Annotated in this window: 73 protein-coding genes and 1 pseudogene (1 of these 74 running past the window's edge); 40 read left to right on the top strand and 34 right to left on the bottom strand. The window is 69.7% G+C overall.

Features of this window, described 5'->3' with window-relative positions; all coding sequences use genetic code 11:
- Positions 1-1,093, bottom strand: partial view of an aminotransferase class V-fold PLP-dependent enzyme gene (locus ABZW96_RS26955; protein WP_355078419.1) — the 5' portion only. It extends 173 nt beyond the left edge of the window; only the first 1,093 of its 1,266 coding nucleotides appear in the window; the start codon lies at positions 1,091-1,093; its stop codon lies off the left edge, out of view.
- 138 nt (positions 1,094-1,231) lie between these two features.
- Between ABZW96_RS26955 and ABZW96_RS26950 the strand changes: the two genes are divergently transcribed.
- Positions 1,232-1,663, top strand: a complete 432-nt coding sequence (locus ABZW96_RS26950; protein WP_355078418.1) for a pyridoxamine 5'-phosphate oxidase family protein — start codon at positions 1,232-1,234, stop codon at positions 1,661-1,663.
- Here the strand turns inward: ABZW96_RS26950 and ABZW96_RS26945 are convergent.
- The 4 genes from ABZW96_RS26945 to ABZW96_RS26930 form a co-directional block, all read right to left on the bottom strand.
- Positions 1,660-2,094, bottom strand: coding sequence for a CBS domain-containing protein (locus ABZW96_RS26945; protein ID WP_355078417.1), 435 nt, complete (start codon positions 2,092-2,094; stop codon positions 1,660-1,662). The two genes, ABZW96_RS26950 and ABZW96_RS26945, sit on opposite strands and share 4 nt — an antisense overlap.
- A gap of 102 nt (positions 2,095-2,196) precedes the next feature.
- Positions 2,197-3,459 carry a helix-turn-helix domain-containing protein gene (locus tag ABZW96_RS26940; protein ID WP_355078416.1) on the bottom strand — a complete coding sequence of 421 codons (1,263 nt, stop codon included), beginning with the start codon at positions 3,457-3,459 and terminating at the stop codon, positions 2,197-2,199.
- A gap of 228 nt (positions 3,460-3,687) precedes the next feature.
- Positions 3,688-3,816, bottom strand: a complete 129-nt coding sequence (locus ABZW96_RS26935) for a hypothetical protein (protein WP_355078415.1) — start codon at positions 3,814-3,816, stop codon at positions 3,688-3,690.
- A gap of 331 nt (positions 3,817-4,147) precedes the next feature.
- Complete coding sequence (locus tag ABZW96_RS26930; protein ID WP_355078414.1) at positions 4,148-4,945, bottom strand: SAM-dependent methyltransferase; 798 nt, start codon at positions 4,943-4,945, stop codon at positions 4,148-4,150.
- Positions 4,946-5,271: 326 nt separating this feature from the next.
- On the opposite strand from ABZW96_RS26930, the gene ABZW96_RS26925 reads away from it, so the two are divergent.
- Positions 5,272-5,493 (top strand): DUF397 domain-containing protein, encoded by a 222-nt coding sequence (locus ABZW96_RS26925; RefSeq protein WP_039797917.1) that lies wholly within the window; start codon positions 5,272-5,274, stop codon positions 5,491-5,493.
- 90 nt (positions 5,494-5,583) lie between these two features.
- Positions 5,584-6,471: a helix-turn-helix transcriptional regulator gene (locus ABZW96_RS26920; protein WP_355078413.1), complete on the top strand. Its 888-nt coding sequence runs from the start codon at positions 5,584-5,586 to the stop codon at positions 6,469-6,471.
- Between the two features lie 158 nt (positions 6,472-6,629).
- On the opposite strand, the gene ABZW96_RS26915 is transcribed toward ABZW96_RS26920, so the two are convergent.
- From ABZW96_RS26915 to ABZW96_RS26900, 4 genes are all read right to left on the bottom strand, one after another.
- Entirely contained in the window at positions 6,630-6,857 is a 228-nt protein-coding gene (locus tag ABZW96_RS26915) for a hypothetical protein (protein ID WP_355078412.1), read from the bottom strand.
- A 294-nt stretch (positions 6,858-7,151) separates the two neighbouring features.
- On the bottom strand, positions 7,152-7,454 hold the full coding sequence (locus tag ABZW96_RS26910; RefSeq protein WP_043690427.1) for a putative quinol monooxygenase: 303 nt from the start codon (positions 7,452-7,454) through the stop codon (positions 7,152-7,154).
- Between the two features lie 64 nt (positions 7,455-7,518).
- On the bottom strand, positions 7,519-8,178 hold the full coding sequence (locus tag ABZW96_RS26905) for an SDR family oxidoreductase (RefSeq protein ID WP_355078411.1): 660 nt from the start codon (positions 8,176-8,178) through the stop codon (positions 7,519-7,521).
- Positions 8,179-8,212: 34 nt separating this feature from the next.
- Positions 8,213-8,797 carry a DUF2599 domain-containing protein gene (locus ABZW96_RS26900; protein WP_355078410.1) on the bottom strand — a complete coding sequence of 195 codons (585 nt, stop codon included), beginning with the start codon at positions 8,795-8,797 and terminating at the stop codon, positions 8,213-8,215.
- A gap of 99 nt (positions 8,798-8,896) precedes the next feature.
- Between ABZW96_RS26900 and ABZW96_RS26895 the strand changes: the two genes are divergently transcribed.
- A complete protein-coding gene (locus ABZW96_RS26895) occupies positions 8,897-10,024 on the top strand; it encodes a lipase family protein (protein ID WP_355078409.1) in 1,128 nt (375 codons plus the stop codon).
- A 10-nt stretch (positions 10,025-10,034) separates the two neighbouring features.
- Here ABZW96_RS26895 and ABZW96_RS26890 read toward each other — a convergent pair whose 3' ends face one another.
- The gene (locus tag ABZW96_RS26890) at positions 10,035-10,277 is read right to left on the bottom strand and encodes a hypothetical protein (protein ID WP_355078408.1); all 243 of its coding nucleotides are present in this window, start codon (positions 10,275-10,277) and stop codon (positions 10,035-10,037) included.
- 344 nt (positions 10,278-10,621) lie between these two features.
- Between ABZW96_RS26890 and ABZW96_RS26885 the strand changes: the two genes are divergently transcribed.
- The 7 genes from ABZW96_RS26885 (at position 10,622) to ABZW96_RS26855 (ending at position 18,329) form a co-directional block, all read left to right on the top strand.
- On the top strand, positions 10,622-11,797 hold the full coding sequence (locus ABZW96_RS26885; protein WP_355078407.1) for a lipase family protein: 1,176 nt from the start codon (positions 10,622-10,624) through the stop codon (positions 11,795-11,797).
- Positions 11,798-12,031: 234 nt separating this feature from the next.
- Complete coding sequence (locus tag ABZW96_RS26880; protein WP_355078406.1) at positions 12,032-13,405, top strand: lipase family protein; 1,374 nt, start codon at positions 12,032-12,034, stop codon at positions 13,403-13,405.
- A 187-nt stretch (positions 13,406-13,592) separates the two neighbouring features.
- Positions 13,593-14,657, top strand: a complete 1,065-nt coding sequence (locus tag ABZW96_RS26875) for a fused (3R)-hydroxyacyl-ACP dehydratase subunits HadA/HadB (RefSeq protein WP_355078405.1) — start codon at positions 13,593-13,595, stop codon at positions 14,655-14,657.
- Between the two features lie 329 nt (positions 14,658-14,986).
- Positions 14,987-15,931: a helix-turn-helix transcriptional regulator gene (locus ABZW96_RS26870; protein WP_355078404.1), complete on the top strand. Its 945-nt coding sequence runs from the start codon at positions 14,987-14,989 to the stop codon at positions 15,929-15,931.
- 85 nt (positions 15,932-16,016) lie between these two features.
- Positions 16,017-16,967, top strand: a complete 951-nt coding sequence (locus ABZW96_RS26865; protein ID WP_355078403.1) for a helix-turn-helix transcriptional regulator — start codon at positions 16,017-16,019, stop codon at positions 16,965-16,967.
- 139 nt (positions 16,968-17,106) lie between these two features.
- Entirely contained in the window at positions 17,107-17,766 is a 660-nt protein-coding gene (locus ABZW96_RS26860) for a helix-turn-helix domain-containing protein (protein ID WP_355078402.1), read from the top strand.
- The gene (locus ABZW96_RS26855) at positions 17,748-18,329 is read left to right on the top strand and encodes a hypothetical protein (RefSeq protein ID WP_355078401.1); all 582 of its coding nucleotides are present in this window, start codon (positions 17,748-17,750) and stop codon (positions 18,327-18,329) included. The genes ABZW96_RS26860 and ABZW96_RS26855 overlap by 19 nt, the downstream gene beginning before the upstream one ends.
- A 215-nt stretch (positions 18,330-18,544) precedes the next feature.
- On the opposite strand, the gene ABZW96_RS26850 is transcribed toward ABZW96_RS26855, so the two are convergent.
- On the bottom strand, positions 18,545-20,095 hold the full coding sequence (locus ABZW96_RS26850; protein ID WP_355078400.1) for an acyl-CoA carboxylase subunit beta: 1,551 nt from the start codon (positions 20,093-20,095) through the stop codon (positions 18,545-18,547).
- Between the two features lie 564 nt (positions 20,096-20,659).
- Here ABZW96_RS26850 and ABZW96_RS26845 point away from each other — a divergent pair.
- The 4 genes from ABZW96_RS26845 to ABZW96_RS26830 are packed head-to-tail and all read left to right on the top strand — an operon-like array spanning position 20,660 to position 24,712.
- Positions 20,660-21,604, top strand: a complete 945-nt coding sequence (locus ABZW96_RS26845) for a transcriptional regulator (protein WP_355078399.1) — start codon at positions 20,660-20,662, stop codon at positions 21,602-21,604.
- A gap of 57 nt (positions 21,605-21,661) precedes the next feature.
- Positions 21,662-22,612: an acyl-ACP desaturase gene (locus ABZW96_RS26840; RefSeq protein WP_355078398.1), complete on the top strand. Its 951-nt coding sequence runs from the start codon at positions 21,662-21,664 to the stop codon at positions 22,610-22,612.
- A gap of 8 nt (positions 22,613-22,620) precedes the next feature.
- Positions 22,621-23,637: an alpha/beta hydrolase family protein gene (locus tag ABZW96_RS26835; RefSeq protein ID WP_355078397.1), complete on the top strand. Its 1,017-nt coding sequence runs from the start codon at positions 22,621-22,623 to the stop codon at positions 23,635-23,637.
- Positions 23,638-23,677: 40 nt separating this feature from the next.
- A complete protein-coding gene (locus ABZW96_RS26830) occupies positions 23,678-24,712 on the top strand; it encodes an LLM class flavin-dependent oxidoreductase (RefSeq protein WP_355078396.1) in 1,035 nt (344 codons plus the stop codon).
- Between the two features lie 15 nt (positions 24,713-24,727).
- Here the strand turns inward: ABZW96_RS26830 and ABZW96_RS26825 are convergent, their stop codons facing one another.
- Positions 24,728-25,765, bottom strand: coding sequence for a fused (3R)-hydroxyacyl-ACP dehydratase subunits HadA/HadB (locus ABZW96_RS26825; RefSeq protein ID WP_355078395.1), 1,038 nt, complete (start codon positions 25,763-25,765; stop codon positions 24,728-24,730).
- A gap of 44 nt (positions 25,766-25,809) precedes the next feature.
- Positions 25,810-26,415 carry a YdcF family protein gene (locus ABZW96_RS26820; RefSeq protein ID WP_355078394.1) on the bottom strand — a complete coding sequence of 202 codons (606 nt, stop codon included), beginning with the start codon at positions 26,413-26,415 and terminating at the stop codon, positions 25,810-25,812.
- A 1,655-nt stretch (positions 26,416-28,070) separates the two neighbouring features.
- Between ABZW96_RS26820 and ABZW96_RS26815 the strand changes: the two genes are divergently transcribed.
- The 5 genes from ABZW96_RS26815 to ABZW96_RS26795 are packed head-to-tail and all read left to right on the top strand — an operon-like array spanning position 28,071 to position 72,664.
- Positions 28,071-44,765 carry a type I polyketide synthase gene (locus ABZW96_RS26815; RefSeq protein ID WP_355078393.1) on the top strand — a complete coding sequence of 5,565 codons (16,695 nt, stop codon included), beginning with the start codon at positions 28,071-28,073 and terminating at the stop codon, positions 44,763-44,765.
- A gap of 53 nt (positions 44,766-44,818) precedes the next feature.
- Positions 44,819-53,527, top strand: a complete 8,709-nt coding sequence (locus ABZW96_RS26810; protein ID WP_355078392.1) for an acyltransferase domain-containing protein — start codon at positions 44,819-44,821, stop codon at positions 53,525-53,527.
- Positions 53,413-61,257 (top strand): SDR family NAD(P)-dependent oxidoreductase, encoded by a 7,845-nt coding sequence (locus ABZW96_RS26805; RefSeq protein ID WP_355078391.1) that lies wholly within the window; start codon positions 53,413-53,415, stop codon positions 61,255-61,257. The genes ABZW96_RS26810 and ABZW96_RS26805 overlap by 115 nt, the downstream gene beginning before the upstream one ends.
- A gap of 25 nt (positions 61,258-61,282) precedes the next feature.
- Positions 61,283-72,121: a type I polyketide synthase gene (locus ABZW96_RS26800; protein ID WP_355078390.1), complete on the top strand. Its 10,839-nt coding sequence runs from the start codon at positions 61,283-61,285 to the stop codon at positions 72,119-72,121.
- A gap of 9 nt (positions 72,122-72,130) precedes the next feature.
- Complete coding sequence (locus tag ABZW96_RS26795) at positions 72,131-72,664, top strand: PaaI family thioesterase (RefSeq protein ID WP_355078389.1); 534 nt, start codon at positions 72,131-72,133, stop codon at positions 72,662-72,664.
- A gap of 41 nt (positions 72,665-72,705) precedes the next feature.
- Here ABZW96_RS26795 and ABZW96_RS26790 read toward each other — a convergent pair whose 3' ends face one another.
- Positions 72,706-74,736, bottom strand: a complete 2,031-nt coding sequence (locus ABZW96_RS26790) for an NADPH-dependent 2,4-dienoyl-CoA reductase (RefSeq protein WP_355078388.1) — start codon at positions 74,734-74,736, stop codon at positions 72,706-72,708.
- A 213-nt stretch (positions 74,737-74,949) separates the two neighbouring features.
- Positions 74,950-76,113 carry an ROK family protein gene (locus ABZW96_RS26785; RefSeq protein ID WP_355078387.1) on the bottom strand — a complete coding sequence of 388 codons (1,164 nt, stop codon included), beginning with the start codon at positions 76,111-76,113 and terminating at the stop codon, positions 74,950-74,952.
- 81 nt (positions 76,114-76,194) lie between these two features.
- Here ABZW96_RS26785 and ABZW96_RS26780 point away from each other — a divergent pair, with 81 nt between their 5' ends.
- Genes ABZW96_RS26780 through ABZW96_RS26765 form a run of 4 tightly spaced genes read left to right on the top strand, consistent with a single transcriptional unit; the run spans position 76,195 to position 80,369 of the window.
- Complete coding sequence (locus tag ABZW96_RS26780) at positions 76,195-77,505, top strand: extracellular solute-binding protein (RefSeq protein WP_355078386.1); 1,311 nt, start codon at positions 76,195-76,197, stop codon at positions 77,503-77,505.
- Between the two features lie 3 nt (positions 77,506-77,508).
- On the top strand, positions 77,509-78,354 hold the full coding sequence (locus ABZW96_RS26775; protein WP_355078385.1) for a sugar ABC transporter permease: 846 nt from the start codon (positions 77,509-77,511) through the stop codon (positions 78,352-78,354).
- Positions 78,355-78,397: 43 nt separating this feature from the next.
- Positions 78,398-79,267 (top strand): carbohydrate ABC transporter permease, encoded by an 870-nt coding sequence (locus ABZW96_RS26770; RefSeq protein ID WP_355078384.1) that lies wholly within the window; start codon positions 78,398-78,400, stop codon positions 79,265-79,267.
- 13 nt (positions 79,268-79,280) lie between these two features.
- Positions 79,281-80,369: an ABC transporter ATP-binding protein gene (locus tag ABZW96_RS26765; protein WP_355078383.1), complete on the top strand. Its 1,089-nt coding sequence runs from the start codon at positions 79,281-79,283 to the stop codon at positions 80,367-80,369.
- Between the two features lie 85 nt (positions 80,370-80,454).
- On the opposite strand, the gene ABZW96_RS26760 is transcribed toward ABZW96_RS26765, so the two are convergent.
- Entirely contained in the window at positions 80,455-81,270 is an 816-nt protein-coding gene (locus tag ABZW96_RS26760) for an NAD(P)H-binding protein (protein ID WP_355078382.1), read from the bottom strand.
- 116 nt (positions 81,271-81,386) lie between these two features.
- Between ABZW96_RS26760 and ABZW96_RS26755 the strand changes: the two genes are divergently transcribed.
- The 5 genes from ABZW96_RS26755 (at position 81,387) to ABZW96_RS26735 (ending at position 85,616) form a co-directional block, all read left to right on the top strand.
- Entirely contained in the window at positions 81,387-81,677 is a 291-nt protein-coding gene (locus ABZW96_RS26755) for a hypothetical protein (RefSeq protein ID WP_355078381.1), read from the top strand.
- A gap of 213 nt (positions 81,678-81,890) precedes the next feature.
- Entirely contained in the window at positions 81,891-83,099 is a 1,209-nt protein-coding gene (locus ABZW96_RS26750) for a hypothetical protein (RefSeq protein WP_355078380.1), read from the top strand.
- A 91-nt stretch (positions 83,100-83,190) separates the two neighbouring features.
- A complete protein-coding gene (locus ABZW96_RS26745; RefSeq protein ID WP_355078379.1) occupies positions 83,191-83,400 on the top strand; it encodes a LuxR C-terminal-related transcriptional regulator in 210 nt (69 codons plus the stop codon).
- Between the two features lie 378 nt (positions 83,401-83,778).
- On the top strand, positions 83,779-84,750 hold the full coding sequence (locus tag ABZW96_RS26740; protein ID WP_355078378.1) for an alpha/beta hydrolase family protein: 972 nt from the start codon (positions 83,779-83,781) through the stop codon (positions 84,748-84,750).
- Positions 84,751-84,815: 65 nt separating this feature from the next.
- Positions 84,816-85,616 carry an aminoglycoside adenylyltransferase domain-containing protein gene (locus tag ABZW96_RS26735; protein ID WP_355078377.1) on the top strand — a complete coding sequence of 267 codons (801 nt, stop codon included), beginning with the start codon at positions 84,816-84,818 and terminating at the stop codon, positions 85,614-85,616.
- Positions 85,617-85,686: 70 nt separating this feature from the next.
- Here ABZW96_RS26735 and ABZW96_RS26730 read toward each other — a convergent pair whose 3' ends face one another.
- A complete protein-coding gene (locus ABZW96_RS26730; RefSeq protein ID WP_355078376.1) occupies positions 85,687-87,423 on the bottom strand; it encodes a DUF3556 domain-containing protein in 1,737 nt (578 codons plus the stop codon).
- A 134-nt stretch (positions 87,424-87,557) separates the two neighbouring features.
- Between ABZW96_RS26730 and ABZW96_RS26725 the strand changes: the two genes are divergently transcribed.
- Positions 87,558-88,256, top strand: a complete 699-nt coding sequence (locus ABZW96_RS26725) for a CoA pyrophosphatase (RefSeq protein ID WP_355078375.1) — start codon at positions 87,558-87,560, stop codon at positions 88,254-88,256.
- Here ABZW96_RS26725 and ABZW96_RS26720 read toward each other — a convergent pair.
- The 6 genes from ABZW96_RS26720 to ABZW96_RS26695 form a co-directional block, all read right to left on the bottom strand.
- Positions 88,228-88,911 (bottom strand): methyltransferase domain-containing protein, encoded by a 684-nt coding sequence (locus ABZW96_RS26720; protein WP_355078374.1) that lies wholly within the window; start codon positions 88,909-88,911, stop codon positions 88,228-88,230. The two genes, ABZW96_RS26725 and ABZW96_RS26720, sit on opposite strands and share 29 nt — an antisense overlap.
- On the bottom strand, positions 88,908-90,290 hold the full coding sequence (locus tag ABZW96_RS26715) for a radical SAM protein (RefSeq protein WP_355078373.1): 1,383 nt from the start codon (positions 90,288-90,290) through the stop codon (positions 88,908-88,910). Before ABZW96_RS26715 ends, ABZW96_RS26720 begins: the two co-directional genes overlap by 4 nt.
- Positions 90,280-91,617 (bottom strand): radical SAM protein, encoded by a 1,338-nt coding sequence (locus ABZW96_RS26710; RefSeq protein ID WP_355078372.1) that lies wholly within the window; start codon positions 91,615-91,617, stop codon positions 90,280-90,282. The genes ABZW96_RS26715 and ABZW96_RS26710 overlap by 11 nt, the downstream gene beginning before the upstream one ends.
- The gene (locus ABZW96_RS26705) at positions 91,617-91,862 is read right to left on the bottom strand and encodes a hypothetical protein (RefSeq protein WP_355078371.1); all 246 of its coding nucleotides are present in this window, start codon (positions 91,860-91,862) and stop codon (positions 91,617-91,619) included. Before ABZW96_RS26705 ends, ABZW96_RS26710 begins: the two co-directional genes overlap by 1 nt.
- Positions 91,863-91,982: 120 nt before the next feature.
- Positions 91,983-92,765, bottom strand: coding sequence for a TrmO family methyltransferase (locus ABZW96_RS26700; protein ID WP_355078370.1), 783 nt, complete (start codon positions 92,763-92,765; stop codon positions 91,983-91,985).
- A gap of 15 nt (positions 92,766-92,780) precedes the next feature.
- Entirely contained in the window at positions 92,781-93,701 is a 921-nt protein-coding gene (locus ABZW96_RS26695) for a tetratricopeptide repeat protein (protein ID WP_355078369.1), read from the bottom strand.
- A 108-nt stretch (positions 93,702-93,809) separates the two neighbouring features.
- Between ABZW96_RS26695 and ABZW96_RS26690 the strand changes: the two genes are divergently transcribed.
- The 6 genes from ABZW96_RS26690 to ABZW96_RS26665 are packed head-to-tail and all read left to right on the top strand — an operon-like array spanning position 93,810 to position 99,307.
- Complete coding sequence (locus ABZW96_RS26690) at positions 93,810-94,394, top strand: biotin transporter BioY (RefSeq protein WP_355078368.1); 585 nt, start codon at positions 93,810-93,812, stop codon at positions 94,392-94,394.
- Positions 94,387-95,508, top strand: coding sequence for an AMP-binding protein (locus ABZW96_RS26685; RefSeq protein ID WP_355078367.1), 1,122 nt, complete (start codon positions 94,387-94,389; stop codon positions 95,506-95,508). The genes ABZW96_RS26690 and ABZW96_RS26685 overlap by 8 nt, the downstream gene beginning before the upstream one ends.
- On the top strand, positions 95,505-96,632 hold the full coding sequence (locus ABZW96_RS26680; RefSeq protein WP_355078366.1) for a thiolase family protein: 1,128 nt from the start codon (positions 95,505-95,507) through the stop codon (positions 96,630-96,632). The genes ABZW96_RS26685 and ABZW96_RS26680 overlap by 4 nt, the downstream gene beginning before the upstream one ends.
- Positions 96,629-97,309 (top strand): ABC transporter ATP-binding protein, encoded by a 681-nt coding sequence (locus ABZW96_RS26675; protein ID WP_355078365.1) that lies wholly within the window; start codon positions 96,629-96,631, stop codon positions 97,307-97,309. Before ABZW96_RS26680 ends, ABZW96_RS26675 begins: the two co-directional genes overlap by 4 nt.
- Positions 97,306-97,908, top strand: coding sequence for an energy-coupling factor transporter transmembrane protein EcfT (locus ABZW96_RS26670; RefSeq protein ID WP_355078364.1), 603 nt, complete (start codon positions 97,306-97,308; stop codon positions 97,906-97,908). Before ABZW96_RS26675 ends, ABZW96_RS26670 begins: the two co-directional genes overlap by 4 nt.
- Positions 97,901-99,307 carry an AMP-binding protein gene (locus ABZW96_RS26665; RefSeq protein WP_355078363.1) on the top strand — a complete coding sequence of 469 codons (1,407 nt, stop codon included), beginning with the start codon at positions 97,901-97,903 and terminating at the stop codon, positions 99,305-99,307. Before ABZW96_RS26670 ends, ABZW96_RS26665 begins: the two co-directional genes overlap by 8 nt.
- 185 nt (positions 99,308-99,492) lie before the next feature.
- Here ABZW96_RS26665 and ABZW96_RS26660 read toward each other — a convergent pair whose 3' ends face one another.
- From ABZW96_RS26660 to ABZW96_RS26650, 3 genes are all read right to left on the bottom strand, one after another.
- Positions 99,493-100,872, bottom strand: coding sequence for a DUF5933 domain-containing protein (locus ABZW96_RS26660; RefSeq protein WP_355078362.1), 1,380 nt, complete (start codon positions 100,870-100,872; stop codon positions 99,493-99,495).
- 153 nt (positions 100,873-101,025) lie between these two features.
- Positions 101,026-102,396 (bottom strand): amidase family protein, encoded by a 1,371-nt coding sequence (locus tag ABZW96_RS26655; RefSeq protein ID WP_355078361.1) that lies wholly within the window; start codon positions 102,394-102,396, stop codon positions 101,026-101,028.
- 219 nt (positions 102,397-102,615) lie between these two features.
- Positions 102,616-103,836: a helix-turn-helix domain-containing protein gene (locus ABZW96_RS26650; protein WP_355078360.1), complete on the bottom strand. Its 1,221-nt coding sequence runs from the start codon at positions 103,834-103,836 to the stop codon at positions 102,616-102,618.
- A 396-nt stretch (positions 103,837-104,232) separates the two neighbouring features.
- On the opposite strand from ABZW96_RS26650, the gene ABZW96_RS26645 reads away from it, so the two are divergent.
- Positions 104,233-104,709 carry an HAD-IIIC family phosphatase gene (locus tag ABZW96_RS26645; protein ID WP_355078359.1) on the top strand — a complete coding sequence of 159 codons (477 nt, stop codon included), beginning with the start codon at positions 104,233-104,235 and terminating at the stop codon, positions 104,707-104,709.
- 150 nt (positions 104,710-104,859) lie between these two features.
- Positions 104,860-105,861, top strand: a complete 1,002-nt coding sequence (locus tag ABZW96_RS26640; protein WP_355078358.1) for a helix-turn-helix domain-containing protein — start codon at positions 104,860-104,862, stop codon at positions 105,859-105,861.
- Here ABZW96_RS26640 and ABZW96_RS26635 read toward each other — a convergent pair.
- A complete protein-coding gene (locus ABZW96_RS26635) occupies positions 105,826-106,704 on the bottom strand; it encodes a sigma-70 family RNA polymerase sigma factor (RefSeq protein WP_355078357.1) in 879 nt (292 codons plus the stop codon). The genes ABZW96_RS26640 and ABZW96_RS26635 overlap by 36 nt on opposite strands.
- A gap of 105 nt (positions 106,705-106,809) precedes the next feature.
- Here ABZW96_RS26635 and ABZW96_RS26630 point away from each other — a divergent pair, with 105 nt between their 5' ends.
- Positions 106,810-107,157 (top strand): DoxX family protein, encoded by a 348-nt coding sequence (locus ABZW96_RS26630; RefSeq protein ID WP_355078356.1) that lies wholly within the window; start codon positions 106,810-106,812, stop codon positions 107,155-107,157.
- Between the two features lie 12 nt (positions 107,158-107,169).
- On the opposite strand, the gene ABZW96_RS26625 is transcribed toward ABZW96_RS26630, so the two are convergent.
- The 7 genes from ABZW96_RS26625 to ABZW96_RS26595 all read right to left on the bottom strand — a co-directional run bounded on the left by ABZW96_RS26625 (position 107,170) and on the right by ABZW96_RS26595 (position 114,486).
- Positions 107,170-108,756, bottom strand: a complete 1,587-nt coding sequence (locus ABZW96_RS26625) for a GMC family oxidoreductase N-terminal domain-containing protein (RefSeq protein ID WP_355078355.1) — start codon at positions 108,754-108,756, stop codon at positions 107,170-107,172.
- 105 nt (positions 108,757-108,861) lie between these two features.
- The gene (locus ABZW96_RS26620) at positions 108,862-109,440 is read right to left on the bottom strand and encodes a TetR family transcriptional regulator (protein WP_039797950.1); all 579 of its coding nucleotides are present in this window, start codon (positions 109,438-109,440) and stop codon (positions 108,862-108,864) included.
- A 33-nt stretch (positions 109,441-109,473) separates the two neighbouring features.
- The gene (locus ABZW96_RS26615) at positions 109,474-110,943 is read right to left on the bottom strand and encodes an FAD-dependent oxidoreductase (protein ID WP_355078354.1); all 1,470 of its coding nucleotides are present in this window, start codon (positions 110,941-110,943) and stop codon (positions 109,474-109,476) included.
- 14 nt (positions 110,944-110,957) lie between these two features.
- A complete protein-coding gene (locus ABZW96_RS26610) occupies positions 110,958-111,362 on the bottom strand; it encodes a carboxymuconolactone decarboxylase family protein (protein WP_355078353.1) in 405 nt (134 codons plus the stop codon).
- Positions 111,359-112,237: an NAD(P)-dependent oxidoreductase gene (locus tag ABZW96_RS26605; RefSeq protein WP_355078352.1), complete on the bottom strand. Its 879-nt coding sequence runs from the start codon at positions 112,235-112,237 to the stop codon at positions 111,359-111,361. Before ABZW96_RS26605 ends, ABZW96_RS26610 begins: the two co-directional genes overlap by 4 nt.
- Positions 112,234-112,986, bottom strand: coding sequence for an SDR family oxidoreductase (locus tag ABZW96_RS26600; RefSeq protein WP_355078351.1), 753 nt, complete (start codon positions 112,984-112,986; stop codon positions 112,234-112,236). Before ABZW96_RS26600 ends, ABZW96_RS26605 begins: the two co-directional genes overlap by 4 nt.
- Before the next feature lie 33 nt (positions 112,987-113,019).
- On the bottom strand, positions 113,020-114,486 hold the full coding sequence (locus ABZW96_RS26595) for an aldehyde dehydrogenase (RefSeq protein ID WP_355078350.1): 1,467 nt from the start codon (positions 114,484-114,486) through the stop codon (positions 113,020-113,022).
- A 298-nt stretch (positions 114,487-114,784) separates the two neighbouring features.
- Here ABZW96_RS26595 and ABZW96_RS26590 point away from each other — a divergent pair.
- A pseudogene (locus tag ABZW96_RS26590) lies at positions 114,785-115,343 on the top strand (cytochrome P450); the annotation flags it as partial.

Here is a 115,343-nt window from a genome sequence, read left to right as displayed (position 1 = left end):
CGTCGGCGGCCGAGATCCCCTCCAGGGTGAAGGAGACGATGCCGTAGCCGACCTCGCAGGTCGCGTGCGCCGGGCCGGGCAGGAACTCCAGGCCGGGAACCGGTCGCAGCCCGTCGATCAGCCGCAGGGTCAGGGCGCGATTGTGCGCGGCGACGGCGTCGAGACCGAACGATTCCAGCACCTCCAGCGCACTGCCGAGGGCGAGGATGCCCGGAATGTCGGGCGTTCCGCCTTCCAGCCGCGACGGCATCGGCCCCGGGCGCAGCCCGCCGGGACCCGGTTCGACGCCGGAGTTGCCCCCGGGCAGGAACGGCGTCAACCGGTCGTGCACACGCCGGTGGCAGTAGAGGATCCCGGTGCCGGGCGTACCGAACATCTTGTGCGCGGCGAAGATCGCGAAATCCGCACCGAGCGCGGTGACGTCGACCGGAAGATGGCCGCCGCTCTGCGAGCAGTCGAAGCACAGCAGGATCGCCGGATCGATCCGGCCGCGCAGTTCCTCGAGAGTGCTCAGACCGCCGAAGACATGGTGCAGATGCCCGGTCGTGATCAGCCGGGTGCACGGGGTGATCTTGGCCAGGATGTCGTCGGTGTCCGCCTCGCCCGCAGCGGTCACCCGGTAGGGAACGAGGTGGATGCGGCGTCCGAACCGGGCGAGCAGCCCGCGCAAGTGCTGCCACGGGTACACGTTCGACGCGTGATCGCTTGCGTTGTAGAGGATCTCGTCGCCGTCGGCGAGCGCCGTCAGACCCCACGACAGCGCGACGGCGTTGAGTGCGGCGGTGGCGCCCGCGGTGAAGACCACCTCGTCCGGATGCTCGGCGCCGATGAACGCGGCGGCGTGTTCGCGGACGCGGGCGATCCGAGCCGTGAGACCGGTGGCCCAGGGGTAGGTGCCGCGGCCTGCGTTGGCGGTGTTGTTGCTGTGGTAGCGCTGAATGGTCTCGATCACCGGCAGCGGCTTCTGCGTGGTGGCGGCGCTGTCCAAATAGACCTCGGAGGCGCCGGCGATGGCCGGGAACAGCGCCCGCACCGCGGCGGGCGCGAACGTCGGGATTTCCGGCGGCCGGGGAATGTCCTCCGTCCGCGTCACCGGCGATCTCGGGGTGGGGGACCGCAACGTGACGCTCCCTTCCCACCGGTAACTCGGACGTCACCCACGATACGCATTTTCGGTACGGACTTCGAAGTTTTGTCGTGGACAAAGGCTTTCACGACTAGCCTGGAACGTATGCCTCTGACCCTGCAAGAGCGTCAAGAGTTCCTTGCGCAGCCGCATATCGCGGCGTTCTCGGTGGCCGCGGGCACCGGTCGTGGCCCGCTCACCGTCCCGATCTGGTACCAATACAGTCCCGGTGACGAGGTCTGGATCCTGACCGGCCCGGAGTCGCAGAAGATGCGCTACATCCGGGAGACCGGCCGGTTCGGTCTGATGGTGCAGCAGGCCGAACCCACGGTCCGCTACGTGAGCGTGGAGGGCCCGGTCACCCGGATCACCCCGATGACCGACGAGATGCACCGTGAAATGGCCGCGCGGTACGTACCCGCCGAATCGGTGGACACCTACCTGAAGGCGGCCGAGGCCTACGGTGAGCAGGTCGCCGTATTCCTGCGGCCGGAGCACTGGCTCTCGGCCGATCTGGGGAACCTCAGCGAGCTCTAATATCTGCCCTGCAGGTACTCCACGAGGTGTTCGCGTTCGTCCGCCAATTCCGAGATCGCGCTCTTGACCACATCGCCGATGCTCACGATGCCGACCAGCCTGCCCTCGTGCACCACCGGCAGATGCCGGATGCGGTGGTCGGTCATGGTGCGGCGCAGGCCGTCGACCCGGTCCTCGGGCGCGCAGGTGCGCACCGCGGAGGTCATGATCGCCGAGACCGGCATGTCCAGCAGGTCCGCGCCCCACGCGTGCAGGCTGCGTACCACGTCGCGCTCGGAGACGATGCCCGCGATCGTGTTGCCGTCGGGGGAGACGACGACAGCGCCGATGTTCCGCTCGGCCAGCGTGGCGAGCAGTGTGCGTACCGTCGTATCGGGCGCGACCGTGGCCACGTCGCTGCCTTTTCTGTGCAGGATCTCCGAAATTCGCATATTTCACCATCCAGACGTCGCGGCACTACCAGGATCGCAAGTTCACGGTCCGGTGACCAGCACGAATCCGTTACAGGCCACGATCAGGTCACGGCGCGGACGTCACAGGCGACGGGCGACGCTGCGGTCCAGATCCCGGGCCAGCAGGGCGATCGCCGCCTGTGAGATGCCCGCCGAGGTCGCCAGGTCGATCGAGGTGAGCTGGGCGATGCGGCGCAGGCGGTAGTCGACGGTGTTCGGGTGCACGAAGAGCTGGCGCGCGGTGAGCTGCCGGTTCATGTCGTTGCCCAGGTAGGCGCGCATGGTGTCGAACAGCTCGGGATGGGCGTCGAGCGGGTCGAGGATGGTCGCGATCCGGCGCGTGGCCGGGCCGCTGCGGGTGAGCTGATACTCCACCGCCAGATCCGACATCTGGTAGAGACCGGGCGGCCGGACGCCGACGCGCACGAGATTGAGCAGCTCGTGTGCCTGATCGGCCGATTCGGGGATCTGATCGGTGTCGGTCGGCACCACGGTCGCGGTGAGCGGGACCTCGGCGGCGACGGCGAGCAGCTCGAGCGTGGCGGCCGTGAGCACGGTCTCGGCCTCGTCGCCCGACGGGATGAGCAGTGTGCCGCCCTTGGCGCTGAGCAGCGCGAGCGCGCGGGAGGCGAACACGGTGGCCAGCTCGGACTGTAGCCGTCGCAGTTTCCGGCGCGCGGCGACGTTCCCGTCGACGCGCGGATCGCGCTCGTCCGGATGCTCCGGAATCGACAGGGCGACAACCTGATACGCCTCCGCGATCGGAATACCCGTCTGGCGGGCCAGAGCCGAGCTGCCGCGCCCGCTCAGCAGCGCCGAGGCGAGCGTCTGCGCCGCCGTCTGATGCTCCTTGGCGACCAGGTGCTGTTCGTCGACGTAGGCATCGGACACCGCCGCGGTGATCGCCTCGAGCAGTTCGAGGAGCAGATCGGCGGCGACCAGCACCTCCTCGACGTCGTCGGCCTCGGCGGGCGCGGTGACCAGACCGAAGGCGATGCGCAATCCTTCGTGGTAGGCGCGCAGGATGGTGCTCAACGGCACGCCCTCGCGCGCCCAGCGGGCGGCGGCCGCGCGCACCGGGCCGAGTTGCTCCTCGTCCGGCACGGTTCGCCGGTCGAACATCTCTGCGGCGAGGTTCAGGCAGCTGCGGGTGAGTTTCGTGACGTCACCGCGGATCTGCTCGCCGGGCAGGGTGCGGCAGGGCGCCATGACGTTCTCGAAATATCCGACCATGTGCGAGGCCACGCTGTCGGTGTTCTGCAAAGGCACCGAAGCCGGCTGTCCACCGATTTCCAGCACCGGGTCGGACGAGTCGGCGGACAGATCCAACGCGGAGTAGGTCATGACGAGTTCGCTCCCCAATGCCACGTCGGGCGTGCGAGAAATCGCGCCCGAGTCGATCGATCACTATACGAAAGGGCTGTGTGGACCGGGAGTGATCTGTGAGATCGCCTGGGATCGCTCCGCATTCCGTAGTGACCCGATGACGGACGCGCAGCGCGCGGCCCGGATTACGGTGCTGGAGCAGGGCTTACGAAGCGGCGAGGCACTCGCGCGCCGGGATGTGGCCTGTTATTCGTCGTCCAGCCCGGCTGACAGATACGCGGCTGCCGCCAGCCACTGCCTGCACTGCGGACCGTGGACCTCGTGGGCGTAGAGGATGTCGCGGGCCTGCCGGTAGGTGAGGCCGCGGGGCTCCACACTGCAATCCGTCGCGGCGAACTCGGGCGCAGGGTACTGGCGAAAGGGCTCGGCGCCGGCGCCGTCGATGACGGCAACCCTGGGGGAAGTTCGAAATGGCTCGATCATTCGACTACCCCTCGCGTCCGACGTGCGGCGGGGAGGCCGACGTACTGGTAGCGCAGACTCGAACTCCCTGCGTACCTCCCCGATTTCGAGTTCGAGTCTATTCCTCCGTCGCTTGCAAATGCAAGTACATCTGCACGATCGGTCGGAGAAAAAAACCGGCGGCGGCCGCCGGTGGTGACCGGCGACCGCCGCTGTGCCGCTTGCGGTTTGGCGTTCAGGGGCCTTACGGCTTGCGCGCGACCGCGCCGTAGGCGGAGATCGGACGGGACTCGCCCACCTCCGTGGCGCCCGAGCGCCACTGCGTGATGGACACGAAGCCCGGCTCGACCAACTCCAGACCGTCGAAGACGGCCTTGATCTGAGCCTGCGGGCGGGGGACATAAGGAGTGCCACCGGTGCCGGTGTAGTTCTCGCACAAGGTGACATACGCCTTGCTGTCGTCGGTGCCGTCCCACATCACCAGGTAGCTGCCCGACGGCACGGCGTCCAGCACGGTGCGCACGATGCGCAGCAGCTCGTCGTAGGTCTTGGCGTGGCCGAGCACGCCCATGAACATTACGGCGATGGGCTCGTTGAAGTTCAGGACGTGCTTGGCGTCGGTGATGATCCGCTCGGGATCGTGGTAGTCGGCGTCGATGTAGGTGGTGACGCCCTCCGGCGTGGTGGAAGTGAGCAGCGCCCGCGCGTGCGTGAGCACCAGCGGATCGTTGTCCACGTACACGATCCGGGACTCCGGCGCGACGCTCTGGGCGACCTCATGGGTGTTCTGCATCGTGGGCAGGCCGGTCCCGATGTCGAGGAACTGGCGGATGCCCTGCTCCCCGGCGAGGTAGCGCACCGCGCGGATGAGGAACTGGCGCGACTGCACCGCCATGGTGGTGATGTCCGGATCCACCTCGATCCCGGCATCGCCTGCGATGCGGTCGATCTCGTAATAGTCCTTGCCGCCCATCCAGTAGTTCCAGATGCGCGCGGAGTGGGGTATGTCGGTTCGGATGAGGGGGCTGTGGTCTTCGGTCATGGGGTTGTACTCCTAGGCAGAAACGGGTCCGCGGCACTGCCGTGCAGGTGGGTGCGTGGGGTTGTCGCGAATGACTGGTACATCCGATGTGCACTGTGACAGTACAAGATTCGCGCGCGTCCAGAGGGGTGGATCGGCGAGCTGATCTCGGTGTTTCCGGGTCGAGGTGATCGTGTTTCACATCTGTCGCCGGATGACGCCGATCCGTGGGCGCACAGAGGGCGAACTTCGTGCTATCGTCCGGTGTCGGTGCAGATGCAAGAACGTTTGAACGTGCATCTGCACGAACCGAATCGCCTGACTGCGGTAACGGAGGAGTGGGGAAGATGTCGGATACATCCACCAACGAGATCATCGGAACTTGGCGAAAGAGTTCCTTCAGTAATCCGAGCGGCAACTGCGTCGAGGTGGCCGAAACGGCCAACGGCCAGGTGGCAGTACGTAACTCGCGGGACCCGGAAGGCGGGGTCTTGATCTACACGCGTCCGGAGATCGACGCGTTCGTCCGCGGCGCGAAGGCCGGGGAGTTCGACTATTTGACTAGCTGAGCGGTAACATTGGCGGTCGGTGCGGTGTGTCTCGCGACAGGTGGTTGTGACACACTGTGGGCAACCCCCGGAGTATCGGAGACGAACTCGATGATCGCTGAACCCGATGACGATGGTCATGTGCAATCCGTTGTCGCGGAACGTGGTCCGACCGTGCTACGCATCGCATTGGGCGGCCAGCTGCGCAAGCTTCGGGAGAAGAAGGGCATCACCCGTGAAGCGGCGGGTGATGCGATCCGGGGATCGCACGCCAAGATCAGTCGTCTCGAGTTGGGCCGTACCGGCTTCAAGGAACGCGACATCCGCGACCTGCTGACCCTTTACGGCGTTCACGACGCCGAGGAGCGCGAGTCGTTCCTCGAGTTGGCCAGGCAGGCCAACGAGCCCGGCTGGTGGCATCGCTACAGCGACCTGCTGCCGCAGTGGTTCGGCACCTACCTCGGCCTGGAACAGGCCGCGAGCAAGATCCGCACCTACGAGTCGCATCTTGTTCCCGGACTGCTGCAAACGCCTGAATACGCCCGGGCGGTCGTATCGCTCGGGTACGAGGACGCCGACACGGATCGGCGGGTCGCGGTGCGTCAGCGCAGGCAGGAAATCCTCTTCCGCTCGGACCCGCCGGTGGTGTGGGCGGTGCTCGACGAGGCCGCGTTGGTGCGGCCCGTCGGTGGCGCGCAGGTGCATCGAGAGCAGATGCTGCATCTGGTCCGGCTGGCGAAGCTGCCCAATGTGACGATCCAGGTGCTGCCGTTCACCGCGGGGGAGCACGCCGCGGCGGGCAGTTCCTTCAGCATTCTGCGTTTCGCCGAGGCCGAACTGCCGGACATCGTGTATCTCGAACAGTTGACCAGCGCGTTGTATCTCGAGCGGCGGCAAGACCTGGCGCTGTACCTGTCGGTGATGGACCGCCTCAGTGTGCAGGCCGAGCGCCCGGACAAGTCGATCGCGATCATGGAGAAGTATGCCGAAGGGCGCTGAGGCCACGCGGTAGTCTCGGCGCCGCCGAAGACCCGATACGCCGAGCGGCCACCTCCCAAATCGGAGGTGGCCGCTCGGTTTTTCTTTGCTGTCCAATCGCTCGGCGGTGGTAGCCGCCGAAAATTTCGTTATCCGCCGGGCTCGGACGGCGGGACGATCTACTGCTTGATGAAGCTGGAGGCGATTCGCCAGAATGTAGCGGGCTGCAATGCCTCGAGATCCCAGTCGTCGGCCATCGCGTGCGCGGTGGTGACGATGCGGTCGATATCGAAATCGTGCCGAGTCGCCGCCCCGGTGGATTCGACGGCATCGATCACGTATGCCACGGCGGTTTCTCGGGAAAATGCGGTATCGGTGTGGCCGCTGTGGGCCGATAATGTGCTCATATGTCTACCGTTCGCCGGCTGGTCGGCCAGTGCGGTGTCGGCTGATCCGAACCGGCCGCCGGTAAGTGGATGTTCCATTCGAATGCCCCTGTTTCTGGCGGCGGCAAACCCATGGCGGCTTCGGCCTTCGGCTCGCCCACGCGGCCTCCCCTGGTGGTCCCCTGTAAAGCGTTGCGGGACCGAGTTTATGCCGCCGTACCTTTCAGATGCAAGCACATCTGCACGATCGATTGCACGTGCGCACTGCGTATTTCGCGGCCGGAAGTTTGCGGAAACGGTGCCCGACGCGAAATTTCAGTCGCGGCCGAATAGGACGTCCGTGCTGTAATCGATCTGTGTACCCGGCTCGACGAATTGGTCCGCCGCGGCCCGCCAAGCAAGAAAATGTTCGGTGAAACGGTGTGCTTCCGCCGCCTCGTCGTCGGTGTAGAGCTGATAGAGAAAGAATCGGTGGGGGTCCACCCGATCTGCGCAGATGTCGAAGCGCAGACAGCCGGGCTCGGTCCGGACGGAGGCGTCGGCGCTGCGGGATATGGCTGCCAGGAACTCGGCGCGGGAGCCGGGGCGGATCTTCATCGAGACGATTCGACTGAACACGGTTGTTCTCCCATCGTGACCGTTGCGGTCGATCGGCAAGGGCGGTAGCGGGGTGCGCGACAGCTCAATCGGTCAGATGTGCAATTGCCTGGCTAATCGGAGTGTCACCCGAGACGAGTTCGAGGGTCAGCCCGTATGCGGGCGCGGCGGGCAGCAGTCCGGCCAGTACGGCCGCCACATCGGCGCGCGGGACCTCGCTGCGCCCGACCGGGGCCGGCGCGAGAGTCACCAGACCGGTGCCGGGGGAGTCGGTCAGGCGGCCGGGGCGCACAATGGTCCAGTCGAGATCTCTCTCGCGCAGATCGTCTTCGGCCTTGGTCTTCGCGTCGATGTACGCCGCCCACACGTCGTCGGAACCGGGAGCGACCGGCTGCCCCGCGCCCATCGTGGAGATCTGCAGGAAGCGGCGCACTCCGGTGCGCTCGGCGGTCTCGGCCAGCCGGACGGAGCCGCCCAGGTCGACGGTGTATTTCCGGTCCACGCCGCTGCCCTGCCCGGCGCCGGCGGCGAAAACCGCCGCGTCGCCGCCTTTTACGACATCCGCCACCTCGTCTGTGCCCGCCTTCTCCAGATCGCACAGCACCGGTTCGGCGCCGGTGGCGCGTACGTCGGCGGCGTGCTCGGGGTCGCGGATGAGGGCGGCGACCTCGTGGCCGTTCGCGGTGAGCAATGGGGCCAGCAGCAATGCGATCTTCCCGTGTCCGCCTGCGATGACGACGCGCATGGATCGCTCCTTCCGGTCGGGGCGGCGCCCGCGCTCAGCGCTCGGGGCCGCCGGGATTACAGCGCGCTTCGACGGTGGCCTGGTAGCCCACCGCCGGGCGCCACGGTTCCAGGTTCCAGCTCGGCTTGTCCGGCTGGACCAGCCGGGCCCACGCCCAGTGGCAGACGAACTGATCGCGCATGCCCGGTGCGTCCGCGTTCGCCGACTCGGCCACGACCTCCTGCCACGCCCGTTCGTCCGAGCCGGGAAAGGTGGTCCGCCGACCGGCCTGCGTCGGGAAGACGAGCAGCCGGGGTCCGTCGATCGCTTCGGTCCAGGCGACGTGATCGATCAGCGGCTGTCCCGCGTAGGGGTCGACGGACGGCACGGCGGCCTGCGGTATCGATATCGGCGCGGTCGGTACGGTGGTGGTCGTGGTGCCTGCGGTCGTGGTGCCTGCGGTCGTGGTCGTGTCCGCCGAAGGATCGGGCGAATCGTTTCCACAGGCGATCGGCAGAGGCAGCAGCCCCGCCGCGAGCAGTACGGCGGCGCGGCGCCGGGTGACGAGGCGATACGGGTACCGCTGCGCCACGGTCGAGCCTCCTGTGTTCTCCTCGGCACCGGTTTCCGGCGTGCTCATCCGAGCCTAGCGAGCCCGGGCGGTCCCGGCGAGGTCGCCCGGCCGGGCCACCGATTGTGGTGGCTTGCCGGTGCGGCCGCGGCTGGGGATAGTCGGTCGGTGCGGTGTGGACGGTTCATGGTGGGGGCGGCGGGCGTCGTGGTCTCGGTGACGGTCGCGTTGGCCGGGCCCGCGGACGCCGGGGTGGACGAGGCGCCCGGCACCGTGACGGACCTGGCGGAACTGGCGGACCGTCTGCACGTGGCAGGGGCGACGACCGCCGAACGGCTGACGTATCGGTCGCGTGGCCCGCGCGGGCCCATGCTGAGCACCGGAGTGCTCTATCTGCCCGAAGGCGCTCCGCCGCAAGGGGGTTGGCCGATCGTCGCCTACGCGCACGGCACTTCCGGGATCGCCGACGAGTGCGCGTTCACGCTGCGACCCCGGGACTACTACCTGACGTCGGTGTACCCGGATCTGCTGCGCGCGGGCTATGCGGTGGTGATCTCCGACTACGTCGGACTCGGCACCCCCGGCGTGCATCCCTATCTGGACGGTCCCGCCCAGGCCCGCAGCATCATCGACGGCGTGCGCGCGGCACGGGCGGTCGCCCCTTCGCTCGGTACCCGCTGGGCGGTGTTCGGTCAGTCGCAGGGCGGGCACGCCGCGCTGTTCACCGCCCATCTCGCGCCCGGCGACGCACCGGAACTCGATCTGCGCGGCGCGGCCGCGACCGGCGCACCGTCGAATCTGGACGTGGTGTTCCCGCTGGCGGGGCCTTGGCTGCCGCGGCTGCCGCTGCAGAAGACGACGACCTATTTCGGCATGCTGCTGGCCGGATTGCGCGCCAGTGCGCCGGAGCTGGACATCGACGGCTACCTGACCCCGGTGGGCCGGGACGTCCTGCGCATCGTGGAAGCGGACTGCGTCGCCGAGGCGGACGCGCAGGTGTCCGGCATCGGCATCGGGGCCATGCTGTCGCGGCCATTGGACGACCCCGCGCTGCTGGCCGCGGTGCGCGCGATGTTGAAGGTGCCGACGAACGGCTACTCGGTGCCGTTGTACCTCGGTCAAGGGCTGACGGATCTGGAGGTGCCCGCGCCGCTGACGCTCGAGCTGATCGCCGAGCTGCGCTGCGCGGGCACCGATCTGCGGGTGGACTGGTATCCAGGCGATCATCTCGGCGCGGCGCGCGAGGCGTTTCCCGACGCGCTCGACTTCCTGCGTGGCGTGCTCGATCGGCCCTGAGTCCGCTCACTCAGCGCCAGAGCGAATGGCACGGTAGCCTGCGCAGGCCGGGACGGACCTGGCCGTCGACGGTGACGGTGAGCCCGGCGTGTGCGGCGGCCGAGGTGAACTCCCACGCCTCGGTTTTGGTGGCCGCGTATTCGAGGACCAGCGCGTCCTCGGGAGTGGGCCCGTCGAAGTAGACGGTGATACGCCGGGTCGGCGGTTCTCGGGTGTCGTCGCGGTCAGCGAGTCTGCGCACAGTGCCGTCCATGCCACTGTCTCCTTCCGGCCTGCGCGGCAGCCGCGCCGGTAGGACTGACGGTAAAGGGCCGCCACTGCTGAGAACATGTTGCAGGTTATCGGCTGGAAATGTCACAGAACGGACGCGGCGTCGTGGGGTACAGTCACCAGCCGGGGCGCATCGCGGGCACAGCCCGGGCGACCCAAACTTGTGAATTGTCAACATGATCGCGTCGGGCGGTACCCAGCGCGGGTGATGTTGCCGAGGATGAGCACAGCGTCGGACGATTCAGGAGGCACACGTCGATGAGTCAGCGCCCACGTTCGTTGGGTAGGGGAGTGGGGCGAAGACGTCTCGCACGTGCGATCGGAGCGATGGCCGCGGGGCTGGTGCTGATCGCGAGCATGGCCGGCGCGGCGACCAGCGCGCCGCTGTATCCCGAACCCGATCCGGATCCCTTCTACGCGACGCCCGCGGACATCGCCGACCGCAAGCCCGGCGACGTGATCGCGACCAGGGTGATGCCGCCGCTGGCGATCTTCCCGGAGACCACGGTGACCGTGATCCGATTCCGGTCGACGAGTTCGGAGGGGAAACCGATCGCGGCGACCACCACGGTGCTGACGCCGAAGGCGCATCGTGCGGACGGTCCGCTGCTGTCGTTCCAGCACATCATCAACGGGCTCGGCTCGGAGTGCTCGGTCTCCCGGGTGCTCTACACCGGCGACCCGAACCTCGTCGTGCGGGAAGCGCCCGGCTGGAACGTGCTGCTGGCGCGCGGCTGGAGCGTCGCGCTGCCCGACCACCTCGGCCCGAATTTCGCCTACGGCGCCGCGAAGCTCGGCGGGCAGATCACGCTCGACGGGATCCGCGCCGTCAAGCAGGTCAACGAACTCGGGGTGCAGCGCAGCCCGGTGGCGATGGTCGGATACTCCGGCGGCGGGATGGCCACCGCGTGGGCCGCGGCTCTGCAGCCGAAGTACGCGCCGGAACTCGACATCGCGGGCGCGGCCATGGGCGGCGTGCCGATGAATCTGGTGAAGATGCTCGAGGGGCTGGGGCTCAACCCGCACCCGGTGTTCGGTCTGGCGTTCGCCGCCGGGTTCGGGCTGGAACGGGAGTACCCGACTCGCTTCCCGCTGAGCGACCAGCTGAACGAACGTGGTCTGGCCGCTCGCGCGCAGATCGCCAACAGCTGCACCAACGACATCCTCTCGACGGGGGCGGGTCACGGTGCGCTGGACTTCGCCAAGACGACCTCGATGATCACCGACAACACCGCGCGCGCCGTGGTCGAGGAGAACAGCCTCGAACTCTACGACGGCGTGCCGAAGACGCCGGTGTTCGAATGGCATTCGCCGATCGACGGCCTCATCCCGATCGACGCGGTGGTCAACACCGACAAGCGATGGTGTTCGGCGGGCGCCAGGGTGCAGACCGAGGAGATCCCGGTGCCGGACCATTTGACCGCGGCGGTGCTCGGTATTCCCGCGGCACTGAACTGGCTGGACGCTCGTTTCCGAGGGGAGCCGGCGCCGAGCAATTGCTGAGCGACGATACGTGAACGGCCGAGCCGGGACCCCACTCTTCGGAAAGGGGTCTCGGCCGGTTGTTGCGATATGGATACGCGACAACACAACTCGGACGCTTTACTGCGTCCAGTCCAGGGCGCTGACGTAGCCTGACGTCCTGGCTCCCGGTCTGACAGGGGACATTTCGGGGGTCGAAGGCCAGTGCGCCCGGGTGCCAGACGACGTTGCCGTTCGCACCCGAAGGCGTGTGCCATGAAGATTTCGCGTGCCATTGCTGTGGCATTGCTCGCCGCCAGCTCGGTCCTGGCCGTCCCCGCCGCCGCAGAGCCGCCGCCCGCGCCGCCGCCGGGCGGGTTGCTGCCCGCGCTACAACAACTCATCGATCAGGTGATCCCGCCGCCGCCGATCGCGCCGCTGCCGGAGCCGATTTCGCCTGCGCACGAGGCGACTACGCTGTCGCCGTCGCTGGCCGCGCTGCGCTCGGCCACGCTGCCCTCCGCCGTCGGCGACCCGATGTTCGACCTACGGCCCGCGAATCTCGACGAATCGGCCGAGGGACAGGTCATCGAGGTCCGCGACGTGCGCGCGACGGCCGCGCCGTTGCTGCTGCTGCCGATCCAGCGTGCGCTGCTGGTGAAGTACCGTACGACGGACGCGCACGGCGCACCGTCGTACGCCACGGCGACGCTGATCGTTCCCGCCGCACCGTGGCCAGGGCCCGGTCAGCGGCCGGTGGTGGTGAACAACCTGCCCATCGATGCCCTCGGCCGTACCTGCACGCCGGGATACACCCTCGCGCACGGGCTCAACCCCGACACCAGCACCACCGACTTCCTGCCGCCTACGACGCATCTGGCGGCGCTGCGCGGGTACGCCGTGCTGATCCCGGACCACGAGGGCCCTTCGATGGCCTACGCCGAACCCATCGTGGCCGGGCACGCCGTACTCGACTCGATCCGGGCGGTGCGCGGGCTGCTGCCGGAGGAGTTCGGCGCCGCGAAGTTCGGCCTGGCGGGATATTCCGGCGGCGCGATCGCGACGCACGGGGCGGTGAAGCTGATCGACGGCTACGCACCGGAATTGGCGGACGTGATCGTGGGCGCGGCGCTGGGCGGCGTGCCCGCCGACTTCGAGATCCTGGCCCGCAGCATGAACGGCAACCTCGCCTCGGCGATATTCATGGGTGCCGTGTTCGGCATCGGCCGCGAGCGGCCGGAGATCCTGGCCGGGATGAACAATCTCGCCCGATGGGTGGCCACCTCGCCGGTGAAGAACATGTGCGGCAGCAGCTTCGGAGCGATCGGCGTGCTGATGCTGCCGATCGACATCGCCGCGAATTTCCCCGATCCGCTGCATTCGGCGCTGGCCGCGGACATCTATCGGGTGACGAAGATGGCCGGGATGCGGTCGGCGACTCCGCTCTACGTCTACAACGGCGAGCAGGAGTTCTGGATCCCGGCCGAGGGCGCGCGCGATCTCTATCTGGAGCAGTGCGGCCTCGGCGTGCCCGCGGTGTACCGCAGTGTGCTGGGTGAGCACATCATCGCCGGTGCGCTCGGTTATCCGGAAGCCATGATCTGGCTGGACGACAGGCTGCGGGGAGTGCCTGCGCCAGACGAGTGCTGACCGTGTGACGGCGCTCGGGGGAATCCGGTAACGCGGTGTGCCCGCGATGGCGATCAAGACTGTGTCCCCCTTCGGCCCTTCGGTTGGTATGCCCAGATCTGGCGAGGGCGCTCCTGCGGCGTCGTCGCGGCTTCGGTACGGTGGGCCGGGCCGGTCGGGGGTGACGGCGGATTCCCGAGAGAGGCACATGAACGACATCACGACCACCGCGTCCGAACAAGCCAAGGCACTGGTGGGGCGGCAATATCGCCTGACCGACTCATACGAGGTGGGGCGCGAGAAAATCCGGGAGTTCGCGCGCGCGCTGCAGGACGGCCATCCCGCCCACCGGTACGAAGACGCCGCGGCGGAACTCGGCTTCGACGGGCTCGTCGCGCCGATGACGTTCTCGTCGATCGTGCTCATGTTGATGCAGCGCAAGATGTTCGAGTCCGTGCTCACCGGGTACGACCTCGGCCAGGTGCTGCAGACGGAACAGACGATCCGGGTGCACCGGCCGATCGTCGCGGGCGACCAGGTGCGGTGCGAATCCTACATCGAGTCGTTCCGGCAGTTCGGTGACAAGGACTTCATGGTCACCAGGAACGTGCTGAGCAACCAGCACAAGGAAGTGTTGCAGACCGCGCACACCACGGCGGTGGCGCAGACCGGGGTTGACCTCGCCGCCGATCTGCGCGCGGCGGTCGAGGGCGTGATCATGACCGGGCAGTCGGCCGCCGACCGTGCGAACGCGGCGGCCGGGCGCGGGTCCGGCGACGACGGCGGGCTGGTCGAGAGCTTCGACGAGGCGTTGCAAGCGGACACCCCCGACGAGTCGCGCACGCCCCGCACCGTCCCCGCTTTCGAGGACCTGTCCGTCGGCATGGAACTGGCCCCGCGAACAGTGCTGCTGTCTCGTGGTGATCTGGTGAATTACGCAGGCGTCTCCGGTGATTCGAACCCGATCCACTTCAGCGACGTGGTCGCGCGCAGCGCCGGACTGCCCGACGTGGTGTCGCACGGACTGCTGACCATGGGCATCGGCGCCGGGTATCTCACCTCGTGGCTCGGTGATCCGGCCGCCGTCACGCGGTACGGGGTGCGGTTCGCCGGGTTCGCCCCGGTTCCGGCGACCAGGGCGAGCGCGATCGAATTCCGCGGTCGGGTCAAGCAATTGGACCCACAGCGCCGCGCGGCCACCATCGCTTTGACCGCGACCTGCGGTGACCGCAAGCTGTTCGGTCGCGCGACGGCGGACGTAGTGCTGCGCTGAACCGAGCGGCCCGCCGTCACCGGATTCGGCGGCGGCGGGCACCGGGTCGTGCGGTCATCGCTTCGGTGCGCGGGTCGCGCAGCGGAACTACTCGGCCGCAATGGTTTTCGGTATCGCCGCGCGCCCCGCGGCCAACTCGTCGCTTTGCCTTCCGTGGTTCGTCTGCTGCCGGACCGATGGTCGCTGCTGGCGGTACTCGGGCTGCGGGACGAGCAGTCATCCCGGCGACCTTGAAAATGATCTTGCGGATGTGCTTACACCTGCGCATACGCTGCCGTTCGTGGGGTTCGGTGCTGGAGTGCGGGCACCGCACATGCGAGACTCGGTACATGCGTGCTTCGGTAGTGCGGCCTCAGAACGAATCCATCGCTCGTGGAACGGCTCCCGCCGCCGAGGGCGGCCCGACCGCCCTACGGATGATCCTCGGCGGGCGGATGCGTCGGCTGCGTGAGGCGTGCGGCATCTCACTGGAGGAAGCGGGCGAGGCGATCCGTGGCTCGCACTCGAAGATCAGCCGCTTGGAACTGGGGCGTACCGGCTTCCGGGAGCGGGATCTGGTGGACCTGCTCGCGCTGTACGGCGTCACCGACGAGGAGGAGTGCGCGGAGTTCAAGCGGCTGGCCAAGCAGGCGAACACCTCGGGATGGTGGCATCACGACGCCGACTGGCTGCCGAAGTGGTTCGACACCTATCTCGGGCTGGAGCATGCCGCCCAGTTGATCCGCTGCTACGAGCCGCGGGTCGTTCCGGAACTGCTGCAGACCCCCGAGTACGCCCGCGCGCTGTTCGTGCTCGCTCATCCGCACGAGGACGAGGAGTCGATCGAGCGGCGCGTGGCCCTGCGGATGCGCCGCCAGGAGATCCTGACCAGGCCGGACCCACCTCAGATGTGGCTGATCGTCGAGGAAGCGGCGCTGCGGCGCAGAATCGGAGGATCGCAGGTGTGGTTGGCCCAGCTCGACCACCTGCTGCGGGTCGCGGACGCGCCGAACATCACCGTGCAGGTGCTCGCCGATCACGTCGGCGGCCCCGCGGTCTCCGACGGCGCGTTCACCATGCTGCGTTTCGCCGAGGCGGATCTGCCGGACATCGTGTATCTCCAGCAACTCACCGGCGCGCTGTACCTGGACAAGGACGCCGATCTCGCGGCTTACCGGGCGGTGGCGAATCTGCTGTCGGTGCACGCCGCGCCCCCCGAGTACACCCGCGACCTCATCGCGGCCTTGCGCGAGCGTGAGCCGCAGATCGTCGAGCTGCCGTCCGGCCCGGCCTGACCGGCCCGGTGGAACCACGAATGCGCGGCGGTACAGGGACTTTCGGCCGTAGATAGCGACTGGGACAACATGGCAGACTCGGGGCATGCGTCCTTCGAACGTACGACAGGCGGCCGATGCGGCGGGGTTCGGCGCTCAGCCGGTGTCCGGAGGCGGGCCGACGGTGCTGCGGATGGTTCTAGGCGGCCGGCTGCGTCGCCTGCGCGAGGACCGGAAGATCACCAGGGAAGCGGCGGGTGAGGCCATTCGCGGGTCGCATTCGAAGATCAGTCGGCTGGAGCTCGGGCGCACCGGCTGCCGGGAACGCGATCTGGTCGACCTGCTCGACTTCTACGAGGTGACCGACCCCGCCGAACGGGATCGATACCTGGAACTGGCCAGGCAGGCCAATGCGTCGGGCTGGTGGGCGCGAGACAACGACTGGTTGCCGAAGTGGTTCGACACTTACCTCGGGCTGGAACAGGCGGCCCGGCTGATCCGCTGCTACGAGCCGCGGGCGGTCCCCGAATTGCTGCAGACCCCGGAGTACGCCCGCGCGCTGCTCACACTGTCGCATCCGGGCGAGCCGCAGGACGCGATCGAACGCCGGGTCGCGCTGCGCATGCGCAGGCAGGAGATCCTCGCCGGTCCGCACCCGCCGCAGGTGTGGATGCTCATCGAGGAGGCCGCGCTGCGCCGCAGGATCGGCGGCTCGACCGTCTGGCGCGCGCAGCTGGACCGCGTGCTGCACGCGGTGGCGCGGCCGAACGTCACGATCCAGATCCTGGCCGATCACGTGGGCGGCCCCGCGCTCACCGACGGCGCGTTCACCGTCTTGCGCTTCGCCGAGGCCGATCTGCCCGACATCGTCTATCTCCAGCAGCTGACCAGCGCGCTGTATCTGGACAAGATCGCCGACCTGGACGTGTACTACACGGTGCTGAACCAACTTTCGCTGCTGGCCCCGTCACCGGAGCATTCCGGCCAGCTGCTCCAGATCTTGCGCGACGGCATTCCGCCGACCGTCGACGAACCGGTGGACAACCCGAGAAGCTGACCGGCCGCCGGCCGCCCTCCCGACGTCTTCCCGGGCGATTCGGCGCGCCCGAATCGGGCATCTTCTCTGCGAGGTGATGCGCATGCCGGGCAAGAGCAAAGTATTGTCCCATTGGGACAATAGGGGTATGCTCAGGTGCATGAGCGACGACGGTGTCGGTCTGGACGGCCGTCGGCTGCGCACTCGGCGCAGCCGTGAAGCGCTGTCGCGCGCGGCGTTCGACCTGCTCACCGAGCGGGGGCTCGACGCGGTGGCCGTCGAGGACATCGCGCTGCGGGCCGGTGTCACCCGGCGCACATTCAGCAGGCACTTCGCGTCCATCGAAGAGGCGATTCTCGGCGATGTCGACCAGGATGTGCACCTGTTCAACGAAGCCCTGAGCCACCGTCCCCTTTCCGAGCCGCCCCTGATCGCCTACCGCGGCGCCGTCCACGATTGGCTCGCCACCGAGTACGGCGGGGCCCGTGCGTCGCTGCTCGCCCGCCGCTGGGCGCTGTTCCAGCGCTTCGAGGACGAACCGGAACTGTTCGCCGGCTATCAGCGCATCCGCATCGACGGGCAACGCGAGTCCGTCCGGATCATCGCGGCACGGCTCGGCGTGGATCCGCAGACCGATCCGCGTCCGGCCGTCGCCGTCGGCGCCGGTGCGGGCATGCTGCTCGCGGCGCTACAGAGTTGGGCGGCGGGCCCTGATCCGATGGGCCTGCCCGGCCTCGTCGAAGAGTTCTTCGACACCCTCGTCACCCTCACCGCCGAAATTCGCAACGAGGAGTCACCGTCATGCCTACCGGGTCGGTGAACATGTACCGCCGGACGTGCCGCCGCGTCGGCTTGGATCGCAATCCGCTGCGCCGCAGTGAAGATCGTGTGCAAACCGGTGTCGCGGTGCTGCTTGCCCTGGTGTTCCTGATAGTCGTGCCCATACTCGCGCTGACCGTCGGCGGCCGGGTGTACCGCGTCGAGACGGCCGCGGTACGGGCCGAGACGGCACGCTTGCATCGAGTCGACGCCACCGTGATCGAAACCGGGAAGGCGCCGCTGTACGCGCCGGTGGTGCCCGCCCGTGTGTCCTGGAAGGATGCCGACGGCGTGGCCCACACCGGCGACTATCAGTCGACCACGGTGGTCGAGCCGGGTTCCACCGTGCCGATCTGGCTGAACGAACGCGGCGCGATCGTGGAGCCGCCGTCGTCGACCCAGCCCGCCAGCAAGGCGGTGATGCTGACCGCCGGTGCGGTGTTCGGCGTTTCGATCGTGCTCGTCGGCAGCTATCTGCTGCTGCGCCGCGGTCTCGATCGGCGGCGGCTGCGCAGGTGGGAGACCGAGTGGGTGGCGGCCGATCTCACCTGGGGGCACGGCTGAGCCTTGGTGCGGCGTGCCCGCCGGGCGAGGGTAGGGAACAGGCGCAGCGGGCACGTCGCGTGCCGCGCCGCTACGCGGCGAACGAAGCGGGCCCGGCACTGACCTGAGATTAAGGCATCGGCGTGCCGGACGGCCCGGTTCGCCGCTGATCGCCGGAGATCCCACCACATAGACCCGGTTATGTTGTGACACAGCATAACCGGGTCCGCTGCGCCTCAGACCGGAAAAAGACTGTGCTTGCGGGGGTTGGGCTCGGCGCTCGCCTCTTTCTCGCGCAGCAGACGCAACGCCCGGCGGATCTCCAGTCTCGTCTGCGAAGGCTCGATCACCGCATCGATGTAGCCGCGCTCGGCGGCGATCCACGGCGTGGCCACCGTCGTGTTGTACTGCTCGATCATGGCGTCGCGCACGGCCGCGCGGTCCTCAGGGGCCACCTGGGCGAGCTGCCGTTTGCCGACGATGCTCACCGCGCTCTCCGCACCCATCACGGCGATGCGCGCGGTCGGCCAGGCCAGGCTGACGTCGGAGCCGAGTTGCTTGCAGCCCATCACGGCGTAGCCTCCGCCGTAGGCCTTGCGGACCACGACGGTCACGATCGGGACGGTCGCCTCGATCACCGCGCGGAAGAACCGCCCGCCGCGCTTGATCACTCCGCTGCGCTCTTCCTCCACGCCGGGCAGCACGCCGGGGGTGTCCACGACGAAGATCAGCGGCAGCCCGAAGACATTGCACAGCCGGATGAAGTGCGTCGCCTTGTCCGAGCACTTGGCGTCGATCGCGCCGCCGAGGACCAGCGGCTGATTCGCGATCACCCCGACGCTGCGCCCGTCCACCCTGGCGAAGCCGGTGATCAGGTTCTGCGCGGTCGCCGCGCTGATCTCGTGGAAGTCGCCGTCGTCGAACAGGCGCAGCAAGATCTCGTGCATGTCGTAGCCCTGCCGATCGGAGTCGGGAACGATCGAGTCCAGCTCCAGATCGTGCGGCGTGACCTGCGGCTCCAGGCCCGGATTGACGACCGGGCCCGGCTCGAGGCAACTCGACGGCAGGTAGCCCAAATAGGTCCTGGCCCAGTCGAAAGCGTCCTGCTCGGTGGCGGCGACATGGTGGACGGTGCCGTTGGCCGCCTGCGCCTGCGCGCCACCCAGTTCCTCCATGGTCACCTCCTCGCCGGTGACCTCCTTGATCACCTCGGGGCCGGTGACGAACATGTAGGACTTCTCGGTCGCGATCAGGATGTCGGTGTTGACCGGTGCGTAGACCGACCCGGCCGCGCATTTGCCCAGCATGATCGACACTTGCGGGACGAAGCCCGACAGTCGTTCCTGGCGGCGGCTCATCAGCGCGTACCAGGCCAGCGAGGTGACCGCGTCCTGGATGCGGGCGCCGCCGGAGTCGTTGATCGCGACGACCGGGCAGGCGTTCCTGGTGGCGAAATCCAGCGCCGCGGCGACCTTGCGGCCGAACATCTCGCCGACGGAGCCTCCGAAGACCGTCTGATCGTGGGCGATCACCACGACGGGCCTGCCGTCGATCCGCCCGCGGCCGGTGACCACGCCGTCGCCGTACATGGCTCCCGGGGTGCCCGGCTGGCGCACCAGCGCGCCGGTCTCCACGAAACTCCCCGGGTCGAGTAGGGCGCGCACTCGCTCCCGCGCGCTGGGAATGCCCTTGGTCTTGCGCTTCGCGATGCCGTTTTCGCCTGCGGGCTCTTCGGCCAGTTCCAGAATCCCCCGCAGCTCGTCCAGCTTGTCTCGCGTACCGCTCATATGTGTTGTCGCCCTTCGAAACTCGTCGCGACGCCGTACGGCAGCGCGGCGCTCGATGCTATCGGCGGTGCGATCTGCTGCACAGCGGTTCGGATGATCTGATGGAACAGCTCACAGGTTTGCCTTTCGATGCCTCGGTTCATAGCACGCGACGCCCCGGCTCACGGCGACGACACGGACTGTGTGACGTCCCAATCGTGGCCGTAGGTCGCGATGAACCGTCCCCAGAGCGCCGGAGGGGACTACTCAGGGCGGTGCCGACGGATCTAGGGTGATCTCGACGCAGCGCCGGAAATGCGCGGACGGCGCTGCGTCACACACTCCGGAAATCGGTGCGCCCGCGAAGACATCGGGCCGGATCCGAAAATAGCGGTGCCGCAGCGGTTCTGCCTGTGCGGGACGCGGGCTGCGCGAATTCCAGCGAAAGTTGTGATTGCGCCCAACGGGTCGGGCGGCCGCTGATGACTTACCCGATGCGGCGGAACATATCTCGATTCCATCACGATCCGACGCTAACCTTCGGGAGGCATGATGGGCAGGCAGTCGAGAACGAGTACCGAGACGTTGACATCGAAACTCGTCGCACACCTGGCCGGGCGTTCCGGCCGCGACGCGTCCGGCGATGTCGCGACGACCGCACGGAATTGTCTGGCGGCCGCTGTCGAACTACTGGCTCCGCGTCCGGCGCCCGCGACGGTCCGGCCGCCGGAGATCGCCGGTTTCGCCTCGCGCTGGGCGCGGGAGGGCATCGCACTGGAAACGGTGCTCGGCGCATATCACGACGAAATCCGTAGCGGCCTGGAATTCCTCGCCGACGAGGTCGCCGACGAGCGAACCGATCATTTTCTCGCGGGTGCGCGATTGGCGGTCCACGTACTGGAGATGGTGACCGTGGCGGCGTCGACCGCTTATGTCGACGAGCACCGCGCGGTCGCGCGGGAACATCAGACCGCGGCTCAGACGCTGGTCTCCGCGCTGCTGGGCGGGCACGCGGTCGGCGAACTCGCCAGGGCGACAGGCATTCCGATCGCACGGTCGTATCAGGTCGTCGCGCTGGGCATTCCGGCGCATCCGGACGAGCGAAGACCCGGCACGGGCACGGACGCGGCCCGGCGCAAGCTCCGTCGCGTGCAGGCCGCGCTGGCCGGTCCGCTCGGCTCACGGGCCTTGTCGGTGCTGTCCGCCGCGGGCGGCACGGTGCTGGTGCCGCTCGACGACGTGCCCGCCCGCACCGGAACATTCACCATGACCGACGACGTGCTGGCCATCGTCGGTGAGGCCGCCGAGGTCCCGTTGACGGCCACGGTGGCCACCGGCCGCACCGCGCGCATCCCGGAACTGGCCGGTCGCGCCCACGATCTGCTGGACCGGCTGCGGGCGGCGGGCGGGCCGCCGGGGCTGTATCGGGTGGCCGACGCGGGCGATGCCCCGGCTTGTGAACTGCCCCAGCCGGGCCATATGGCCATCGTCACCTCGCCCAACGATCGCGTGATCGGCCGTTCTGCCTGATATTCCGCCGCTATCGTCGACTGTGCCCTGATCTCGAGGGTGAGCAAAGGAGTTCGAGTGACCACCGCGTTGACCGATCGCGATATTCTGCGCGAACTGGAGCCCACCGCCGAACGCCTGCTCAACGACCATCTGCGCAAGGCGAAATCCTGGAATCCGCACGATTACGTGCCGTGGGACGACGGCCGCAATTTCGCCGCCCTCGGCGGAATCGACTGGGAGCCGGGTCAATCCGCGCTTTCCGAGGTCGCGCAGACCGCCATGATCACCAATCTGCTCACCGAGGACAATCTGCCGTCGTATCACCGGGAGATCTCGGAGGCGTTCTCGCTGGACGGGGTATGGGGTACCTGGGTGGGCCGGTGGACCGCCGAGGAGAACCGCCACGCCATCGTGATGCGCGACTATCTGGTCGTGACCCGCGCGGTCGATCCGGTGCTGCTGGAGCAGGCGCGGATGGCGCATATGACCACCGGTTTCGCCACACCCGGCGAAGAGGAGCGGTTGCTCCATTCGGTCGCTTACGTCACGTTGCAGGAACTCGCGACCAGGATCAGCCACCGCAATACGGGAGCGGCCTGCGGGGAACCGGTCGCCGAGCGTATGCTGCAGCGAGTTGCCGCCGACGAGAACCTGCACATGATCTTCTACCGGAACATCAGCGCCGCGGCCCTCGACCTGGTGCCGAACGAAGCGCTGCGCGCCATCACCAGCGTGGTCACCCGATTCCAGATGCCTGGGCTGACCCAGCCGAATTTCCGGCGCAACGCCGTGCTGCTGGCCAAGCACGGCATCTACGACTTGCGTCAGCATCTCGATGTGGTGGTGCGTCCGGTGCTGCGCGCGTGGCACGTCTTCGAACGCGACGATCTGACCGGCGACGGCGAACGAGCCCGCGAGGAACTGCACGCCTACCTCGAAGACCTGGAGATCCGGGCGCGCCGGTTCGAGGAACAGCGTGAACGCGCCGCGGCCAGACAAGCGGAACGGGCCGCCGCAGCCGGATGAGCCCACGTATGCCGATCACCGCGGTGGCGATGGCCCTCATCGCCACCGCTGCCGCTGCGCCCGTACTCGCCGATCCGGTGCCGCAGACCCCGCCGCCCGCCGTCGACCCCGCCATGACCCGCACCGGGCTGCTCTCGATCGAGGACCTGGGCGGGGGGCACGAACGGCTGTCGATCGCCTCGGCGGCGATGCGCCGGATCATCACCGTCGACATCCTGCGCGGCAGCGGCGCGGCGCCGCGCCCGGTGCTGTACCTACTCGACGGCGTCGACGGCGATGCCACGTCCGCATGGCTGACCAAGGGCGCGGCAGCCGAGTTCTTCGCGGGCAAGCCGGTGGACGTGGTGCTGCCCGGCGGCGGCACCGGCAGCATGTACAGCGACTGGGTCCGGCAGGACGCCGCACTCGGACTCAACCGCTGGGAGACGTTCCTCACCACCGAGCTCCCGCCCATCGTGGAGTCGCTGCTGCGCACCGACGGGCGTCGCGCCATCGCCGGGGTGTCGATGGGCGCGCAGGCGGCGATGATGCTCGCCCAGCGCCATCCGGGCTGGTATCGCGCCGTCGCCGGGATGAGCGGGTGCTACTCCACCGCCGACCCGCTGGGGCACGCGGTGACCACCATCACGGTCGCCTCGCGCGGCGGCAACGTGAACAATCTCTGGGGCCCGCCGACCTCACCGGAGTGGGCCGCGCACGACAGCCTGCTGCACGCGGAGAACCTGCGCGACACCGCCGTTTACCTCTCGGCGGCCACCGGGCTGCCGACGGGAGCCGATCTGGTGTCGGTCGCGAACTCCCCGTCGGTCGCGGAAGCGCTGCAAACCGCAGGCGGCGGTGCTGCGCTGGAAGCGGGCGCCCGGGCCTGCACCGAGCGGTTCGCCGACCGCCTGTCCCAGCTGAACATCCCCGCCACCCTGGAGTACACCGCGGCGGGCATGCACACCTGGCCGGACTTCCAGGCGCAGCTGCCGAAGGCGTGGCGGGTGCTTGCGCAGGCACTGGGGCTGCCCACGCCGTCGTGAATCGGCGGAATGAGAACGGCGCGCTCGCGTTGACACCGACATGACCTCGGCGCTGTCCCCTGTCCGGTTCTCCGTTCTCGATCGCTCGCGCGTCCGGCGCGGTCAGAGCCATCCGGCCGCGTTACGGGAGACCGTCGAGTTCGCCCAGCTCGCCGAACAGTGGGGCTATCACCGTTTCTGGGTGTCGGAGCACCACAGTGTGCCCGGCGTGGCGGGCTCGGCGCCGACCGTGCTCGCGGCCGCGGCGGCGGGAGCGACCGAGCGGATCCGGATCGGCACGGGCGGTGTGATGCTGCCCAACCACCAGCCGCTGGTGGTCGCCGAGCAGTTCGGCGTGCTGGAATCGCTCTACCCGGGACGCATCGACATGGGTCTCGGCCGCTCGGTCGGGTTCACCGACGGCGTGCGGCGAGCGCTGGGGCACGACAAGCGCGACGCGGAGGACTTCGACGCCCAGCTCGCCGAGCTGCTGGGGTACTTCGCCGAGGGCAGACAGGGGGTGCACGCGTGGCCCGCCGAAGGGCTGCGTATCCCGGCGTTCCTGCTGGCCACCGGGTCCAGCGCCGAGCGGGCCGCCCGCTTCGGGCTGCCGCTGGTCATCGCCGCGGTCGGCGGGGAGGACCGCATGGTGGAGGCTATCGAGCGCTATCGTGCCCTGTTCCGCCCCGCCGCGGTGGGCGCGGCGCCTTACGTCGTGGTCTCCGCCTCGATCGTGATCGCCGACAGCACTCCCGAAGCGCATCGGCTGCTGCTGCCGGAGGCGTGGTCCGGCGCATACGCGCGCACCCATGGCGAGTTCCCGCCCCTGATACCGCCCGTGGAAATCGAAGCGCGCACCATGACCGATCGGGAGCGCCGGATCTTCGACGAGGGGTTGCGCGGCCACCTGTACGGAACCGAGGACGAGGTCGCCGGCCGACTGGAGCGGCTGGTGGGCAGGACGGGCGCCGACGAAATCCTCGTACACACCAGCACCTACGATCGCGACGCGCGGCTGGATTCGCACCGCCGCCTGGCGTCGCTCGTCGGCCTGTCGCGCGTGGCTGTCCGCGATCGGGCCGGTACGGCGGCCTGATCAGCCGGTGCTCGCCTACGGGAAGCGCACTTCGGCGGCGGCATAGCCGAACAGTCTGCGTCCCTCGGCGCGCGCGTCGACCGCGATGGTCGCCCGCCGCCTGCGCGGGTCGATGGAGGTGACCCGGCCGCGGAATTGGATCACGCCGGTGCCGACCGGTGGTATGCGCAGGTGCTGCGCGTTGTGCGCGAACTGCACACGAAACCGGGTGAGAGCCGCGGGGTCGCCGAGCCAGGAGCTCAAGAACGAGGTGGCCAGACCCAGTTTGAGCATGCCAGGAGCGACCACGGTCGGCAGGCCGCTGGCGACCGCGACCCTTTCGTCGAACAGCACCGGATTGGATTCGCCCGTCACCCCGGCGTAGTTGACCAGGTCGCCACGGGACAGGCGCATGGTGCGAAGGGGCAGTTCGGCGCCCACCGACAGGTCGGCGAAAGCGACGCGCGGACGCGGTATCCGGCGCAGCGGCGTCGGCGCGAGGTGATCCGCCGCGGCCGGGACGACGGCGCTGCCTCGAGCCGGTGCGTCCGGGGAGCGATGGCCCATGGCGACCTTGCGTACGGCGTCGGCCAACCACGGATCGCGACCGCCCACCCGGGCGAGCAATGCGCTGGAGCCGGTCTGCACCACGGTGCCGTGCTGGTCGATGAGCACGCTCTTGATCGCGAGGACGTCGTAATCGCCGAAGTGCCGGAACGATTCGAAATAGACGTCGCAGGTCAGGCGATCGCCCGCCAGCAACGGCCTGCCGAAGTCGAAAACTTGGTCCGCGTGCAGGATCCGGGTCGGGTCGTAGCCGGTGATCAGCGTGTCCAGAATTTCGCGGTGCACTCTGGTGAGGATTATCGAGCTGAATGTGGCGGGCGCGATGAGCCCGGGAAAGCCGAGTTCGGCCGCGGCGTCCTCGCTCCGATGCGCGGGATGGGAATCCTGGACGGCGCGGGCGAATTCCCGGATCTTTTCCCGTTCCACCTCATAGCGGAGAGTGGAACGGTAACGATGGTCGATGAGTGATCTGGCCTGATCGGCCGGATTCACCGCGGTCTCGTTCATGGTTGCTCCTGTATCGCGAAATGGTGGACGACGGCGCGCTCTCGTCACGAGAGCGGACCGAACCGCCAGACCAGGGGCGGCATCTGCTCGGGAGTCACGGTGCCGACGACGTCCACCCCCGCGTCGTGGAAGGTGCCCACCGCGCGGTCGAGGTGGTCGGCCGAGGTGATCAACACGGCGTCGCGCGCGCCGATCGCGCGCATGATCGTCGCCGAGCGTTCGGCGTTCTGCACGGTCGTGGCCGCCTCCGGTTCCAGATGGATGCGCGCCGCGGGTACGCCGCGAGCGATCAGCCAGTCCGCCATCGCCCTTGCCTCGGTGACACCGTTGTGCGCGTTGCCGCCGGTCACGATGATCGGCGAGAAGGGAGCCAGCAACGCCTGCAGGTATCCGGCGTGCAGGCGGTCGACCAACTCCGGGCGCATGGCGCCGTCGGGCAGCAGCCCGTAGCCGAGCACGACGATGGCGGTCACCGGTCCGCGCGGTGTGGGCATGGGCGCGGGGACCGGCGCCTGTGGTCCGGCGGTCACGGATCCCCAGTCGGCGGAGCCCGAGCCCTCCGCCGCGGCGGAGGGGAGATGGGTCGCGGCGGCGGCGACGGCGACCACGCCCAGCAAGGTGCGGGCGAGACGAACCACGATGGCGGACATGGAATCTCCAAGCGGTTAGCCACCGGATGGCCACCGATGGCTGGGGTGCAGCGTCCGTCCATGATGCGGCCGCAGGCCGTTGCGGAACCGTAATCGTCTGGTGATCTGGACAATTCACCGTTCGCGAGCCGCTCGCTTGTGCCCGACGACCTCGTCGGCGAATTCCGGGAGTGGTCTTCTTCGCCTTCTTTGTGCCGCTTCCCTAGCCGCGTCGAGCACGTTCGTGAGGTCTCCAGACCCGGCCGCGGCGGGTGGGCGGGTCGTGTTCGCCAGTTCTAGCGTTGATCCGGCTTCGGTGCCGTCGATCGGCGTGAACGGCCATCGAATGACCTGTTTCCGTCGAGCGCGTGGCTCGTGCCCTGACTCGCCCGCGGGCTCGACGGAAGCACCGACCGCCACGCGTTTCGCTCGCCGGACGGGATCTCTCGACCCGCCTCTGTCCGGCGCGCACGTCCCCGGCGCGCGGCGGTGTGCCCACCGAGCGGATCCTCGCACCCTCCGCTCGGTGGGCATCGGGGCGTGCCGGTCCCGGCCGACCACGCTCGGCGGCTGCCGTGCCGAGTCTCCGCCGTCATGGCCATTCGTGTCCGAGATGTATCGATTCGATCGGCTCGAATTACTTTTGTTCAGGTGAACAAAACTGCGCTGCCATAATGTTGATGCCGACTCACCGCGACAACTCGGGTGTCGACCGGCGGGGTGGGAGCGTGCTTCGGTTATTCGTGCTGCACGCGAGTAATCGTGCAATGGCGGATATTAGATTCGGTTCGGACCCCGTACCTCTTCCGGCGCTTCCAAGTGGCCTCGTGGTATCTGTCCACTTCAATGAATTGATGGGGACCATTCGGTCGGTTCGAAAATGGCAATGGACTTTTCGGTTTTGATTTCGGTATCGGTGGCCAGCAACGGGGTTTGTTACGCTTCTTCGCCGGACGGTACGTAGACGGACCGCATGCTTCGCCTCGTCCCGTGCCGGGTCGATGCTCGGGAACCGCAGCGACGTCGAATGTCTCGGCGGTGGTTTGCCCATCGAGTCGGACGGTGCGCACTCGCGGCATTCACACACGACATCGATGCAAGCGGCCCGCTGCCGAGCATTCGCCCCTCCTCGTTCCGTGTGCCGGTAGGGGGCTCGATTCGCCTGCGGTGGCCCGGCCGGTCCGTGTTCGATCTGTGAAACACGGGAGGTCCGCGTATCACTTGCGGGAAACCGGAACGGCTGGCAGGCTAACGCTCAGCACGCGACTGGACGGTCGTCCTGTCGCTTTGCTCTGCCGAAGAAAGATTGTGCGTGTGCCATGGGTTCGTCTTCTCAGCAATGGGAAACAGAGTGTTCGCCGCGAATAAAGAATCGTGGTATATGAAGTGCTCTATGGTGTCGGGTTTACCGTCAGTGAAGGTGGCCTCGAGATGTCCATCTCGGTAACCGCCGAGAAACATTCTCCTGCCGAAAAACGCGGTCGGGCCGGCGAGCACGGGCGAGCCAACCCGCTCGCGGGTACCTCGACCGGCTGCTTCGTCACCGATACCTGATCGAACTACTCGGTAGTTCTCGCCGACCCGCGCCGCTGCTCGCGACGCCGGGTTTCTTCGTCGACCCTGCGATACCCGGGATGTGAAACGTGGACTCGAGCGCTGGTGAATCGTCCGACCGCATGTTGGAGTACCTGAAGAAGGTCACCGTCGAGCTCATGACGACTCGCGACGATCTGACCCAGTTGCGGGAGAAGATCGACGAGCCCATCGCGATCGTCGGCATGAGCTGCCGCTATCCGGGCGGCGTCGAATCGCCGGAGCAGCTGTGGGAGCTGGTCGCGGCGGAAGTGGACGCGGTGGGCGGGTTCCCGGCGGACCGGGGCTGGGACCTCGATGGGCTGTACGACCCGGATCCGGACCGCTTCGGCAAGGTGTACACGCGGGAGGGCGGCTTCCTGCGCGGCGCGGGCGACTTCGACGCGGGATTCTTCGGCATCGGCCCCCGGGAGGCGGCGGCGACCGACCCGCAGCAGCGGCTGCTGCTGGAGGCTTCCTGGGAGGCCCTGGAGAACGCCGGTATCGCTCCGACCTCGCTGCGCGGCAGCGATACCGGCGTGTTCGCCGGTGTCATGTACGAGGACTACGAGCACACCGCCAGGGCCGCCGGACCGATCGCGGAGGGCTACGCGGGTATCGGTTCGACGGGCAGTGTGGTCTCGGGCCGGGTGGCCTATACGTTGGGCCTGGAAGGCCCTGCCGTGTCGGTGGACACGGCGTGTTCGTCGTCGCTGGTGGCCATCCACCTGGCCTGCCAGGCGCTGCGGCGCGGAGAGGCGTCGCTCGTGTTGGCGGGCGGCGTCACGGTGATGTCGACACCGTTCCTGTTCGTCGAGTTCTCCCGGCAGCGAGGTCTGTCGCGGGACGGTCGATGTAAGGCGTTCTCGGCGGCGGCCGATGGGGTGGGCTGGGGCGAAGGCGTGGGCGTGCTGGTGCTGGAGCGCCTGTCGGATGCGCGGCGGTCGGGGCACGAGGTGCTCGCCGTGATCAGGGGCTCGGCGGTGAATCAGGATGGCGCGAGCAATGGTTTGACCGCGCCGAACGGTCCGTCACAGGAGCGGGTGATCGCCTCGGCGCTGGCCGCGGCGGGGCTGACGCCCACTGATGTGGACGCGGTCGAGGCGCACGGTACGGGCACGTCGCTGGGAGATCCGATCGAGGCGCAGGCCCTGATCGCCGCGTACGGACAGCAGCGGGACGAGCCGCTGCGAATCGGTTCCCTGAAATCGAACATCGGTCATGCGCAGGCGGCGGCGGGTGTCGGCGGTGTGATCAAGATGGTGCAGGCGCTGCGCCACGGAGTGTTGCCGAAGACGCTGCACGTGGATGCGCCGTCGCCGCACGTGGATTGGTCGGCGGGGGCGGTGCGGCTGCTGACCGAGGCGGAAGCATGGCCCGCGTCGGCGCAGCGGGTGCGCCGTGCGGGTGTGTCGTCGTTCGGGATCAGCGGCACGAACGCGCATGTGATCGTGGAGGAAGCGCCCGCGCCGGTCGCCGGGTCCGACGGCGAGTCCGCCGATACCGAAGCCGGTCCGGCGTGCGTGGCAACCGTCGTTCCGTTGCTGGTGTCGGCGAAGACCGATGACGCGCTCCGCGCCCAGGCGGCGCGGCTGCACGCGTGGCTGCTCGAACACCCGGACGCCGACCTGTGGAGCGTGGCGTCCGCGCTGATCGAAACCAGGGCGCAATGGAATCGGCGCGCCGCGGTGGCCGGTAGCGACCGTGACCAGTTGCTGTCCGGGTTGGCGGAGTTGGCGGCCGGTGCGTCCGCCGGTGCGCTCGAAGGTGTGGCCGGATCGGGGAAGACGGCCTTCCTGTTCACCGGTCAGGGTGCGCAGCGGGTGGGCATGGGGGCAGGGTTGTATGCGGCGTTTCCGGTGTTCGCCGCGGCGTTCGACGAGTTGTGCGCCGAATTCGATCGCTTGCTCGGGCCGGGCGTCTCGCTGCAGGACGTCGTCTTCGGCGCCGCGGGTGCGGATTTGCTGCACCGCACCGAGTTCACGCAGCCCGCGCTGTTCGCGTTCGAGGTGGCGTTGTTCCGGCTCGTCGAGTCGTTCGGCCTCACTCCCGATGTGCTGATCGGTCATTCGATCGGTGAGCTGGTGGCGGCGTATGTGGCGGGTGTGTGGTCGACGGCGGATGCGTGCGCGTTGGTAGCGGCGCGTGGGCGGTTGATGGGGGCGTTGCCCGAAGGCGGCGCCATGCTCGCTGCGGCGGTCACCGAGCAGCGGGCCGTCGAGATCACGGCTGCGCACGAGGGTCGACTGTCGGTGGCGGCGGTGAACGGTCCGTCGTCGGTGGTGTTCTCCGGCGACGCGGACGCCGTCGGCGCGGTCGAGCGGCAGCTGTCCGATGCGGGGGTCACGGTCTCGCGGCTGCGGGTCAGCCATGCGTTCCATTCCGCGCGAATGGATCCCATGCTCGCGGAATTCCGCGCAGTCGCACAGCGGCTGACGTACCGGATGCCCACGATCGCGGTGATGTCGAACGTCTCCGGGGCGCTCGCCGGGGCCGAATTCACCGACCCGGGTTACTGGGTCGAGCAGCTACGCGGTTGCGTGCGGTTCGCGCCGGGCGTGGACGCTCTCGTGGCCGCCGGGGTCCGCCGCTTCGTCGAAGTCGGCCCGGACGCGGTGCTGGCCGCGACGACACGTCGCTGCCTGGCCGAACACCCGCGGATCGAAGCCGAGTCGATGGTGACGGCCGCGTCGCGCCGTTCGGGCGACGAGGTGACGCAGTACATCACCATGCTCGCGCAAGCCCACACCGCCGGTGTCGAGGTGAACTGGCGCCCCCTTTTCAGCGGGCGGACACCAGAACGTGTGTCGTTGCCGACGTACGCGTTCCAGCGGCAGCGGTACTGGTTGGAGCCGCTCGGGATCGAGGCGTCACTCGAGTCATCGGATCATCCGATGCTTACCGGCGCCGTGCCGTTGGCCGGTCGGGACGAATGGCTGTTCACCGGTCGGCTGTCGTTGCGGACGCACCCGTGGCTGGCCGAGCACGCCGTTTTCGGGTCGGCGCTGCTGCCCGGCGCCGCGTTCGTGGAACTGGCGCTGACCGCGGGGGCCCGGCTCGGTGCCGGGTTCGTCGAGGAACTGCTGCTGGAAGCGCCGCTGTCGCTGACCGACGACGTCGCGATCGACGTGCAGCTGACCGTCGAACCCGCCGACGACGCGGGCGCGCGCCGGTTCGTGATCTATTCGCGTGCGGTGGCGCCCGGGGAAACCGAAGCGAGCGAGTGGATTTCACACGCCAACGGTGTCCTCGTCGCCGCCGCGGAGAGTGTGCCCGCCTGGGTCGAATCGGGATGGCGCGCCGCGCCGGAGGACGGGCGATGGCCGTCGAGCGGGGCCGAACCGGTGCCGGTCGACGGACTCTACGACCGGTTGGCGCGGCTCGGCTTCGGCTACGGTCCGCTGTTCCAAGGCGTCACCTCGGCTCGGCGCGACGGCGACGACCTGCTCGCCGAGGTGTCGCTCGCTACCGAGCCCGATGCTCAGGGACCGGCCTTCGGCATCCATCCCGCCCTGCTGGACGCCGCCTTCCACACCGCGATCACCGAACTGGCCGACGACATGCCCGCGGGCAGGCTGCCTTTGCCGTTCTCGTTCGGTGGGGTCCGGCTGTATCGCGCCGGGGCGACGGCGCTTCGGGTGCGTCTGGAACGGGTGGGGGCCGGACGCATCCGGGTGGCCGCCTTCGACGACACCGGTGCGCCCGTGCTGAGCGTCGAAGCGCTGACGGCTCGCCCGGTGGATGCCAAGGCACTCGAGGGTGGGGCCGCACGCCGCGCGTCCCTGTCGGACATCGAATGGGTGCCTGCGGCCGCCGTCGCGGGCGGCGCGTCGGGCACGATCGCGCTGCTCGGGGAGGCGAGTGTCGCGGGTGCCGATCGCCGCGGGACGGCACCGGCCGATCTGCTCGGCGACCAGGCGCCGCCGGAGATCGTCGTGTGGTCGCCGGACGGACCGGCCGATGGCGACGTGACCGCGCGGACGCGCACCTGGCTGCGGGCGGCGCTGGAGTTGATACGGGAATGGCAGGCCGAGGAACGATGGCACGATTCGCGGCTGGTGATCCTGACGCGGGGTGCCGCGGGCCTGCCGGGCGAGAACCCTGACCCGGCCGGGGCCGCGGTGTGCGGTCTGGTGCGCAGCGCCCAGGCCGAACACCCCGGCCGGTTCGTTCTCCTCGACGCCGCACCCGAGGACGACCTCACGACCGAAGTGATCGCCGCGGCGGTGCGGTCGGCGGAACCGCAGCTGGTCGTGCGCGGCGGAGAACTGCGCGTCCCGCGGCTGCGCAGGCAGCACGCGGCGGCGGACGGCAACGGTCTCGGTGCGGGTGCGGTGCTGATCACCGGTGGCACCAGCGGACTGGGAGCCGAGGTGGCGCGTCATGTCGTCGCCACCCACGGCGTGCGGCGGCTGGTGCTGGTGTCGCGGCGCGGTGAACAGGCCGACGGGGTGGCCGATCTGGTGAGCGAGCTGACCGCCGCGGGCGCGCGGGTGCGGGTGGCGGCCTGCGATGTGGGCGACCGGGCCGAAGTGGCGGCGCTGCTGGCGGATCTGTCGGACGAGTTCGCGCCCAGCGCGGTGATCAATTCCGCGGGCGTGCTCGATGACGCCACCATCGAGACCCTGACCGCCGAACAGCTCGACCGGGTGCTGGCGTCGAAGGCCGACGCCGCCTGGCATCTGCACGAACTGACCGGCGGCCTGGGACTGGCCGCCTTCGTGCTGTTCTCCTCGGTCGCGGGTGTGGTCGGCGCGTCCGGCCAAGGGAATTACGCGGCGGCGAACGCGTTCCTGGACGCGCTGGCAGCAGGGCGGCGGGCGGCGGGGCTGCCCGCGGTATCGATCGCCTGGGGATCGTGGAACCAGAGCATCGGCATGACCAGTGAGCTGGGCGGCGCGGCGATGGCGCGGATGGGTCGCCTCGGCGTGCGGCCGTTGGAAACGGCGGATGGCTTGACGCTGTTCGATCGCGCCGTCGCCGCGTCGTCACCGGTCGTGATCGCGACGGAGTTCGACACCGAGGCACTGGCGGTGCAGGCCAGGGAAGGGTCGCTGCCGCGACTGCTGCAGTCGATCGTCACGGTGCCGGTGCGGCGGGCCGCCGAGACGAGTGGGACGTTGGCGCGGCGGCTGGCCGCCGCGCCCGTGCAGGAGCGTGCGGCGATCGTGCTCGACGTCGTCCGCGAACAGGTCGCCGGTGTGCTCGGCCATATCTCCGGCGACGCCATCGATCCGACGGCGCCGTTCACCGAACTGGGCTTCGATTCGCTCGCCGGTGTGGAGTTCCGCAATCGCCTCGCCAAGACGACCGGCGTGCAACTGCCCTCGACGCTGGTGTTCGATCACCCCACCGCCGCGGCGGTGGCGGCCTTCGTGCGCTCGCGGGTGGGCGAGGCGACCGAAACCGACGCCGGGCGGCCCGCGCGGGTGACGCGCCGGATCCGTGCCGACGAGCCGATCGCGATCGTCGGTATGAGCTGCCGGTACCCGGGCGGTATCGAATCGCCGGATGGACTGTGGGACCTGGTGGCCGCCGGTGCGGATGCGATCGGCTCGTTCCCCGTCGATCGCGGGTGGGATCTGGATCGGCTGTTCGATCCCGACCCCGACCACCCGGGAACCTCCTACCTGGACCGAGGTGGATTCCTCTCCGGCATGGCCGATTTCGACGCGGGCTTCTTCGGAATCGGTCCGCGCGAGGCGGCGGCGATGGATCCGCAGCAGCGATTGCTGCTGGAGGCGTCGTGGGAAGCGCTGGAGCACGCCGGTATCGATCCGTCGGTATTGCGCGGCAGTGACACCGGCGTGTTCACCGGGGTCTCCTATCAGGACTACGAGGAGATCGCCAAGGCCGCGGGTTCGGTAGCCGAAGGTTATATCGGTACCGGTTCCACCAGTAGCGTGCTCTCCGGTCGCGTGGCATACACCTTCGGATTCGAGGGTCCGGCGGTCACGATCGACACCGCCTGCTCCTCCTCGCTGGTGGCCATCCACCTGGCCTGTCAGGCGCTGCGCCAAGGGGAGAGTTCGCTGGTGCTGGCCAGTGGCGCCCAGGTGATGTCGACGCCGTTCATGTTCGTCGAGTTCTCCCGGCAACGCGGTCTTTCCCGGGACGGGCGGTGCAAAGCCTTCTCGGCCTCCGCCGATGGTGTCGGCTGGGCCGAAGGCGTCGGTGTGCTGGTGCTCGAGCGGCTGTCGGACGCGCGCAGGCTCGGTCACGACGTGCTCGCGGTGATCCGAGGTTCGGCGGTGAACCAGGACGGTGCGTCCAACGGGCTGACCGCGCCGAACGGTCCGTCGCAGGAACGGGTGATCGCGGCGGCGCTGGCCACCGCGGGGCTGGCTCCCGAGGACGTGGACGCGGTGGAGGCGCACGGCACGGGCACTCCGCTGGGCGACCCGATCGAAGCGCAGGCGTTGATGGCGACCTACGGGCAGGGCCGGACCGAGCCGCTGTGGGTCGGTTCGCTGAAGTCGAATATCGGGCACGCCCAGGCCGCCGCCGGGATCGGTGGCGTGATCAAGATGGTGCAGGCGTTGCGGCACGAGATGCTGCCGAAGACGCTGCACGTGGACGCTCCGTCGCCGCACGTGGACTGGTCGGCTGGGGCCGTGCGGTTGCTGACCGAACAGCGGCCGTGGTCGGCCTCGGTCGAGCGGGTGCGCCGGGCGGGAGTGTCCGCGTTCGGGATCAGCGGCACCAACGCGCACGTCATCGTGGAGGAAGCGCCGGGAGCCCCGCAGCGCGCGGCGGTGACGAAACCAGCGGACGCTTCGCCGGGAATGCCGCTACTGCTGTCGGCGAAAACCGAGGCGGGGCTGCGGGCGCAGGCTGCTCGGTTGCGCGAGTGGCTCGCGGCCAGGCCCGACGCCGACCCGGTGGACGTGGCCCATTCGCTGCTCACGACGCGGGCCCGATTCGATCGGCGCGCAGCGGTGGTCGCGGGCGACCGCGCGGCCATGCTGGCCGGGCTGGCGGATCTGGCGACCGGTGCGGGGTCGCCGGCAGTGGCCGAGGGCGGCCCCGTCGGCGGGAAGATCGCGTTCCTGTTCACCGGGCAGGGGGCGCAGCGAGTCGGCATGGGCGCTCGGCTTTACGCGACTTTCCCGGTCTTCGCGGCGGCGTTCGACGAGCTGTGCGCCGAATTCGACGGTCTGCTCGAATTTCCCGAGCCTGGAATGTCGCTGCGGGACATCGTCTTCGGTGCCGCGGGTGCGGAACTCCTGCACCGCACGGAGTACACCCAGCCCGCGTTGTTCGCCTACGAGGCGGCGATGGTGCGGTTGATCGAGTCCTTCGGGATCACGCCGGACGTGCTGATCGGGCATTCGATCGGCGAACTGGTCGCGGCGTACGTCTCGGGGATGTGGTCGACCGCCGACGCGTGCGCGTTGGTGGCGACGCGGGGGCGGTTGATGGGCGCGCTGCCCGAAGGCGGCGCGATGCTGGCCGCGGCCGTCCCTTCGGAGCTAGCGGCCGAGCTCATCGCCGGATTCCGCGCCGAACTGTCGATCGCGGCGGTGAACGGACCCTCCGCGATCGTGATCTCCGGTACCGAAGGTGCCGTCGCCGAGGTGGAATCCGTGCTGACGGCGGACGGGATCAAGACGTCACGGTTGCGGGTCAGCCACGCGTTCCACTCGGCGTCGATGGAACCGATGCTGCCGGAATTCGAGGCGATGGCCGCCGGTCTCGACTACCGGAGCCCGCTGCTGCCGGTGGTGTCGAACGTGTTCGGCGTCGTGGGGGGCGAAGCGCTTTCCGATTCGCTGTACTGGGCCGGTCATGTCCGCGACACCGTGCGCTACGCCCCGGGTGTCGACGCGCTGGTGGATCTCGGTGTCCGGAAGTTCTTCGAGGTCGGCCCCGATGCGGTGCTGACGGCGATGACCCGTCAGTGCCTGCCCGACGAGGTCGGGTCCCGTTCCGTCGTGGCGGCGGCGAGCAGGCGCGGCGTCGACGAGGTCACCCAGTTCCTCGGCTTCCTCGGGCAGGCCTGCAACGCCGGCGTCGAGGTGAACTGGCAGCCCTTGTCGGAGGTGCGGTCACCGGAGCGTATTCCACTGCCCACCTACGCCTTTCAGCGTCGGCGCTATTGGCTGGACGTGGTCCGGCCGGTCGCGGCGGGCGCCGTCGACCATCCGATCCTGCTGGACGCGGTGCCGGTGGCGGGCAAGGACGAATGGCTGTTCACCGGGCAGCTGTCGAATGGCAGGCAGCCGTGGATCGCCGATCATGTGGTGTTCGGTACGCCGGTGGTACCGGCGACGACGTATCTGGAACTGATGTCGGCGATCGGCGATCGGCTCGGGATGCGCTCGGTCGAGGAGATGCGGCTGGACATCCCACTGGCCCTCGGTGAGCGCGCCGTCGACGTGCAGGTGTCGGTCGGTGCGGCCGAAGCGGACGGGCGGCGGAGCTTCACCCTGTACTCCCGGACCGCGGACCTCGACGACGCCGAGGCGTGGATTCCCCATGCGGGTGGCGTGCTCGCCGCCGACCACGGCCCCGAACTCGCCACCGGCTGGGACCGAATTTGGCCGCCCGCGGGCGCGGAACAACTCGACGACGAGGCGATCTATCGGCGGATCGCGCGCCTGGGAATGGAATACGGTCCCGCCTTCCGTGGGATGCGCGCGGTGTGGCGGCGCGGCGACGAGGTGTTCGCCGAGGTAGCGCTGGACGACGCCACCGCCGCCGCGGCGTCGGGTTACGGCATTCATCCGGCGTTGTTCGACGCCTGTCTGCACCCCGCGCTCGACTTCGTCATGGACGAGCTGCCCGCCGGGCGGGTTCCGCTGCCGGTCACGGTCGGGGGCCTGCGGCTGGCCCGGTCCGGTTCCGGGCCGGTCCGGGTCCGCGCGGTGCTGTCGGGCGGCTACCGGATCCGGATGGATGTGGTGGACGAGACCGGCGCACCGGTGCTGGGCACGGAATCCGTCGTGGTGCATCCGGTGGAGCGGCGCACGGTGGAGCGGGTCCGGTCGAATACGGCGCCGGTGCCGCTGCACGGTCTGGAGTGGGTGCCGGTGTCCGCCGGCGCCGCCGAGCCGACGGGATCGATGGCGGTGCTCGGTGCGGGAAGCGTGGCGGGAATCGACCTGCGCGTCACCGACCTGAGCGAATCGATCGACGCCGATGAGGACGCGGCAACGATCGTCTGGGTGGCCGAGACCGCGGAAGCGGGCGCGGACCCGGCGCGAGCGGGCAGGCAATGGGTCACGCGGACACTGGAACTGACGCGGTCGTGGCTGACCGACACGCGGTACGACCGGGCGCGGCTGATCGTGGTGACGCGGAACGCGCTCGGATCGCCGGGCGAGTCGCCCGACCCGGCGGCCGCTGCCGTCGCGGGCCTGCTGCGCAGCGTGCAGGCGGAGCATCCGGGCCGGATCGTGCTGCTCGATCGGGACGGCGAGATCGATGCCGGAGTGGTGGCTGCGGCGCTGGCCGCGGACGAACCGCAGGTCGCGGTGCGCGACGGCCGGTTGTCGGCGCCACGGGTGCGCCGGATCGCGGCCGCACCGGCCCCGGGGGCGATGTCGTTCGGGACGGGTACGGTGCTGGTGACCGGCGGCACCAGCGGGCTGGGCGCGCTGATCGCGCGACATCTGGTGACCGAGCACGGAGTTCGGCGGCTCTTGCTGGTCTCGCGACGCGGTCGCGATGCCGCCGGGGTCCCGGAACTCCTCGCGGATTTGTCGGCGCTGGGCGCGCGAGTGGATGTCGAGTCGTGTGACATCGCCGATCGCGACGCGCTCACCGCGATACTGGCGTCGGTGCCGGAGCGGTTCCCGTTGTCCGGCATAGTGCATGCCGCCGGGGTGGTGGACGACGGCACCGTCGAGACCCTGACTACGGAGCAAGTGGATCGGGTGCTGCGCCCGAAGGTGGATGGCACCTGGCTGCTGCACGAGGCGACGCGGGACGCGGATCTTTCGGCGTTCGTGGTGTTCTCGTCGCTCGCGGGGCTGGCGGGCTCGCCGGGCCAGGGCAACTACGCGGCGGCGAACTCGTTCGCCGACGCGGTGGTCCGGCTGCGCGGTGCCGCGGACCTGCCCGCGGTGTCGGTGGCCTGGGGGCCGTGGAACGCGGGCACGGGAATGACCGGCGACCTCGGTACTTCGGGGTTGGAACGGTTGCGGCGCTTGGGTTTCCGGCCGCTCGGCGATACGACGGGACTGTCCCTCTTCGACGCCGCGCTCACCGCGGGCTCGGCGCTGGTGGTCGGTGCGGAATTCGATCGATCGGGACTGGCGGAGCAGGCCGAGGCGGGGGCGCTCCCGAAACTGCTGAGTGCGCTGGCGCCCTCGTCCACGCGGACCGCTCGCGCCGGTGGGGATCCGGTCGGTCGGCTGGCGTCGGCCGCGCCCGCCGACCGTGCCGAGGTGGCCCTCGCCGTGACCAGGGAGCAGGCGGCGGCCGTGCTCGGGCACGCCACCGCGGAGGCGATCGACCCCGATACCGCGTTCACGGAGTTGGGTTTCGACTCGCTGGCCGGTGTGGAATTCCGCAACCGGCTCGCCGAGGCCACCGGGCTGTCGCTGCCCTCGACCCTGGTATTCGACCATCCGAGTTCCCGTGCGGTGGCGGGTTTCCTCGTCTCCAGGCTCGGTGACGCTCCGGCCGCGCGACCACGTCCGGTGCGGGTGACGTCGCGGACTCGCACGGACGAGCCGATCGCCATCGTCGGCATGAGCTGCCGTTATCCCGGCGGCGTGAGTTCCGCCGAGCAGCTGTGGCAGCTACTGGTCTCGGGTACCGACGCGATCACGCCGTTCCCCACGGACCGGGGCTGGGACCTCGATCGGCTGTATCACCCGGACCCGGACGAACCAGGCACCACCTACGTGCGCGAGGGTGGCTTCCTCACCGACGCGGGCGGGTTCGACGCTGCTTTCTTCGGGATCGGCCCCCGGGAAGCGACGGCCATGGATCCACAGCAGCGGCTGATGCTGGAAGCCGCCTGGGAGGCGTTGGAAGACGCCGGTATCGATCCGACCGCGCTGCGCGGCAGCGATACCGGAGTGTTCGTCGGGGCTACCCCGTCCGGCTATTCCGAGCGGGTGGTCGGCGCGTACGAGGGATTCCGGATGACCGGGAACTCCGACAGCGTCACCTCGGGACGAGTGGCCTATGTCCTGGGCCTCCAGGGTCCGGCCATGACGGTGGACACGGCGTGCTCGTCCTCATTGGTGGCGCTGCACTTGGCCTGCCAGGCGCTGCGAAACGGGGAAACGTCGCTGGCGCTGGCCGGCGGTGTGACGGTGTCGGGCAGCCCGGAGCTGTACGTGGACTTCGCGCGGCAGCGGGGGCTCGCGCCCGACGGGCGGTGCAAGTCGTTCGCCGCGGGCGCGGACGGCGTCGGCTGGTCGGAAGGGGTCGGCGTGCTCGCCCTGCAACGGCTTTCGGACGCTCAGCGATCGGGCCACGAGGTGCTGGCGGTGATCCGGGGGTCGGCGGTGAATTCGGACGGTGCGTCCAACGGCCTGACCGCGCCGAACGGTCCCTCGCAGGAGCGGGTGATCGCGTCGGCACTTGCGGCGGCGGGCTTGGAGCCGGTCGACGTCGACGCGGTGGAGGCACACGGCACGGGAACTCCGCTGGGCGATCCGATCGAAGCGCAGGCGCTGATCGCGACCTACGGGCAAGGGCGGACCGAACCCGTGCGGATCGGTTCGTTGAAGTCGAATATCGGCCATTCGGTGGCGGCCTCGGGCGTGGGCGGCGTGATCAAGATGGTGCAGGCCCTGCGGCACGAGATGCTGCCGAGGACGCTGCACGTGGACGCTCCCTCGCCGCACGTGGATTGGTCGGCGGGGTCGGTGCGGTTGCTGACCGAAGCGGAGCCCTGGCCCGCGGGGCAGCGGGTTCGGCGGGCGGGGGTGTCGTCGTTCGGGATCAGTGGGACGAACGCGCACGTCATCGTGGAAGAAGCGCCCGCACGCGACGAACGGCCCGCCGTGCGGGACCACCGCTGCGATCCGGACGGTGTGATCGCGTGGGTGGTGTCGGCGAAATCGGAGGCCGGTCTGCGGGCGCAAGCGGAACGGCTGCGCGCCTGGGCGGCCGAGCATCCCGAGGCCGACGCCCGTGCGGTCGGACGCTCGCTGGTGGAGACCCGCGCTCAGCTGGAGTGGCGTGGCGCCGCGGTCGGCCGTGATCGGCAGCAATTGCTGGCGGGACTGGCGGAATTGGCCGCGGGTACCGGGTCCGGCGTGATCGAAGGGACGGCCGGATCGGGTAGAACCGCGTTCCTGTTCACCGGACAGGGCGCGCAGCGCGTGGGCATGGGCGCCGAGCTGTACTCGGCCTACCCCGTGTTCGCCCACGCGTTGGACGAGGTGTGCGCCGAATTCGATCGGTTGCGCGAGAACTCGGCCGACGCGGCGCGTTCGCTTTCGGTGGGCGATCCCGCGCCGTCGTTGCGGGAGGTGATGTTCGCCGATCCGTCGGGTGTGCTGGATCGGACCGAGTGGACGCAGCCCGCCTTGTTCGCGTTCGAGGTGGCGTTGTTCCGGTTGGTCGAGTCGTTCGGGATCACCCCGGACGTGCTGATCGGGCATTCGATCGGCGAGTTGGTGGCCGCGTATGCGGCGGGAGTGTGGTCGTTGCCGGACGCGTGCGCGTTGGTGGCGGCGCGGGGACGGTTGATGGGGGCGCTGCCGGAAGGCGGGGCCATGCTCGCGGTAGCCGTCTCCGAAACCGATGCGGCGCACCTACTCGCCGGTTTCGGCGACCGCGCGTCGATCGCCGCGGTGAACGCGCCGGAGGCGGTGGTGATCTCCGGCGACGCGGACGCGATCGACGAGCTGGAACGAACTTTCGCGGCCCAGGGCCGCAAGACGACGCGGCTGCAGGTCAGCCACGCGTTCCACTCCGCGCGCATGGAACCCGCGCTGGCCGACTTCCGCGCGGTCGCCGAGAAACTGACCTACCGGGAACCCATGCTGCCGATCGTGTCGAATGTGACCGGGGCGGTGGGGGAGACCTTCACCGACCCGGAGTACTGGGTCGGGCAGATCCGCGCGGCCGTCCGGTTCGCGCCCGGCATCCGGGCGCTGGCCGACACCGGCGTGCGCCGGTTCCTCGAAATCGGTCCCGACGCCGTACTCACGACCATGACCCGCGGAGTCATCGGAGACGAGCCGGGGAGCGGATGGTTGACGGCCCCGGCGGCCCGTCGCGTGGGAGCGGAAGCGCGCCAGTTCGTGACGTTCCTGGCGCGTGCGCACGTCGCCGGAACGACGGTGGACTGGCGGCCGCTGTGGGAGGGCGGCTCGTCGCGGCGAATCCCTCTGCCCACCTACGCATTCCGTCATCAGCGGTATTGGCTGACCGCCACCGAACATATCCCCGACGTGCGGTCCTCCGGCCTGGACGATGTCGACCATCCGCTGCTCGGCGCCGCGGTCTGGCTGCCCGACTCGCACGGTGTGGTGGCGACCGGCCGGTTGTCGCTGTCGAGCCATCCGTGGCTCGCCGACCATATGATCGGCGGGACGGTGCTGTTGCCCGGCACGGCCTTCGCGGAGCTGGCGCTGTACATCGGCGCGATGACCGGCAACCCGCGCCTGGCCGAGCTCGTGGTGACGGCGCCGCTGGCCGTGCCCGCCGACGGCTCGGTCGAATTGCGGGTGCTGGCGGACGGCCCCGACGACACCGGCGCACGTGCGGTGTCGGTGTATTCGCGCCCGCGTCGTTCCGGCGCGCCGGAACAGGCGGACTGGATCCGGCACGCTACCGGAACCCTTGTCGCGCAAGCGCCGTCGGCCGAGGCGAACCCGACGACGGAAACCTGGCCGCCTGCCGGGGCGCAGCCGGTCGATATCAGCGATATGTACACCGAGTTCGCCGACCGCGGCTACGGGCACGGGCCGCTGTTCCAGGGACTGACCGCACTGTGGCGGCGCGGCGAAGAGGTCTTCGCCGAGGTGCGCCTGCCGGAACAAGAGCATTCGGCGGCCGATCGGTTCGGGCTGCATCCGGCGTTGCTGGACGCGGCACTGCACGCGATCCGGTTCACCGGGCTCACCGGAGAACCCGCTCCGGACGAGATCTACGTGCCCTACTCGTGGGAGAACGTGGACCTGCACGCCGTGGGCGCGGGCGCGGCGCGGGTACGGCTGACCGCGGCCGAGTCCGGATCCGGTGACCGGGACAACCAGCCGATCGCGGTGACGCTCACCGATCCGCACGGGGAGCGGATCTTCCGGATCTCGGCGTTGACCATGCGCCCGATTCCGATCGACACGCTGCGTTCCGCAGGCGCCGCCCCGACCGGGCACGACCCGTATCGGCTCGGGTGGGTCCCGGTGCCGGTGGCGGAACACACCGGACTCGTCGCGGACGAGCACTGGACACGCGGCGGCGCCGACGAGTTCGTGCGCGTCGACGGAGGTTCCGTCGCCGTGATCCAGGTCGAAGAGACACCGGTGGACAGCGATGTGCCCGGCGTGGTGCGCACCCGGCTCGCCGAGACGGCGGAACGGGTCACCGGACTGCTGACCCGCCACGATCGCGTCGTCGTGGTCACCCGCGGTGCGGTCGCCGTGACGCCCGCAGCACCGGTGGACCTCGCCGGCGCGGCCGTGTGGGGCCTCCTGCGCAGCGGGCAGCACGAGAACCCGGGACGGATCGTCCTCGTCGACGTGGCGGACCGGTCGGGATACCGCCGTGCCGTCGCGGCCGCGCTGGCCATGGCCGAGGAATCCCAGGTGGCCGTGCGCGATAGCGCGGTGTACGTGCCGCGGTTGAGCCGGGGCGGGGCGGACCGGACACGGTCGCCGCGGCCGAATCCCGACGGCACGGTGCTGATCACCGGCGGCACCGGAAGCCTTGGTGCGCTCACGGCCCGGCACCTGGTCGTCGAGCACGGTGTGCGCCGGGTGCTGGTGGCGAGCAGGCGCGGCCCGGACGCGACGGGTGCCGCGGAACTGGCGGCGGAACTGACCGAACTGGGCGCACATGTGGAGGTGCGGTCCTGTGATGTGAGCGATCGGGCGGCCGTCGACCGGCTGCTGTCCACCGTGGCGCCGGAACATCCGCTCACCGCGGTCGTGCACACCGCGGGCGCTCTCGCCGACGGTCTCCTGACCGACCTCACCTCGGCGCGGCTCGCGACGGTGCTGGGGCCGAAGGCCGACGCGGCCTGGTATCTGCACGAAGCCACGACCGATCTCGAACTGTCGATGTTTGTGCTCTTCTCCTCGTTCGCGGGGACGATCGGCAGCCCGGGCCAGGCCGACTACGCGGCGGCGAACGCCTTCCTCGACGCGCTCGCCCAGCACCGGCACCACCGGGGATTGCCCGCCACGTCCATCGCGTGGGGACCGTGGCGGGCGGAGAGTGGCATGACGAGCACCCTCACCGAGACCGGCATCGCGCGGATGCGCCGTGAGGGCCTGATACCGCTGGACGACGACTACGGAATGGCGTTGCTGGACAGCGTGCTGGCCGCGGGCGAGCCGACCGGTGTCGGCGTGCGTCTCGATTCCGCGGTGCTGAACGCACTGGCCGCATCGGGTGCGTTGCCCAGGATGCTCGGTTCCCTGGTCACCGCGGCGCCGCGACGGGCAGGCGGGGTGCGTTCGCTGGCACAGCAGCTTGCCGCGACCGCCGAAGCGGAGCGCGCAGGCGTCGTACTCGCCGCCGTTCGGGAGCACATCGCAGCGAGTCTCGGCCACACTTCCGGCGACGTGATCGATCCGCGTGCTCCGTTCACGGAGTTGGGATTCGACTCGCTGGCCGGCATCGAGTTCCGCAATCGCCTCGCCAAGGCCACCGGGCTGGCGCTGCCGTCGACACTCGTCTTCGACCATCCCACCGGCGAGGCCCTGGCGGCGTACCTGGGTTCCCGGATCGCGGAGATGGTGCCCGTGGACGAGCCCGCCGCCGCGCCCGCGATACCCGTGGAAACCGGGGCGAGGGGTGCGCTCACCGAGCTGGTCCTGGCAGCGCACCGGCGTGGCCGGGTCGGCGCCGCGATACCGATGCTGCTGGAGAGCGCCGAACTCGTCGACACTTTCACCGCTGCGGCAGGGTCCGGTGATCCGGCGCCGATCCCACTGAGCAGGGGCGCCGGAGCGGCGACACTGCTGTGCGTTCCGTCGTTCGTGGTCGGCACCGGGCCGCACCAGTTCGCCCGGCTCGCCAGGGAACTCGGCGGCGATCGGTCGATCGCGGCGCTGCGCCTGCCCGGTACGCAGCCGGGCGAGGCGCTGCCCGAGTCGTGGGATGTGCTGCTGGATCACTTGGCGGCGGCGGTGCGCAACCGCGGAGACGACGGGCCGGTCGTGCTCCTCGGCTACTCGGCGGGCGGCGCGATCGCGCATGCGCTGGCGCATCGGCTCGAGCGGGACGGGCGCGGACCGTCCGCGGTGATCCTGCTCGACACGTATTCACCCGACGACCCGGAACAGAACCGCCGGGTGCTGCTGAGCGCGATCGGCTCCGTACTCGACCTCGGCCACGAGGTCACCGAGATCGGTGATCACGGCTTGGTCGCCATGGCGAGATACGCGCGCCTGTTCGAGCAGCGCAGGCCGTTGTCGATCACCGCGCCGACGTTCGACCTGCGGGCCGCGACACCGCTGCCGGGGCTCGACCTCGCCGAGCCGGTGCCTGCCTGGCTGCACACCGGCGAGACGGTCGAACTCGACGCCGACCACTTCTCGATCATCGGGGCGGCGACCTCGGCCGTCGCGGCCGAGATACGGCGCTGGCTGAGCGAACTCGATGACAAGGAGCCGATCCTCGCGCGGTCGGCGGCAGGCAGTGACGGAGATCCGCGATGACCGCCGGGCGGGCGTGGCACGCGGCATCGAAGCGGCGAGACAGAGGAAATCCCATGGTCGAAGCGGCGAATGACATCGCTATCGTCGGAATGTCGTGCCGGATGCCGGGCGCTTCCGACCTGGAGAAGTTCTGGCGGTTGCTGCGCGAGGGCCGCGATGCCGTCGGGCAGGCGCCCGCCGACCGGCCCGGTCTCGAGGAGACCGCGGGATTCCTCGACTCGGCCACCGAATTCGACGCCGGATTCTTCGGCGTCCCACCGAACGAGGCGAACGCCATCGACCCCCAGCAGTTGCTCGGGCTCGAGCTCAGCTGGGAGGCGTGGGAGGACGCCGGTCTCGGCGACGCGACGGGGGCGCGGGCCGGCGTGTTCCTCGGCTGCACCGGCACCGATTTCGCCGAAATCGTTGCCGCGCAGGGCAGCACCGGCGTCGGTCGGCATTCGCTGTGGGCCGTCGGACGAGGGGTCACCGCCAACCGGATCTCGAACTACTACAGGTTCACCGGGCCGAGCATGGTCGTCGACAGCGGGCAGTCCTCGTCCTTGGTCGCGGTGCACCTGGCCTGCGAATCGATCCGCGGCGGCGAATGCGAGGTGGCCGTGGCGGGCGGGCTGAATCTCATCCTGTCTCCGTTGAGCGGCGAACGGTACGAGCAGTTCGGCGCGCATTCGGCGTCGGGGAAATGTCACACCTTCGACGACCGGGCCGACGGTACCGTCCGCGGCGAAGGCGGCGGCATGATCGTGCTCGAGCCGGTGGAGCGTGCGATCGCCGCGGGACACCGGATCTACGCCGTGATCCGTGGCAGTGCCGTCAACAACGGCAACGAGCGGCAGGTATTGAGCGCCCCGAGCGGCGCTGCCCAGGCCGCCGTCATCCGGGCCGCGCTGACGGCGGCCCGGGTCGACGGCGCATCGGTGCAGTACGTGGAATTGCACGGCACCGGCACGCCCGCGGGCGACCCGGTGGAGGCGGCGGCGCTGGGCGAAATCTACGGCGCGGGCCGCCCGGCGGGCCGGCGGCTGGCCGTGGGTTCGGTCAAGACCAACATGGGGCATCTGGAAGGCGCCGCGGGAATCGCGGGATTGATCAAGACCGCACTGTGCCTGCGGCACGGGCAGCTCGCGCCCAGCCTGAACTTCCGAAGCCCCAATCCCCGTATCCCGCTGGACGAGTTGGGCCTGCGGGTGCAGACCAGCACGCAGCCGTGGACGGGCGACGCGCGTCGCCGGGCCGGTGTCTCGTCGTTCGGGATGGGGGGAACGAACGCGCACGTGATTCTCGAGGAGGCGCCCGCGACGGCTGCCGTCGAGGTGACCGGCGAGACCCGGCCCGCGGTGTGGCTGCTGTCGGCCCGGAACCGGGAAACCTTGCGGGAACAGGCTGTTCGTCTGCGGGAGTGGCTGGCGGAGCACCCGCGAGCCGGTACCGCCGAGGTGGCGTACTCGCTCGCCCACACCCGGACGCCGATGGAGTGGCGGGCAGCGGTGGTGGGGTCCGGCGCCGATCGGATGCGTGCCGGGCTCGCCGCCTTGGCCGACCCGGCACCCGACCTGGTCGCCGCTGATCCCACGGTGGTGTCCGGCCGGGCCGCGGCGCGCCGGGTGGTGTTCGTGTTCCCTGGCCAGGGCAGCCAGTGGGTGGGAATGGGCGCCGGACTGCTGGCGTCGGACGAGGTCTTCGCGGCGTCGATCGCGGAATGCGAGGCGGCGCTGGCGCCGTTCGTGGACTGGTCGCTGACCGACGTGCTGCGCGGGACGCCGGGAGCCGCCTCGCTGGATCGCGTGGACGTGGTGCAGCCGGTCCTGTTCGCGATGCTGGTATCGCTGGCAAGGCGGTGGCAGGCGGCCGGTGTGCGGCCGTCCGCGGTGGTGGGGCATTCGCAGGGCGAGATCGCGGCCGCGGTGGTGGCCGGTGGACTGTCGCTCGCGGACGGGGCGCGCGTGGTGGCCCTGCGATCGCGCGCGGTCGCGGAACTGCTCGCGGGCTCGGGCGGTATGGCGTCGGTCGGCTTGCCGGGTGGCGCGGTCGCCGACCGGCTGGCGGCCTTCGGCGGCCGATTGTCGGTCGCGGCGGTGAACGCGCCCGGTCAGACCGTGGTGTCCGGGGCGGCCGACGCGATCGAGCGGTTCCTGGCCGAGTGCGCGGCGGAAGGGATCTGGGCGAAACGTATTCCGGTGGACTACGCGTCGCATTCGGCGGCGGTGGAACGTATTCGCGACCGCGTGCTGGCCGACTTGGCGCCGATCCAGCCGAAAGCCGGTGCGATTCCGTTCTTCTCGACGGTGACGGCCGAGTTCGTGGACACCTCCGGCCTGGACGCGGCGTACTGGTATCGCGGATTGCGCGAGCAGGTGCGCTTCGCCGAGGCGATCGAGGCGTTGCTGCGCGCGGAGATGACGGCATTCGTGGAGACGAGTCCGCATCCGGTGGTCGCCTCGGCGGTCGAACTGGTGGCCGAGGCGTTGGGCGCGGCCGACCGAGTGGCGGTGTGCGGCACGCTCCGGCGTGGTCACGGGGGCCCGGAGGAGTTCGCCACGGCGTCGGCCCGGGTCTACTGCGCGGGTGTCGACGCGGTGGCGGCGGAATTGGCTCCGCCGGCCGCGCGAGTCGACCTGCCGGTCTACGCGTTCCAGCGCCGCCGGTGCTGGACGCCGGAGGTCGGCGCGGGCGCGGCGGATCTGCGCCGTGCCGGGCTGGTCGCGCCGGATCATCCGATACTGGGCGCCGCGGTGCCGGTGGCGGAGCGCGACGAATGGCTGTTCACCGGGCTTCTGTCCCCCGACACCCAGCACTGGCTGGCGGATCACCTCGTCTTCGGGGCTCCCGCGGTGCCCGCGGCGGTCTGGCTCGATGTCGCGTGGAGCGTGGGCGCTCGGGTGGAGGCCGCGCAGGTCGAGGAACTGCGGATCGAGGCGTCGCTGCCCGCGAACACGCCGTGGACGATCCAGGTGCGCGTCGCGGCAGCCGACGGGAGTGGTCGGCGGACGTTCACCATCCACGCCCGGCCCGCCACCGGTGCCGCCGCGGAATGGTCTCGGTGCGCGCAGGGAGTGCTGGCCGGAGACCGAGACGAGATCCCCGCTCGGCCGGACGTCGAGTGGCCGCCCGCCGGAGCCGAACCGGTGGCCGCCGAGGAACTCTACGACCGGCTGGCAGGCCGCGGGCTCGGCTACGGTGTGGCATTCCAGGGCGTCACGGCGTCCTGGCTGCGCGGTCGCGACGCGTTCGCCGAGGTGTCGCTCGACGAGTCGGTCGGCGATCGAGGCCGGTTCGGCATCCATCCCGCGCTGCTCGATGCCATGGCGCACGCCGCGACGGATCTGCTCGCCCACGACACACCCGACCGGACGCCGATGCCTCTGTCGTTCACCGGCGCTCAGCTGTATCGCTCCGGCATCGCCGCCGCCCAGGTGCGGATCGAGCGGGTCGATGCGGACACCGTGCGGGTGACGGCCGTCTCCGAGGACGGCGAGCCGGTTCTGGTGATCGGCTCGCTTCGGCTGCGCATGGTCGATCGGGTGATGGACGACTCCCCGGCGGCGGTGCCCGTGTCCGCGCCGACGCGCCGCAGGCGCGCCGCGGTAGAGGGTCCGCTCGCGCCGCGGCTGTTCGCCGTCCCCGAGCCGGAGCGCGACGCGCTCGTGCTGAACGTCGTCGCCGAACAGGCCGCCGCGGTACTCGGCTACGAGTCTCCCGAGGCCGTGCCCGCCGATCTGCCGTTCACCGCCTTCGGATTCGACTCGCTGAGCGGCGTCCAGTTGCGCGACCGGCTGGCCGCGGCCACCGGGCTGACGCTGCCCGCGACGCTGATGTTCGACCACCCCACGCCCACCGCGGTGGCGCGGCTGGTGCGCGCTCGGCTCGAAGGGACCGATCCCGCCGCGCCGCGTACCGTACGCCGCGCCCGATCCGACGAGCCGATCGCCATCGTCGGGATCGGCTGCCGCTTCCCGGGCGGTGTCGGATCGGCCGAGGACCTGTGGCGTCTGGTCGCCTCCGAAACCGACGCGATCACGCCGTTTCCCGAAGACCGGGGATGGGACCTGGAGCGGCTGTTCCATCCCGATCCGGACGAGCCGGGCACGGTCTACATCCGCGAAGGCGGATTCCTCTCCGGCGCGGCGGAATTCGACGCCGGGTTCTTCGGCATCGGGCCGCGGGAGGCGGCGGCGATGGATCCGCAGCAGCGGCTGATGCTGGAAGTCGCCTGGGAGGCGTTGGAAGACGCGGGCCTGGACCCCGCCGCGCTCCGCGGTACGGATGCCGGTGTGTACGTCGGCGCCTGCGCCTCCGGCTACGCCGACGGCGTGACCGGGGAGTACGAGGGTTTCCGGCTGACCGGGACGTCGCACAGCGTCATCTCCGGCCGCGTGGCCTACGCCTTCGGCCTGGAAGGTCCCGCGGTCACGATCGACACCGCGTGTTCCTCGTCGCTGGTCTCACTGCACCTGGCTTGTCAGGCGCTGCGCCAGGGCGAGACCTCCCTGGCGCTGGCCGGTGGGGTGAGCATCTCGGCGAGTCCGGCGCTGTTCGTCGACTTCGCGCGTCAGCGGGGGTTGGCGGCGGACGCGCGGTGCAAGCCCTTCTCCGCCGCGGCCGACGGCGTGACCTGGTCCGAGGGCGTCGGCGTGCTGGTCGTCGAACGCCTCGCCGACGCCCGTCGCCTCGGGCACCGGGTCCTGGCGGTCGTGCGCGGTAGCGCGATCAACCAGGACGGTGCGAGCAATGGCCTGACCGCGCCGAACGGTCCGTCGCAGGAGCGGGTGATCGCGGCGGCGCTGGCCGACGCGGGGTTGCGGCCCGCCGATGTGGACGCGGTGGAGGCGCACGGAACCGGTACCGCGCTGGGCGATCCGATCGAAGCGCAGGCGCTCATCGCCGCCTACGGCGCCGAGCGAGCGGAACCGCTGCGCATCGGATCGGTGAAATCGAATATCGGTCACGCCGTCGCGGCCGCCGGTGTCGGTGGCGTGATCAAGATGGTGCAGGCGTTGCGGCACGAGATCCTGCCGAAGACAGTGCATCTCGATGCGCCGAGTCCGCACGTGGACTGGTCGGCGGGTTCGGTGCGGCTGCTGAGCGAGCCGGAGCCATGGCCTGCGGGCGACCGGCCGCGTCGTGCCGGGGTGTCGTCGTTCGGTATGAGCGGGACGAACGCGCACCTGATTTTGGAAGAAGCTCCGTCGCAGGCGATTTCCGCAGAGACGCCTACCGCCGCAGATGATCCGGGTGATGGTGATCGCGGTGTCCGGACGTGGACGGTGTCCGCGCGCACCCCGGAAGCATTGCGTGCGCAAGCGGTTCGGCTCACCGAATGGCTCACCGCGCAACACGACGTGAACGTGGCGGATGTGGCGCACACACTGCTGCGGCACCGCGCGCAGCTGGAGTTTCGCGCCGCGGTGGTCGGGCGCGAACTCGGGGATCTGCGGTCCGGGCTCGCGAGTCTGGCCGAAGCCTCCGACAGCGATTCCGTGGTCACCGGCCGTGCCACGGCGCGGCGGGTGGCGTTCGTGTTCCCGGGTCAGGGCAGCCAATGGCCCGCGATGGGCGCCGAACTGCTCGCCACGCATCGAGTTTTCGCGGAGTCGATCGCGGACTGCGAGGCGGCGCTGGCGCCGTTCGTGGACTGGTCGCTGACCTCCGTCCTGCGTGGGGAGCCGGGCGCGGCATCGTTGGACCGGGTGGATGTGGTGCAGCCCGCGCTTTTCGCGGTGCTGGTGTCGCTGGCGCGAGTGTGGCGGGCGAGCGGTGTGGAGCCCGCCGCGGTGGTGGGGCATTCGCAGGGTGAGATCGCGGCGGCTGTGGTGGCGGGCGGGCTTTCGCTCGCCGACGGCGCGCGTGTGGTCGCCGTCCGGTCCCGGATCGTCGCGGAGGAGCTGGCGGGTGCCGGTGGCATGGTGTCGGTCGGGCTGGCGGCAGAGGCGGTCGCGGACCGCTTGGCCGGGTTCGGGGACCGGTTGTCGGTGGCGGCGGTGAACGGGCCGGGGCAGACCGTGGTGTCGGGGGAGATCTCCGCCGTGGACGAATTCCTCGCGGCCTGCGCGGCCGACGGTGTGTGGGCGAAACGGATTCCGGTGGACTACGCGTCGCATTCGGTCGCGGTGGAAGCCATCCGCGAACGAGTCCTGACGGAGCTGGCTCCGGTCGCGCCGGTATCCGGTTCGGTGCCGTTCTTCTCGACCGTGTCCGCGGACTATGTCGACACCGCGACGCTGGACGCCGCCTACTGGTATCGCGGCCTGCGCGAGCCCGTCCGGTTCGCCGAGTCGGTCGCAACGCTGCAGCGAGCGGGTGTGAACGCCTTCATCGAGGTCAGCCCGCACCCGGTTTTGACCGTAGGGATCGAGCTGGCGGCGGATGCCATCGGCATGTCCGGCCGCGTGGCCGTGCTGGGCACCCTGAGACGCGAACTCGGCGGGCCGGAACAACTCTCGCTCGCGCTGGCGCGCGCCCACTGTGCCGGTATCGACCTGGCCGCACGGGCATTGGCGCCCGTCGCCACCCGGGTGGACTTGCCGCGGTACGCGTTCGAGCGCAAGCGGCACTGGCTGGCGCCTGGCGGTGTGCCGGATATTCGGCAGTCGGGTCTGGACGAGGCGGCGCATCCGTTGCTGGCGGCGATGGTCCGGCTGCCGGACAGCGACGAGGCGGTGTTCACCGGCCGGCTGTCGCGTTCGGCGTATCCGTGGCTGTCCGATCACGCTGTCGCGGGTGTGGCGTTGCTCCCCGGAACCGCCTTCGTGGAGCTCGTCCTGCACGTCGGCGCGGTGGTCGAGTGCACGCGGGTGTCGGAACTGGTGCTCGAGGCGCCCTTGGTGGTGCCGTCGTCGGGGACCGTCGAGCTACGGGCGGTGGCCGCCGCACCGGACGAGTCGGGCAGGCGCAGGGTGTCGGTGTACTCCCGGTCGGACGAGGCCGCATCCCGTGTCGGGCACGATGCGGCCGACCGGAGCTCGGGCACGCCGTGGGTCCGGCACGCCGTCGCCACGATCACCGCCGAAGCGGATGCGGCCGAGGCGTCGGTCGTGGCCGTCCGCCCACCGGCCGCTGTGGCCGCGATCGATATCTCCGCTGTCTACCCGGAGTTGGCCGAGCGTGGCTACGAATACGGTCCGGTGTTCCAGGGACTGACCGCCCTGTGGCGCGGTGACGGCGAAGTCTTCGCCGAAGTGACACTGCCGGAGCCCGGCCGCGCCGGCGCCGCCGAATTCGGCGTACATCCGGCATTGCTGGACGCGGCGCTGCACGCGGTCCTGCTCGGCGGGCTCGTCTCCGACGTGCCGGATGGGACGGTCGCGGTGCCGTTCTCCTGGGAGAACGTCAGGCTGTACGCGACGGGAGCGACCACGCTGCGGGTCCACGCGTCCCTGTCCGGCTCCCCGTCCGCCGGACCGCGGATCGCGGTGACCCTCACCGATACCTCGGACCTGCCGGTGGCCGAGGTGGGCGCGTTGACCATGCGCCCGATCCCGGTCGAGGCGCTCGGACGGTCCCGGCCGCGCAGCGAGGGACTCGGCTACCGGGTGGAGTGGGTCGCGTCGTCCGCGCCGGAAGTCGCGGCCGCCGGGGTCTGGAGCGAAGCCGAAGACGGCGACACCGTGCGCGTCGAGGGACGGGTGGCGACGGTGATCCGGCTCGACGAGGCCGCGGGCGGCACTGTGCCGGAATCGGTACGGGATGTAGTGACCGCGGTGACCACGCGGGTGCAGCGGTTGCTGGAGCGGGAGACGCCTATCGTCGTGGTGACCCGCCAGGCCGTGGCGGTGCATCCGGGTGAGTCGGTGGATCCGATCGCGGCCGCGGCGTGGGGGTTGCTGCGCACCGCACAGACCGAGCACCCGGATCGGCTTCTTCTCGTCGACGTCGACGACTGGGCCGAATATCGGGAGAGCGTCGCGCTCGCGATGACCACGAGCACCGAACCCCAGTTCGCCGTCCGTCGTGGTGTCGCGCACGTTCCGCGCTTGCACCGGGCAGCGGGCGACGTCGGGAACGCGAGCGTGGCGACGCGGGCTTCGGCGTGGGCGCTGACCCACCATGGCAAAGGTGCCCTGACCGGCGACAACCTGACGCTGACCGAGACGCCGGACGCGTCGCGGCCGCTCGGACCCGGCGAGGTCCGGGTGGCGCTGCGGGCGGTCGGTCTCAATTTCCGCGACGCCTTGATCGCCTTGGGCATGTACCCCGATCCGGACGCTGTGCTGGGTGTGGAGGGCGCCGGTGTGGTGGTCGAGGTGGGTTCCGAAGTGCCGAATCTCGTGCCGGGCGAACGTGTTTTCGGGTTCTTGACCGGTGTGGGGTCGGTCGTGGTGGCGGACTGCCGGTTGGTGATGCGGATGCCTGCGGGGTGGTCGTTCGCGGAGGCGGCGGCCGTACCCGCGGTGTTCGCGACGGCGTTCTACGGATTGGTGGATATCGCGGGGACACGCGGTGGAGAGACGGTGTTGGTGCATGCGGCGACGGGTGGGGTGGGGTTGGCTGCGGTGCAGTTGGGGCGGTGGTTGGGTGCGCGGTTGGTGGTGACGGCGAGTCGTCCGAAGTGGGGTGTGTTGCGGGGGTTGGGTTTTGGTGAGGTGAGATCGGTGATTCGCGGTCGCTCGATTTCGAGGGGAAGTTCCGTACGGGGCTGGGTGGTGTGGATGTGGTATTGGATTCGTTGGCGGGTGAGTTCGTGGACGCCTCGTTGCGGTTGCTGGGGCCCGGTGGCCGGTTCGTGGAGATGGGGTTGCTGGATCGGCGTGATCCCGAGCAGGTAGCCGCCGACCACCCCGGGGTGCGGTACGACAGTTTCGTCCTGCTGGAGGTGGCGCCGGAACGGCTGCGGGAGATCCTGACAACGGTTGTGCAGCTGTTCGAGGCCGGGATCTTGACGCCGTCCCCGCTCACCGCATGGGATCTGCGGCAGGCGCCGGAGGCGTTGCGGTTGATGAGTCAGGCTCGGCATATCGGCAAGAACGTGCTGACCGCGCCTACACCGTTGCGGCCTGAGGGCACGGTATTGATCACGGGTGGTACCGGTGGGTTGGGTGCGTTGGCGGCTCGGCATCTGGTCACCGAGTACGGGGTGCGCAGGCTGGTGCTGGCGAGCCGACGCGGCCCGGAAACGCCCGGTGCGGCCGAACTCCGCGAAGAGCTCGAGGCTCTGGGTGCGCACGTGGAGGTCGTCGCCTGTGACGCGGCGGACCGGGACGCACTCGAGACGACGCTCGCGGCGATCCCGTCCGAGCATCCCCTGACCGGCGTCGTCCACGCCGCGGGTGTGCTGGCCGACGGCCTGTTCACCGGCTTGACGGCGGAGCGGGTCGCGGAGGTGTTGCGGCCGAAGGTGGATGCGGCGTGGAATCTGCACGAGGCGACGCGGCATCTGGATCTGTCGATGTTCGTGTTGTATTCGTCGATCGCGGGTGTGATCGGTAATGCGGGACAGGCGAATTACGCGGCGGCGAACATGTTCCTGGATGCGCTGGCACAACACCGGCGGGTGAACGGCCTGCCCGCGACGTCGATCGCGTGGGGGTTGTGGAGTCGCAGCACCGGTATGACGGGCGCGTTGGGTGATGCTGATATCGCCCGTTTGCGGCGGGAGGGTTTCCCGCCGTTGGGCGAGCGCGAGGGGATGGCCCTGTTCGACGCGGCACTCGCGGGCGGCGCGTCGTCGTTCGTGGCTGTCCGCGTCGACCGTGACGCACTGGCGGAAACCAAATCCCGTGCCCTGACAAGCGATTTGGTGCGGCCGTCCCGACGCAGGGTCGCCGGTGCGGTGGCGCAGCGGCCGGAACTGGCCACGCGGCTGGCGGGTCGCTCGGCTGCCGAACAGGACCGCATCGTCCTCGATCTCATCCGCGCCCAGGCGGCGGCGGTGCTGGGACATACGAGCGCCGAGTCGATCCCGGCGGACAAACCGTTCCGCGACATCGGCTTCGACTCACTCGGTGTCATGGAATTCCGCAACAGGCTGTCCGAAGCCATCGGTCTGCAACTGCCGTCGACGCTGGTCTTCGACCATCCGACCGCCACAGCTATGGCGAAGCTGGTGCGCTCTCTGGCGGCGCCGACCGCCGCCGAGCAACCCGCCGAACAGGCGCCACGCCGGGACCGCGCGGTCGACGAACCGATCGCCATCGTGGGCATGAGCTGCCGCTTCCCCGGCGGGGTCACCTCACCGGAGAGTCTCTGGGACCTGCTGGTCGCCGGCGTGGACGCCAGCGGAGACTTCCCCACCGACCGCGGCTGGGATCTCGAGCGACTGTTCGACGCCGACCCGGACAAACCGGGTACCTCCTACACCCGCCGCGGCGGATTCCTCGCGGACGCCGGTGATTTCGACGCCGGTTTCTTCGGCATCGGTCCCAGGGAGGCGTCCGCCATGGACCCCCAGCAGCGCTTGCTGCTGGAAGCGACCTGGGAGGCGCTCGAGAATGCCGGTGTCGACCCGGTCGCGTTGCGTGGCAGCGATACCGGCGTCTTCGCCGGAGCGTGCTCATCCGGCTACGGCGACCGGGTCACCGGAGAACTGGAGGGCTACCGCCTCACCGGCACCACGCACAGCGTGATCTCCGGCCGGGTGGCCTACGTCTTCGGTTTCGAAGGCCCGGCCGTCACCGTGGACACCGCGTGCTCCTCGTCGCTGGTCGCCCTGCATCAGGCCACCCGCGCCCTGCGCGACGGAGAGACCTCGCTGGCACTGGCCAGCGGTGTGACCGTCGCGGCCGATCCGTATCTCTACGTCGACTTCGCCCGCCAGCGCGGCCTGGCGCCCGATGGACGCTGCAAATCGTTCTCCGCCGACGCCGACGGCGTCGGATTCGCCGAGGGCGTGGGGGTGCTCGTGCTCGAACGGCTGTCCGATGCCCAGCGCCTCGGGCACACCGTGCTCGCTCTCGTGCGCGGTAGCGCGATCAACCAGGACGGTGCGAGCAATGGCCTGACCGCGCCGAACGGTCCGTCGCAGGAGCGGGTGATCGGGGCGGCGCTGGCCGACGCGGGGTTGACGCCCGCGGATGTCGACGCGGTGGAGGCGCACGGAACCGGGACGACGTTGGGCGATCCGATCGAAGCCCGGGCCCTGATCAATGCCTACGGGCGCGACCGCGCCGGTCGCCCGCTGCTCATCGGGTCGGTGAAATCCAATCTCGGCCACACCATCGCCGCCGCGGGCGTCGGTGGCGTGATCAAGATGGTGCAGGCGCTGCGGCACGAAACCCTGCCGAAGACACTGCACGCGGACGAGCCGAGCCCGCATGTGGACTGGTCGGCGGGCGCCGTGCGACTGCTGACCGAGGCAGAGGCGTGGCCCATCGGGGACCGGGTCCGCCGGGCGGGCGTGTCGTCCTTCGGCGTCAGCGGCACCAACGCGCACGTCATTCTGGAAGAGGCGCCCGCGGCGGGGCTGTCACCGATCGTGCCCGCTCCCGGGCCTCGCATCGAGACGGTCGTGCCCTGGCTGGTGTCGGCCGAATCCGAGTCGGGCCTGCGGTCGCAGGCCGAGCGGCTACGGCAGTGGTCGATCCGCCACCCCGACGCCACACCATGGGACACCGCCCACGCGCTGCTCACCACCCGTGCGCAACTGCCGTGGCGCGGCGCCGTCGTCGGACGCGACCGGGACGAACTGCTGGCCGGGCTGGCCGAATTGGCCGCAGGCAGCCCGGGCGCGATCGCGGCGAAGACGAATGGGGCGGGCCGGACGGCGTTCCTGTTCACCGGGCAGGGCGCTCAACGCGCCGGGATGGGCGCCGGTCTGTACGCGGCGTTCGGCGTGTTCGCCACGGCCTTCGACGAGATCTGCGCCCATATCGATCCGCTGCTCGGCCGGTCGCTGCGGGAGTTGGTCTTCGACCCGGACGGCGCCGGTCTGCTGGAGCGGACCGAGTTCACCCAGCCCGCCCTGTTCGGGTTCGAGGTGGCGCTGTTCCGGCTGCTGGAATCGTTCGGCGTCGTTCCGGACGTGCTCATCGGACATTCGATCGGCGAACTGACCGCCGCGTATCTCGCCGGGGTGTGGTCACTGCCGGACGCGTGCGCGCTGGTGGTGGCGCGTGGGCGGTTGATGGGCGCATTGCCCGGCGGCGGCGCGATGCTGGCCGCGGCGATCCCCGAAGAACAGGCGGTGGATCTGCTCGACGAGTTCGCCGGTGAGGTTTCGCTGGCCGCGGTGAACGGTCCGGGAGCGGTGGTGTTCTCCGGCGCGGCCGCCGCGATCGCCGCGATCGCCGACCGGCTGGCCACGGCGAACGCGCGGACTTCACGGCTGCGGGTGAGCCATGCGTTCCATTCGGCGGCGATGGAACCGATGCTGGACGAATTCCGCCGGGTGGCCCGAGGCTTGACCTACCATCGGCCGTCCCTGCCGATCGTGTCGAATGTGTCGGGCGCCCTGATCGATGCCGAACCGACCGACCCGGACTACTGGGTCGCCCAGGTGCGCGGGTGCGTCCGCTTCGCACCGGGGATCGCCACCCTGATCGACGACGGCGTCCGGCGGTTCGTCGAGGTCGGCCCGGATGCCGTGCTGGCCGCCATGGTTCGGCAGTGTCTGGCCGAAAAGCCCGACGCGGAAGCGGAATCGATCGTGGTCGCGGCCGCTCGGCGCTCGACCGACGAGCCGGACCAGCTCGTGACCGCGCTGGCGCAGGCCACCGCCGGAGGAGTGCCGGTGGACTGGACGCCGCTGTTCGCGGGCCGCGCGGTCGAGCGGGTAGCACTGCCGACCTACGCGTTCGAGCATCGGCGGTACTGGTTGCCACCGGTCCGGGTGGCGGATGTCTCGCGCTCGGGACTGGACGACGCGGGTCATCCACTGCTGGGCGCTCTGGTGCGGTTGCCGGATTCGCCGGATGTCGTGTTCACCGGGCGATTGTCCGGAGCGGATCATCCGTGGCTGGCCGATCACGCGGTCGGCGGGGCTGTCGTGTTCCCCGGCGCCGCCTTCGTCGAACTCGTCTTGCACGTGGGCGCGGCAGTGGACTGTCCCGCGGTGTCGGAGCTGGTGATCGAGGCGCCCTTGCCGGTGCCCGCGGCGGGTGCCGTCGAATTGCGGGTGGTCGCCGGTGGGCCGGATGAATCCGGTGCACGGGCGGTCACGGTGTATTCGCGGTCGCGGGACGGCGAGGAGCCCGGTGCCGACTCTGCCGAGTGGGTACGTCACGCGACCGCGACGGTGGCCGCGCGAGCGGATGGCCCGTCAGCCGCGTCGGTGGCGACGAGCTGGCCACCGGCAGGCTCGACCGCGCGTGAACTCACCGGCGCGTATGCGGATCTGGCCGAGCTCGGCTACGAGTACGGCCCCGCGTTCCGGGGGCTTTCCGCGCTGTGGCGCGGCGACGGTGAGGTCTTCGCCGAGGTCGTGCTGCCCGAGTCCGCTCGATCGCAGATCGGCGGGTACGGAGTGCATCCGGCGCTGCTGGACGCGGCGCTGCACTCCGTCCTGCTCGGTGGGCTGGCCGAATCGGAGGACGGTGCGGTGGCCGTGCCGCACTCGTGGGAGAACGTCAGGTTGTACGCGGCCGGAGCGACCACGGTGCGAGTCCACGCCGCCGTATCCGCCGTAGCGGCGGGAGAAACCCGAATCGCGGTGACGCTCAGCGATGTCTCGGGGCGGCCCGTGGCCGTGATCGGTGCGTTGAGCCTGCGCAGGCTCTCGGCCGATGTGTTCGCGTCGGTGCGCCGCCGCGCCTCCGGCTACGGCATCGACTGGATCGCACTGCCCGCCGTCGAGCCGAGCGTGACCGCGGCCTGGGAAGTCGCAGGTGATCTCGAGACCGTGCAGGTCGCGGGCGCGGACGCGACGGTGGTCCGCCTCGAAACCGAGGCCGAGAAGGGTGAGCTGCCCGCGATTGTGCGAGCGGTGGTGACCGCGACGACGAGTCGCGTACGAGAGCTGCTGGAACGAGAGGGTCGGGTCGTGGTGGTGACCCGGCGGGCGGCGCCGGTCCATGCCGGTGAGTCCGTCGACCCGGCCGCGGGAGCGGCGTGGGGAATGCTGCGCACCGCCCAGAGCGAGCACCCGGAGCGGATCCTGCTCGTCGACGTCGGCGACTGGGCCGATTACCGGGAGAGCGTCGTCCTGGCGCTGACTCTGAACGCCGAACCGCAACTCGCCGTCCGCGGCGGCATTCCGCACGCACCGCGTCTCCACCGTGCCGGGCGCGCGGATGACGCCCGCCTGCGTGGCGCGGAGCTATTGGTCGCCGGGACTTCCGACCACCGGGAATGGTCGTTCGCGCCGACCGGGAAAGGCACCCTGACCGCGGACAATTTCGGCCTGCGCGTACTTCGGGACGCGTGGGAGCCACTGGCTCCGGGGCAGGTGCGGGTGCGCACGATGGCGGTGGGCCTGAACTTCCGGGACGTACTCGTCTCGCTCGGCACCTACCCCGATCCGGACGCTGCGCTGGGTGTGGAGGGCGCCGGTGTGGTGGTCGAGGTGGGTTCCGACGTGACGAACCTCGTGCCGGGAGATCGAGTCTTCGGGTTCCTGTCGGGTGTGAGGTCGGTGGTGGCGGTTGATCGCCGATTGGTGGTGCGGATGCCTGCGGGGTGGTCGTTCGCGGAGGCGGCGGCGGTACCCGCGGTGTTCGCGACGGCGTTCTACGGATTGGTGGATGTGGCAGGGGTGCGCGCTGGGGAGCGGGTGTTGGTGCATGCGGCTACGGGTGGGGTGGGGTTGGCTGCGGTGCAGTTGGGGCGGTGGTTGGGTGCGCGGTTGTTGGTGACGGCGAGTCGGTCGAAGTGGGGTGTGTTGCGGGGGTTGGGTTTTGGTGACGGTGAGATCGGTGATTCGCGGTCGGTGGAGTTCGAGGGGAAGTTTCGTGCGGTGGCGGGTGGTGGTGTGGATGTGGTGTTAGATTCGTTGGCGGGTGAGTTCGTGGATGCGGGGTTGCGGTTGTTGGGGCCGGGTGGCCGGTTCGTGGAGATGGGGTTGCTGGATCGGCGTGATCCGGCACAGGTAGCCACCGAACATCCCGGAGTCGCCTACACCGGTTTCATGCTCATGGACCTGGCGCCCGATCGGCTCCACGAGATCTTGACCCGCATCGTCGATCTGTTCGAGGCGGGTGTCCTCACTGCGTCTCCACTCACCGCATGGGACATCCGGGATGTGCCCGAGGCATTGCGATTCATGAGTCAGGCTCGGCATATCGGCAAGAACGTGCTGACGGTGCCCGCGCCGTTGCGGCCTGAGGGGACGGTGTTGATCACCGGTGGTATCGGTGGGTTGGGTGCGTTGGCGGCTCGGCATCTGGTCACCGAGTACGGGGTGCGCAGGCTGGTGCTGGCGAGCAGACGCGGCCCGGATACACCGGGTGCGGGGGAGTTGCGCGACGAGCTCGTCGCTCTCGGCGCGCACGTGGACATGGTCGCTTGCGATGCGGCGAACCGGGATTCGTTGGATGCGGTAGTGGCGGCGATCCCGCCGGAGCATCGGTTGACCGGTGTCGTGCACGCGGCCGGGGTGCTGGCTGACGCGCTGCTGGAGAACATGACGGCGGAGCGGATCGCGGAGGTGTTGCGGCCGAAGGTGGATGCGGCGTGGAATCTGCACGAGGCGACGCGGCATCTGGATCTGTCGATGTTCGTGTTGTATTCGTCGGTCGCGGGTGTGATCGGTAATGCGGGGCAGGCGAATTACGCGGCGGCGAATGTGTTCCTGGACGCGCTGGCGCAGCATCGGCGGGTGAACGGCCTGCCCGCGACGTCGATCGCGTGGGGGCCGTGGCAGCAGAGCACCGGCATGACGCGGACACTCGCTGACGCCGACTTCGCCCGTTTGCGGCGGGAGGGTTTCCCGCCGTTGGGCGAGCGCGAGGGGATGGCGCTGTTCGACGCCGCGCTGTCAGGTAGCAGGGCCGCGTTCGTGGCGGCCCGCATCGACCGGTCCGCGCTCACGGAGATCGCCGATCACGACCCGCGGCCGATCATGCGCGACCTGGTCGGACCCGACCGGCGCCGAGCCGAGACCGTGGTGGGTGGATCGCCGCAACCGGTGAACCGCCTTGCGGGCCTGTCGACCGCCGAGCAGGACCGCGTCGTCCTCGATCTGATCCGCGCCGAAGCCGCGGCGGTTCTCGGGAGCGACGCCGAGACGATCGCCGCCGACAAACCCTTCAGCGACATCGGATTCGACTCACTCGGTGTCATGGAATTCCGCAACCGGTTGAAATCGGCCGCGGGCGTCCAGGTGCCCGCGACGGCGATGTTCGACTACCCGACTCCGAGGGACCTGGCGGGCTATCTCCGCCAGGAGATCGCTCCGGTGGAGGACCCGGCGAAACGGCTCGCCGCCGAAGTCGAAGCGCTGGCCCACAGTCTCGCCTCCGCCGAACTCTCCGCCGCCGACCGGTCCTCCCTGGCGACCACATTGTCCGCCCTGCTGCGTGAACTCGAAGGCAGGGACGCCGGCGCCGCCGATCCGGGCGGCGACGCCGACCACCTGGACACCGCGGACGATCACGAACTCTTCGAGTTCATCGACAACCTCAGCTGACCTCGCACGATCAGGAGCCCCACCGATGGCCGACACCGACGAGCTACGCCGCTATCTCAAGAAGACGGCGAAGGAGCTCTACGAGACCAAACAACACCTGCGCGAACTCACCGACCGGACACGGGAGCCGATCGCCATCGTCGGTATGGCCTGCCGGTACCCCGGCGGCGTCCGTTCACCCGAGGACCTGTGGCGCGTCGCCGCCGCCGGCGTGGACGCCGTCGGGGTGTATCCGTCCGACCGTGGCTGGGACCTGGAGCGATTGTTCGATCCCGACCCGGACGTGCCGGGCACGGTCTACACGCGGGAGGGCGGTTTCCTCGATTCCGTCGCCGATTTCGACGCGGGTTTCTTCGGCATCAGCCCGCGCGAGGCCGCCGCGATGGACCCGCAGCAGCGCCTGATGCTAGAGGCGGCGTGGGAAGCGCTGGAAGACGCCGGGATCGACCCGGCCTCGCTGCGCGGTAGCGACACCGGCGTGTTCGCCGGGGTTGCCCACCAGAACTACGGGCCCCGCGTCGGCTCCCCGAATATCACGGCCGAAACGGAAGGCCACGCCTATCTGGGTGTTTCCAACAGCGTGCTGTCGGGCCGGATCGCCTACACCCTCGGGCTGGAAGGTCCTGCCGTCTCGATCGATACGGCATGCTCGTCATCGCTGGTCGCCCTGCATCTCGCGTGCCGAGCGCTGCGCAACGGTGACGCCACCCTGGCCCTGGCAGGCGGCGTCACCGTGATGTCGGACCCGTCGCTGCTCATCGCGTTCGCGCGGCAGCGCGCCCTCTCACCCGACGGACGGTGCCGGGCCTTCGCGGCGGCGGCCGACGGGACGGGTTTCTCCGAGGGACTCGGCGTGCTTGTGCTCGAACGGCTCTCCGACGCACGGCGGTTCGGGCACACCGTCCTGGCGGTCGTGCGCGGCAGCGCGATCAACCAGGACGGCGCCAGCAACGGACTGACCGCGCCGAACGGCCGGTCGCAGGAAGCCGTGATCGGGCAGGCGTTGCGCGACGCGGGGCTCGAGCCCGCGGACGTCGACGCGGTGGAGGCGCACGGCACGGGCACGATGCTGGGCGATCCGATCGAAGCCAGGGCACTGATCGCGGCCTACGGCGCCCGGCAGGCCGACGCGCCGCTGCGTCTGGGATCGCTGAAATCCAATATCGGCCACACCTCGGCCGCGGCCGGTGTCGGCGGAGTGATCAAGATGGTGCAGGCCATGCGGCACGAGATGCTGCCGAAGACCCTGCACATCGATGCGCCCACCCCCCATGTGGACTGGTCCGCGGGCACCGTGCGGCTGCTGCGGGACAGCGAGCCGTGGCCCGCCGGTGCCCGGGTCCGGCGCGCGGGCGTGTCGTCGTTCGGCGCCAGCGGCACCAACGCCCACGTCGTCCTCGAGGAAGCGCCCGCCGAGCCCGCCGCGGAAGGGGAGCCCGAGCCCGCTACCACGGCGGGGACCGGGTCGAATCACGCTGCTCTGCAGCACATCCCGTTGCTACTGTCGGCCGGTTCCGGTGCGGCGCTGCGGGCGCAGGCGGATCGCTTGCGACAGTGGATGGCGGACGACCCGGAAACGGACGCCCGGGATATCGCGCACTCGCTGCTCACCTCCCGTGCCCGGCTGGAGTGGCGCGGAGCGGTCGTCGGCCGCGACCGTGACGAACTCCTGGCCGGTCTGGCGGCACTCGCCGAGGGTCGTTCCGCGCCCGGTGTGGTCGAGGACCGCGCCGGATCGGGACGCACGGCGTTCCTGTTCACCGGCCAGGGTGCGCAGCGCGCCGGGATGGGACGGGAACTGTACGCGACGTTCCCGGTGTTCGCGGCGGAGCTGGACCGAGTCTGCGCCGAATTCGATCCGCTGCTCGGACGTTCGCTGCGGGACCTGCTCCGCGCCGAGGCGGCGGACGGCGACAGCGCGCCGGGCCCGCTGGATCGGACCGAGTACACCCAGCCCGCGCTGTTCGCCTACGAGGTGGCGCTGTACCGGCTCGCCGAATCGTTCGGCCTGACACCGGATGTGCTGCTCGGCCATTCCATCGGTGAGCTCGCGGCGGCGTATGTCGCCGGAGTGTGGTCGCTGCCCGACGCGTGTGCGCTGGTGGCGGCGCGCGGGCGGTTGATGGGCGCACTGCCCGCCGGCGGCGCGATGCTGGCCGTGGCGGCGCCGGAAGCGGAGGCGTCGGCCGCGCTCGACGGGTACGCGGGCCGGGTGTCCGTGGCCGCCGTGAACGGGCCCGCTTCCGTGGTGTTGTCCGGTGACGCCGACGCCGTCGCCGAGGTCGAGCGGCTCTTCGCCGCTCAGGGCCGTCGGACGAACCGGCTGCGCGTGAGCCATGCCTTCCATTCGGCGCGGATGGAACCGATGCTGGCCGAGTTCCGTGCCGTGGCCCGCGGTGTGACCTACCGGCAGCCGACGATCCCGATCGTCTCGAACGTTTCGGGCGCACCGGCCGCCGACGAGCTGACCGATCCGGAGTACTGGGTCCGTCAGGTCCGGGCGGCCGTGCGGTTCGCCCCGGGAGTCCAGGCGCTGGCCGCCGGCGGGGTGCGACGATTCCTGGAGATCGGTCCCGACGCGGTGCTGACCGCGATGACCCGCGAATGCTTGACCGAACAACCCGATATCGAGGCCCGCTGCGCGGTGGTCGCCGCCGCACGACGCGGCGCGGACGAGGTCGGACAGTTCACCGCGTTCCTGGCCGCCGCCCACGCCGCGGGCGCCGACGTGGACTGGAGCCCGGTGTTCACCGGTCGGCCTGCGCGCCGGGTCCCGTTGCCCACCTACGCGTTCCAGCGTCAGCGGTACTGGTTGCCGCCGACCGACGGCATCGGCGATGTGGGCCGCGCCGGACTGACGGCGATGGACCACCCGATGCTCGGCGCGGCGCTGGCCCTGGCCGGTACGGACGAGTGGCTGTTCACCGGTCGCCTGTCCACGGCGTCGCAGCCGTGGCTGGCCGATCACACGGTGTTCGGCACGGTGCTGTTGCCCGGGACCGCGTTCGTGGAGTTCGCGTTGGCAGCCTGCGCGCGAGTGGATGCCGGGACGATCGACGAGCTGGTCCTGGAGGCGCCGCTGCGGCTGGACGAGGGAACCGAAGTAGATATCCAGATCAGTGTCGAATCGCCCGACGACGCCGGGCGCAGGCGCTTCGTCATCGCTTCGCGGGCCGTCGGCGACCCGACCGCCGGATCCACGCACGCCCGCGGTGTACTCGCTCCCGACACGGGAAACGCGGCGGTGCCCGCTGATACGGACGACCCGTTCCAGGACGACGACGCGACCACCGGAGCGGCGCTCTACGACCAACTGGCCGCCCGCGGTCTCGACTACGGACCCGCCTTCCAGGGCGTGCGCCGGTTCGTGCGCCGCGGCGACTCCGTCGTGGCCGAGGTGCGGCTCGGCGAGACCGATTCGGACGCTTCGCGCTTCGGCGTGCACCCCGCACTACTGGATGCCGCGTTGCACGCCGCCGTCGACCTATTGTCCGCTGATTTCGCCGACAACCAGGCGCCGCTGCCGTTCTCGTTCACCGGCGTGCGGTTGTATCGCGGTGGCGCGAGCGCGGCACGCGTGCTGATCCGGCGGACGGGCGCCGAAGGGGCGCGGGTAGAGCTCCGCGACGATACGGACGCGTTGCTGCTGACGATCGATGCGCTGCGGGCGCGGCCGGTCGACAGCGACGCGGTGCGCAGCGCGCGCTCCGCCGGACCCCACCGTCTCTACGATGTGCGGTGGGCCACGGTGGCTTCCGGCGCCGGGTCCGGCGCGGTGCGGCTGGCGGCGGTCGGCGGACCGTCGGAATCCGCTTTCGAGGAACACTATTCGGATATGGCCGCGCTGGTAGCGGCCGCGGATACCGACACCCCGGGAGCGGACACCCGAGCGCAGCCCGACGCCGTGGTGTGGTTCGCCGAGTCCGGTCCCGGGCACGCCGTCAGCACCGAGGCCGACCGGGTGCGCCGGAGCGTGAACACCGCGCTGGCGGCGGTGCGGTCCTGGTTACGCCTCCCCGAGTCCGGCGACACCCGGCTGGTCGCGGTGACCCGTAACGGCGCCGGACTGCCCGGCGAGGATCCGGATCTGGCGGCCGCTGCGCTCTGGGGCCTGCTGCGCAGCGCGCAGTCGGAGCATCCCGGCCGGATCATGCTGGTGGACGCCGAGAGCGACGCGGTCATTGGGCCCGAGCTGATCTCGGCGGCCCTCGCGACCGACGAGCCGCAGCTCGCGGCGCGTGGCGGCGAGCTGGTCGCGCCCCGGCTCGCCCGGCGTGACGACGCGCCCGGCGCGGCCGTCACCCTGGGCCGAGGCACGGTGCTGATCACCGGCGGGACCGGTGGGTTGGGCGCGCTGGTGGCCCGGCACCTGGTCGCGACCCACGGTGTGCGGGATCTCGTTCTGGTGTCACGCCGCGGCGAACGGGCCGACGGTGTGCGCGAACTGGTGGCCGAACTGGCCGGACTCGGTGCTCGGCCGCGGGTACTGGCCTGCGACGTCGGCGACCGCGCCGCGGTGCGCGCCCTGCTCGACCAGCTGGCCGACGGTCCGGAGCTGACCGCCGTCGTCCATGCCGCCGGCGTCCTGGACGACGCGACGCTCGACGCACTCACGCCCGACCGGATCGAGCGGGTGTTCGCGCCGAAGGTCGACGCCGCACTACACCTGGACGAACTCACCCGTGACCGGAATCTGTCGGCGTTCGTGCTGTTCTCCTCGATCGCGGCGGTCCTTGGCTCGGCGGGCCAGGGCAACTATGCCGCCGCGAACTCGGTGCTGGACGCGCTGGCCCGGCGGCGCGTTGCGGCGGGCCTGCCCGCGGTCTCGGTTGCCTGGGGCCCGTGGAACCAGAGCGGCGGGATGACCGCCGAACTGGGACGCGCGGGCCTGGACCGCTTGTCCCGCATGGGCTTCCGCCCCTTGGCCGAGTCCGACGGGCTCGCGCTGTTCGACCGGACGGCGGGCGCGCAGATGCCGCTGGTCGCCGCCGTGGACTTCGATACCGCGGCATTGTCCGCGCAGGCCCGCGCGGATCTGCTGCCGCCGCTGCTGCGTTCGCTGGTAGCGGCACCGCGCCGTGCCGAGGGCGGCGGCGAACTGGCCGAGCGGCTCGCGTCGGCGCCACCGGACCGGCACGACGCGATCGTGCTGGATTTCGTGCGCCATCAGGTCGCCGAGGTACTTGGACACGCCACGGGCGAACAGATCGAGGCCGACAAGCCGTTCAGCGAACTGGGCTTCGATTCGCTGGGCGCGGTGGACCTGCGCAACCGCCTCACCAAGGCCACCGGTCTGCGTCTGCCGTCGACGCTGGCCTTCGATCACCCGACGTCCGCGGCGGTCGCCCGGCTGCTGCGTTCCCGGATCGACGGCGCGGGGCAGGGCGTCCGCCCGACGCGGAAGCGCGCGCGAGCCGACGAACCGATCGCGATCGTCGGCATGGCCTGCCGGTACCCCGGCGGAGTCGCGTCGCCGGACGATCTGTGGAACCTGGTGGCCTCGGGGACGGACGCCATTTCCGAGTTTCCCGCCGATCGCGGCTGGGATCTCGATCGCCTGATCGATCCCGATCCCGAACACACCGGAACCTCCTACGTGAACGAGGGCGGGTTCTTGACGGACGCGGCCGATTTCGACGCCGGATTCTTCGGCATCGGCCCGCGGGAGGCGAACGCGATGGACCCGCAGCAGCGTTTGCTGCTGGAGGTGTCGTGGGAAGCGCTCGAGCACGCGGGCATCGATCCGACGTCGCTGCGGGGCACCGACACCGGCGTCTACACCGGGGTGATGTACCAGGACTACGAGGTCTTGACCCGCAAGGCCGGACCCGAGGCCGAAGGCTACGTGGGCACCGGCTCGGCGGCCAGCGTGGTCTCGGGACGCATCGCCTATTCGCTCGGTCTGGAAGGCCCCGCGATGACTGTGGATACGGCGTGCTCGTCCTCGCTGGTGGCACTGCACGTGGCGTGCCGTGCGCTGCGACAGGGGGAGAGTTCGCTCGCCCTGGTGGGCGGTGCGACGGTGATGGCCACGCCCACGGTTTTCGTGGAATTCTCCCGCCAGCGCGGACTGGCGCCGGACGGGCGGTGCAAATCGTTCTCGGCCGCCGCCGACGGTGTGGCGTGGGCGGAGGGCGCGGCCGTCCTGGTGGTCGAACGGCTCTCGGACGCACGGCGACTCGGCCACAACGTGCTCGCGGTGGTGCGCGGCAGCGCGGTGAACCAGGACGGCGCCAGCAACGGTCTCACCGCGCCGAACGGTCCGTCGCAGGAGCGGGTGATCGCGGCGGCGCTGGCCGATGCCGGGCTCGGGCCGTCGGACGTGGATGCCGTGGAAGCGCACGGCACCGGAACGACACTGGGCGACCCGATCGAGGCGCAGGCGTTGCTCGCCACCTACGGCCAGGGCCGCCCGGAAGGTCCGCTGCGTGTCGGTTCGCTCAAATCCAACATCGGCCACACCCAGGCGGCGGCCGGTGTGGGCGGCGTGATCAAAATGGTGCAGGCGCTGCGCCACGAGATGCTGCCGAGAACCCTGCACGCGGAGGAACTCTCACCGCATGTGGACTGGTCGGCCGGATCGGTGCGCGTGCTGACCGACGCCGAATCGTGGACCTCGGGCAGCCGGATACGACGCGCGGGGGTGTCGTCGTTCGGTATCAGCGGCACGAACGCGCACGTGATCCTCGAGGAGGCGCCACCGTCCACGCGTGCCGAGCGACCGGCGGCGGACTCCGGCCCGGTAGCGGGCGGCGTGGTACCGCTGGTGGTATCCGCGAAATCCGCGGAAGCCCTGCGCGGTCAGGCCGAACGCTTGCGCTCCTGGCTGGCCGATACGCTGGAGATCGACCCGGGGCGGGTGGCGCGTGCCCTGCTCGACTCGCGCGCGCTGCTGGATCGCCGCGGCGTGGTCGTCGGCCGCGATCGGGAGGAACTGCTCGCCGGGCTGGCCGCGCTGGCGGCGGGAACGACGTCGCCGCACGCGGTCGAGGCACCGGCCGTGCCGGGTACGACGGCCTTCCTCTTCACCGGTGGTGGCGCGCAGCGAGTCGGTATGGGTGCCGGTCTGTACCAGGCGTTTCCGGTGTTCGCGACCGCGCTGGACGAGGTGTGCGCCGAGTTCGACCGGCATCTCGGGGGTTCCCTGCGGGAGGTGATGTTCACCGACGAGGCCGGGGTGCTGGACCGGATGGACTGGATGCAGCCCGCGCTGTTCGCTTTCGAGGTGGCGATGTTCCGGCTGCTCGAGTCGTACGGTCTCCTACCGGACCTGCTCGCGGGTCACTCGCTGGGCGAACTCGTCGCGGCCTACGTGTCCGGGGTCTGGTCGCTGACCGACGCCTGCGCGCTGGTGGCGGCGCGGGGACGACTGATGGGCGCGGCGCCCGCCGGTGGAGCGATGCTGGCGGCCGCGGTGTCGGAGACGGAAGCGGAGGAACTGCTGACCGGTCTCGCCGACCGGCTCGCGATCGGGGCGGTGAACGGTCCGGAGTCGGTGGTGTTCTCGGGATACGCCGATGCCGTCGACGAGATGCGGCGGCGGCTGACCGAGGCGGGACGGAAGCACACCCTGCTGCGGATCTCCCACGCGTCCCATTCGATGCTGATGGAACCCGTCCTCGACGAATTCCGCGCGGTGGCGGAGGGACTGACCTATCGCGAGCCCACCGTGCCGATCGTGTCGAATGTATCCGGCACGCGGGCCGGCGACGAAATACGCGATCCGGGCTACTGGGTGGCGCAGGTGCGCGGCTGTGTGCGCTTCGCGCCCGGGGTGCGCAGCCTCCTCGACTCCGGGGTGCGGCGTTTCATCGAAGTCGGACCGGACGCCGCGCTCACCGCGATGACCGGAGAATGCTTGGCCGAGCGTCCGGAAGTGGCGGCGAAGTCACTGGTGGCGGCCTCGTCCAGGCGTTCGGTCGACGAGGTGACCCAGTTCGTCACGCTCCTCGCCCAGTCCTTCGCGGCAGGCGCACCGGTGCGGCTGCGGTCGCTGCTGCCGGGAGCTGACGCACGGGTGGAATTGCCGACGTACGCGTTCCAGCGCCGCCGGTACTGGGTGCGACCGGCTCCCGAAGTCGTGACCGGCTCGTTCGGCCATCCATTACTGACCAGCGCGGTGCCGGTCGCGGGCAAGGACGAATGGTTGTTCACCGGCCGGTTCTCCGCGCGCACCCAGCCGTGGATCGGCGACCACGCGGTGTTCGGCTCGGTATTGCTGCCCGGGACGGCCTTCGCGGAGATGGCGCTCGCCGCGGGCGCGCAGGTGGACGCCGGGGTGGTCGGCGAATTGCTGCTGCAAGCTCCCTTGCCGCTCACCGCGACCGCCGAGATCGAGCTCCAATTGAGCGTCGGGGCGCGCGACGAGCAAGGGCGGCGCGGATTCGCCGTGCACTCCCGCGCGGCCGATCGGGAGTCCGACGGCACGGACCCGTGGGTGCGGCATGCGAGCGGCGTCCTGACCACCGCCGACGACGACCACGCGCCGGTGTGGAGCGAACCGGTGTGGCCGCCGTCCGGCGCGGAGCCGTCGGACGGGTCGCTCTACGACCGGCTGGCGGAGCGCGGCTTCGACTACGGTCCCGGTTTCCAGGGCGTCACCGCGTTGTGGACGCGCGGCGAGCAGACCTTCGCCGAGGTGTCCCTCGACGAATCCGTGGGCGTCGCGGCGGCTCCGTTCGGCATCCATCCGGCGCTGCTGGACGCATGCCTGCACGCGGCGCTCGGCGAGCTGATCGGCGACCTGCCCGCCGGGCAGGTGCCGTTGCCCTTCTCCTTCACCGGTGTGCGCTTGTGGCGCTCCGGTGTCACCGCGGCGCGCGTTCGCGTCGTCCGGGATGCCGAGGGGCAGGTCACGATCGACATCGCGGACGACACCGGCTCGCTCGTCGCGCGCATCGATGCGGTCTCCGCACGTCCGATCGCGGCCGACGCGCTGGGCGCGGCGCATCCGGGACGCCGTACGGCACCCCTGACGCTGAGCTGGACGCGCGCGGAGCTACCCGCGCTGCGGGCGGTGCCCGACCGTGTGGCGACGATGGGGCAGGCGCGAGTATCCGGTGTCGACCGTCACTACCTCGACGCGTCGGAAGTCGCTGCGGCCGAACAGGTTCCGGATATCGTCGTCTGGTCGCTCCCGGAGGGACCTGCGGCCACCGCTGACCCGGTCGAGCCCGGGACGGTGCGGGAGGCGACCCGCACCGCCTGGGAGCTGCTGCGCTCCTGGTTGTCGCTCGAGCGGCTGGCGGACACTCGCCTCGTGGTGGCGACCCGCCGCGCGACGGGCCTGAACGGAGAACCGGTCGATCTGGCCGCCGCCGCCGTCACCGGTTTGGTCCGCAGCGCACAGTCGGAACAGCCGGGTCGTATCGTGCTGCTGGACCAGGACGGAGACCTGGACGCCGCGACGGTGCTCGGCGTGCTGGAATCGGGGCACGCCCAAGTGGCGGTCCGCACGGGCGAGATCTACCTCCCGCGCCTGGCCTATGGCGACGTACCTACCGAAGAACCCGAAAACATCCGCAGCACGAGCGCTTTCGGCGATGGCACGGTGCTGATCACGGGCGGAACCAGCGGATTGGGCGCGGTGATCGCGCGGCACCTGGTCACCGCACACGGTGTCCGGCATCTGCTGCTGGTGTCGCGGCGCGGCGCGGCGGCCGACGGTGTCGCGGAACTGATCGCCGAGCTGGAACGGCTCGGTGCGCGCACCCGGGTCGCCGCGTGCGACGTGGCCGATCGCGCGGCCTTGGCCACCGTGGTCGAGTCGATCGGGACCGAGCACCCGCTGTCGGCGGTGATCCACTCCGCGGGCCTGATCGACGACGCCACCATCGAGACGCTGACCGCTCAGCGGATCGATCGCGTACTCGCGCCCAAGGTCGACGGCGCGCTGCACCTGGACGAGCTCACCCGGGGCCACGACCTGGCCGCGTTCGTCGTGTTCTCCTCGGCCGCGGCGATTCTCGGATCGCCCGGACAGGGCAACTACGCGGCCGCGAACGCGTTCCTCGACGGGCTCGCGCAGGCCCGGCGAGCGCAGGGGCTGCCCGCCTTGTCGGTCGCCTGGGGTCTGTGGAACCAGGACACGGGCATGACCGCCGAAATGGACCGGGCCGCGCTGGCGCGGCTGGAGCGTATGGGTCTGCGGATCCTCGGTGACTCCGACGGTACGGCGCTGTTCGACGCGGCGCTCGCCACGGATGCGGCCATGGTCGCCTGCGTCGAATTCGACAAGTCCGCCCTGGCCGCGCAGGCGCGTGCGGGGCTGCTGCCCGAAGTGCTGGGCGGCTTGGTCGTCGGCCGCGCCCGCCGGGTCTCCAGCGCAACGGCCACCGGCGGACTGCTGGCCGACCTGCTCGCCACCGCGCCGGAGGACGAACGCGACGCGCTGGTGCTCGGATTCGTCCGCGAACACGCCGCGGCGGTGCTGGGATACCAGTCCGCGGCGGCGATCGATCCCGAAACTCCGTTCAACGAGATGGGTTTCGATTCACTCGGCGGCGTCGAGCTGCGCAACCGGCTGTCGGAGGGCACAGGCACGCGACTGCCCTCGACGCTGGTGTTCAACTACCCGACGGCGAGCGCGGTGGCGAAACTGCTGCGGTCGCAATGGGAAGCGACCGCGACCACCTCGGCGATCGATGACCAGATCGCCGCGCTCGCCGCGCTGCTGGCGACCCTGCCGTCGCAGGAGGACAAGGCGCGGCTGGCCGAGCGGATCCGCGCGACGCTGACCGACGCCATCGACGAACCCGCGCCCGAGCCCGCGCCGGTCGCCGATCAGGGCCGCGACGCCGTCGAGGCGGCCGCCACGGCGGACGAACTGTTCGCTCTCATCGACCAGCAGATCAGCGGAAAGTAGAGGAAGGCCATGACATCCGACGACGTGTCGGCGATCGAAGTGACCGATGGCGTGCGCTCGCTGCACCTGGAGTGGGACGACCCCGGCATCGCCGTGCTGGGCATGATCCAGCTCACCAGGGACGAACTCGTCGAGCGCATCCGTACCGGCGAACTGCCGCTGCCGCCACTGGCCAAACTACTCAACATCGAGGTCGTCGACGCCGCGCCGGGGCGGATGACGCTGCGCCTCACCCCGGACGAGCGGCATGTGAACTTCCTCGGTGTGGTCGGTGGCGGCGTGGTCGGCACGGTGCTCGACGTCGCGATGTGGGGTGCGGTGCAACTGTCGGTGCAGGACAAGTCCATGCTCACGACGGTGAGCATGACGTCCAATCTGGTGCGCGGGGTCTCGCATAACCAGGGGGCGTTGGAGGCGGTCGCGGAGGCGGTGCACGTCGGCCGGACGACGGCCACCGCCGAGAGCCGTCTCGTCGATGCCGCGGGGAAGGTCTACGCGACCGCGACCGCCACGTTCGTCCGGATGGGCGGCGGCAACGGGTGAATTCCGACGGCCCGGGGACCAGGTCCCCGGGCCGTGCGGATTCAGAGTTCGGCCGCGAGCTGAGTGCCCTGCTGGATGGCGCGCTTGGCGTCGAGCTCCTTCGCTTCGTCGGCGCCGCCGATAAGATGCACCCGCACGCCACGCGATTCGAGCTGGCCGTGCAGGTCGCGGACCGATTCCTGGCCCGCGCACACCACCACGTTGTCCACTTCGATCACGCGCGGCGCCTGCCGCTGCGGACCGAAGCTGACGTGCAGTCCGCGATCGTCGATCCGTTCGTAGTTGACCCCGCCGATCTGCTGGACTCCGCGCGCGTCCAGCGCGGCGCGGTGGATCCAGCCGGTCGTCTTACCCAAGGTCAGTCCGAACGGCCCCGACTTGCGTTGCAGCAAGGTCACTTCCCGGATCGCCCTGGCAGGCCGAGGGGTTCGCAACTGGCCGCGAGCGTGGATGTCGTCGGTGACACCCCACTCGTCGCGCCATTCGTCGAGCGCGAGGGGGCCTTGGTGGACCGCGGTCAAGAATTCGCCGACGTCGAACCCGATTCCGCCCGCACCGACGACGGCCACCCGGTTGCCCACGGGCTTCTCCTGCCGGATCAGTTCCGGATAGGACAGCACCGTGGGGTGATCGATGCCGGGGATCGCGGGAATTCGAGGGCGCACGCCCGTGGCCAGCACCACCTCGTCCCAGCCACCCGCGGCGAGTTGTTCGGCGGTGGCCCGGGCATTCAGATGCACGGTGACGCCGGTGAGTTCGAGTTTGCGCCGGTAATACCGGATCGTCTCGTCGAACTCCTCCTTGCCGGGGATGCGGCGGGCGAGGTCGAATTGTCCGCCGATCCGGTCCTCGGCTTCGAACAGTTCCACCTGGTGCCCGCGCTCGGCCAGGCCGATCGCGGCCGACAACCCGGCGGGACCGGCGCCGACGACGGCGACGCGCTTGGCGCGCCTGGTGGGCAGCAGTTGCAGCAGCGTCTCGTGGCACGCGCGGGGATTCACCAGGCAGGACACGGTCTGCCGGGTGAAGGTGTGGTCCAGGCAGGCCTGGTTGCATGCGATGCAGGTGTTGATCTCGTCCACCCGCGATCCGGCGGCCTTGTTCACCCATTCCGGATCGGCCAGCAGCGGGCGGGCCAGCGAGATGAGGTCCGCCTCGCCGCGCTCCAGGATCTGCTCGGCGACCTCGGGCATGTTGATCCGGTTCGACGCGCACACCGGAATCGAGACATGTTCCTTGAGCGCCGCGGTGTATCCGACGAACGCGGCACGTGGCACCGAGGTGACGATCGTCGGCACCCGCGACTCGTGCCAGCCGATATCGGTGTTGATGACGTCGACTCCGGCGGCTTCGAGTTCCTTCGCCAGGTCGATGATCTCGGCGTAGGTCTGCCCGTCCTCGACGAATTCGGCCAGCGACATCCGGAACATGATGAGCAGGTCGTCGCCGACGGCGGCCCTGGTCCGTGCGGCGACCTCGACCGGGAATCGCCGCCGGTTCGCCGCCGATCCGCCCCAGCGATCGGTCCGGGTGTTGGTGCGCGGCGCGAGGAACTGGTTGATCAGAAAGCCTTCGCCGCCCATGATCTCGACGCCGTCGTATCCGGCCAGCCGCGCCAACCGCGCGCAGCGCACGTGATCGGCGATCGTGGTCTCGATCTCCTGCTCGGTGAACGCCCGCGGTTCGAACGCGGTGAGCGGCGACGCCACCGCCGAGGGCGCCAGATTGGTGGGGATGTTCGAATCGCGCCCACCGTGCAGGATCTGCAGCGCGATCTTGCCTCCCGCTTCGTGAACGGCGTCGGTGATCACGCGGTGCCGCTCGGCGTCGGTCTCGTCCAGCATCGCGCACGCGAACGGCCACAGCCATCCGTCGCGGCTGGGGGAGTAGCCGCCGGTGACGATCAGCCCCACGCCGCCGCGGGCGCGTTCGGCGAAGAACGCGGCCAGCCGGTCGATGTGCCAGGCCCGATCTTCCAGCCCGGTGTGCATGGAGCCCATGACAACTCGGTTGCGGAGTTTCACCCTCCCCAGCTCGATCGGCGACAGCAAATGCGGAAAGGCGGAACTCATGGGATGAACCTAACGGTAGCTACCCACCTCCGCAATGGCTGGCGCGGCATGCCATCTGCGATGTACGGCCCGATATGGACAACCGGGTGTTCTGAGGGCGACAACCCGGCAACCTCCGACTCGACCGCCTTCGCCGCCACCGCGAACCAAGCGCCGGGCACGGCTTCGCTACCCGCCGTGCCGAGCGCATACGCCGGGAAGGCCCGCAGCGGATCACACCTCCTGTCGCGCGGCGACCATCGCGTCCACGGTCGCCGGGGACAACATCTCGTCCGCGACCAGACCCGCCAGCCCCACGAACGCGCCGTTCTCACCCAGCCGCGAGGGGCCGAGGTCGAGATCGCGCAACGCGCTCGGGTGCGCGTTCGACTCGACGCCGCGCCGCACCCCCTCGAGAAACGGCGGCAGCACCCCGATCGCCCCGCCGACGCGGACATGGGCCGGATTCACGATCGACACCATCGTCGCGAGCACGGTACCGACCAGGCGCCCGGCCCGCTCGGTCGAGCGAATCGCCTCGGGGCTGCCGTGGCCGACCAGCCGGACCACGTCGGCCGTCGTGCGTACGCCCAGTTCCCGGGCCAGCGCCTGCCCGCCCGCGCCCGCCGCCACACACCCACGGCGGCCGCAGCTGCAGAGCTGCCGACTGCCCTCGATCCGCAGGTGCCCGATCTCGCCCGCCGAGCCGCTCACGCCACGGTGCACGCGCCCGGAGATCACCACGCCCGCACCGATTCCGGTCCCCACCTTCACACCGACGAGGGTCGCGGCCGGACGGTCCAGCGCGCGGAAGTCGCCGAATGCCAGCGCATTCGCGTCGTTCTCCAGCAGCACCGGGACACCGAGCGCGTCGGCGAACGGTTCGCGCAGCGCAGCGCCGTTCCAGTCCGGCATGGTCGGCGGCGCGACGGTCACTCCGCTGTCGTGGTCGATCTGGCCCGGCACCGACAGGCCGATCGCGCACAAGGTTTCGGATCGCCCGGTCCGCCGCAACAGCTTCCTTCCCGTGTCGAGCAGCATCGGCACGACCTCGGTCGGACTGTGCCGCAGGGGCAACCGCCGGTGTTCTCTCGCGAACACCGTCCCGCGCAGGTCGACCACGGCCAGCGTGGCATGGCTCTGTCCGAGATCGGCGACGAGCGCGGTGCTTCCGGTGTCGTCGACCTCGAGCATTTCGGCGCGTCGTCCTCCGCTCGATTCCTTGTGCCCCGCGTGGCGGACGAGCCCGAGACCACGCAGCGCCTCCAGCCGCTCGGTCAGCGTCACCCGCGACAACCCCGCGAGTTCCTGCAGCTCGAGCCGGGTCAGCGGCCCCGTGGCGCGCAGCAGGGCGAGCACATGTCCTGGCGAAGTGGGGCTGGAGGGTGTCGCGGGCATATTGACAATATCTCTCAGCGCACTTATGTTAACCAACCTGACAAAAGTCTGAAACCCGTTGTGCCCTAACAGGAGCCATGCATGCTGGTATCCGGTTCGACGCGCAGATCCTTCCTGCGCGCGGTGGGCTCGGGCGCGGCGGCCCTGTCCGCCGCGGCCTGTACCGGATTCGCGACCAGCGGCAACGGCGGCATGATCTTCCTGTCCACCCAGTTCCGTCCCGCCGACGAGGCCGAGCGTTTCCGTACCCTGCTGGCCGCCGCCGCGCCCGGCGTCGGCTATGTGACCATCGAGGAGAGCCCGTTCGCGAGCCAGGTGCGCAGCCAGGTCGACGCCGGCGCGACCAAGATCGGTCTGCTCGGCGGTCTGCACGGCGACCTCGCCCCGCTCGCCGACGGCTACCTGGAAGACCTCACCGGTCTGCTCGCCGACTTCGGCGCCCGCGGCTGGTCGGCGGAATACCTGAAACTCGCGAAGGTCGGCACCGACCGCACGTGGTACATCCCATGGGCCACGGCGAGTTACGTCCTCGCCGCGCACGCGGACGCGCTCGAACACCTGCCGCCCGGAGTCGATGCCGCGTCGCTGACCTACGACCAGTTCCTCGACTGGGCCGTCGCCGCGCGCCGCGCCAATGGCAATCGCCCCGTGCTCGGCCTGCCCGCGGGCCCCAAGGGCCTGCTGCACCGGTTCATCCAGGGCTTCCTGCTGCCCTCGTTCACCGGCGGCCAGATCACCACGTTCCGCTCGAACGAGGCCGTGACGGCCTGGCAGTACCTGCGTGAGCTGTGGGCCAACTGCGTCCAGTCGAGCACGAATTTCGACTTCATGCAGGAGCCGCTCGACAGCGGCGAGGCGCGGATGGCGTGGGACCACGTCGTGCGCTTGGTCCACGCGCCCGAGCGCGACCCGCGCGACTGGCGGATGCTTCCGGCGCCGCGGGGCGCACACGGCCTCGGCTATATGGCCGTGATCGCCGGGCTCGCGATCCCCAAGGGCAGTACGGACCCCGAACTCGCGCAGCGGACGATCAGCACGCTCACCCGCCCGGAAACCCAACTGCGGCTGCTTCGTTCCAACGGCTTCTTCCCGGCGGTCGACACGGCGATCCCCGCCGATCTGCCACCGGCTGTCCAGCTCGAGGCCGACGCGGTGCGCAAGCAGCAGGAGGCGCCCGGCGCCATTCTCTCGTTGCCGCCGGTGGGTCTGGGTCAGCGTGAAGGAGAGGTGAGCAAGGTCTTCAAAGACAGCTTCCGTTCGATCGTGTTGGACGGGGCGGATATCCGCTCCACGCTGGATCAGCAGGCCCGGGTGCTGCAAGGCATCCTCGACGAGCTGAAAGTGCCGTGCTGGGCGCCCGACCCGGCCGCACAGCTCTGCCAGGTGGGATGAGCCATGATGTCGCGTCTACGCTCCCCGTGGATCCTGCTGCTGCCGTCGATCGTCCTGATGTCGGCCCTGTTCGGCTGGCCGCTCGTGCAGGCCGTGCTCGAGGCGTTCCGTGGCGGCGACGGATTCACCCTCGCCAACTGGGACCGGCTGTTCGACGATCCCTACGTCCTCCCCGCGCTGCGCAACACCCTCCTGCTGATCGCGATCGTCGTGCCGGTCCAACTGGTGCTCGCCGTCGCCATGGCGCTGCTCATGCAGGCCCGGCCGCGGTTCGCCGGCGGCCACTTCTACCTGTGGTGCCTGCCGCTGGCGATCTCCGAACTGGCCGCGGGCCTGGTATGGCTGTCCATCTTCGACAACCGCGGCTACCTGAACTCGCTGCTGGTCGGCATCGGGCTCTCCGACGACGGCGTGCAGTGGCTCGGCTACCGGAACGCGGGCACCATGCTGCTCGCAGTGGTGGTCGCCGAGATCTGGCGCGCGACGTCACTGGTGTTCGTCATCGTGGTGGCGGGCGTGCAGATGATCCCGCGCGACTACGACGAGGCCGCGCAGGTGTTCGGAGCGAACCTGTGGCAGCGGCTGCGGCATGTGACGCTGCCGCTGCTGGGTCCGAGCTTGCAAGTGGCGCTGATCTTGCGGACCATCCTCGCGCTGCAGGCTTTCGCCGTGGCGCAGGCATTGACCGGCCGGGACTTTCCGCTGCTGGTCGGCGAGACCTACGAGTGGTACGCGAATCTGCAGAATCCCGCGGTCGCCAGCGCTGTCTCGCTGATCGTGCTGGCGATCTCGCTCGCTACCGCGGTGTTCTACCTGCGTGCGGTCCGGCAACCGGAGCAGGCCCGATGAGTCGTGATCATGCGGCAGAGGGCCGAAGGAGGCGAGGAGCGCGATGAACTCGGCCGAGGCGCCGTCGCGGCGCGTGCTGCCACCGATCGACCGCGCACCCCTGCGCAGGCGCCGCCTGCGCGCGGTGGGGGTTCAGGCGGCCTGCACTGCTGTAAGCCTGTTCATGGCGCTGCCGATCGTGCTCATCGGACTCGCCGCGTTGTCCTCCCGCGAGGCGCTCAACGAGTTCCCGAAGTCGCTCGTCCCGAAGGAGTTCTCCACCGAGACCCTGGTCTCGTTCTTCCGCGCGACCGGGACCCTTGCCGCACTGGGCAACTCGGTGCTGGTCGGCCTCTACACGGTGTTCTGGTCGCTGGTGATCGGGGCGCCCGCGGGATACGCGCTGGCCCGTCATGCTTTTCGCGGCAAAGACACCTACCAGGTCTTCATTCTCTTCGTGCGCGCGCTGCCGATCGTGGTGCTCTCGGTGCCGCTGGCCACGGTGTTCCTGCGGATCGGTGTGTACGACACGGTGTTCGCCGTGACATTGGTGCACACCACGCTCGCATTGCCGACCACCGTGCTCATCACGGCGAGCATCTTCGTCGCGGTGCCGCCGGATCTGGAGGAGGCGGCCCGGGTCTTCGGGTGCAGTCGATGGCAGGCCGCGCGCCGGGTCGTGGTGCCGCTCGCGCTGCCGGGTCTGGCGGCGTCATCGATCTTCACATTCGTCCTGTCGTGGAACGAGATCCTCGGCGCGACGATCGTGACGCTCGGGCACCGCACGCTGCCCGCGCAGGTGCTCACGGCGCTGGGTGAGGCGTCGACCGCGTACCGCTTCGCCGGTGGCTTCGCGCTGATCATCCCGGCGCTGGTGTTCATCTTCGTGATGCGGCGCTACCTGGTGAACATGTGGGGGACGACGCTCAGATGACAGGGGTTCGCTGATGGCCGAGGTGATTGTCCGGGATCTGGTGAAGACCTATCCCGGCGGCACGGCGCGTGCTACCGACGAGGTCTCGCTGGAGATCGCCGACGGCGAGTTCATGGTGCTGTTGGGGCCTTCCGGCTGCGGCAAGACGACCTTGCTGCGCATGATCGCCGGGTTGGAGCTGCCGGACTCGGGGCAGATCGTGATCGGCGGCAAGGACGTCACCTACCTCGAACCGCGGCGGCGCAACCTGTCGATGGTCTTCCAGTCCTACGCGGTCTTCCCCAACAAGAAGGTCGCCGACAATATCGGCTTCGGCCTGCGCGTGCACGGTGTGCCCGCCGAGGAGATCCGGCGCAAAGTCGCCTGGGCCGCCGAACTGCTGCAACTCACCCCGTACCTGGACCGCTACCCGGCGCGGCTGTCCGGCGGGCAGCGCCAGCGTGTCGCGGTGGCGCGGGCCATCGTGATGGACGCCGACGTGCTGCTCATGGACGAGCCGCTGTCCAACCTGGACGCGCTGCTGCGGCTGTCGTTCCGGGCCGAGTTGAAACGACTCGTCGCGGAACTCGGCACCACCACCGTCTACGTCACCCATGACCAGGTCGAGGCGCTGTCGCTGGGCAACCGTGTCGCCGTGATGCGGGACGGATCGATCGTCCAGTGCGGCCCACCGACCGAGGTCTACGACGACCCGGCGACGGAATTCGTCGGCGGTTTCCTCGGCAGCCCGCCGATGAACTTCCTCACCGGCGTGGTCTCCGCGGCGGAGGACGGGCCGCGGATCGACCTGGGCGGGCAATCGCTCGCCGTGCCCGCTGCGCTGTCGTCGTTCGAGGGCGGCGCCCTTCGGCTCGGTATCCGCCCCGAGGCCATCGTGGTGCGCGAAGGCCCCGCGGACGCGACGGTGCGCGGTGAACTCGAAGTGCTGGAGCCACTCGGCTCCTCGACGCTGCTCACCACCCGCGTCGGCGGTCAGACCGTGAAAGTCCAAGCGCCGCCGAGCTTTCGTGCCGCCGAGGGCGACCCCTCCGATCTCTACCTGCCACCCGAAGCGTGCCGTTGGTACGACCCGGAAACCGGAATGCTGCTGAACCTCGACTGATCCGCCACGGGGCGACTGCGGCACGGAGCCGCCGCGCCCGGTCGCGCCTAGTACCTTCGATCGGCGGTAATCCCGCGCGGATGAATCACCGGAAGGCGTCCGCGTGGGCCGTGGCCCACTGATCGAACGTCCGTGGCGCGCGGCCGATGACCTCTTCTACCGTCGGTCGGACAATGGATTCGTCGATGGCTCCGTTCACGTAGAAGTCGAAGAAGGCGTCCACGTACTCGACGGGGGTGGTGCGGAGCATGTCGGCGCGGGCCTCCTCGTCGCCGAGGCCCTGACAGATGAGATCGCGGCCGATGGCCTCGGCCAGGATCGCGACCTGCTCGGCGGGCGTGAGCGGCTCCGGCCCCGTAGGCCAGAGGATTTCGCCGTGATGACTGTTGCCCCGCAGGACGGTGGCGGCTACCGCGCCGATGTCCTGCGGATCCAGAGCGGCCGTGCGCACCTCGGGGAACGGAGCGCGAATCACGTCTCCTTCGCGCAGCTGGGGGAGCCAGCGCAGGGCGTTGGAGGCGAAGGCGCAGGGGCGCAGAATGGTCCATGCCGCAGCGTATTCGGTGACTTCCCGCTCGGAGGCCATCATATAGCGGGTGATGGCATTGGAGGTGTCGCCGGTGCCCGCGGAAACACCCGACAGTTGCACGATGTGTTCGACGCCGGCCTTCGCGGCCGCCTGCGCGACCGCTGGATAACCGGGCAGCAGGAACAACGCACGTACCCCGTCGAAACTCAGGGTCTCCGGAGACGTGAGGTCGCCCGCCACGGCTTCCGCTTCCGGGGGTACGACTGCACGCTGCGGATCGCGCACCAGCGCGCGCACCGGCTCGCCCGCCGCGGCCAGGGCTTGCACAACTTCAGCGCCGACATTGCCGGTCGCTCCTGTCACGAGAATCATTGCGCTGATCCTTCCAGTTCCCAACGTTTTTCGCGGGACCGCTGCAGGTACCTGCAACGCACTGTGCAACCTTTGCCCTCCATCCGGCGGAGGATCACGCTGTGAGATGTACGCCTATGCCGTCGAGGAGTCTGCCGAGCCCGAATTCGAACAAGCCCTCGGCGACAGCCGCCGCCTCACCGATGGCGGAAGTCTTCGACGGCATCTGGAACCGCGCACGCGACCTGGACGAACTTCCGGTCTCACCCGTCGAGCAGCGGGTCTTGCGCGCGCTTACCCGCTACGACACCGACGACTCGGCGGCACGTGCGCTGAATGTCTCGGTGCGCAAGTTCCGCGGTCATGTCGCCGACCTGATGGACCGGCTGGGCGCACGCACCCCATTCCAGGCCGCCCTGCTCGCGTAAGAGCAGAAGCTGCACACTGCGCTGCAAGAACCTGCGGATCCATGGGATCCGGCGGCGAAGCCGACTGATGCAGCGGAGCACGAGCAACGTTCGCGTGCGGTAGGTCGCAGTTCGCGGCCGACTACGCTGTGGAACGAACGACGAGGCAAAGCGGCGGAACTGATGGTCTGCTATAGGTTTCGGACGAAGACGAAGGCGCCGTGAGGAGGACCGATGGATGCCGAACGCACCGGCAGCAAGGTCGTTGACCCCGGCCGCTTCGATCCGGACACACCGAAGCGAGGGACCTCCCAGCACCCCGATCGGCGGGTGCCGGCGCGTGTCCACCGCTCCATCTTGCGCGAACGCGTAGTGCCGCTGCTGGCAACAATAGTGGGATTGGCAGCCGTGCTGGCTGTGGCGATAGCAGGTACCGCAGCCCTGCTGATCGGATATGGCTATTTCGAACAAGGACGCGACCAGGCCGAGCGTGACAGCTGGTCACGCAAGATCGAGACTGCCATCCGGGCCCTTCCGGGGGTGACCGACGTGTCACACCGGTTCGAGCACTACAAGGGCAGACACTTCAACGCCGAACTCGACGTGCGGCTCAGGGACGACGCCACACCGGCCGAGGCCGCGTCTGTGGTGAGTGCCATGGGCGCTCAACAGCTTCCGCGGCGTTTCCAAGGCGACCCGACAGAGGTCACCATCGGCCGGATGGCGGACACCTATTCCGCATACTGGCTTTTCGGCCGTGACGTGAGCACTGAAGCGAACGCCGCAGACAGCTGGGCGCGACTATGGGCCGCAGGCACCGAAGTGCACTGGTCCTCGCGCGGCGGCGACGCGAGCCGCATAACCAACGCCATCGACGTCCGAGCGGGCTCCGAGAGCGAACCTCAGCGCGCGACCGCGGCGATGCGCCGAATCATCCGGGACTTTCCCGAACTGGCATCCAACCAGTGGACCGTATCCACCGTTCATGAGCGGGAGCGCGGGTTCACCAATCACTCGGAACGGCGCCCCGGGTCGTATCCCTGGCCCCATGATCGCCTCACCCCCCACCAAGAGCCCACCCCTCGCTTCCCGTCCGATGACGAACTCGACCTGTGGCAGTGGTTCCTGACCGATCAACCCATCCCGTTCTTCGTTCTGGTGTCGGTCTACGACCCGCCCTCCGAAGGCCGCGCACTGGGCGTCACCGTAGTCCCCCCGGTGGGTACGGAATTCAGCGCCGCGCAGACCACACAACTCGCCGATCTGCATCTTCCCTACCTGGCAGGCTCCGGCGCGGCGGTCGACTACACGATCTACACACCCAACGGCCCCGTCCACTCCTACGGCCCCTTTTTCGAGGTCGTGGTCGGCGGCTGCCAGACACCCGGGTACAACGTCTTACCGGAGTCGCAGCCCTACGTGCGTCAGTACGAACGCTGCTAGGCGTCGCCGGATGGCGGCGAGGTGAGTTGGATTCCGCCCAACAGCTATTGCGGCAAGCACTGCGCGGGCCGCTGATACCGCGCTCACATCGGTGCAGTCGGCGAAGCTGACCAAACGTGAACGGCAGGTCGCCGGTTTGGTTGCGCAGGGACTCGGCAACAAGCAGATCGCAGCCGAATCGGTGATTTCGCCACGCACCGCGCAAGGACACGTCGAACACGTGTTGACCAAACCGGGGTTCAATTCCCGCGCTCAGATTGCGGTGTGGGTCATAGACGAATCCCGGCAAGAAAAGTCATGAGCAAGCCTCGGTTTCGCCGCCACTCGATACCGGGGATGTCAGCGGTGCCCGTAGGGCAGAGGAACTCACGAATTCGCGACGAATGTATCGCGTCCCTAAGGAGATCTTGATCTCTTCGTGAGGTGTCCAGACCCATCGGACGGGGGAAGTGCACCGCCTTGTCGAGTTCTAGCGTTGACAAAGTTTCCGCGCCCGTCGAGCAGCTGCGACGGCGCCGGTCGACGAACGCCACGGTCCGGTCTCGGAGAAAGACGAACGATGAAACGAAGTTCCGACGTCGACACCGGTCTCCCGGCCACACCTGCCGCCGATTCGGGCAGCGTGCGGAGGAGAATCGAAACAGTCCGTCGCTGTTCGAGGCACGCGCTCATCGTGCTCATGGCGGTGTTCGCCGTGACCGCGGGAGTGGTCGCGGCATCGCCGCCCGCGAGCGCCGATGCCGCATCGATCACCGGTTCCTGGCCGGAGGACGATCGGACCGTGCAGGTGCGGGTGCATTCCGCGGCGATGGGGCAGGACATCATGGTGAAGGTGCTGCGCCCGGCGGACCGTTCGGTGCCGCGGCCGACGCTGTATCTGTTGAACGGGGGCGGCGGGGGTCAGGACAGCGCGACCTGGCAGAAGAACACCGACGTGCTGCGCTTTCTCGCCGAGAAAGACGTGAACGTCGTCCAGCCGGTGGGCGGGCGTTGGAGCTATTACACCGATTGGCGCGCGCCCGATCCGAAACTCGGTGTGTACAAGTGGAAGACCTTCCTCACCGAAGAGTTGCCACCGCTGATCGATGCCGAGTTCGGCACTACCGGGGTGAACGCCGTCGCGGGCTTGTCCACCTCCGGTACCTCGGTGCTCCAGCTGCCGATCGCGAAACCCGGTCTGTATCAGGCGGTTGCGGCTTACAGCGGTTGCGCGCAGATCAGCGACCCGATCGGCCGCGAGTTCGTGAAACTCGCCGTGGAGAGCTGGGGCGGCGGCGACACCGAGAACATGTACGGGCCGCCCGACGACCCGATGTGGGCGGCCAACGACCCGTACCTACACGCCGACCAACTGCGCGGCATACGGCTGTTCCTGTCCACGGGAACCGGAGTGCCTGGCATGTACGACGTCTACAACGGCGCCTACGCTCAGCCAGGGCCGCGCGGTTACCTCAACCAACTGGTGCTGGGCGGTGTGATCGAGGCCGCGGTGAACTGGTGCACGCACAACATGCGCGACCGCCTCGACTCCCTCGGCATCCCCGCCACCTACGACTTCCAGCCCACCGGGACCCATTCGTGGGGGTACTGGCAGGAAGCGCTGAAGAATTCGTGGCCCGTGTTGGCCGACGGACTGGGGCTGCCGCGCTGAGCCTAAGGCCGCGCGGGCTCCGGGCGATCCGAGCCCCGAGGCGACCTTGGCGGATACTGGCCCGCATGACCGACATCCTGGCGGATCCCCACCTCCTCCCGGCTGAGTTGCGGCCTTACCTCGATGCGCTGGTGCGACGAGCCCGCACCGTCTGCGGGCGTCATCTGACGAGTGTTTTCGCCGTGGGATCGGTCGCGCTCGCGGACTATCGGCACGGGCGCAGCGACGTGGACGTGGTCATCGTCGTCGCGCCGTCGCTTCCCGCGCAGGCATTGCGCGAACTGGCCGAATCGCTCGCGCACTCGTCGCTGCCGTGCCCCGCGGCCGGTCTGGAACTCGTGGTCTACAACTCGGATTTCATCGCCGCACCGTCCAGCGCGGCCGGTTATCTCATGGACCTCAACACCGGTCCCCTGTTGCCGAACCGCGTCAGCTTCGATCCGGCGGACTCATCGGCCTTCTGGTACGTCATCGATCGCTCCATCGCCCACGAAACCGGACGCCTCCTGTTCGGGACTCCCGTGCGGCAGGTCGTCGCGGCACCGTCACGGCGCGACGTTCATGCCGCGCTGCTGGCTTCGGTACGCGAACACGCTGGGGGAGAGGGTCATCTGGGTGACAACCGAGTGCTGAACGGCTGTCGAGCAGTAGCGTTCTGTCGCACCGGTCGCTGGCTGGCCAAACGCGAAGCGGCACAGATGATCGCGAAGTCCGAAGAACACTTCGCCCCCCTCATCGACACAGCGCTGCGCAGCTTCGAGCACCCCCGCACGGCCGCACTCGCACTGCCCACCACCGACGTGCGAGCCTTTCTGGCGTGGGTGGGGGACCGCGTCGAAGAAGCCGCGACTCGAACGCCATGCTGATACGTAGATATGCGCATCTGAGCATTAGATCGCTGAACGCGACTCCGACTCTCGTGGAAAGGCGGACGCGCTAACTCTCTGCGCTCGCGGTGTAGTGCACCCGCACCGGGACGTCGTCGGCCCAGGGCTGGCGGGTCACCATGTCGGCGACGCGCACTTCGCCGCGTTCGAACTCGCCCGTGGCCGCGTCGACGAGGCGGTATTGCTGGATCTGCCGGTGGATCGGCTGGGCGTCGAGGAGGACGACGCGTACTTCGCCGGGTTCGAAGTGGCAGCGGCGGTGCATCGCGGCGATGAGTTGTTCGTTGTGCATGTGGCCGTCGCCGAAGTTCCAGCCGACGGCGGTGCTGCAGATGCGTTCGCCGTCGGTGATGGTGTACTCGTCTTCGTGGCCGGGTGGCATCGCGCGGTGGACGAGCGTGAACAACGCGCGGCCGTGGGTGTTCATGGCCCGGAAGGCGTACCCGAGGTACATCGGGATCTGCGCGCGATCCTTGCCGTAGAACCGCTCCAGCTGGGCCTGCGGCATGCCGGCTATCGCGACGATGCCGGTGCCGATCTTCGCGGCGGCCGAGGGTTTGACGCACCACATGGTGGTGTCCCAGTTCCCAGCGTAGTAACGCATGCCCGGTAAGAAGGAGATCTTGCGCGGGAACAGATTCCCGGCGATCACGATGCCTGCGATCACGACGAAGAGCATCGCCACGGGCACGGGGTTGCGCACACTGCTCGGACCGAGATCGGCGTGCGCGACGAACAACGTGACGACGCCGAAGATCATGAAGACGTTCCACTCCAGCGGGACGCCCATGGGAATGGCGGTGAGGATCGCCAGGTGGAAACACACCATCGCGATGGCCGCGATCGCCGTCGGCCAACCGCCGTGGGAGAAGAACAGCACCAGCGGAACGCACATCTCGACGACCGTGCCGCCGTGGGCGAAGACGCGGGACAACCGTCCCGGCCGCAGATCGTCGGGGAAGCGTTCGAAGAACGCGCGCTTGAGCGGCTTCGGCCGGAACACCGGACTGTTGGACATCATCGTGGACACCACGAAAGGGAAGTGCTTGTTGAGTTTCGAGGTGGCCGCGCCCATCCAGATCACGACGAAGACCACCTTCGCGGCGACGATCGAATCGGCTCCGGGGAGAAGGAAGACGACTGTGAGGGTGGCGTACACCTCGCCCCGGGCGGCCAGGAAGATCACTTTGTCCCGCAGCCCGAGTACCGCCAGCAGCCCGAGGATCACCGCCACCTGCCAGTGCGGCAGCAAACCGACGGTGGTGTCCAGCTCCGGTATCGGTCCGGTTCCGTCGGACAGCAACGCGACCGCTGTCGTCGCCAGCAGCGCCGCGTACAGCGCGACGTCCACCGGCGTGCGGTTGTCGCCCTTGGTGAGCGGTATCCGCCCCGGCCACGGTGGCAGCCGAATCGTGTTGGGGCGCAACCAATACAGGATCGAGCCGAAGGGCGGGAAGTACCGGTTGTTCAGCGGGCCGAACCCGCACCCGAGGCCGACCACTTCGAACAGCAGCGTGTACAGCACGACCTTCTGGAAGACGATCGGCTCCGACCACCAGGCGCCGACGTCGGTGAACCCGTCGATACCGTTGGTGGTCAGCGCGATCGACCAGCCGCCGAGCACGTAGAGGCAGATCTTGCCGACGTAGAACAGGTGCAGCACCGCTGGAGTCCCGAAGCCGACCTCGGCCCAGTGCCGGGCCATGGGACGGATGCGCTCGGCGCGCGTGCCCTTGCTCCATTCCGCCATATCGACCACCGGCAGGTCGGGCTCGAGAAATCCCATCAAGCACGCTCCGATCGCGAACGCCCGGGGTACGGTCCGGACCCCGAGGTTCCCGATACGGTGACAGGTGAGGCAGTTGCTGTCAACGACTTCCTTTGTCGCGCTCGTCGATGGGGAAGGGCAAGATCGAAGCCATGGAGCCGACCCCGACAGCGCCGCTACCGAGGAGCATCGACGAATTCCGTGTGCTCGCGCATTCCCGCTTGGCCGCATTTCCGCGCATCGAGGTCGCCGACCTGCCCGGTGTGCGCCGCGCGGCGGTGGTGCTGTGCGTGGTCGAGGAGCCCGGCGGGCCGCTGTCGGTGATCGTCATCAAGCGGGCCTATCGTGGCCGCAACGCCGGACAATGGGGCCTGCCCGGCGGCCGGCTGGACGAAGGCGAGACCACCGAACAAGCCGCCTTGCGCGAACTGCGCGAGGAACTCGGCCTGGACGCGCGGCCGGGTGATCTGCTCGGCGCACTCGACGACTTCCCGGCGGCCTCCGGTTTCACGATCACGCCCCTCGTTCTGGCACTGAACGACGCGACCCGGTTACGCCCGAATCCGGATGAGGTCTACTCGGTGCATCTGGTGGATCTGGCCCGGGTGGCCGCCGAGGACACCCCGCGCTGGGTCCGGGCCGAGGACGCGGTACGGCAAGCGGAACTGCGCGACGACACCGCGCCTGCGGGCGAAGCGGGCCTGTTGCAGATGCGGCTCGGCCCGAACATGACCATTCACGCACCCACCGGCGCGCTGCTGTGGCAATTCCGCGAAGTGGTCCTGCTCGGCACGGACCCTGACGCGGCCAGAGTCGCCCACTTCACCCAGCCGGATTGGACCCATCGCTAGTTCTCGACGGCGTGACGGTCCAGCCGCGTCGAGGACTCACCGCCTCCGGGGCGATCTCCTCGACCAGGTCGAGGCCCGCCGTGCCGAGTAACGCGTGCATGTGAGCCTGCGACCACCCGCGGATCCGTAGCGGCGGTTCGTCGCGTTCGGTGAAGATCGCCGTCCCGTCGGCACAGACCTGGGCGGGCAGCCCACGCTGCGCGAGCCGATGCGCGTCCACCCAGGTGAAGACGCAGGTGCCCGAGTCGCCCAGCCGGGTGCGAATGCGGGTCAGCAGGGCCGCGTGGTCGCGTACATAGCCGAGGAGTTCGCCGACCGCGGAGATGAACGGGTAGTCGGCGTCGGCGTCGTCGAGGAACTCCGTCGCGGACTGCCGTCGATAGTCGACCAGAGGGCTGTCGCGGTATCTGGCCTTCGCCAGCGACAGCATGCGCGCGGAGATGTCGACGAGGACCACCTGTCGGCCTGCCCGCACGAACGCCGCGGCCTCACGCCCGGAGCCGGAACCGAGGAAGAGCGCGGGGGCGCCACCACGGCCCGCGAAACGGGACAACGCCGCGAGAACCGCGGCGTCGAACCGCGCGGGCGGCAGATCCCAGCGCGCGTGGTCGTGCGCATCCGCGACGGCGTCGAAGGATTCGGCCCTGCCGGTCATCGGCGCAGCCGTCGGATGTCGTCGAGGATCGCGGCGATCTGGCGCGCTCGGTAGGCGTCGAGGTCGCGAAGTTCGGGGGGTTCCGGACCCAGCCCGAGACGTTCCTCGAAGGCGAAACGGCAGCGCATCAGCCGCTCCAGCGCACCGTCGCTGCACTGCTCGTGATCGGCTTCCCGCGCGACGGCCGCTCGGTAGATCCGATCGACGTCCGGTTCGGTGAACCGGTAACCCAGCGGTGCGAACGACGTCGACGGCTCGGCGATCACCTGGGTGCGAAGTTCCCTGTGGGCGAGGGTGTTGCGGAACGGGATCAGCGTGGTGAGGCTGAAGGACCGGTACAGCCGGTGTTCGTCGAGCCAGCGCAGGCTTTCGTTCAGCTCGTCGAGTGTGCTGCGCGGCTCGAAGACGATCAGCGAAGCGACCAGACCCACGTCCCGTTGCCGCAGGCGGCGCACCATCCTGGACAACTCCTCCGGTGTCGTGCCCTTTCTCAATCGGCGCAGCACCGAAAAGGAGCCGGATTCGACACCGGCGTGCACCTGAATCAGCCCCACCGAATGCAAGGTGTCGAGTACCCGGTCGAGCGTGCGGTCGAGCCGGGCGTAGATGGAGAAGCGGACCTCGATGTTCCGGCTGCGCAGTTCGTCGGCGAACCGCTGTGCCCAGTCGACCGCGGCCGGTGCTCCCAGAAAGTTGTCGTCGACGAACTGTACGCGTCGAATGCCCTGGCCGACAGCGTGTTCCGTGATCTCGCCGACCACGTCGGCGGGTTCGCGCGGCTGCCACCGGCGGACGCGGGGCGCATCGGGAACGCCGTCGACGGCGCAGAAACTGCATCCGTGCATACAGCCGCGTGTCGCTTCGATGTCGAGTACCCCGCGAACGCGGGCGAAGCGAGGGAATCGGCGCTGCGGCGTGATCGTCTGCCAGGTATCGGGTGGCGCGGGCGGTGTTCGCCCGCAATGGGCCAGGCAGGTCGCGACCACCCGGCCGACGTCACCGGAATCCGCGACCGCGTCCACCTGCGCGGCCACGCCGGGCTGTACCGACACCGCGGCCGCGGCCCGGCCCACCACCAGCACGTACGCATCGGGGTGGACCGCCCGGGCGGCGCGAATGGCCGCGCCGACACCGTCCGAGATCCGGTAGAGGGTGTCGAACACGATGACCGGTCGCGGCGCGAGCGAGCGCAGGGCCGCGACCAGCCCCTCCGGATCGGCGGCGGAATCGTAGTAAGCGCAGACGATCCCGGCTCGCTCGAGTGCCGAACCGATCCCGCCGAGCCGGAGGTTCTCGTAGGGCAGGTTGTAGGCGAGCGAGGACCCGTCCTGAATATTGACCAGCAGCGCCCTCGCAGGCGCGGGGTGTTCAGGTGACACTGACGATCGAGAGCAAGCGATCCCGGATGAGCGTTCTATTGATCTCGCAGCGCACGTCCGGTCCGTTCTCCAGCTCGCCGGTCTGCGAGTTGTACCAGCGTGCCTGGCAGTCGCCCGCGCACTGCCACTTCGCGAAGCAATTCCTGCACTTCGGAATCTTGTTGACATCGTGCAAACGCAGCTTCGCTATGCGGTTGCCGTCCACGTCGAACGTCCGCGTTTCTCGGTTGTACCGTCCGTAGTAGGCGTGCGGAGCGCGTTTGTCGTCGTCGTACATTATTTCGTAGCAACTCGAAATATGGCCGTCGGAGGTCAGCGAGAAATTCGGATCGGTGACGCCGCAGAACGTTCTCCGGACATGGGGAAAGGTGGCCAGCGCGCCCGACACCACGATCGTCCTGCCGTATTCGTCGGCGATCTCCTGAGCCGCGTGATAGCCGCGTACGAATTCCTGCGCTTCGGGTTCGCCGAAGACCACCGAGCGGCCACGGCCGGTGCCGAGCACCGGCCCCAGATGGAAACGTGGCAGGTCGAATGTCGAACAGAGGTAGCGGGCGATCTCCGGCATCTTGCCGACGGCGGCTCGGCTGATCGTGGACTTGATCATCAGATCCGGAACGCGCCCGGTGAACAGCTCGATGACCTCGCGCACCCGGGAATACGACGTGCCGCCGCGCACGGTCGGACGCTGGAGATCATGGATCGCCGCCGGACCGTCGTGGGACACTTGCACACTGTCCATGTTGTCGGCGATCCACTGCGCCTTGGCGTCGCTGATCAGCCCGTTCGTGACCATGCTCGCGTTGACGCGCAGATCGCCCGCTTCGTTGCGCGCGTACTCCCGGCCCCAGTCGACCACCGTGCGGATCAGGTCGAAGTCGAGCGTCGGTTCGCCGCCGCCGTGGAAGTTGAGATAGGCGGTGCCCGCGCCGCTCGCCGCCGCGTTGTCGATCACGAATTTCGCCGCGTCCAACGCCATCCGGCGGTTGTACAGGTCGACCGGATAATCACCGGCGTCGGCGTAGCAATAGGTGCAGCGGAGATTGCAGGCGGCGGTGACCATGTAGACCACCCCGGTCGGCGCGAACGATTCGTCCCAGGTGCCCACGGGGGCGGGGCTCGGCGTGTCGGCGGGCACGATGAGCCCGAGCCCGTGCAGGTACCGCAAGGTCTCGCGGCTCGCGGAGCTCTGCCCAGAGCGGAGTTCGGCGGCCGTCTGCGGTGCCAGGCGGCTGATGACCCCCTCGAACGGCGCGTACAGCAGGTGGCCGTCATCGACATCGACGACGAACACCTCCTCGGCGATCTTGAACCGGCCGTCGGACATCAGAACACCTTGCATTCCCCGACGCACTGCGCGCACATGCGATTGTCCTGAACGGTGGGTGCGCCGATCCGCACCGTGTGCGCGGGTTCTTCGCCGGGTGCGCAGCAGAATTCCGCCGAGTCGAACAGGAGATTCAATGTGACGCGGTCGGATTTGATATCACCGAGCAGAGTTTCGGACATAGTCGCGCTCCCGTTCAGATTTCGATTCAGGAAATACCAGAAAAACAGTACCGAGCCGGACACGGTCGCGCCGTCGATCGCCTGGACGGCCTGCCGCGGAAATGGCGTGTCGCCCGCGTGTCCGGAGAATTCATTCGGCCGAATGTCGTTCGTTCGCCCGACTGCCGATCGGCGCCGGATATGTTATTGCGGGTACTGGGTGATGGCCCACTCCGAGCCGGTCCTGCGTGCGGAAAGTCTGCGCGTGGGTTCCACGAATTCGACGACCGGTTCGTCGGTGTCCGACAGTGTCACGCCCAGCCGGCCGTTGCCGAAGGTCGCGCCGGTGAGGCCTTGCACACAGTCCACGAGATGGCCGTCGGCCCGGATATGGACCCGGAGCGCGGGATTTCCCAGCCACAAGTCGTGGTTCTGCACCAAAGTGGCCGCCAGCGCGCCGGTTTGGCCGACGCGAGCGCAGCGCTCGCCGTGGAAATTGTAGGCGGGGCGGGCCAGCACGGCGGCCAGTGTCCGGTGGTCGAGCTGCCGTTCGACGAACCGGCGATCCAGCCGCCGCGTGGACGGCACGCACTCCCAGCGCCAGTTGTACCTCTTGATGTCGAGCACCGGTGAGTTGTCCACGAAATCCAGCCACTCGAAAGAGATTTCGGTGCCTCGGATGTCGAGCACCCGGCTCAGGGTCATGCCCAACAGGTTGGGCCGGCACGACGACCGGATCGAGAAGGCGCCCTGCGCGTGGCGCGTGCCCGGGCTGCCCGTCAGCACCTCGGGATCGGCCAGATGGAATACCGCGAGCACGTAGAGGTGATCACCCGGCTCGATTCCGTCCAGCGCGGCCAGATACCGTTCGTCCAGCACCACCCGGGACGGAAGCCCCTCGGAGGGAACGTCATCGATCGTCGGCGCGCCGCAGCGCACCACGCCGATCGGGGCGAAAGCGGGCAGGGTCGGGGCAACCGGGGTCATGCTGTACTCCTGGGATCAGTGGAATTCGGACGCACCGGCGGGCAGCCGCGCGTATTCGCGGCGGATCAGATCGGCGATCACCGCGTCGGCGCGACCGAGCAGCGGCACGGCGAGCGTGCTGCCATCGGAGAAGGGCCACCGGGCGCGGGTCCCCTTCGCTACCGCTGCCACCCGCTCCAGCAGCGCGGCAGCTCCGTCGAGGTCACCTCGGGCGGTTCTGCACCGCGCGATGTTCACCGCGAAGTGCAGCTGCTTACCGGTGAGATAGCGGTGGCCGTATTCCGAGCCCAGTCTGTGACAGGTGTCCAGCGCGGCGCGTAACCGGCGCTCGGCGGTGTCGTGGTCGCCGTCGTGGAATCGCAGCAGGGCGAGCACGGGCAACGCCTCGGCGCGAACGACGGCGGTCAGTTCCCGATCCGGTCGCGGCAGGTGCGCGCCGATCTCGTCCATTGTGGCCGTGGCCGCCGCGAGCCGGCCGCACTTGGCATCGGCGGCGGCGAGCTGGGAGTGTTCGATCAGTACGCGAGCGGTGACGATAGCGGCGAAGGCGTGCCGTGCCGACAGAACCTCCAGCTGTGCGCGGACCGCGCGGTAGTGGGCGGTGGACGCGGGCGCGGAGATCGTCGGCCCGAACGGAGCGATGCCCTCGAGCCGCAGCATGTGCCGCCGCACGCCGACGTCCAGGATCTCGAGCTGCCTGCGGGTCGGCGTCGGTGCGGACGTGGCGGATTCGTCGGCGCGAAGATAGGCCGCGATGCCGTCGCTGACCGCCGTCGTCGCGTGCGCGCGCAGGTCGTCGGCGCTCGGTACCGCCTCGGGACGCCGCGGTCGCGAATCGGTGTCGATCGATGCCTCCGGAACGAGTTGCTGTCCTCGCCGGGAAGCGGCTGCGGGCCCGGCTTTCCGGTCATCGGATGAGTTTGGCCGCGCGGGCACGAAAAATCTGTCCGACGATCGGAGGACAGATCACACCGAGCTCGGTGCGCGCCGCCGTACTCGGTTTGCTACCTTGAACGTCGTTCAAGTTCTAGGCGGAGGGTTGTCGTGGAGGGTGTCGAGAACTCTCGGGAGCCGAGGGCCGGTGTTTCCGCGCGGGATATGGCGCAGATCGCCGTCTTCGCGGCGCTGATCGCTGCGCTGGGCCTGCCGGGCGCCATCACCGTCGGGTTCAGCGGTGTGCCGATCACGGTGCAGACCCTCGGCGTGATCCTGGCCGGTGCGGTGCTCGGGGCGCGCAAGGGAACGGCGGCGGTTCTGGTTTTCCTGGCGCTCACGATGATCGGCCTGCCGCTGCTGTCCGGCGGCCGTACCGGCCTGACGGCGCTGGCCGGTCCCAGCGCCGGGTACCTGATCGGCTGGATCCCCGCGGCGCTGTTCATCGGGCTCGGCACCGCCCGCATCCTGCCGAAATACCCGGTCGTGCTCGGTCTGCTGATCAACGCCGTCGGCGGTCTGCTGATCATCTATTTGTTCGGCACCGTTGGCCTGCTGCTGCGCACCGATCTCGGCGTGCGGGCCGCCGTCACCACCAACTTCGCGTTCGTTCCCGGCGACCTGCTCAAAGTCGTCGTCGCGACCGTGGTGGCCAAGGGAGTGCACCGCGCCTATCCCGGTGTGATCCGTGCCTAGTCCCGAACTCGGCGGCGCGGCCGACGCGCCTGCCGTCGACTTCGGTGGCCGCCGCTTCACCTACCGCGAACTCGACCGTGCGATCGAGCGATGGATCGCCGACAACCCGGACGAGCACGTCTACGACGCCTCGGCCCTGCCGGTTCCGGACGCGCTGATCCGCGTCTGCGCCGCGGCCCGGCGCGGCATCCCGGTCTTCGTCGAGAATCCCGCCGCGCGCCCGCACCGTACCGGCATCCCGGCTGGGGCGTTCCTGCTGGTGGCGACCTCGGGCTCGACCGGCCGTCCCCGGCCGCTGGCGCGCACGGCCGCCTCCTGGTGCGACAGCTTCCCCGCGTTCACCGCGATCACCGGTGTGGGGGCGTCCGACCGCGTGCTGATCACCGGTCCGCTGCACGCGACCATGCATCTGTTCGGTGCGTTGCACGCGTTGTGGCGCGGCGCGTGCGTCACCGACGACCGGTCGCGAGCCACCGTGGTGCACGCGGTGCCCGCCGTACTGCGTGAGGTGGTGGCTGCCTGCCCGCGCCTGCGCACCGCGATCGTCGCGGGCATCGCGCTCGACGACGGTGCGCTGGCGGCGGCCGGCCGCGTGGATGTCGTCGAGTACTACGGGTCCTCGGAGGTCTCGCTGGTGGCGGCGCGCCGTATTCCCGAGCCGATGCGGCTGCTCGACGGGGTCGAGGCCGAGGTGCGCGACGGACTGCTCTACGTCCGATCGCCCTACCGCGTGCTCGGCGCGCCCGACTGGTTCGGCGTCGGTGACCTCGCCGAACTGGGCGACGACCGTGAGCTGACCGTGCTGGGCCGGGGCGACTGCGCGATCAACGTCGGCGGCACCGTGGTGGTCGCCGAAGAGGTGGAGCGCGTTCTCGAAGCGCTCGACGGCGTCGCCGCGGTGGCGGTGATCGGCTCGCCGCACGCGGTGTTCGGGGAAACCGTCACGGCCGCGGTGCAGTTGGACGGACGCGCCGGGCTCGACGAGGTGCGGTCGCGAGCACGCCGCGTGCTGGCGAAGGAGGCGATGCCGCGCCGGTGGGTGCCGCTGCCCGCATTGCCGCGCACCGCCGCAGGGAAGGTGGCCAGGGGCGAACTGAAAGACTTGCTGGCATGAGCCCGGTTCCCGTCCTGGTAGCGCCGCGCCGCACGCCGATCGGCAACGCGGGCCACGGATTGTCCGATCTGACCACCACCGATCTGGCCGCTCCCGTGCTGCGCGAGGTGCTGACATCGCTGCGCGGCGCGGGCATCGACGCCGACGTGGACGACGTGGTTCTCGGCAACTGCCTCGGGCCCGGCGGTGATCCCGCCCGGGTCGCCGCCTTGCGTGCTGGGCTGGGCGTGCATGTTCCGGGCGTCACCGTCGATCGGCAGTGCGGTTCGGGCCTCGACGCGGTGATGCAGGCGGCGTTGCGGGTGCGCAGCGGCGCGGACGAACTTCTCCTGGCCGGCGGGGCCGAATCGGCCAGCACCGCCCCGTGGCGGTTCTGGCCGCCCGCGGCGGACGCCGAGCCGGTGCGATACACCCGCGCCCCCTTCGCGCCACCGGGCTTTCCCGATCCGGACATGGGTGCGGCCGCCGACGATCTCGCGCGAGCGCGCGGCATCAGCCGGGAGCGGCAGGACGCCTACGCGGCCCGCTCGCACACGCTCGCCGCGGCCGCCGACTTCACCGCGGAGATCGTGCCGGTCGGCGGCGTGCACCGGGACGAACGCATCCGGGCGGGAATGACCGCGGCCCGGCTCGCGCGCCTGCGTCCCAGCTTCGGCGTCGACGGCACCGCCACCGCGGGCAATTCCTGCGGCATCTCCGACGGGGCGGCGGCCATGGCGGTCACCACCGAGGCGATGGCCGCCGGGCTGCCCGCTCTGCGGATCCTCGGCTGCGCGGTCGCCGGATCAGACCCGGCGTACCCGGGCCTCGGTCCGGTACCCGCGATCCGAAAACTGCTGCGTCGGACCGGTTTCGATGTAGCGGACCTCGGCGTCGTCGAGATCACCGAAGCCTTCGCGTCGGTGGTCCTTGCGGTCGCCGACGAACTGGGCCTGGACGAGTCCACGATCTGCCCGCAGGGCGGCGCCATCGCGATGGGACACCCGTGGGGAGCGTCCGGGGCCATCCTGCTGGTGCGCCTGGCGAGTCAGATGCTGCGTGCGGACGGCCCGGCGCTCGGTCTCGCGGCTTGCGCCATCGGCGGCGGGCAGGGGATCGCGGTCCTGGTGGAGCGAGTGTCGTGAGCGAGATCGTCTTCGACTCGGTGAGTCACCGCTTCGGCGAGCGAAAGGTGCTGCGCGACATCGACCTGCGGATCACCGAGCGCCGCGTGGGCGTCATCGGGTCGAACGGTTCCGGCAAGTCGACGCTGGCGCGCATGATCAACGGCCTGCTGACGCCGAGTTCCGGCACGGTCACGGTGGACGGTGTCGACGCGGCCCGCAAGGGCGCGCAGGTGCGACGGAAGGTGGGGTTCGTCTTCACCGATCCCGACACTCAGATCGTCATGCCCACGGTCGCCGAGGATCTCGCCTTCTCACTGCGCCGGACCGGGCTGAGCAAGCAGGAGATCGCGGCGCGCGTGCGGGAGATCCTGGAACGATTCGGGCTCGCCGGTCACGCCGAGCACCCCGCCCACTTGTTGTCCGGCGGCCAGAAACAGCTGCTCGCCCTCGGCGCGGTCCTGATCCGGCGACCGGAGGTGATCGTCGCCGACGAGCCGACCACTCTGCTGGACCTGCGCAACGCCAGGGTCGTCGCCGACGCGCTGGACGCGGTGGATCAGCAGGTGATCGTCGTGACGCATCAGCTGTCGCTGCTGGAGAGCTTCGAACGCGTCATCGTGATCGACGACGGGGCGGTGGTGTTCGACGGAACGCCCGGCGACGCCCTCGCGGCATACCGGGCGTCGGTCGAATGATCGGCCTGTACCGTCCGGGCGATTCGCCACTGCACCGGATACCCGCCGGGGTGAAGCTGGTGCTGCTGCTGGCGTCGATCGTGGCGACCACGGTATTCGTGCGCACTCCACCGCAGGTGCTGGTCACCGGGGCGGTGGTGGCGGGACTGTTCGCGGTAGCCGGGATTCCGTGGCGGGTCGCTGTGGCCCAACTGCGTCCGCTGGTGTGGATGCTGTTGATCATCGCGGTTTTTCAGGTGCTGATCACTTCGCCCGCGCGGGCCGCGGTGGTGTGCGGCTTGCTGGTGGTCTCGGTGGCGCTCGCGGCGCTGTTCACCCTCACCACCCGGGTGAGCGACCTGCTCGACGCCGTGACCCGGTGGCTCGGACCGCTGCGGCGGGTGGGTGTCGATCCCGAGCGGATCGGTCTGCTGCTGGCGCTGGCCATCCGGTGTGTCCCGCTGTTGGCGGGGATCGTGCACGACGTCGCCGAGGCCCGGCGCGCTCGCGGCCTGGAATGGTCGATGACGGCGCTGGTCACGCCGGTGCTGGTGCGCGCGCTGCGGACGGCCGACGCGATGGGCGACGCCCTCGCCGCCAGGGGAGTGGACGATGACTGAACTGCTCGCCGCGCGGATCGCTCGGCAGGCTGCGGCGAATCCCGCGGCGACCGCCGTGGTCTCGGGACGCGAGGTGGTCGACTACGAGCGGTTCTGGTCGAAGGTCCTGCGCACCGCCGCCGGGCTCGACGGCATGCGCCGGGTGGCCGTGCTGCCCACGTCCGATGTCGAATCCCTGGTGACGGTGACCGCGGCGATGCACGCCGGGGTGAGCGTCGTCCTGCTGCACCGCCATCTGCTGCCCGATCAGTTCGGCCGTGTCCTCGCGCTGGCCGAGCCGGGAGCCGTCGTCGCGGCGCCGCACCAGCACCGGCGGTTGCGGCGGCTGGGATTCGACGGCGTCGTACGGACCGCCGCCGCGTTGGCATCCGATGCTCCGGCGGCCGGGGCGCGACCGGAGGCCGAACTGTTGGTGGGCATCACCTCCGGCACCACCGGTGAGCCGAAGCTCTTCGTGCGCGATCAGCGGTCGTGGGCCGCCACGCTGGATCGCTCCGATGCCACCTTCGACATCGGCGCCGGAGACCGGGTCTCGGTGCCCGGCGTGCTGGACCACACGCATTTCCTCTACGGCGCGTTGCACGCCTTGACTCGCGGCGCGACGGTGGACCTGCGACCGGTGGTCGACGCACTGAACGACGGTGCGACCCAGCTGTATTCGGTGCCGACGATCGCGTGGGACGTGGTGCGGGCGGGAATCGGCCAGGTCGGCGGCGTCCGGGAGGTGCTGTCCTCGGCGGCCCGGTGGCCGCTGGCGGGACGGCGAGCGTTGCGGGAGGTCCTGCCGAACGCCTCGCTCGTCCACTTCTACGGTGCGTCCGAGCTGAGTTTCGTGTCCTACGACCGTGGGCTCGGCAGTGCCGACGAGAAGTCGGCGGGCGAACTGTTCTCCGGTGTCGAGGCGTGCGTCCGTGACGGCCTGGTGTACGTGCGCAGCGACATGCTGTTCGACGGCTACCTCACCGCGGACGGCGTGGCAGGCGGTCCTGTCGACGGCTGGATGACGGTGGGCGACCGGGGCGAGGTGATCGGCAACCGCCTGCGGCTGTTCGGCCGGGACAGCGAGATGTTGATCCGGGCGGGCCTCAACGTGGAACCCGCCGCCGTCGAAGCGGCGCTCACGGCGATACCGGGTGTCGCCGAGGCCGCCTGCATCGGCGTACCCGACGCGCGCATGGGGGAAGCGCCCGCCGCCGCGATCGTGCTCGGCGCGGGCGCACCGGAAGCCGACGAGATCTGGCGGCGGCTGCGCGCGACCTTGCCGAGTCCGAGTATGCCGGTGCGGATTCTGGTCGTGGACCGGCTGCCGCGTACGCCGCGGGGCAAACTGGATCGGGCGGCGCTGGCCTCGACGCTGGCCGCGCACCGCCGTGTCGGCCGCCCTGAGGTCGATCGCTGATCACCGGAGCGCGACAGGACGGTGGTACGCGCTCGTCACCGACCGCGCGGCCCCTCAGCTCCGCCGGGATGTGACCCCTTTCGCCGGGCCACCGAAGCGCAATCCTCTGCGCTTCATGTGACCTTCCCTTGACCGGGACGATGATCGTCGCGGCGCCGTCGACGTGGAAGCCGAGGGCACACAGATCACCGCGACGCGTCTATCCGACGATCGGCGGGCTGATCCACCGCCGGGGCCGGGCTGCTCGATTCCGCCGACGACGTACCGAACCACGTCAGGTAGAACAGGATCGCCAGCGCGCCGAGCGCGCCGAGGATCACGATGCCGGACGGTAGCGGGTGCGTTGCCATCGGCACGGCGAAGAAGCGGATGCACAGCAGCGTGCCGGTGCAGACGCCGACACCCATGGCCACGATCCGGACGCGCTGCTGATCCCAGCCCCGATCCGGCTCGCGCAGCACGGATTCCACCGTCAGGCACAACGCCGCGCCCACGACCAGGTCGATGCCGTAGTGCGCGCCCAGGCCGAGCGTCGCGACAAGCGTGCACACCAGCCAGAACGCCCCGCCCCAGCGCAACCACAGCGGGCCGCGCCGGGAGTGGATGAACAGCGACAGCGCCCAGGCGGTGTGCAGCGACGGCATGCAGTTGCGCGGCGTGATGCCGTCGAAGCGCAGCGCGTCGATCGAGGACGGTACGGCCGGAACGACATCCGGCCAGACGTCGGCGATCTCGAAGCCGAGTCCCTGCGGTCCGTAGGCGAGCACCGGCCCCACCACCGGGAAGACGACGTACCAGATCGGCCCGACGAGGCCGAGGGTCAGGAACGTGCGCACCAGGTAGTGCCGTGGCCACGCGCTGGTCGTGACGCCGCGTAACTGCCAGGCCGCGACCAGGACTGCCGCCAGCGGAAGCTCGAAGTACACCCAGCGCACCACACCCGTCGCCAGCGGTCCCGCCACCTCGAGCGCGTGCCCGACCAGCCAGGACGGGCTGCCGAGGGCGCGATCGGCGACTTGTACATACGGATCGAGGACTGTCGGGCAGGCCCACGCGGTGATGTCCAGCCAGATCTCACTGATCTTCGTCGCCGCGATCAGCAGCGCGCCGAAGGCGATGGTGCGCAACGCCGTGCGGCGTCGTTGTCCGTCCCACCGCACGAACGCGAGCACCGCCAGTGCGGTGAGCACGATGGTCGGGCCGTTGCCGACGGTGAACGGACGCCCCTCGGCCGTCCTGATGAGGACGAACACCAGGTCGACGCCGATCGCCGCGGCGACGGCGCCCAAGCGTGCGCGCGCCGTGATCCCGACCACGGCCAGCAGGAATCCCGCCCACGGTGTGGTCGCCGACTTCGGCGTTCCGGCGTAATCCCGCAGCAGGCTGGTCAGCGGGCCCAGCGCCCCGATGTGCGCGGCCATGAGTTCGCCGCCGATCAGCGCGACCACGATGGCCGCGACACCGCACCACACGACCATCGGCCGGAACCGACGCTCTCGGAGCTCTTCGATACCCACTCGCTCGCCCGGTGGGGTCAAGCTCCCTCGCACGTCGTTCACAAGCACCGGAACATCGTAAACACGGCATTAACGGCATATGTACGCGGAGATGCCCGCGCGCCGGCGGGAGCGCGCCGTCCGGGTCCGGTCAGTGGGAAACGGCCGGCGTCGACGCTTTTCGGGGACCGTGGTGCCGACGCGAGCGGCGGTGACGGTCCGCTACGGGATCGACGCGTCGGCCAGCGGAGCGTGCCGCTGCCACGGACGGATCTGCTCCAGCTGTGCGGCGACCGCCAGCAACGTGGTTTCGCCGCCGGGCGCCGCGGCGAGCTGCACACCGATGGGCAGTCCGGTGTCGGACTGCCCGGCGGGAACGGAGATCGCCGGGTAACGGACCGTGTTGAACGGCGGCGTGAAGGGAATGAAGCGGGATACGTCGAGCAGGGTGCCCGGAAATCCCTTCCCGGCGAAGGTTCCGACCGGAACCGGCGGGGTCGCCAGGGTGGGCGTGAGCAGAAGATCGTGCTCGGTGAACCACGCGGCGAATCGTTCGGACTGCCGTGCCGGGGGAGCGTCGGGTACACGACGCATCCGGCCGATCACGCGTCCGGCCCGGGCCACCTTGCGGGTCAGCGGTTCCAAAAGGTCCGCGCTCAGGTCGGTGGTGTCCTCGGCGACGCCGGCGAAGTAGCGGGCGAGGAAACCGAGCGCGTCCTGTGGTCGCCACGGCGGAGCCACCTCGGTGACGGTGTGGCCCGCCGCACGCAGCGCTTCGGCCGCCGCCAGCATGGCAGTGCGCACCTGCGGGTCGACGGAGGCTCCGAGAACCGGTGGCCGAGCGGTCATGCCGATTCGCAGGGCCTGCTGGGGTGCGGCCGGTGCCAAGTAGCGGTCGTCGGCCGTGAGCACCGCCAGCAGCAAGGCCGCGTCGGACACCGTGGTGGCCAGCGGTCCGAACGTCGACAGGCCGAGCCAATTGGAGCCGAGTTCGGGAGGCCGCGCGATCACGCCGTCGCCTGGCTTCAGGCCCACGACCCCGCAACAGGACGAGGGGATGCGGATCGAACCGCCGCCGTCGGAACCGATTGCGAGCGCGGTCATTCCAGCGGCGACCGCCGCGGCGCCGCCGCCGGTGGATCCGCCCGGAGTGTGCGTGAGCAGCCACGGGTTGCGGGTGATGCCGTGCGCGACGCTCTCGGTGACCGGCCACTGACACAGCTCGGGCACATTGGTCTTGCCGATCAGCAGCGCGCCCGCGGCACGCAACCTGCGGACCAGCTCACTGTCGGACTCGGCCGCGGTCTGCCGCGCCGCGCGCGAACCGTGGCCGGTCACGCACCCGGCGAGGTCGAGATTGTCCTTCACCGCCACCGGAACTCCGGCGAGCGGGAGGTCGGCGAGATCGCTACGGGTGGCCAGGGCGCGGGCTTCGCGGCGCACCTGCTCGTGGCGCACGATGCGGAAGGCGTTGATCCGTGTATCCAGTGCCGCGATGCGGGCAAAATGCTCGTCGGCCACCTCCAGCGGGGATACCTCCCGGCTCCGGACTCCCGCCGCGATTTCTCCCGCCGACGCGCCCACCCATGTCATCGCAACCTCCTGATACCTCTGGTTGCGACGACCCGGGCTGTGCCGCCACCGGCCTTCGTAACTCGTGGCTCACGGTAATCGTCGATCTGTGACACCACAATGACCAGCGCCTTGTCGTTCCCGCGCATGGGAACGGGCGGCGGGGCGAGTGATCCACGCGGGGTCGTCGCGGTCCGCCGCCGGCCGCGGACGGCGACGACCCGTGAACGCGTCGAGCGGTCAGGTCGTGCGATACGTGCGGGCGACGAGTGCCGAGCGCAAATACCACAGACCCGACGGCTGCGACGGGTCGAATCCGGTGAGCTGTCCGATCCGTTTGAGCCGGTAGTCGACGGTGTTGGTGTGCACGTGCAGCACGCGAGCCGTGCGCTGCCGGTTGAGGTTGTTGGCGATGTGCCGTTGCAGCGTCTCCAGCAGTTCCGGGTGCGCGTCCAGCGGATCCAGCAGCGAGCCGAGGTACTCGCGGCCGGGCCCAGGTCTGGTCAGCTGATATTCCAGCGCCAGCTCGTCGAAGCGGTACAGCCCGGCCACCGCCTGCAATCGCTGCACCATGTCGAGCAGTTCGTGCGCCTGGTCGGCGGCGGTGGGAATCTTCTCGGGGGTGGCCTCGACCATGGTCGCGGTGACGCCCACCTGCGCGGCGTGCGACAGCTCGGTGACCAGGGCGTCGAGTTGCTCGTTGTTCAAGCGGCCCGACGGGATGAGCACCGTGCCGCCGTCCACGCTCAGCAGCGACAGCGCGGCCTCGCCGCAGCGCGTTGCCAGCTCGGCCTGGACCCGCCGCAGTTTCCTGCGGGCGACGACCTTGCCGTCGACCATCGGATTGCGTTCCTCGCGGTGCGGCGGAATCGCCACGGCCAGAACGGCGTACGAGGAGGCGATGGCGATGCCGCATTCGCGCGCCATGGTGGAGGTGCTGTGCCCGCCGAGCAACGCGGAGGTCAGCGTGTGCACGGCGGTGTGGTGCTCGCTGACCACCGCGCGCAGCTCGCGGACGTAGGCCATGGAGACCGCCGAGTTGATCATGTCGAGCATCTCGACCACCATCTTGGCGCCGTCGACGAGGTCGTCGTAGTCCTTCATCGTCGCGTCGGACACCACCAGCTCCAGGCCCATCTTGAAGCCTTCGTGGATCGAGTGGTGGATGGTGTCGATCGGTACTCCCTCCCGCGCCCATCCCGCGGCGGCGTCGCCGAGCCGCTGGAGTTTCTCCGGGAGGTCTTTACCGTCGAGCATGCTCACCGCCAGCTCCAGGCAGACCCGGGTGATGGTGGTGACGTCGCCTGCGATGGCGTCACCCGGTAGGGTTCCGCACGGGATGACGTTCTCGACGAAGTGGCCGACCATCTGACGCGATAGCCCGCGAACGTCTTTCAGTGGCGACGACATCGGCTTTCCCGACAGGGTCAGGCTCGGCCGGGCCGAACTGTCGACGGACATTGGCGACTCCCTTCCGCCCACGATTGCTGTGCAGCGCATTCACACTAATCTGTTGATCTCTTTCGCGGACCCGATCGACGGGTTCTGTGAGAGCGAGTGAGACCGTCCGGCAGGGAGTTGTGAGCGGTCACAGCAGCTGGACGTGCGACCGATTTCCGGTGACCACCTGCCCATTTCCAGCTCGGCCCACCGGCTCGTCGCCGGGTGCGGAGCGCAGCCGGTTCGGTCGTTGCCGCGAGGCGCGGCCGACATGCCGGTAGGATCACCCGCGCCGGTCATGGCCATGTAACCAGGGTCTTGTCCGGCACGTGTCGTGTCCTGGATGGTGTGCAGTGCCCATCTGTCGCGCACGCCACGGCGGAAAGGCAGTGATGACGCAACGATAGGGGCAGGGCGATGACACCGGCTCTGAGATGTCTTGTCTGGGAAGTGGACAACACCTTGTGGGACGGTGCCGTGTGCGACGCGACCGTCGGCGCGTTGCGGCCCGCCGCGCTGCGCACCCTGCGCGTGCTCAGCGAACGCGGGATCTGGCACGCCGTGGCCAGTCGCGGCGAGCGTGAGTGGACGCTGGACAAGCTGTACCGGCACGGCGTCTACGAGATGTTCTCGGCCGTCGAGATCGGCTGGGGCCCCAAATCTTCGGCGATCGTCCGAATCGCGCGCACGCTCGGCCTCGGACTCGACACCATCGGCTTCATCGACCACGAGCCGGTGGAGCGCGCGGAGGTGGCCCGTGCGCTTCCCGCCGTGCGGTGTTATGCCGCCCGGAATGCCGACGTCCTGCCGGTGCTGCCCGATTTCCGGCCCGTCTTGCGCACCGGGCCCGCGCCGACGCCGCCGCTCGGATTCGCCCGGGTGCCCGTGCGCTGAGTGCGTAACGCACGGCGCGCCGACGGAATCCGGCGGTCGAGCCGTCCGCTGCGGCTCGGACTTCCCAGCGTCGCGAGGTTCGCGCGGCAGCCGTATCGTTCTGGCCGGCACTACGATATGCGGTGGATCCAGCGGCGATAGGTTCTCACCATGAAGTGCTACGGCGTGACCGCCAACGACGCCCAATCGTGGACCGCGATCGCCAACGGTTTCGTTCCGATGGACTACCGGTACGGCGATCCCGAACGGTGGTACTCGGGCATGACGGTGCAGGAATCGGCCGCCTACCGGTTGTTGCGCTGGGAGCAGCGCGGAACGAGTACCTCCTATCGCACCCGGACCAACATCCGCCACGGTCCGTGCGACGACTTCTATTGGGTGGTCATCCCCGAACGGGGCGTGTACTCGGTGCGCTATCGCGGCGAGGAGACGCGGGCGCGGGCGGATCAGGCCGCGGTGACCGCACTCGACGATCTGTGCCAGATCCATATCCCGCTCTTGTCCGCCTTCGCCATCCAGCTGCCCCGGGCCGAACTCGATCATCGCGCGGGACCGCTCGCCGAACGCGGCATGACGATCGACCTGAACTCCGGACTCGGCCGGATCACCCAGGCCATGATCCGCAGCACCCACGCCGAGCAGTCGAACCTCTCCGACCACGAGTTCAACGCGGTGTGTGACCGGATCGCCGAATTGCTGAGCCTGATCTCGCTCGGCGAAACCCATCCGCAGCGCGGTCATCACGCTCAGGTCGTCGCGCAGATCCGGCAGTACGTGCGCGCCAACGTCGGCCGGGACGACGTCCGCCTGCCCGCGGTGGCGCACGCGCTGGGCTGGTCGCCCCGGCAATTGCGCTCGGTGCTGCAGCAGGTCGGCACCACCTATCGCGACGTGCGGCGGGAGGAGGCCCTGCGCGCCGCACGCGATCTGCTGGACGATCCCACCCGGGAGGATCCCATCCGCGAGTTGGCGATTCGCGCCGGATTCACCCCGGCGTGGTTCTCCGCGGCGTTCAAGGCCCGTTTCGGCGAGACGCCGCGAGAATTCCGGCGGCGCCGTGCGGCGGAGCGCGCCGAGCCGGATGCGGCCGGTGCGCTGAAACGAGGCGGATCGAAATCAGCAGGGCAACAGGCTGATCGGGAGCCCGCGTAGCCGGGACGGATCGGCGGTCACCCGGTATCCGGCCACCCGGTCGCCGTGCACCGTGACGGTGAGCGCCAGCAGCAGCCTGCCGCGCGGGGCTACGACGATACCCGGGTGACCTTCCACCAGCGCGAGCGCCGCAACCTGCGAACGCCTCCGCAGCAGCACGGTTTCCGCGGCGACCGACCCCGCGCCGCGCACGGTCGTGGCCACTCCGGCGGGGAGCGCGGCGGCGTCGGCCGTCCGGACCACGTCGGGCGCCAGGACGGACAACAGCCCGTCGAGATCGCCGCTGCGCGCCGCGCGCAGGAACGCCTCGACGACATGCCGCTGCGCGGCGAGCTCCTGGCCCGCCGTGACATCCACGCCCCGCACGCGCTGCCTGGCTCGGCTGGCCAGCTTCTTGGCGGTCGGCGTGGTGCGGCCGACGATCGGCCCGATCTCGTCGAACGGCACCGCGAACAGGTCGTGCAGGACGAACGCGACCCGCTCGTCGGGGCCGAGCCGGTCCAGCACCACCAGCAACGCCCGGCCGACCGACTCGATCAGGACCGCCTCGCGCTCCGGCTCGTTCTCCTCGGCGCCGCTGTCGAGCCGCGGCGGGTGGTCGAGCGGTTCCTCGCGCCGCGCCGCCCTGCCACGCAGCATGTCCAGGCAGATCCGGGACACGACGGTGGTGAGCCAGCCCGGGAGGTTGCGCACGTCATCGACGTCGTGGCGGGCCAGCCGCAACCAGGTCTCCTGCACCGCGTCGTCGGCCTCGCTCGGTGAGCCGAGCATGCGGTAGGCGACCGCGTGCAGATGGTCGCGCTGCACCTCGAATTCCCGCGCCAAGCCGTCTTCGGTGGGCATCGGTCACCTTTCCGCTCCGTGGTCCGTCATCGGGATGACGGATTCGACAGCTCACAGGTGACCGTCGTCCGGACCGGGCGCGGCACCTGAGGAAAGGGTATTGCCATGGACATCGCCTACGTCGTCGCCACGGTGCTCGCGGCCGCGGCCGCCTTGCTCGCGGCCTGCATCGATGTGGTCCGCGCCGAGTGGGTGCGGATGAACATGCGCGCCTACGGAATCCCGGATTCGTGGCTGACGCCCCTGGCCGTGGTCAAGGCGCTCGGCGGGGCCGGACTGCTGGCCGGTCCGGCGTTTCCGCCGATCGGTGCGGCCGCGGCGGCCGGGTTGGTGCTCTACTTCGTGGGCGCGGTGCTGACCGTGGTCCGGGCGCGGCACTACACACACATCGGATACCCGCTGCCGTATCTCCTGCTGGCCGCCGCCTCGCTCGGACTGTTCGTCGCGTCGTAGGCGAGAGGACCCCTACCCGGCGAGGATGAATGAGGCCGCCTGCTCGCCGATGAACACCGCCGGTGCGTGTGTATGGCCGCGGATGATGAGCGGCATCACCGAGGCGTCGGCGACCCGAAGCCCTTGTACGCCGCGCACTTCCAGCCGCGGGGTGACGACGCTGGCGGTGTCGGTGCCCATGCGGCAGGTGCCGACCGGGTGGTAGAGCGTGTGCGCGTACGAGTTGAGGGTCAGCTCGAGCACGGCTTCCGGTTCCGCCGGCGCCTGCGGCGGGTAGATCAGCGGGCCGAGGACCGCTTTCATCGACGGCTCCGCGGCGATGGCGGCGCACACGCGCAGCCCGGCCATGATGGCGGCGCGGTCCGCGCCCGCGGAGTCGGACAGGTAGCGCGGATCGATCAGGGGCTTGGCGGACGGGTCCGCGTCGGACAAGGCGATCCGGCCTCGGCTCTGCGGGCGCAGCAGCACCGTCGCCAGGATCACGCCGTGTTCGGTCGGGTCCTGCAGTCCCTCGTAGTAGAACGGCGCGGGCGCGAAGACCAGCTCCAGATCGGGGAACTCCAGATCCGTCCTACTGCGGATGAACCCGTACGCCTCGCCGACGTTCGAGGTGAGCATGCCGCGATGCCGGATGAAGTAGTCCAGCAGTTGGCGCGGCTTCTCCGCGTCGAACAGCGAATCCCCCGCGACGCCGTAGCCGATGCCCGCGACCAAGTGGTCCTGCAGATTCGCGCCCACCTCCGGCGCGTGGTGACGCACCTGGATGCCGTGGCGGGCCAGTTCGTCGCGGTCGCCGATACCGGAGAGCATCAGCAGTTGCGGGCTGTTGATCGCGCCGCCGCACAGCACGACCTCGCGCCGCGCGGTCACCGTGTGCGTGACACCGCCCTGGCGGTACTCGACGCCGACGGCGCGCGTGCCGTCGAACAGCACCCGGGTGGCGAGCGCTTCGCTGCGGATCGTGAGGTTCGGACGACGCAAGGCGGGCCGCAGATAAGCGTCCGCGGTACTCCACCGACGGCCCCCGCGCTGGGTGACCATGGTCTCGGTGAACCCGTCCGGCTGCGGCCGGTTGGGCGGCTCCACCTGGTAGCCCGCCTCCTGGACCGCGGCCAGGTAGGCGGCGGTGAGGCCGCGCGGGCTGCGCTGGCGGGAGACGTACAGCGGACCTTCGGTGCCCTCGTCGGGATACTGGGCGTTCTCCACGCGTTCGATGCGCCGGAACTGTTCGACGGCCGCCGCGAAGCCCCACTCCGCACCCGCCAGCAGCGCCCACTCGTCGTAGTCGGCGCGGAAGCCGCGCACCCACATCATGGCGTTCATCGACGACGAGCCGCCGAACATCTTGCCGCGCGGCCAGTAGATCTCGCGGTTCTTCAGCTCCGGCTGCGGCTGCGTGAGGTAGTCCCAGTCCACCTCGGAGCGGAACAGTTTCGCGAACCCGGCGGGGATGTGCGCGAATTTGTTCTTGTCCGGCGGGCCCGCCTCCAGCAGCGCCACCGTGGTGCCCGGATCGGCGCTGAGCCGATTGGCCACCACCGCGCCCGCCGATCCCGAACCGACGACGACGTAGTCCGCGGAAAGCTCACCAGATTGCACTTTTCCCACTCCGATCTGCACCGACTACGGCAAAGATACGAGCAAGCATGCGCCGTGCGGCCCGGTTTGGGGTAACCGGCTCGAAGTCGTCCGGCATTGTCCGCGCTACCGCAGGATCAACAGCGCGGAGGCCTCGATCCGGTCGGCGATCTCGGAGTACGACCCATAGCCCATGCCCGCGCGTACCAGCGCGCCCGCGTAGAGCAATTCCAGCGACTCGACCACGTCCGGGTCCGGGTCCGGACCGAGGGCGCGGATGATGCGCTTGCGGATCTCGGCGCCGATGCGTCCGCGCAGATGCTCGACGTCGGGATCGCGGCCGAGCAGCGCGCTGGTGACCGCGCCGGAGAGCTCCTGCTCGTCGGCCACCAGCATCGCGATGTTCCGCAGTTCGGCGACCACCCGGACGGTCGGGTCCGGGTCCTCGCTGACCGGCGACGGCGAGGCGACCAGCCGCCGCCAGAAGATCTCGGCGACCAGATGCTCCTTCGACGAGAAGTAGGTGTACGCCGTGGCCGTCCCGACCCCGGCGGCCGCGGCGACCATCCGGATGGTCATGCCCGCGAACCCTTCGCGCGCGAGCACTTCCACCGCCGAGCGGGTCAGCTTGTCGACGGTGTCGGCTTGTTTGCCGGAGAGCCTGCGGCGAGTCGCCTCGAGAATGACGGAATCGGGTTCGGACATGTGTCTGGATCCTACTAGGCGGATTGGAACGGTTCAGTTCTTGGCCGCCGCGATACCGGCCCGGCGTCCGTAGAAGCTGCCGTCGCCCAGCGACGCGCCGCTGACGTAACCGCCCGCGCACAGGCCGGAGGTGCACCGGCCCGCCGCGAACAGCCCCTGGATCGGCTCCCCGGAGACGTGCAGCACCCGGGAATCGAGGTCGGTACGCAGTCCGCCGAGGGTGAAACCGGCCGTGAAACCGCGCATGTCGAACGCCGCCACCGATCCGCGCAGCGGGCGCAGCCATTCCGGCTTCTTGCCCAGCAACGGGTCCGCGCCGTTGGCGGCGTGCAGGTTGTAGCACTCCACCGTGGCCTGCAACGCCTGGCCGGGCAGGCCCATCTCGGCTTCCAGCTCGGCGATGGTTTCCGCCACCCAGGTCGGGGGCTGGCGGAAGAACGGCGTCGAGGTCTCGGTGGTCAGCGCCTCCTCGTAGGACGCCTCGTCGATCACCAGGTACGCCTGGTTGTCCTGCTGGATCAGCGTCGCCTGGCCGATCCGGCCGGGATAGGTGTCCTCCTGGATGTAGCGCTGGCCGCGCCCGTTGACCAGGATGCCGCGCGCCAGCAACTGCGGGTCACCGAAGAAGGCCACCTCGGTCGCGTCCATGTGCGCCAGCTGCGCGCCGAGCGCCTGCGCCAGCCGGATGCCGATGCCGTCGTGTTCCTCGATCGCCGCGGCGGGCCTGCCGATCAGTCGTGGCGCGTAGCCTTCGATCATCTCCTTGTGATAGGCGAAGCTGCCGGTGGCCAGCACGACGCCGCGTTCGGCACGGATGGCGACCGGCTTGCCGTAGCGGCGGGCGAGCACGCCGACCACGCGATCGTCGTCGTCGACGATCAGCCGCGCGATCCGCATGTCGTACTCCGCGCGCACGCCCAGCGCTTCCGCGGTGTCGGCCAGCGGTTTCATGAGCATCCAGCCGCCGCCCTTCTCCCCGGTGCGCTTGTCGGCCATCTGCGGAACATGGCCGCGCGGAGCGGGTTTCGCGATCGCGTTGAAGGGCGCGGCGTTCTCGCCGCCGGAGTACATCAGCCCCTCGTCGTGCGGCGGCTCCCACCCCGGCTCGCCCCAGAACGCCTCGCGGAACGGCACGCCGCAGGACACCAGCCAGTCGAAGTGCTCGACGCTGCCGCGGGTGTAGTCGGCGATCTTCGCCTTGTCCACGCCGGGCCCCAGCGCCGCGAGCAGGAAGGTCTCCATGTTCTCGGGGGTGTCCTCGAAACCGAGGGCCTGTTGCAGCGGTGTGCCGCCGCCGAGGTAGATGAATCCGCCCGCCAGGGCGGCGGCGCCACCCCAGCCGCCGGTGCGCTCCAGGACCAGCACGTCCGCGCCGGCGCGGGCGGCCTCGATGGCGGCGCAGACGCCCGCGATGCCGTATCCGGCGATGACGACGTCGGCGCGATGGTCCCAGTTCTCTACTCGGCTGGCGCGCAGGGGGCGGATGGTGGTGGCGTCGGACATGGTCAACGAATCCTTCACTGCTCGGCGGGCGCGGACTGCGCGCGGGCGGCCTTCTTCTGCTGCGCCACAATCGTGCCCACCAGGATGTCGAGTTTGGTGCCGTTCGGCCAACCTACGTAGTGACACAGGAACACCGCGATCTCGTGCAGCTGGTCTTCGGTGAGTTCGCCGTTGCGCAGCGCGGCCCCGACCTGGATGCCGGCGGTGTCGATCGCGCCCTGCGCCGCCAGCGCGCCGAGCAGCAGCAGCCTGCGGTCGCGGATGGTGAGCCCGGGCCGCGACCAGATGTCGGCGAAGAGGTGGTCGGCGGTGACGGCGAAGTGGGCGCCGGGGTATTCCTGGAACTCCGTGCCGTAGACCTCGGCCATCTTGGCCAGCCCGCGCTGCCGCGCGGAGTCGCCGGAACCGTTGTCGCTCATGAGGATTGCCTTTCCGATACGGAGGTGCCGGTCCCGACGCCGAGGCCGGGGCCGAGCCGGTCGAGTGCGAGTTCGGCCAGCGGCAGCGCGGTGCCGAGCCGTTCGCCCAACTCCAGGGCGAGACCGAGATCCTTCTCCCCGAGGTCGCGCACGTGCCGCAGGATCGGCAACCAGAAGTCGCCGTCCTGGATCGGGGCGGTGGTGTCGCGCAGCATGATGGCGCCGGGCCCTCCGGTGACCGCGTCGGAGTGCCGTACCACCTTGCCGAGCGCGGTGAGGTCGAGACCGGCCGCCTCGGCCAGCCGTTGCGCCTCGGTGGCCGCGGTGAAGGAGACGAAGTGCAACAGGTTGCGCGCCAACTTCATGCGCGTGCCCGCGCCGACCGGCCCGGCGTGCACGATCAGGTCGGCGAAGCAGCCGAACGGTTCGCGCACCTGCTCGAACGCCGCCGCGCTGCCGCCGACCATGACCGCGAGCGCGCCGCGGGTCGCGCCGGGTGCGCCGCCGCTGATCGGCGCGTCCACCAGTTCGACGCCGCGCTCGCCGCAGACCGCGCCGAGTTCCTCGGCGGTGCGGTCGCTGATCGTGGAGTGCACGGCGACCACGGTGCCCGGTGCGGCGGCCCGCAGCAGGCCCTCCGGTCCGGTGATCACCTCGCGCACCTGGGCGTCGTTCACCACGGTGATCGAGATGACGGTGGCCTGTCGGGCCAGCTCGGCCGCCGAGGCGACGGAGTCCGCTCCGGCCGCGAGAAACGGCTCGACCGCCTCGCTCCGCATATCGCACACCGTCAGCCCGCCCGGCCACTCCAGCAGGCGCTCGGCCATCGGCGCACCCATGTTGCCGAGGCCGAGGAATCCGATGCGGGCGCTCATGATCGCACGATCTGTCCGCCGTCGACGTTGAAAATCTGCCCGGTGACCCAGCTCGCCTCGTCCGACAGCAGGTACAGGCAGGCGCCGACGAGATCCTGCGGAGTGCCCATCCGCTTGAGCGGCAGGCGTTTGACGATGTCGTCGACGATCACGTCCGGGGTGACCGACCTGGTGGCGTCGGTATCGATCGGACCCGGCGCGATGGCGTTGACGCGGATGTTCGACCCGCCCAGCTCGAAGGCCAATTGCTGGGTCAGGCCGTTGACGCCGGTTTTGGCCAGCCCGTAGAAGCTGGAATACAGCCACGCGGCGGTGGAGGACTGGTTGACGATCGATCCGCTGCGGCGTTCGGACATGTGCGGCCAGACGGCGCGGGTCATGACGAGCGCGCCGTCCATGTTCACGCTCATGAACTTCTTGTAGTAGTCCCACGGCACGGTCAGCAGCAGGTTCAGCTTCATCTCGCCGTAGATGGCGGCGTTGTTCACCAGATGGTCGATGGCGCCGAATTCGGCGACGGTGAAATCGGCGAGCGCGGTAGCGGATTCGGGATCGGACACGTCGACCTGCCCGAACACGGCGGTGCCGCCGTCGGCGACGATCTTCTCGACCACCGCCGCGCCGCCTTCGGCGTTCTTGTCGGCGACGACGACGTTCGCGCCTTCGGCGGCCAGCGCCTGCGCGTAGGCGGCGCCGATGCCCTGCGCGGCGCCGGTGACGATGGCGGATCTTCCCGTGAAACGGGCCATGGACTTCAGCTCCTCTGTGTTGTCCCGCGACGGTCAGGCCGCGGTGGCGATGACTTTCGTCTCGAGGTACTCCTCGAAACCGGCGATGCCCATCTCGCGGCCGAGGCCGGATTGCTTGTAGCCGCCGAAGGGGACGTCGGCGGAGTACCAGATGCCGCCGTTGACGCTCAGCGTCCCGGTCCGCACGCCTTCGGTGACGCGCCGGATGCGTTCGGGGTCGTTGCCCCACACCGAACCGGACAGGCCGTAGGGGGAGTCGTTGGCGATGCGGACGGCGTCCTCGTCGCCGTCGTGCGGGATGATCACCAGCACCGGGCCGAAGATCTCCTCGCGGGCGACGGTCGAGCTGTTGGGGACGTCCGCGATCAACGTCGGTTCGACGAAGAAGCCGCGCTCCCGGTCCGGCCGCCCGCCGCCCACCACGATCCGGCCGCCTTCGGCGCGCGCGATGTCGAGGTAGCGTTCCACCCTGGCGCGCTGTCGCTCGGAGATCAGCGGCCCGCAGACCGTGCGCGGGTCGGCGGGATCGCCCGGCTCGATCCCGCCGAGCGTGGCCGCGGCCGCCTGCACCGCTCGGTCGTAGGCGGCGCGTGGCACCAGCAGCCGGGTGGACAGCGCACACCCCTGTCCCGCATGCACGCACACCGAGAACGCCGCCACCGAGCAGGCCGCCGCGATGTCGGCGTCGTCGAGCACGATGAACGCCGACTTGCCGCCCAGTTCGAGGAACGCCTTCTTCAATGTCGTCGCGGCGCCGGTCATCACGGCGCGGCCGGTGGCCGTCGACCCGGTGAAGCTGATCATGTCGACGCGCGGATCCGCGGTGAGCCGGGCGCCGAGCGTGTGGTCCGCGGAGGTCACGATGTTCACCACACCGGCCGGGATGTCGGTCTCCTCGGCGATGATGGCGCCGACCGCCGCCGCGCACCACGGGGTGTCCGGAGCGGGTTTGAGCACGACGGTGTTCCCCGCGGCGAGCGCCGGGCCGAGTTTGGCGAAGTTGATCTGGTGCGGGAAGTTCCAGGGCGTGATCGCCCCGACCACACCGATCGGTTCGCGGCGCAGTACTCGGCGCGTCTTGATGCCCATGGGCGCGGCCACACCCAGATCGGTTTCCCAGGCGTAGGTCTCGGGGAGCCCGGCCGCGTAACCGAGGTCGGCGACCGGGCCTTCCAGTTGCGGGCCGCTCGTGAGCATCCGCGGTGCGCCGACCTCGGCGATCGTGATCTCGCGCAGTTCTTCGACATGGGATTCCAGCGCGGTGCGCAACTGCGCGAGACAGCGCGCCCGGAAGGCGTGATCGCGCGACCAGTCCGTCTCGTCGAACGCGGTGCGCGCGGCGTCGACGGCCGCGTCGAGGTCGGCCGCGTTCGCGTCGGCGGCGAGGCCGAGGACCTCCTCGGTCGCGGGGTTCACCGTCGCGAAGACACCGTCGGCGCCCTCGACCAGCTTACCGCCGATCAGCAGGCGGGACCCGTCGGCGGGCAGAAGGCTGCTCATGGATTACTCCGATACTGTCTGGACACGTGTTCGGAATATAGTCTTGGAACGTGATCGGTGGCAATAACAGGTTCTAACTCTGCCATTCTCGCCGAGATCCGGGCGTCAGGTTGATCCGACCTGTATCGACTCCCGCCGGTGTTTCGCTCCCAAGCGGAGAAGTGAGCTCTGATCGGATGATTGTCGAGATCGAGTACGCGGTGGTAGTGTCCAGACACATGTCCAGCTATCTGTCTTCGTTTAGGCCGCCATGCGGTGCCGCGTTGCGGAACGTGTTATCGGTTTGGGAGTGTGGGCGATGACGGCTGTGGTGGGGCCGCTGGTGTTCGACCCGTATGACTACGGGTTTCACGAGGATCCGTATCCGGTGTATCGGCGGTTGCGGGTGGAGGCGCCGCTGTATCACAACCCGGATCTGGGATTTTGGGCGTTGTCGCGGCATCCGGATGTGGTGGGGGCGTTTCGTGACAGTGTGCGGTTGTCGAGTGCGAACGGGGTGTCGCTGGATCCGGCGGCGTGGGGTCGGCACGCGCATCGGACCATGTCGTTCCTGGCGATGGATGATCCGCGGCATCTGCGGATGCGGCGGTTGGTGTTCAAGGGGTTCACGCCGAAACGTGTCGCGCAGATGGAGGAGCGGATCCGGGAGTTGACGCTGTCGTATCTGGAGCCCGCGGTGGGCGGTGCCGTCTTCGACTGGATCGATGAGGTCGCGGGCAAGTTGCCGATGGATGTGATCTCCGAGCTGATGGGGGTGCCGGCGGTGGATCGGGTGGAGATTCGCCGGTTGGCGGATCTGGTGGTGCACCGTGAGGACGGTGTGCTGGATATCCCGATGGCGGCTGTCGAGGCTTCGA

The organism is Nocardia sp. NPDC004168, from assembly GCF_040610355.1.
Lineage (GTDB): Bacteria > Actinomycetota > Actinomycetes > Mycobacteriales > Mycobacteriaceae > Nocardia > Nocardia sichangensis.
This window is presented reverse-complemented; position numbering and strand designations above follow the sequence as displayed.

What these genes read in the sequence shown, in the direction of transcription:
- ABZW96_RS26800 (WP_355078390.1), top strand. Translation starts at nt 61,283, where the DNA reads ATGGCCGACACCGACGAGCTACGCCGCTATCTCAAGAAGACGGCGAAG.
- ABZW96_RS26610 (WP_355078353.1), bottom strand. Translation starts at nt 111,362, where the DNA reads ATGAGCGACAACGGTTCCGGCGACTCCGCGCGGCAGCGCGGGCTGGCC.
- ABZW96_RS26920 (WP_355078413.1), top strand. Translation starts at nt 5,584, where the DNA reads ATGATCGCTGAACCCGATGACGATGGTCATGTGCAATCCGTTGTCGCG.
- ABZW96_RS26630 (WP_355078356.1), top strand. Translation starts at nt 106,810, where the DNA reads ATGGACATCGCCTACGTCGTCGCCACGGTGCTCGCGGCCGCGGCCGCC.
- ABZW96_RS26750 (WP_355078380.1), top strand. Translation starts at nt 81,891, where the DNA reads ATGGATGCCGAACGCACCGGCAGCAAGGTCGTTGACCCCGGCCGCTTC.
- ABZW96_RS26770 (WP_355078384.1), top strand. Translation starts at nt 78,398, where the DNA reads ATGAACTCGGCCGAGGCGCCGTCGCGGCGCGTGCTGCCACCGATCGAC.
- ABZW96_RS26830 (WP_355078396.1), top strand. Translation starts at nt 23,678, where the DNA reads ATGACCTCGGCGCTGTCCCCTGTCCGGTTCTCCGTTCTCGATCGCTCG.
- ABZW96_RS26890 (WP_355078408.1), bottom strand. Translation starts at nt 10,277, where the DNA reads ATGGACGGCACTGTGCGCAGACTCGCTGACCGCGACGACACCCGAGAA.
- ABZW96_RS26795 (WP_355078389.1), top strand. Translation starts at nt 72,131, where the DNA reads ATGACATCCGACGACGTGTCGGCGATCGAAGTGACCGATGGCGTGCGC.
- ABZW96_RS26865 (WP_355078403.1), top strand. Translation starts at nt 16,017, where the DNA reads ATGCGTCCTTCGAACGTACGACAGGCGGCCGATGCGGCGGGGTTCGGC.
- ABZW96_RS26825 (WP_355078395.1), bottom strand. Translation starts at nt 25,765, where the DNA reads ATGAACGAGACCGCGGTGAATCCGGCCGATCAGGCCAGATCACTCATC.
- ABZW96_RS26605 (WP_355078352.1), bottom strand. Translation starts at nt 112,237, where the DNA reads ATGAGCGCCCGCATCGGATTCCTCGGCCTCGGCAACATGGGTGCGCCG.
- ABZW96_RS26740 (WP_355078378.1), top strand. Translation starts at nt 83,779, where the DNA reads ATGGCGGTGTTCGCCGTGACCGCGGGAGTGGTCGCGGCATCGCCGCCC.
- ABZW96_RS26900 (WP_355078410.1), bottom strand. Translation starts at nt 8,797, where the DNA reads ATGAGCACGCCGGAAACCGGTGCCGAGGAGAACACAGGAGGCTCGACC.
- ABZW96_RS26765 (WP_355078383.1), top strand. Translation starts at nt 79,281, where the DNA reads ATGGCCGAGGTGATTGTCCGGGATCTGGTGAAGACCTATCCCGGCGGC.
- ABZW96_RS26645 (WP_355078359.1), top strand. Translation starts at nt 104,233, where the DNA reads ATGACACCGGCTCTGAGATGTCTTGTCTGGGAAGTGGACAACACCTTG.
- ABZW96_RS26930 (WP_355078414.1), bottom strand. Translation starts at nt 4,945, where the DNA reads ATGACCGAAGACCACAGCCCCCTCATCCGAACCGACATACCCCACTCC.
- ABZW96_RS26760 (WP_355078382.1), bottom strand. Translation starts at nt 81,270, where the DNA reads ATGATTCTCGTGACAGGAGCGACCGGCAATGTCGGCGCTGAAGTTGTG.
- ABZW96_RS26615 (WP_355078354.1), bottom strand. Translation starts at nt 110,943, where the DNA reads ATGTCCGACGCCACCACCATCCGCCCCCTGCGCGCCAGCCGAGTAGAG.
- ABZW96_RS26655 (WP_355078361.1), bottom strand. Translation starts at nt 102,396, where the DNA reads ATGACATGGGTGGGCGCGTCGGCGGGAGAAATCGCGGCGGGAGTCCGG.
- ABZW96_RS26870 (WP_355078404.1), top strand. Translation starts at nt 14,987, where the DNA reads ATGCGTGCTTCGGTAGTGCGGCCTCAGAACGAATCCATCGCTCGTGGA.
- ABZW96_RS26785 (WP_355078387.1), bottom strand. Translation starts at nt 76,113, where the DNA reads ATGCCCGCGACACCCTCCAGCCCCACTTCGCCAGGACATGTGCTCGCC.
- ABZW96_RS26670 (WP_355078364.1), top strand. Translation starts at nt 97,306, where the DNA reads ATGATCGGCCTGTACCGTCCGGGCGATTCGCCACTGCACCGGATACCC.
- ABZW96_RS26680 (WP_355078366.1), top strand. Translation starts at nt 95,505, where the DNA reads ATGAGCCCGGTTCCCGTCCTGGTAGCGCCGCGCCGCACGCCGATCGGC.
- ABZW96_RS26835 (WP_355078397.1), top strand. Translation starts at nt 22,621, where the DNA reads ATGCCGATCACCGCGGTGGCGATGGCCCTCATCGCCACCGCTGCCGCT.
- ABZW96_RS26850 (WP_355078400.1), bottom strand. Translation starts at nt 20,095, where the DNA reads ATGAGCGGTACGCGAGACAAGCTGGACGAGCTGCGGGGGATTCTGGAA.
- ABZW96_RS26730 (WP_355078376.1), bottom strand. Translation starts at nt 87,423, where the DNA reads ATGGGATTTCTCGAGCCCGACCTGCCGGTGGTCGATATGGCGGAATGG.
- ABZW96_RS26620 (WP_039797950.1), bottom strand. Translation starts at nt 109,440, where the DNA reads ATGTCCGAACCCGATTCCGTCATTCTCGAGGCGACTCGCCGCAGGCTC.
- ABZW96_RS26640 (WP_355078358.1), top strand. Translation starts at nt 104,860, where the DNA reads ATGAAGTGCTACGGCGTGACCGCCAACGACGCCCAATCGTGGACCGCG.
- ABZW96_RS26720 (WP_355078374.1), bottom strand. Translation starts at nt 88,911, where the DNA reads ATGACCGGCAGGGCCGAATCCTTCGACGCCGTCGCGGATGCGCACGAC.
- ABZW96_RS26820 (WP_355078394.1), bottom strand. Translation starts at nt 26,415, where the DNA reads ATGTCCGCCATCGTGGTTCGTCTCGCCCGCACCTTGCTGGGCGTGGTC.
- ABZW96_RS26950 (WP_355078418.1), top strand. Translation starts at nt 1,232, where the DNA reads ATGCCTCTGACCCTGCAAGAGCGTCAAGAGTTCCTTGCGCAGCCGCAT.
- ABZW96_RS26635 (WP_355078357.1), bottom strand. Translation starts at nt 106,704, where the DNA reads ATGCCCACCGAAGACGGCTTGGCGCGGGAATTCGAGGTGCAGCGCGAC.
- ABZW96_RS26665 (WP_355078363.1), top strand. Translation starts at nt 97,901, where the DNA reads ATGACTGAACTGCTCGCCGCGCGGATCGCTCGGCAGGCTGCGGCGAAT.
- ABZW96_RS26755 (WP_355078381.1), top strand. Translation starts at nt 81,387, where the DNA reads ATGCCGTCGAGGAGTCTGCCGAGCCCGAATTCGAACAAGCCCTCGGCG.
- ABZW96_RS26735 (WP_355078377.1), top strand. Translation starts at nt 84,816, where the DNA reads ATGACCGACATCCTGGCGGATCCCCACCTCCTCCCGGCTGAGTTGCGG.
- ABZW96_RS26875 (WP_355078405.1), top strand. Translation starts at nt 13,593, where the DNA reads ATGAACGACATCACGACCACCGCGTCCGAACAAGCCAAGGCACTGGTG.
- ABZW96_RS26710 (WP_355078372.1), bottom strand. Translation starts at nt 91,617, where the DNA reads ATGTCCGACGGCCGGTTCAAGATCGCCGAGGAGGTGTTCGTCGTCGAT.
- ABZW96_RS26885 (WP_355078407.1), top strand. Translation starts at nt 10,622, where the DNA reads ATGGCCGCGGGGCTGGTGCTGATCGCGAGCATGGCCGGCGCGGCGACC.
- ABZW96_RS26940 (WP_355078416.1), bottom strand. Translation starts at nt 3,459, where the DNA reads ATGACCTACTCCGCGTTGGATCTGTCCGCCGACTCGTCCGACCCGGTG.
- ABZW96_RS26775 (WP_355078385.1), top strand. Translation starts at nt 77,509, where the DNA reads ATGATGTCGCGTCTACGCTCCCCGTGGATCCTGCTGCTGCCGTCGATC.
- ABZW96_RS26855 (WP_355078401.1), top strand. Translation starts at nt 17,748, where the DNA reads ATGCCTACCGGGTCGGTGAACATGTACCGCCGGACGTGCCGCCGCGTC.
- ABZW96_RS26915 (WP_355078412.1), bottom strand. Translation starts at nt 6,857, where the DNA reads ATGAGCACATTATCGGCCCACAGCGGCCACACCGATACCGCATTTTCC.
- ABZW96_RS26595 (WP_355078350.1), bottom strand. Translation starts at nt 114,486, where the DNA reads ATGAGCAGCCTTCTGCCCGCCGACGGGTCCCGCCTGCTGATCGGCGGT.
- ABZW96_RS26600 (WP_355078351.1), bottom strand. Translation starts at nt 112,986, where the DNA reads ATGGCCCGTTTCACGGGAAGATCCGCCATCGTCACCGGCGCCGCGCAG.
- ABZW96_RS26925 (WP_039797917.1), top strand. Translation starts at nt 5,272, where the DNA reads ATGTCGGATACATCCACCAACGAGATCATCGGAACTTGGCGAAAGAGT.
- ABZW96_RS26700 (WP_355078370.1), bottom strand. Translation starts at nt 92,765, where the DNA reads ATGACCCCGGTTGCCCCGACCCTGCCCGCTTTCGCCCCGATCGGCGTG.
- ABZW96_RS26880 (WP_355078406.1), top strand. Translation starts at nt 12,032, where the DNA reads ATGAAGATTTCGCGTGCCATTGCTGTGGCATTGCTCGCCGCCAGCTCG.
- ABZW96_RS26790 (WP_355078388.1), bottom strand. Translation starts at nt 74,736, where the DNA reads ATGAGTTCCGCCTTTCCGCATTTGCTGTCGCCGATCGAGCTGGGGAGG.
- ABZW96_RS26860 (WP_355078402.1), top strand. Translation starts at nt 17,107, where the DNA reads ATGAGCGACGACGGTGTCGGTCTGGACGGCCGTCGGCTGCGCACTCGG.
- ABZW96_RS26650 (WP_355078360.1), bottom strand. Translation starts at nt 103,836, where the DNA reads ATGTCCGTCGACAGTTCGGCCCGGCCGAGCCTGACCCTGTCGGGAAAG.
- ABZW96_RS26780 (WP_355078386.1), top strand. Translation starts at nt 76,195, where the DNA reads ATGCTGGTATCCGGTTCGACGCGCAGATCCTTCCTGCGCGCGGTGGGC.
- ABZW96_RS26815 (WP_355078393.1), top strand. Translation starts at nt 28,071, where the DNA reads ATGTTGGAGTACCTGAAGAAGGTCACCGTCGAGCTCATGACGACTCGC.
- ABZW96_RS26810 (WP_355078392.1), top strand. Translation starts at nt 44,819, where the DNA reads ATGGTCGAAGCGGCGAATGACATCGCTATCGTCGGAATGTCGTGCCGG.
- ABZW96_RS26905 (WP_355078411.1), bottom strand. Translation starts at nt 8,178, where the DNA reads ATGCGCGTCGTCATCGCAGGCGGACACGGGAAGATCGCATTGCTGCTG.
- ABZW96_RS26725 (WP_355078375.1), top strand. Translation starts at nt 87,558, where the DNA reads ATGGAGCCGACCCCGACAGCGCCGCTACCGAGGAGCATCGACGAATTC.
- ABZW96_RS26945 (WP_355078417.1), bottom strand. Translation starts at nt 2,094, where the DNA reads ATGCGAATTTCGGAGATCCTGCACAGAAAAGGCAGCGACGTGGCCACG.